Source organism: Streptomyces afghaniensis (assembly GCF_044327915.1).
GTDB classification, from domain to species: domain Bacteria; phylum Actinomycetota; class Actinomycetes; order Streptomycetales; family Streptomycetaceae; genus Streptomyces; species Streptomyces afghaniensis.
The window spans coordinates 307,934-422,148 of sequence record NZ_JBIRGJ010000005.1 but is presented as its reverse complement, the minus strand read 5'-3'; the positions used below and the strand labels follow the sequence as shown (position 1 = coordinate 422,148).

Annotated in this window: 95 protein-coding genes (2 of these 95 running past the window's edge); 46 read left to right on the top strand and 49 right to left on the bottom strand. The window is 71.6% G+C overall.

Annotated features, from left to right (window positions below; genetic code table 11):
• Positions 1–381, top strand: partial view of an endonuclease/exonuclease/phosphatase family protein gene (locus ACH4G3_RS20590; RefSeq protein ID WP_397625844.1) — the final stretch only. Its footprint begins 525 nt before the window's first position; 381 of the gene's 906 nt are visible here — the last part of the coding sequence; its start codon lies beyond the left edge, outside the window; its stop codon occupies positions 379–381.
• A gap of 56 nt (positions 382–437) precedes the next feature.
• Here ACH4G3_RS20590 and ACH4G3_RS20585 read toward each other — a convergent pair whose 3' ends face one another.
• From ACH4G3_RS20585 to ACH4G3_RS20570, 4 genes are all read right to left on the bottom strand, one after another.
• On the bottom strand, positions 438–1,400 hold the full coding sequence (locus tag ACH4G3_RS20585) for an electron transfer flavoprotein subunit alpha/FixB family protein (protein WP_397625843.1): 963 nt from the start codon (positions 1,398–1,400) through the stop codon (positions 438–440).
• A 55-nt stretch (positions 1,401–1,455) separates the two neighbouring features.
• A complete protein-coding gene (locus ACH4G3_RS20580; RefSeq protein ID WP_037668292.1) occupies positions 1,456–2,244 on the bottom strand; it encodes an electron transfer flavoprotein subunit beta/FixA family protein in 789 nt (262 codons plus the stop codon).
• 220 nt (positions 2,245–2,464) lie between these two features.
• Positions 2,465–2,956, bottom strand: coding sequence for a flavin reductase family protein (locus ACH4G3_RS20575; RefSeq protein ID WP_397625842.1), 492 nt, complete (start codon positions 2,954–2,956; stop codon positions 2,465–2,467).
• 83 nt (positions 2,957–3,039) lie between these two features.
• Positions 3,040–3,453, bottom strand: coding sequence for a thioredoxin family protein (locus ACH4G3_RS20570; protein ID WP_037668290.1), 414 nt, complete (start codon positions 3,451–3,453; stop codon positions 3,040–3,042).
• A gap of 78 nt (positions 3,454–3,531) precedes the next feature.
• Between ACH4G3_RS20570 and ACH4G3_RS20565 the strand changes: the two genes are divergently transcribed.
• Positions 3,532–3,948, top strand: coding sequence for a DUF4395 domain-containing protein (locus ACH4G3_RS20565; RefSeq protein WP_397625841.1), 417 nt, complete (start codon positions 3,532–3,534; stop codon positions 3,946–3,948).
• Between the two features lie 186 nt (positions 3,949–4,134).
• Positions 4,135–4,863, top strand: a complete 729-nt coding sequence (locus ACH4G3_RS20560) for a lysophospholipid acyltransferase family protein (protein ID WP_020271694.1) — start codon at positions 4,135–4,137, stop codon at positions 4,861–4,863.
• 36 nt (positions 4,864–4,899) lie between these two features.
• Here ACH4G3_RS20560 and ACH4G3_RS20555 read toward each other — a convergent pair whose 3' ends face one another.
• Positions 4,900–5,472, bottom strand: coding sequence for a transglutaminase domain-containing protein (locus ACH4G3_RS20555; protein WP_397625840.1), 573 nt, complete (start codon positions 5,470–5,472; stop codon positions 4,900–4,902).
• 101 nt (positions 5,473–5,573) lie between these two features.
• Between ACH4G3_RS20555 and ACH4G3_RS20550 the strand changes: the two genes are divergently transcribed.
• The gene (locus tag ACH4G3_RS20550; protein ID WP_397625839.1) at positions 5,574–5,789 is read left to right on the top strand and encodes a hypothetical protein; all 216 of its coding nucleotides are present in this window, start codon (positions 5,574–5,576) and stop codon (positions 5,787–5,789) included.
• A gap of 19 nt (positions 5,790–5,808) precedes the next feature.
• Here ACH4G3_RS20550 and ACH4G3_RS20545 read toward each other — a convergent pair whose 3' ends face one another.
• Genes ACH4G3_RS20545 through ACH4G3_RS20535 form a run of 3 tightly spaced genes read right to left on the bottom strand, consistent with a single transcriptional unit; the run spans position 5,809 to position 9,064 of the window.
• Positions 5,809–6,879, bottom strand: a complete 1,071-nt coding sequence (locus tag ACH4G3_RS20545; protein ID WP_397625838.1) for a threonine aldolase family protein — start codon at positions 6,877–6,879, stop codon at positions 5,809–5,811.
• Positions 6,876–7,625: an SDR family NAD(P)-dependent oxidoreductase gene (locus ACH4G3_RS20540; protein WP_397626173.1), complete on the bottom strand. Its 750-nt coding sequence runs from the start codon at positions 7,623–7,625 to the stop codon at positions 6,876–6,878. The genes ACH4G3_RS20545 and ACH4G3_RS20540 overlap by 4 nt, the downstream gene beginning before the upstream one ends.
• Before the next feature lie 41 nt (positions 7,626–7,666).
• Entirely contained in the window at positions 7,667–9,064 is a 1,398-nt protein-coding gene (locus ACH4G3_RS20535) for a DUF6421 family protein (protein ID WP_397625837.1), read from the bottom strand.
• A 249-nt stretch (positions 9,065–9,313) separates the two neighbouring features.
• Between ACH4G3_RS20535 and ACH4G3_RS20530 the strand changes: the two genes are divergently transcribed.
• Positions 9,314–9,997 (top strand): glycerophosphodiester phosphodiesterase, encoded by a 684-nt coding sequence (locus ACH4G3_RS20530; protein ID WP_020271688.1) that lies wholly within the window; start codon positions 9,314–9,316, stop codon positions 9,995–9,997.
• 25 nt (positions 9,998–10,022) lie between these two features.
• Here ACH4G3_RS20530 and ACH4G3_RS20525 read toward each other — a convergent pair whose 3' ends face one another.
• Complete coding sequence (locus ACH4G3_RS20525; RefSeq protein WP_397625836.1) at positions 10,023–10,562, bottom strand: GNAT family N-acetyltransferase; 540 nt, start codon at positions 10,560–10,562, stop codon at positions 10,023–10,025.
• Between the two features lie 70 nt (positions 10,563–10,632).
• On the opposite strand from ACH4G3_RS20525, the gene ACH4G3_RS20520 reads away from it, so the two are divergent.
• Positions 10,633–11,025 (top strand): VOC family protein, encoded by a 393-nt coding sequence (locus ACH4G3_RS20520; RefSeq protein WP_397625835.1) that lies wholly within the window; start codon positions 10,633–10,635, stop codon positions 11,023–11,025.
• Between the two features lie 2 nt (positions 11,026–11,027).
• Here the strand turns inward: ACH4G3_RS20520 and ACH4G3_RS20515 are convergent, their stop codons facing one another.
• Positions 11,028–11,942 carry a GNAT family N-acetyltransferase gene (locus tag ACH4G3_RS20515; protein ID WP_397625834.1) on the bottom strand — a complete coding sequence of 305 codons (915 nt, stop codon included), beginning with the start codon at positions 11,940–11,942 and terminating at the stop codon, positions 11,028–11,030.
• A gap of 178 nt (positions 11,943–12,120) precedes the next feature.
• Here ACH4G3_RS20515 and ACH4G3_RS20510 point away from each other — a divergent pair, with 178 nt between their 5' ends.
• Together ACH4G3_RS20510 and ACH4G3_RS20505 are read left to right on the top strand one after the other, a co-directional pair.
• Positions 12,121–12,879 carry a VOC family protein gene (locus tag ACH4G3_RS20510; RefSeq protein ID WP_397625833.1) on the top strand — a complete coding sequence of 253 codons (759 nt, stop codon included), beginning with the start codon at positions 12,121–12,123 and terminating at the stop codon, positions 12,877–12,879.
• 98 nt (positions 12,880–12,977) lie between these two features.
• Positions 12,978–14,030 carry an aldo/keto reductase gene (locus ACH4G3_RS20505; RefSeq protein ID WP_397625832.1) on the top strand — a complete coding sequence of 351 codons (1,053 nt, stop codon included), beginning with the start codon at positions 12,978–12,980 and terminating at the stop codon, positions 14,028–14,030.
• Positions 14,031–14,058: 28 nt separating this feature from the next.
• On the opposite strand, the gene ACH4G3_RS20500 is transcribed toward ACH4G3_RS20505, so the two are convergent.
• The gene (locus ACH4G3_RS20500; RefSeq protein WP_397625831.1) at positions 14,059–14,667 is read right to left on the bottom strand and encodes a MarR family winged helix-turn-helix transcriptional regulator; all 609 of its coding nucleotides are present in this window, start codon (positions 14,665–14,667) and stop codon (positions 14,059–14,061) included.
• Between the two features lie 53 nt (positions 14,668–14,720).
• Positions 14,721–16,385, bottom strand: a complete 1,665-nt coding sequence (locus ACH4G3_RS20495; protein WP_397625830.1) for an FUSC family protein — start codon at positions 16,383–16,385, stop codon at positions 14,721–14,723.
• Between the two features lie 167 nt (positions 16,386–16,552).
• Here ACH4G3_RS20495 and ACH4G3_RS20490 point away from each other — a divergent pair, with 167 nt between their 5' ends.
• The 5 genes from ACH4G3_RS20490 to ACH4G3_RS20470 all read left to right on the top strand — a co-directional run bounded on the left by ACH4G3_RS20490 (position 16,553) and on the right by ACH4G3_RS20470 (position 20,551).
• Positions 16,553–17,113: a DUF5134 domain-containing protein gene (locus ACH4G3_RS20490; RefSeq protein WP_397625829.1), complete on the top strand. Its 561-nt coding sequence runs from the start codon at positions 16,553–16,555 to the stop codon at positions 17,111–17,113.
• A gap of 99 nt (positions 17,114–17,212) precedes the next feature.
• Positions 17,213–18,148 carry a M56 family metallopeptidase gene (locus tag ACH4G3_RS20485; protein ID WP_397625828.1) on the top strand — a complete coding sequence of 312 codons (936 nt, stop codon included), beginning with the start codon at positions 17,213–17,215 and terminating at the stop codon, positions 18,146–18,148.
• Between the two features lie 149 nt (positions 18,149–18,297).
• Positions 18,298–18,993, top strand: a complete 696-nt coding sequence (locus tag ACH4G3_RS20480; protein WP_397625827.1) for a phosphatase PAP2 family protein — start codon at positions 18,298–18,300, stop codon at positions 18,991–18,993.
• Between the two features lie 9 nt (positions 18,994–19,002).
• Positions 19,003–19,692: an HAD family hydrolase gene (locus ACH4G3_RS20475; protein WP_397625826.1), complete on the top strand. Its 690-nt coding sequence runs from the start codon at positions 19,003–19,005 to the stop codon at positions 19,690–19,692.
• 172 nt (positions 19,693–19,864) lie between these two features.
• On the top strand, positions 19,865–20,551 hold the full coding sequence (locus ACH4G3_RS20470) for a TetR/AcrR family transcriptional regulator (RefSeq protein ID WP_397625825.1): 687 nt from the start codon (positions 19,865–19,867) through the stop codon (positions 20,549–20,551).
• On the opposite strand, the gene ACH4G3_RS20465 is transcribed toward ACH4G3_RS20470, so the two are convergent.
• Positions 20,539–22,041 carry an LVIVD repeat-containing protein gene (locus ACH4G3_RS20465; protein ID WP_397625824.1) on the bottom strand — a complete coding sequence of 501 codons (1,503 nt, stop codon included), beginning with the start codon at positions 22,039–22,041 and terminating at the stop codon, positions 20,539–20,541. The genes ACH4G3_RS20470 and ACH4G3_RS20465 overlap by 13 nt on opposite strands.
• A 191-nt stretch (positions 22,042–22,232) precedes the next feature.
• On the opposite strand from ACH4G3_RS20465, the gene ACH4G3_RS20460 reads away from it, so the two are divergent.
• On the top strand, positions 22,233–22,886 hold the full coding sequence (locus tag ACH4G3_RS20460) for a DUF305 domain-containing protein (RefSeq protein ID WP_397625823.1): 654 nt from the start codon (positions 22,233–22,235) through the stop codon (positions 22,884–22,886).
• A 32-nt stretch (positions 22,887–22,918) separates the two neighbouring features.
• On the opposite strand, the gene ACH4G3_RS20455 is transcribed toward ACH4G3_RS20460, so the two are convergent.
• Positions 22,919–23,377 carry a DUF6214 family protein gene (locus ACH4G3_RS20455; protein WP_397625822.1) on the bottom strand — a complete coding sequence of 153 codons (459 nt, stop codon included), beginning with the start codon at positions 23,375–23,377 and terminating at the stop codon, positions 22,919–22,921.
• Positions 23,378–23,585: 208 nt separating this feature from the next.
• Between ACH4G3_RS20455 and ACH4G3_RS20450 the strand changes: the two genes are divergently transcribed.
• Positions 23,586–24,929 carry an FAD-dependent oxidoreductase gene (locus ACH4G3_RS20450; RefSeq protein WP_397625821.1) on the top strand — a complete coding sequence of 448 codons (1,344 nt, stop codon included), beginning with the start codon at positions 23,586–23,588 and terminating at the stop codon, positions 24,927–24,929.
• A gap of 219 nt (positions 24,930–25,148) precedes the next feature.
• Here the strand turns inward: ACH4G3_RS20450 and ACH4G3_RS20445 are convergent, their stop codons facing one another.
• Positions 25,149–25,496: an ArsR/SmtB family transcription factor gene (locus ACH4G3_RS20445; RefSeq protein ID WP_397625820.1), complete on the bottom strand. Its 348-nt coding sequence runs from the start codon at positions 25,494–25,496 to the stop codon at positions 25,149–25,151.
• 119 nt (positions 25,497–25,615) lie between these two features.
• Here ACH4G3_RS20445 and ACH4G3_RS20440 point away from each other — a divergent pair, with 119 nt between their 5' ends.
• Positions 25,616–26,695 carry an NADH:flavin oxidoreductase/NADH oxidase gene (locus tag ACH4G3_RS20440; RefSeq protein ID WP_397625819.1) on the top strand — a complete coding sequence of 360 codons (1,080 nt, stop codon included), beginning with the start codon at positions 25,616–25,618 and terminating at the stop codon, positions 26,693–26,695.
• A 34-nt stretch (positions 26,696–26,729) separates the two neighbouring features.
• Here ACH4G3_RS20440 and ACH4G3_RS20435 read toward each other — a convergent pair whose 3' ends face one another.
• Together ACH4G3_RS20435 and ACH4G3_RS20430 are read right to left on the bottom strand one after the other, a co-directional pair.
• Positions 26,730–28,001 carry an extracellular catalytic domain type 1 short-chain-length polyhydroxyalkanoate depolymerase gene (locus ACH4G3_RS20435; protein ID WP_397626172.1) on the bottom strand — a complete coding sequence of 424 codons (1,272 nt, stop codon included), beginning with the start codon at positions 27,999–28,001 and terminating at the stop codon, positions 26,730–26,732.
• Positions 28,002–28,184: 183 nt separating this feature from the next.
• On the bottom strand, positions 28,185–28,490 hold the full coding sequence (locus ACH4G3_RS20430; RefSeq protein WP_397625818.1) for a glycoside hydrolase family protein: 306 nt from the start codon (positions 28,488–28,490) through the stop codon (positions 28,185–28,187).
• A gap of 460 nt (positions 28,491–28,950) precedes the next feature.
• Between ACH4G3_RS20430 and ACH4G3_RS20425 the strand changes: the two genes are divergently transcribed.
• On the top strand, positions 28,951–29,931 hold the full coding sequence (locus ACH4G3_RS20425; RefSeq protein WP_397625817.1) for a pectate lyase family protein: 981 nt from the start codon (positions 28,951–28,953) through the stop codon (positions 29,929–29,931).
• A gap of 55 nt (positions 29,932–29,986) precedes the next feature.
• On the top strand, positions 29,987–30,775 hold the full coding sequence (locus ACH4G3_RS20420) for a pectate lyase (RefSeq protein ID WP_397625816.1): 789 nt from the start codon (positions 29,987–29,989) through the stop codon (positions 30,773–30,775).
• 79 nt (positions 30,776–30,854) lie between these two features.
• Here the strand turns inward: ACH4G3_RS20420 and ACH4G3_RS20415 are convergent, their stop codons facing one another.
• On the bottom strand, positions 30,855–31,613 hold the full coding sequence (locus tag ACH4G3_RS20415; protein WP_397625815.1) for a PaaX family transcriptional regulator C-terminal domain-containing protein: 759 nt from the start codon (positions 31,611–31,613) through the stop codon (positions 30,855–30,857).
• Between the two features lie 75 nt (positions 31,614–31,688).
• Between ACH4G3_RS20415 and ACH4G3_RS20410 the strand changes: the two genes are divergently transcribed.
• Both ACH4G3_RS20410 and ACH4G3_RS20405 read left to right on the top strand, forming a co-directional pair.
• Positions 31,689–33,356, top strand: a complete 1,668-nt coding sequence (locus ACH4G3_RS20410; protein WP_397625814.1) for an isovaleryl-CoA dehydrogenase — start codon at positions 31,689–31,691, stop codon at positions 33,354–33,356.
• Between the two features lie 139 nt (positions 33,357–33,495).
• Positions 33,496–35,550, top strand: coding sequence for a HEAT repeat domain-containing protein (locus ACH4G3_RS20405; protein WP_397625813.1), 2,055 nt, complete (start codon positions 33,496–33,498; stop codon positions 35,548–35,550).
• Positions 35,551–35,626: 76 nt separating this feature from the next.
• Here ACH4G3_RS20405 and ACH4G3_RS20400 read toward each other — a convergent pair whose 3' ends face one another.
• The gene (locus tag ACH4G3_RS20400; protein WP_397625812.1) at positions 35,627–36,211 is read right to left on the bottom strand and encodes an Rv1733c family protein; all 585 of its coding nucleotides are present in this window, start codon (positions 36,209–36,211) and stop codon (positions 35,627–35,629) included.
• A gap of 261 nt (positions 36,212–36,472) precedes the next feature.
• Here ACH4G3_RS20400 and ACH4G3_RS20395 point away from each other — a divergent pair, with 261 nt between their 5' ends.
• The 4 genes from ACH4G3_RS20395 to ACH4G3_RS20380 all read left to right on the top strand — a co-directional run bounded on the left by ACH4G3_RS20395 (position 36,473) and on the right by ACH4G3_RS20380 (position 40,437).
• Entirely contained in the window at positions 36,473–37,570 is a 1,098-nt protein-coding gene (locus ACH4G3_RS20395; RefSeq protein ID WP_397625811.1) for a WD40/YVTN/BNR-like repeat-containing protein, read from the top strand.
• A 111-nt stretch (positions 37,571–37,681) separates the two neighbouring features.
• Entirely contained in the window at positions 37,682–38,359 is a 678-nt protein-coding gene (locus ACH4G3_RS20390) for a uracil-DNA glycosylase (protein WP_031120513.1), read from the top strand.
• A 110-nt stretch (positions 38,360–38,469) separates the two neighbouring features.
• A complete protein-coding gene (locus ACH4G3_RS20385) occupies positions 38,470–39,387 on the top strand; it encodes an N-acetylglucosamine kinase (protein WP_397625810.1) in 918 nt (305 codons plus the stop codon).
• A 126-nt stretch (positions 39,388–39,513) separates the two neighbouring features.
• Positions 39,514–40,437, top strand: a complete 924-nt coding sequence (locus ACH4G3_RS20380) for a sirohydrochlorin chelatase (protein WP_397625809.1) — start codon at positions 39,514–39,516, stop codon at positions 40,435–40,437.
• Positions 40,438–40,534: 97 nt separating this feature from the next.
• Here ACH4G3_RS20380 and ACH4G3_RS20375 read toward each other — a convergent pair whose 3' ends face one another.
• Positions 40,535–41,563, bottom strand: coding sequence for a lactonase family protein (locus ACH4G3_RS20375; protein WP_397625808.1), 1,029 nt, complete (start codon positions 41,561–41,563; stop codon positions 40,535–40,537).
• A gap of 121 nt (positions 41,564–41,684) precedes the next feature.
• Positions 41,685–43,175, bottom strand: a complete 1,491-nt coding sequence (locus ACH4G3_RS20370; RefSeq protein ID WP_397626171.1) for an FUSC family protein — start codon at positions 43,173–43,175, stop codon at positions 41,685–41,687.
• 209 nt (positions 43,176–43,384) lie between these two features.
• On the opposite strand from ACH4G3_RS20370, the gene ACH4G3_RS20365 reads away from it, so the two are divergent.
• The 4 genes from ACH4G3_RS20365 (at position 43,385) to ACH4G3_RS20350 (ending at position 48,556) form a co-directional block, all read left to right on the top strand.
• On the top strand, positions 43,385–43,861 hold the full coding sequence (locus ACH4G3_RS20365; protein ID WP_397625807.1) for an Lrp/AsnC family transcriptional regulator: 477 nt from the start codon (positions 43,385–43,387) through the stop codon (positions 43,859–43,861).
• 44 nt (positions 43,862–43,905) lie between these two features.
• Positions 43,906–44,592, top strand: a complete 687-nt coding sequence (locus ACH4G3_RS20360; RefSeq protein ID WP_397625806.1) for an HAD family hydrolase — start codon at positions 43,906–43,908, stop codon at positions 44,590–44,592.
• Positions 44,593–44,826: 234 nt separating this feature from the next.
• Entirely contained in the window at positions 44,827–47,649 is a 2,823-nt protein-coding gene (locus tag ACH4G3_RS20355; protein ID WP_397625805.1) for a beta-L-arabinofuranosidase domain-containing protein, read from the top strand.
• 142 nt (positions 47,650–47,791) lie between these two features.
• Positions 47,792–48,556: a DUF4142 domain-containing protein gene (locus ACH4G3_RS20350; RefSeq protein ID WP_397625804.1), complete on the top strand. Its 765-nt coding sequence runs from the start codon at positions 47,792–47,794 to the stop codon at positions 48,554–48,556.
• Positions 48,557–48,601: 45 nt separating this feature from the next.
• On the opposite strand, the gene ACH4G3_RS20345 is transcribed toward ACH4G3_RS20350, so the two are convergent.
• On the bottom strand, positions 48,602–49,396 hold the full coding sequence (locus ACH4G3_RS20345; protein ID WP_397625803.1) for a LysR family transcriptional regulator substrate-binding protein: 795 nt from the start codon (positions 49,394–49,396) through the stop codon (positions 48,602–48,604).
• A 58-nt stretch (positions 49,397–49,454) separates the two neighbouring features.
• Between ACH4G3_RS20345 and ACH4G3_RS20340 the strand changes: the two genes are divergently transcribed.
• The 6 genes from ACH4G3_RS20340 (at position 49,455) to ACH4G3_RS20315 (ending at position 55,430) form a co-directional block, all read left to right on the top strand.
• Positions 49,455–49,847, top strand: coding sequence for a DUF5997 family protein (locus ACH4G3_RS20340; RefSeq protein WP_397625802.1), 393 nt, complete (start codon positions 49,455–49,457; stop codon positions 49,845–49,847).
• A gap of 232 nt (positions 49,848–50,079) precedes the next feature.
• Entirely contained in the window at positions 50,080–51,399 is a 1,320-nt protein-coding gene (locus tag ACH4G3_RS20335) for a sugar ABC transporter substrate-binding protein (RefSeq protein ID WP_397625801.1), read from the top strand.
• On the top strand, positions 51,396–52,307 hold the full coding sequence (locus ACH4G3_RS20330; protein ID WP_020276150.1) for a carbohydrate ABC transporter permease: 912 nt from the start codon (positions 51,396–51,398) through the stop codon (positions 52,305–52,307). Before ACH4G3_RS20335 ends, ACH4G3_RS20330 begins: the two co-directional genes overlap by 4 nt.
• Positions 52,304–53,248, top strand: coding sequence for a carbohydrate ABC transporter permease (locus ACH4G3_RS20325; protein WP_397625800.1), 945 nt, complete (start codon positions 52,304–52,306; stop codon positions 53,246–53,248). The genes ACH4G3_RS20330 and ACH4G3_RS20325 overlap by 4 nt, the downstream gene beginning before the upstream one ends.
• 26 nt (positions 53,249–53,274) lie before the next feature.
• Positions 53,275–54,183: a 5-dehydro-4-deoxyglucarate dehydratase gene (locus tag ACH4G3_RS20320; protein WP_397625799.1), complete on the top strand. Its 909-nt coding sequence runs from the start codon at positions 53,275–53,277 to the stop codon at positions 54,181–54,183.
• The gene (locus ACH4G3_RS20315) at positions 54,180–55,430 is read left to right on the top strand and encodes a glucarate dehydratase family protein (protein WP_397625798.1); all 1,251 of its coding nucleotides are present in this window, start codon (positions 54,180–54,182) and stop codon (positions 55,428–55,430) included. Before ACH4G3_RS20320 ends, ACH4G3_RS20315 begins: the two co-directional genes overlap by 4 nt.
• A gap of 37 nt (positions 55,431–55,467) precedes the next feature.
• On the opposite strand, the gene ACH4G3_RS20310 is transcribed toward ACH4G3_RS20315, so the two are convergent.
• The 20 genes from ACH4G3_RS20310 to ACH4G3_RS20215 all read right to left on the bottom strand — a co-directional run bounded on the left by ACH4G3_RS20310 (position 55,468) and on the right by ACH4G3_RS20215 (position 85,558).
• Complete coding sequence (locus ACH4G3_RS20310; protein ID WP_397625797.1) at positions 55,468–56,361, bottom strand: peptidoglycan-binding protein; 894 nt, start codon at positions 56,359–56,361, stop codon at positions 55,468–55,470.
• On the bottom strand, positions 56,361–57,905 hold the full coding sequence (locus tag ACH4G3_RS20305; protein ID WP_397625796.1) for a DUF6519 domain-containing protein: 1,545 nt from the start codon (positions 57,903–57,905) through the stop codon (positions 56,361–56,363). The genes ACH4G3_RS20310 and ACH4G3_RS20305 overlap by 1 nt, the downstream gene beginning before the upstream one ends.
• A 59-nt stretch (positions 57,906–57,964) precedes the next feature.
• Entirely contained in the window at positions 57,965–60,130 is a 2,166-nt protein-coding gene (locus ACH4G3_RS20300; RefSeq protein ID WP_397625795.1) for a hypothetical protein, read from the bottom strand.
• On the bottom strand, positions 60,130–63,957 hold the full coding sequence (locus ACH4G3_RS20295) for a putative baseplate assembly protein (RefSeq protein WP_397625794.1): 3,828 nt from the start codon (positions 63,955–63,957) through the stop codon (positions 60,130–60,132). Before ACH4G3_RS20295 ends, ACH4G3_RS20300 begins: the two co-directional genes overlap by 1 nt.
• The gene (locus tag ACH4G3_RS20290) at positions 63,954–67,064 is read right to left on the bottom strand and encodes a putative baseplate assembly protein (protein ID WP_397625793.1); all 3,111 of its coding nucleotides are present in this window, start codon (positions 67,062–67,064) and stop codon (positions 63,954–63,956) included. Before ACH4G3_RS20290 ends, ACH4G3_RS20295 begins: the two co-directional genes overlap by 4 nt.
• Positions 67,061–67,453 (bottom strand): GPW/gp25 family protein, encoded by a 393-nt coding sequence (locus ACH4G3_RS20285; RefSeq protein WP_020276141.1) that lies wholly within the window; start codon positions 67,451–67,453, stop codon positions 67,061–67,063. Before ACH4G3_RS20285 ends, ACH4G3_RS20290 begins: the two co-directional genes overlap by 4 nt.
• A complete protein-coding gene (locus ACH4G3_RS20280; protein ID WP_397625792.1) occupies positions 67,450–67,794 on the bottom strand; it encodes a hypothetical protein in 345 nt (114 codons plus the stop codon). Before ACH4G3_RS20280 ends, ACH4G3_RS20285 begins: the two co-directional genes overlap by 4 nt.
• Positions 67,795–67,813: 19 nt before the next feature.
• A complete protein-coding gene (locus tag ACH4G3_RS20275) occupies positions 67,814–68,350 on the bottom strand; it encodes a phage baseplate assembly protein V (RefSeq protein ID WP_020276139.1) in 537 nt (178 codons plus the stop codon).
• An 80-nt stretch (positions 68,351–68,430) separates the two neighbouring features.
• Positions 68,431–69,570: a hypothetical protein gene (locus ACH4G3_RS20270; RefSeq protein WP_397625791.1), complete on the bottom strand. Its 1,140-nt coding sequence runs from the start codon at positions 69,568–69,570 to the stop codon at positions 68,431–68,433.
• Positions 69,563–69,931 (bottom strand): LysM peptidoglycan-binding domain-containing protein, encoded by a 369-nt coding sequence (locus tag ACH4G3_RS20265; RefSeq protein ID WP_397625790.1) that lies wholly within the window; start codon positions 69,929–69,931, stop codon positions 69,563–69,565. Before ACH4G3_RS20265 ends, ACH4G3_RS20270 begins: the two co-directional genes overlap by 8 nt.
• A gap of 9 nt (positions 69,932–69,940) precedes the next feature.
• Positions 69,941–70,624, bottom strand: a complete 684-nt coding sequence (locus ACH4G3_RS20260; protein ID WP_397625789.1) for a hypothetical protein — start codon at positions 70,622–70,624, stop codon at positions 69,941–69,943.
• Positions 70,621–71,292, bottom strand: a complete 672-nt coding sequence (locus ACH4G3_RS20255) for a hypothetical protein (RefSeq protein ID WP_397625788.1) — start codon at positions 71,290–71,292, stop codon at positions 70,621–70,623. The genes ACH4G3_RS20260 and ACH4G3_RS20255 overlap by 4 nt, the downstream gene beginning before the upstream one ends.
• A 60-nt stretch (positions 71,293–71,352) precedes the next feature.
• The gene (locus ACH4G3_RS20250; protein WP_397625787.1) at positions 71,353–78,093 is read right to left on the bottom strand and encodes an eCIS core domain-containing protein; all 6,741 of its coding nucleotides are present in this window, start codon (positions 78,091–78,093) and stop codon (positions 71,353–71,355) included.
• Entirely contained in the window at positions 78,090–78,425 is a 336-nt protein-coding gene (locus ACH4G3_RS20245) for a hypothetical protein (protein WP_397625786.1), read from the bottom strand. The genes ACH4G3_RS20250 and ACH4G3_RS20245 overlap by 4 nt, the downstream gene beginning before the upstream one ends.
• On the bottom strand, positions 78,416–80,641 hold the full coding sequence (locus tag ACH4G3_RS20240; protein ID WP_397625785.1) for an AAA family ATPase: 2,226 nt from the start codon (positions 80,639–80,641) through the stop codon (positions 78,416–78,418). The genes ACH4G3_RS20245 and ACH4G3_RS20240 overlap by 10 nt, the downstream gene beginning before the upstream one ends.
• A gap of 35 nt (positions 80,642–80,676) precedes the next feature.
• The gene (locus tag ACH4G3_RS20235) at positions 80,677–81,546 is read right to left on the bottom strand and encodes a Pvc16 family protein (protein ID WP_397625784.1); all 870 of its coding nucleotides are present in this window, start codon (positions 81,544–81,546) and stop codon (positions 80,677–80,679) included.
• 85 nt (positions 81,547–81,631) lie between these two features.
• On the bottom strand, positions 81,632–82,387 hold the full coding sequence (locus ACH4G3_RS20230) for a hypothetical protein (RefSeq protein ID WP_397625783.1): 756 nt from the start codon (positions 82,385–82,387) through the stop codon (positions 81,632–81,634).
• Positions 82,380–83,114 (bottom strand): T4 family baseplate hub assembly chaperone, encoded by a 735-nt coding sequence (locus ACH4G3_RS20225; protein WP_354750262.1) that lies wholly within the window; start codon positions 83,112–83,114, stop codon positions 82,380–82,382. The genes ACH4G3_RS20230 and ACH4G3_RS20225 overlap by 8 nt, the downstream gene beginning before the upstream one ends.
• A gap of 19 nt (positions 83,115–83,133) precedes the next feature.
• The gene (locus ACH4G3_RS20220; protein ID WP_004003113.1) at positions 83,134–83,658 is read right to left on the bottom strand and encodes a phage tail protein; all 525 of its coding nucleotides are present in this window, start codon (positions 83,656–83,658) and stop codon (positions 83,134–83,136) included.
• A gap of 34 nt (positions 83,659–83,692) precedes the next feature.
• Positions 83,693–85,558 carry a phage tail sheath family protein gene (locus ACH4G3_RS20215; RefSeq protein ID WP_397625782.1) on the bottom strand — a complete coding sequence of 622 codons (1,866 nt, stop codon included), beginning with the start codon at positions 85,556–85,558 and terminating at the stop codon, positions 83,693–83,695.
• 710 nt (positions 85,559–86,268) lie between these two features.
• Here ACH4G3_RS20215 and ACH4G3_RS20210 point away from each other — a divergent pair.
• Entirely contained in the window at positions 86,269–86,757 is a 489-nt protein-coding gene (locus ACH4G3_RS20210) for a hypothetical protein (RefSeq protein ID WP_397626170.1), read from the top strand.
• On the opposite strand, the gene ACH4G3_RS20205 is transcribed toward ACH4G3_RS20210, so the two are convergent.
• On the bottom strand, positions 86,723–87,025 hold the full coding sequence (locus ACH4G3_RS20205; protein WP_020276124.1) for a hypothetical protein: 303 nt from the start codon (positions 87,023–87,025) through the stop codon (positions 86,723–86,725). The genes ACH4G3_RS20210 and ACH4G3_RS20205 overlap by 35 nt on opposite strands.
• Positions 87,026–87,326: 301 nt before the next feature.
• Here ACH4G3_RS20205 and ACH4G3_RS20200 point away from each other — a divergent pair, with 301 nt between their 5' ends.
• The 4 genes from ACH4G3_RS20200 (at position 87,327) to ACH4G3_RS20185 (ending at position 94,638) form a co-directional block, all read left to right on the top strand.
• Positions 87,327–88,559 carry a transcriptional regulator gene (locus tag ACH4G3_RS20200; protein ID WP_397625781.1) on the top strand — a complete coding sequence of 411 codons (1,233 nt, stop codon included), beginning with the start codon at positions 87,327–87,329 and terminating at the stop codon, positions 88,557–88,559.
• 115 nt (positions 88,560–88,674) lie between these two features.
• Positions 88,675–90,192, top strand: coding sequence for an aldehyde dehydrogenase (gene adh / locus ACH4G3_RS20195; protein WP_397625780.1), 1,518 nt, complete (start codon positions 88,675–88,677; stop codon positions 90,190–90,192).
• 304 nt (positions 90,193–90,496) lie between these two features.
• The gene (locus tag ACH4G3_RS20190; RefSeq protein WP_397625779.1) at positions 90,497–92,881 is read left to right on the top strand and encodes a transglycosylase domain-containing protein; all 2,385 of its coding nucleotides are present in this window, start codon (positions 90,497–90,499) and stop codon (positions 92,879–92,881) included.
• A gap of 251 nt (positions 92,882–93,132) precedes the next feature.
• Complete coding sequence (locus ACH4G3_RS20185; protein WP_397625778.1) at positions 93,133–94,638, top strand: S53 family peptidase; 1,506 nt, start codon at positions 93,133–93,135, stop codon at positions 94,636–94,638.
• Positions 94,639–94,705: 67 nt separating this feature from the next.
• Here ACH4G3_RS20185 and ACH4G3_RS20180 read toward each other — a convergent pair whose 3' ends face one another.
• The 3 genes from ACH4G3_RS20180 to ACH4G3_RS20170 form a co-directional block, all read right to left on the bottom strand.
• Positions 94,706–96,127, bottom strand: a complete 1,422-nt coding sequence (locus tag ACH4G3_RS20180) for a DEAD/DEAH box helicase (RefSeq protein WP_397625777.1) — start codon at positions 96,125–96,127, stop codon at positions 94,706–94,708.
• Positions 96,128–96,305: 178 nt separating this feature from the next.
• The gene (locus tag ACH4G3_RS20175) at positions 96,306–97,676 is read right to left on the bottom strand and encodes an RICIN domain-containing protein (RefSeq protein ID WP_397625776.1); all 1,371 of its coding nucleotides are present in this window, start codon (positions 97,674–97,676) and stop codon (positions 96,306–96,308) included.
• A 31-nt stretch (positions 97,677–97,707) separates the two neighbouring features.
• Positions 97,708–99,144 (bottom strand): endo-1,4-beta-xylanase, encoded by a 1,437-nt coding sequence (locus ACH4G3_RS20170; protein ID WP_397625775.1) that lies wholly within the window; start codon positions 99,142–99,144, stop codon positions 97,708–97,710.
• A gap of 337 nt (positions 99,145–99,481) precedes the next feature.
• Between ACH4G3_RS20170 and ACH4G3_RS20165 the strand changes: the two genes are divergently transcribed.
• The 7 genes from ACH4G3_RS20165 (at position 99,482) to ACH4G3_RS20135 (ending at position 107,266) form a co-directional block, all read left to right on the top strand.
• Entirely contained in the window at positions 99,482–100,927 is a 1,446-nt protein-coding gene (locus ACH4G3_RS20165) for a non-reducing end alpha-L-arabinofuranosidase family hydrolase (RefSeq protein WP_397625774.1), read from the top strand.
• A gap of 125 nt (positions 100,928–101,052) precedes the next feature.
• On the top strand, positions 101,053–102,273 hold the full coding sequence (locus ACH4G3_RS20160) for a metallophosphoesterase (RefSeq protein ID WP_397625773.1): 1,221 nt from the start codon (positions 101,053–101,055) through the stop codon (positions 102,271–102,273).
• A gap of 440 nt (positions 102,274–102,713) precedes the next feature.
• Positions 102,714–102,824: a keywimysin-related RiPP gene (locus ACH4G3_RS20155; RefSeq protein ID WP_354740087.1), complete on the top strand. Its 111-nt coding sequence runs from the start codon at positions 102,714–102,716 to the stop codon at positions 102,822–102,824.
• Between the two features lie 23 nt (positions 102,825–102,847).
• Positions 102,848–104,698: a lasso peptide isopeptide bond-forming cyclase gene (locus tag ACH4G3_RS20150; RefSeq protein ID WP_397625772.1), complete on the top strand. Its 1,851-nt coding sequence runs from the start codon at positions 102,848–102,850 to the stop codon at positions 104,696–104,698.
• Between the two features lie 29 nt (positions 104,699–104,727).
• Complete coding sequence (locus tag ACH4G3_RS20145; RefSeq protein WP_397625771.1) at positions 104,728–104,982, top strand: lasso peptide biosynthesis PqqD family chaperone; 255 nt, start codon at positions 104,728–104,730, stop codon at positions 104,980–104,982.
• Entirely contained in the window at positions 104,979–105,416 is a 438-nt protein-coding gene (locus ACH4G3_RS20140; protein WP_397625770.1) for a lasso peptide biosynthesis B2 protein, read from the top strand. Before ACH4G3_RS20145 ends, ACH4G3_RS20140 begins: the two co-directional genes overlap by 4 nt.
• Positions 105,413–107,266 carry an ABC transporter ATP-binding protein gene (locus ACH4G3_RS20135; RefSeq protein WP_397625769.1) on the top strand — a complete coding sequence of 618 codons (1,854 nt, stop codon included), beginning with the start codon at positions 105,413–105,415 and terminating at the stop codon, positions 107,264–107,266. Before ACH4G3_RS20140 ends, ACH4G3_RS20135 begins: the two co-directional genes overlap by 4 nt.
• A gap of 46 nt (positions 107,267–107,312) precedes the next feature.
• Here ACH4G3_RS20135 and ACH4G3_RS20130 read toward each other — a convergent pair whose 3' ends face one another.
• The 3 genes from ACH4G3_RS20130 to ACH4G3_RS20120 form a co-directional block, all read right to left on the bottom strand.
• Positions 107,313–109,250, bottom strand: coding sequence for a S41 family peptidase (locus ACH4G3_RS20130; protein ID WP_397625768.1), 1,938 nt, complete (start codon positions 109,248–109,250; stop codon positions 107,313–107,315).
• 49 nt (positions 109,251–109,299) lie between these two features.
• Positions 109,300–111,261 (bottom strand): DNA/RNA non-specific endonuclease, encoded by a 1,962-nt coding sequence (locus ACH4G3_RS20125; RefSeq protein WP_397625767.1) that lies wholly within the window; start codon positions 111,259–111,261, stop codon positions 109,300–109,302.
• A 222-nt stretch (positions 111,262–111,483) separates the two neighbouring features.
• A protein-coding gene (locus ACH4G3_RS20120; RefSeq protein WP_397625766.1) for a family 43 glycosylhydrolase crosses the window boundary here: on the bottom strand, positions 111,484–114,215 show its 3' portion. Its footprint extends 2,494 nt past the window's final position; only the last 2,732 of its 5,226 coding nucleotides appear in the window; the start codon falls outside the window, past its right edge; the stop codon is at positions 111,484–111,486.

Sequence of the window (114,215 nt, the reverse complement as noted above, 5' to 3'; positions counted from 1 at the left end):
CTCAACACCCACCTGGACAGCGTCAGCCAGTACGCCCGGGAACGCTCGGCGGGCCTCATCGGCGAGACGATCGCCGGGTGGGACCGGTCGTTACCGGTCATCGTCACCGGCGACTTCAACGCGGACGCCCACGACAACCGGGTGCACGACCTGATGCTGGACATCGGACTGGTGGACGCCTGGGACGCGGCTGCCTCGCGGGGTCCGGCGTACGGGACACATCACGGCTACCGAGGGCCCAAGCCCGGCGGGCGGCGCATCGACTGGATCCTCACCACGCCCGGGGTGACCACGCACTGGGCCGGGATGAACACCTTCAGCGCGGACGGCATCTATCCGAGCGACCATCTGCCGGTCCAGGCCTCGATGACCCTGGGATGAGAAGAGGCCCCTGTGACCGTTCGTGCGGTCACAGGGGCCTTCCACAGCCGGGGGGATCAGCCCTTGCGGGTCTTGATCTCCTCGGTCAGCTGCGGGACGACGTCGAAGAGGTCGCCGACGACGCCGTAGTCGACGAGGTCGAAGATCGGGGCCTCGGCGTCCTTGTTGATCGCCACGATCGTCTTCGAGGTCTGCATACCGGCGCGGTGCTGGATCGCACCGGAGATGCCGGAGGCGATGTACAGCTGCGGCGAGACGCTCTTGCCGGTCTGGCCGACCTGGTTGGTGTGCGGGTACCAGCCGGCGTCGACAGCGGCGCGCGAGGCACCGACGGCCGCGCCGAGGGAGTCGGCGAGGGCCTCGATGATCGCGAAGTTCTCCGCGCCGTTGACACCACGGCCACCGGAGACCACGATCGCGGCCTCGGTCAGCTCCGGACGACCCGTCGACTCACGCGGCGTACGGCCGGTGACCTTCGTACCGGTCGCCTTGTCGGAGAAGGTCACGGACAGCGCCTCGACCGCACCGGCGGCCGGAGCCGGCTCGACGGCCGCGCTGTTGGGCTTGACCGTGATGACCGGGGTGCCCTTGGAGACACGGGACTTGGTGGTGAAGGACGCGGCGAACACCGACTGCGTGGCCACCGGGCCCTCGTCGCCGGCCTCCAGGTCGACGGCGTCGGTGATGATGCCCGAGCCCAGACGCAGCGCCAGACGGGCGGCGATCTCCTTGCCCTCGGCGGAGGAGGGGACCAGCACGGCGGCCGGGGACACTGCGGCAACCGCGGCCTGGAGGGCGTCGACCTTCGGTACGACCAGGTAGTCGGCGTACTCGGAGGCGTCGTGGGTGAGGACCTTGACCGCGCCGTGCTCGGCGAGCGCGGCGGCGGTGTCGGCGGCGCCGTTGCCCAGCGCGACGGCGACCGGCTCGCCGATGCGGCGGGCCAGGGTCAGCAGCTCCAGGGTGGGCTTGCGGACGGCACCGTCCACGTGGTCGACGTAGACGAGAACTTCAGCCATGGGACTTCTTCTCTCCTGCTTGCGAAAGATGAGGGGCGGTCAGCGAATGCGGGGCTCAGATGAACTTCTGGCCCGCGAGGAACTCAGCGAGCTGCTTGCCGCCCTCGCCCTCGTCCTTGACGATCGTGCCCGCGGTACGGGCCGGGCGCTCGGCCGCGTTGTCGACCGTGGTGTAGGCGCCCGCCAGGCCGACCTCCTCCGCCTCGATGTCGAGGTCGGACAGGTCCCAGGACTCCACCGGCTTCTTCTTGGCCGCCATGATGCCCTTGAAGGAGGGGTAGCGCGCCTCGCCCGACTGGTCGGTCACCGACACGACGGCGGGGAGGGAGGCCTCAAGGTTCTCGGAAGCGGCGTCGCCGTCGCGGCGGCCCTTGACCGTGCCGTCCTCGACGGAGACCTCGGAGAGCAGGGTCACCTGCGGCACGCCCAGACGCTCCGCGAGCAGGGCCGGGACGACGCCCATGGTGCCGTCGGTGGAGGCCATGCCGGAGATCACCAGGTCGTAGCCGGCCTTCTCGATGGCCTTGGCCAGGACCAGGGAGGTGCCGATGGCGTCGGTGCCGTGGATGTCGTCGTCCTCGACGTGGATCGCCTTGTCGGCGCCCATGGACAGCGCCTTGCGCAGGGCGTCCTTGGCGTCCTCGGGGCCCACCGTCAGGACGGTGATCTCCACGTCGTCGTCGGAGTTCTCGGAGATCTGCAGCGCCTGCTCGACCGCGTACTCGTCGAGCTCGGAGAGCAGACCGTCCACGTCGTCCCGGTCGACGGTCAGGTCATCGGCGAAGTGCCGGTCGCCAGTGGCGTCGGGCACGTACTTCACAGTGACAACGATCCTCAAGCTCACGCCGGCTCTCCTACTGCATCGTCATTTTTCGGCTGCCTCTTGCAGGCAGCATAGGTGCCTCAAGCGGCCGATCCCCGGTCGGGGCGACCCGCGCTCCGAGCGAAATATTACTCGTCAGTACACCCAGTTCATTCCCGCTAAGCAAGCGCTTTGAACTGTGACCTTCGCAACGCAGCGTAACCGGAACTCGACGGTCCCGCAGCACGGGGGGACTCGCGGGTCAGTCGCGCAGGCGGTTGAAACGTCCCTGGTGGTAGAGGAGCGGTCGGCCGGTGCCCGTGTGGTCGCCGTGCACGACCTCCGCTATCACGATCCGGTGGTCTCCGGCGGGCACGCGCGCGACGACCCGGCCCACCAGCCAGGCCGGCACGCCTTCGAGCACGGGAACCCCCTCGGGTCCGTCCCGCCAGGCGGTGGGCGGCGCGAAACGGTCGGCTCCGCTGCGGGCGAAGGTGGCCGCCAGCTCCTGCTGGTGTTCGCCGAGGATGTGGACGCCGACATGGCCGGCCGCCTCGATCGCGGGCCAGCTGGAGGAGCCGGTGCCGACCCCGAAGGACAGCAGGGGCGGCTCGGCGGAGACGGAGGCCAGGGAGGTGGCGGTGAAGCCCACCGGGCCGGCGTCGCCACGGGCCGTGATCACGGCGACCCCTGCCGCGTGCCGCCGGAAGACGGAGCGCAGGAGGTCGGGCGTGGCGAGGAGGTCCGCAGGCATGGGGTCAGGCTGACGATAAATGGTTGGCGCAGTCAAGTTCGTTCCCGGATGTGGGAGATGGCTCACTGACCGGGTCGCGTCCCTCACACCGCTTCCCCCAGTGCGGCGATCACATCGGCCTTGCGCGGCTGGCCGGTGGCCCGCCGCACCACCCGGCCGTCGGCGTCGAGGACCAGCACGGTCGGGGTCTTGAGGATGTCCAGCCGTCGTACGAGGTCCAGATGGGCCTCGGCGTCGATCTCGACGTGGGTGACGCCCGGGACCATGCCGGCGACCTCGCCGAGGACCCGCCGGGTCGCCCGGCAGGGCGCGCAGAACGCGCTGGAGAACTGCACGAGTGTGGCCCGCTCGCCCAGTTCCGCGCCCAGCTCGCCCGCGTCCAGCCGCTTGCCGTCGTCCCGCCCGCGCACTCGCACTCTCCCGCTCCGCCGCCGTTGCAGCACTCCGAAGGCGCTCGCCGCCGCGAGCACCAGTACGCACACCACCAGTCCGGTCATCACCTGCTGCAAGCGTTCACGAGACCGCAAAGATTCCCGCCCATCCAAACGGCCCGCGCTGCGGAATGCTTGGTTCCCATGGACATCGATGCACGAGGACCGCGTTTCGGCGCGGCCGTGACGACCGTCGTCCTGGCGGTCGTTCTGGTCACGGGGAGCGCGTGGCTGCTGGCCTGGCAGACGCTGGCGTTCCTGCTGGGCGCGGCCGGCGGGGTGACCCGGTCGCCCTACGGCCTGCTGTTCGCCAGGGCCGTACGGCCCCGGCTCGGACCGCCGACCGCGTTCGAGGCGCCCGAACCGCCGCGTTTCGCCCAGGCGGTGGGGCTGGTTTTCGCCGGACTCGGGCTCGTCGGCTACACCCTGGGACCCGACTGGCTGGGTCTCGCGGCGACCGGCGCCGCACTCGCGGCCGCCTTTCTGAACGCCGTGTTCGGGTACTGCCTGGGGTGCGAGATGTACCTGCTCATGCGGCGGGTGACGGTACGGGCGGAGTAATGGGGGCGTAAAAGCACGAGGTGGGATCCGGGGGTGACGTGACGAGAATCTCCTCACGGGCGGGCACGGGGACTGGCTACCCGGCCGTTCTTCGGGCACGATCTGCGACAAGCCGTAAACCTACGGCTGCGTAACTTTCCACTGGGAATCCCTTCCCAGGCAGAGCAGGAAGGGTCCGACCCGCCCATGGCAGAGCTCGTCTACCGTCCCGTCGTCGGTTTCGCCCGCACGCTGTTCAAGGCGTGGGACCTCAAGATCGACTGCCAGGGTTCGGAGAACATCCCGCGCTCGGGCGGCGCCGTGCTGGTGAGCAACCACATCAGCTATCTGGACTTCGTCTTCAACGGCCTGGCGGCACTGCCGCAGAAGCGTCTCGTGCGCTTCATGGCGAAGGAGTCCGTCTTCCGCCACAAGATCTCGGGCCCGCTGATGCGCGGCATGAAGCACATCCCCGTGGACCGCAAGCAGGGCGAGGCGGCCTACGCGCACGCCCTGGACTCACTGCGGTCGGGCGAGATCGTCGGGGTTTTCCCGGAGGCGACCATCTCGCAGTCGTTCACGCTCAAGAGCTTCAAGTCGGGCGCCGCGCGCATGGCCCAGGAGGCCGGCGTCCCGCTGATCCCGATGGCGGTGTGGGGCACGCAGCGGCTGTGGACCAAGGGTCACCCGCGCAACTTCAAGCGCAGCCACATCCCCATCACGATCCGGGTCGGCGAGGCGATCGAGGCCTCCCGCGACAAGTACGCGGGCGCGATCACCCGTCAGCTGCGCGAGCGCGTCCAGGAGCTCCTGGAGGCCGCCCAGCGCGCCTACCCCGTGCGCCCGAAGGGCCCGGACGACACCTGGTGGATGCCGGCCCACCTCGGCGGCACGGCTCCGACGCCGGAGCAGGTCCGGGAGGCCGAGGCGCACTGACACCCGGGAGCGGACGGCCCGGCCTCCGGTCCCGCCTCAGAGCGCGGTGGGGAGTGTCCGCCACAAGTGGGGCCGGTCGCCGGCCGACTTGAGGGTGTCGAGTACGGCCGGGTGAGGCGCGGCGTACAGGACCGGACAGTCCGTCTCACCGAGCGCCGGATCGGGCGTGAAGGCGAGTCGCTCGCCGTCGAGGGAGAACTGCGCGTCCACCCCCGGCTTGTTGCCCCGGGGGTCCTGCCGGTGCCATGCGCCGTTGAACCGCACGGCGACCAGACCGTGCACGACATCGAGCTTCTGGTAGCACAACGCGGTCGGGATGTCCTCGGCCCGGAGCAGCGCCGCGAGCGCGTGGGCCTTGGCGTAACAGATGCCGGTGCGCTGTTCCAGGACATCGGAGGCGCGCCAGGTGACCCGCGGGTCGCCCGCATCCTGTGAGTGCGGGATGGTGTCGCGCACGAACTCGAACGCATCGCGCGCATACTCATACGAGTTCGCCACACCCCTGGCCAGCTCGGCCGCTGTCTCGCGAACGAGCGGATGGTGATGGTCTATCGCCTCGTCAGCGGCCAAGTAGGCGGAGAGGTCCGGGGTTTCCTGGATCAGCTGCATGCACGCAGAGCATAGGGACGAGATCACTTCCGGGTCAATTCATTTTCGATCCTCCGTATAGTTATGCATCGAAGGCAGGAACGGCAGCTGGGCGCCGTGGCGTGGGCCGGAACGGGCTGTACGAGCGGTTCGACCACTCCGTCCAGCCGTACTCCGACGAGGCGCTGGAGGAGATGCGGGGTGACTGGACGTGGATCCCGGGCACGGGCGCCGAGTTGGGCCTGCGTCCCGCCGCCGCCCGGCCCGCGGCGGCGGACCCCGACATCGACCCGCAGGACGACTACCGGGCCGTCATCTCGACGACGACCCGGAGCTGAGCTCAGGGAGGGTATGGCCTCAGCGGGCCATCTCCTCCTTCAGTGCCGCCACGAACGCGTCCACGTCCTCCTCGGTCGTGTCGAAGGCGCACATCCAGCGGACGTCACCCGCGGCCTCGTCCCAGAAGTAGAAGCGGAACCGCTTCTGGAGGCGCTCGCTCACGTCGTGCGGCAGGCGTGCGAACACCGCGTTGGCCTGCACCGGGTAGAGGATCTCCACGCCGTGCACGGCCCGTACGCCCTCGGCGAGGCGCTGGGCCATCTCGTTGGAGTGGCGGGCGTTGCGCAGCCACAGGTCCCGGGCCAGCAGGGCCTCGAACTGCACCGACACGAAGCGCATCTTGGAGGCGAGCTGCATGGACAGCTTGCGCAGGTGCTTCATGTGGCTGACGGCGTCCTGGTTGAGGACCACGACGGCCTCGCCGAACAGGGCGCCGTTCTTCGTGCCGCCCAGGGAGAGGATGTCGACGCCGGCGGCGTTGGTGAGCGTCCGCATCGGGACGTCCAGGGTGGCGGCGGCGTTGGCCAGCCGGGAGCCGTCCAGGTGCACCTTCATGCCGTGCGCGTGGGCGTGCTCGCAGATGGCGCGTATCTCGTCCGGCGTGTAGACCGTGCCGAGCTCGGTGGCCTGGGCGATCGAGACGACCTGCGGCATCGCCCGGTGCTCGTCGTCCCAGCCGTACGCCTGCCGGTCGATCAGCTCGGGTGTGAGCTTGCCGTCGGGCGCGGGCACGGTGAGCAGTTTCAGGCCGCCGACCCGCTCGGGCGCCCCGCACTCGTCGACGTTGATGTGCGCGCTCTCGGCGCAGATCACCGCGCCCCAGCGGTCGGTGACCGCCTGCAGGGCGACGACGTTGGCGCCGGTGCCGTTGAAGACCGGAAACGCCTCGGCGGTGGCCCCGAAGTGGCTGCGGACGACGCTCTGGAGGTTCTCGGTGTAGGCGTCCTCGCCGTAGGCGACCTGGTGCCCGCCGTTGGCCAGAGCCAGGGCGGCGAGCACCTCCGGGTGGGCGCCGGCGTAGTTGTCGCTGGCGAAACCGCGGACGTCGGGGTCGTGATGGCGACGGGCGTCGGTCTTCGGCGGGTTCACGGCTTCTCGGTGAGCCACAGACGGTTTCCGTTCACTTCGGCGGCGGGCTTCTCCCAGATGCCGGTGATGGCCTCGGCCAGGTCCTTGACGTCGGTGAAGCCCGCGAACTTCGCGTTGGGGCGATCGGCGCGCATGGCGTCGTGCACCAGTGCCTTCACCACCAGGATCGTAGCCGCCGAGGTCGGGCCCTCGGGGCCTCCCGCCTTGCGGAAGTAGTCGGCCATGGCCAGCGTCCACGCCTCGGCCGCCGCCTTGCCGGCGGCGTACGCGGCGTTGCCCGCGGTGGGCTTGCTGGCGCCCGCCGCGCTGATCAGCACGTAGCGGCCGCGGTCGCTGCGCTGGAGCGCCTCGTGGAAGGCCAGGGAGGTGTGCTGCACGGTCCGCACGAGCAGCATCTCCAGGAAGTCCCAGTCGTCGAGGCTGGTCCTGGTGAAGGTCTCGCTGCCGCGCCAGCCGCCGACGAGATGGACCAGGCCGTCCACGCGGCCGAAGTCCTTCTCGATGCGGGTGGCCCAGTCGCGGGTGGCCTTCAGGTCGAGCAGGTCGACCGTGTCACCGGTGACGGTGGCGCCGCCGGTCGCGTAGCTCGCCGCGTCCACCGCCTCCGCCAGCCGCTCCGGGTCGTTGTCGGAGCCGATGACGGTGGCCCCCGCCTCGGCCAGCCTGAGCAGTGCGGCCCGGCCCGCGGGTCCTCCCGCTCCGGCCACCGCGATCACCGCGCCGCTGAGCGCCCCGTTCCCCGCCATGGTCTTCGCCTCCTGAGCCGTGTTCTCGCTTCGCGGATCGCTCACGCGGCGATCCGCTCGGCGCCGTCCGCCGTGATGCCCTTGGTGGAGGCGATCACGTTCTTCAGCTTCTTGGACAGTGCCTCATAGAACATGCTCAGCGGAAACTCGTCCGGAAGCACGTCATCCACGAGTTTCCGCGGCGGCTGCGTCACGTCCAGCGCGTCGGGGCCCTTGGCCCACTTCGAGCCCGGGTGCGGGGCGAGGTAGGTGGAGACGAGCTCGTACCCGGCGAACCAGTGGACGAGCTTGGGGCGGTCGATGCCCTCGCGGTACAGCTGCTCGATGTCGGCGCACAGCTGGTTGGTGACCTGCGGGGCCCGCTCCCAGTCGATGGAGAGCTTGTTGTCGGTCCAGCGGACCACGTCGTGCCTGTGCAGGTAGGCGAAGAGGAGCTGGCCGCCGAGGCCGTCGTAGTTCCGCACGCGCTCGCCGGTGACCGGGAAGCGGAACATACGGTCGAAGAGGACCGCGACCTGCACGTCACGGGCCTGCGGGACGCCGTCCTTCTCCAGCTTCACGGCCTCCTTGAAGGCGGTGAGGTCGCAGCGCAGCTCCTCCAGGCCGTACATCCAGAACGGCTGGCGCTGCTTGATCATGAACGGGTCGAACGGCAGGTCGCCGTGGCTGTGGGTGCGGTCGTGGACCATGTCCCACAGGACGAAGGCCTCCTCGCAGCGCTTCTGGTCGTGGACCATCGCGGCGACGTCCTCGGGCAGCTCCAGGCCGAGGATCTCCACGGCGGCGTCGGTGACACGGCGGAAGCGGGCGGCCTCGCGGTCGCAGAAGATGCCGCCCCAGCTGAACCGCTCGGGGGCCTCGCGCACGGCGATGGTCTCGGGGAAGAGCACGGCGGAGTTGGTGTCGTAGCCCGCGGTGAAGTCCTCGAACTTGATGCCGCAGAACAGCGGGTTGTCGTAGCGGGTGCGCTCCAGCTCGGCCAGCCAGTCCGGCCAGACCATGCGCAGCACGACCGCTTCGAGGTTGCGGTCGGGGTTGCCGTTCTGCGTGTACATCGGGAAGACGACCAGGTGCTGGAGGCCGTCCGCGCGGTTCGCGGCGGGCTGGAAGGCCAGCAGCGAGTCGAGGAAGTCGGGCATCTGGAAGCCGCCGTCGGCCCACCGGGTCAGGTCCTTGGCCAGTGCCTCGTGGTAGGCGCGGTCGTGCGGGAGCAGCGGGGAGAGCTCCAGGACCGCGTCCGTGACCTGGCGGACGGCGAGCTCGGCGTCGGCCGGGTCGGGCGCGCCCTCGGCGTCGAAGTCGATGGACCCGTCCTTGGACTGCCATGGCCGGATCCGCTCCACGGCATCCTTGAGCACGGGCCATGCCGGGTGCTCAACCACCCGGACCACGGGAGGAACCCTCTCCTCCGAACCCACCTGCACAAGAATTTCCGTCATCTCACACCTTCCACGGGAGAATCTCGCGTACACCGACCGTACACACACGAGGTTCCTTCCAGCAAGGGCCGTCTCAGGAAATTATCCTGCCTCACCCCGGTCTTCACCGCACTTTTTCCTGTCGACCATGCTTGTGCCCGCACGCACGCCGACCATGCCCTCACCCTCTGCACAGGGCGGGTGCAGGCGATACGGTCAGGGGGGCCGTCAGGCCCCCAGTGCCGCCTGTCGACGGAAGAGAGTCGCGTCTTGAACTTCCTCACCATCGGTCACCGCGGAGTCATGGGTGTGGAACCCGAGAACACCCTCCGGTCCTTCGTCGCCGCGCAGGAGGCCGGCCTCGACGCCATCGAACTCGATCTGCACCTGAGCAAGGACGGCGCGCTCGTCGTCATGCACGACACGGACGTGGACCGCACGACCGACGGCACCGGGCCGATCGCCGAGAAGACCCTCGCCGAGCTGCGGGCCCTGGACGCGGGCCGGGGCGAGCGGGTGCCGGTCTTCGAGGAGGTCCTGGAGGCCGTGCAGACGCCGCTCCAGGCGGAGATCAAGGACGCGCAGGCGGCTCGGGCGCTGGCCGAGGTGATGAACCGGCGCGGGCTGGCCGGCCGGGTGGAGGTGTCCTCGTTCCACGACGAGGCGATCGCCGAGATCAAGCCACTGGTGCCGGGCGTGCGCACCGCGCTGATCGCCAGCCGCTACGGCACCGACATCGTGGACCGCGCCGTCGCGGCGGGTGCCGAGACCGTCTGCCTCAACATCCGCCGGCTCACCCTGGAGATCGTGGAGCGGGCCCGCAAGGCCGACCTGAGGATCATCGGCTGGGTGGTGAACACGCAGGACCATCTGCGTCTCGTCCGCGCCTTCGGTCTGGACGGCGCGACCACCGACCACCCGGACATCAAGCGCACGGGCCGCTTCACGGCGTAGGACTGTCGCGAAAACGCCCTGGTGACTAGGCGAGCTCCTTGACCAGCAGCTCGAACTTCAGATCGTCGCGCTGCGGGATGCCGAAGCGCTCGTCGCCGTACGGGAACGGGGTCGTCCGTCCCGTACGGCGGTAGCCGCGCCGCTCGTACCAGGCGATGAGGTCCTCGCGTACGGAGATCACGGTCATGTGCATCTCCGTCACGCCCCACGTCTCACGGACCAGCCGCTCCGCCTCCGCGATGATCACCTTGCCCAGGCCCGCGCCCTGGAGCCGGGGGCTGACCGCGAACATCCCGAAGTAGGCGTGCTCGCCCCGGTGCTCCAGCTGGCAGCAGGCGACGATCCGCCCCTCCCGCTCCACCGTCAGCAGCCGGCCATCGGGTGACTTGATGACGGCCAGCACCCCCTCCGGGTCGGTCCGCTGCCCCTGGAGAATGTCCGCCTCGGTGGTCCACCCGACCCGGCTCGTGTCGCCCCGGTACGCCGACTCGATCAAAGCGACCAGCTCGTCCACGTCGGCGTCCGTGGCATCGCGGAAGGTCAGTCCGGTGGCGGCGGTGTCCATGGGCGTACATCTCCGTTTCGTGGCGCGCTCGGGCAGGGATGAGGGTAACTCCACCACTAGGCTCCGGTGCATGGTGCATGTACTGAGCAGCCGGATCCTGCTCCGGCCCACCGACCCCGAGCGGTCCCGTGCCTTCTACGGTGAACAGCTCGGGCTCGCCGTGTACCGGGAGTTCGGTACGGGGCCGGAGCGCGGGACGGTCTACTTCCTCGGCGGTGGCTACCTGGAGGTCTCGGGCCGGTCCGAGGCCCCGCCGGCGCCGGCCGCACGGCTGTGGCTCCAGGTCGCCGACGCGGCGGCGGCGCACGACGAGCTGCGGGCGAAGGGCGTGGAGATCGTCCGGCCGCCGGTGAAGGAGCCCTGGGGGCTGGTCGAGATGTGGATCGCGGACCCGGACGGGACGCCGATCGTGCTGGTGGAGGTCCCGGCGGACCATCCGATGCGCTACCGGCCGGGCATCTGAGGTCACCCGGGGCGGTGCTCCCAGCCCCGGTCCGTACGGGTCAGTTCGCGAAAGCCCGCGCCCGTCAGGTGGCCGAGCATGGTGCTGTCGGCGGCGGATTCGTAGGCGACGAGCCGGTCCACGCCGCACAGCCGGAGCCAGTCGGCCGCCCGGGCGAGCAGCCAGCGCTCCAGTCCGGTGCCGTACTGCGCGGGGTCGATGTGCAGGTTGCCGATGTCGGCCAGGCCGGCTGCGCGGGCGTGGCGTTCCGGGCGGGCCAGGGCCGTGTCGATCTCGACGAAGCCCAGGGCGCGGGTGCCGGCGCGGGCCGTGAAGCGGGTGCCGCACTCCCCCAGCGTGCGCTCGAGCGTGACGCCCGGCCGGGGCTCGGGCTCCGGCAGGTCGGCCACCCGGGCGATCAGGATGACCTCGGTGTCCCCGACATGCCGGAAGCCCGCGCGTTCGTAGACGGCCCGGACGTGCGGCCAGTTGCGGGGCAGGCCGTAGACGAGGGGGGCGGGCAGCGCGCCGTCGGCGTACCTGACGCGGACGTTCCAGCGGGCGCACTGTGCCAGGCACGCCCGCATCAGCAGGTCCGCGGCCTGGTCGGCGTCCGGCCAGAAGGACGCCGCCGGACGGCACACGAACCAGTCGATCCCGGCGGCGTCCCGGTAGGACTCGCCGACCTCGGCGTCGGCGCGGTAGCGCAGCAGGTGGGCCGCGGCGACGACGTACTCGCGCTGTTCGGCGACGAGCGTCGTCCGCTCGGCCACCCACGGGTCGGTGATGAACTCGCCGGGCTGCCGCTCCAGGTCGCTGAGGACGGTGTTCACGGAGACGGAGACGCCGGGGACGACGGCCGCCACGTGCATGTTGACCAGGTCGGTGAGCTGGTCGCGGTCGGCTCGGCGGAAGGGGCGCACCTGGAGCGCGGGCATGGGAAACCTCCGGGCAGGGTGAAGGAGCTGGAGGCCGCCACGCGGTGCGGTACGGGACGAGGGTATTCCGGGGCCGGTGCGGCACACCAGTGGGTTTCCCCGGATGGCAGGGAGGACGGGCTGCGGCTTAGCGTGCTGGAGAGGCTCTCGCCCGGGGACTTCCTGCGGAAGGAACGCCATGAAGCTCGACGCACCGGTGACCGGCGGGCCCTGCTGGACCGAGCTGGGGACCACCGACCTGGAGGCGGCCCAGCGGTTCTACACGAGGCTGTTCGGCTGGCGGCCCGAGACGGACCCGCGTCAGGAGGCGGGCGGCTACACCGTCGCGCACCTGGGGGACGCGGCCGTCGCCGCGCTCGCCCCGCTGTACCAGCCGTCGCAGCCGGTCGCGTGGAACGTGTCGTTCGCGGTGACCGACGCGGACGCCGCCGTCCGTGAAGTGACGGAGGCGGGCGGGACGGTGCTGTTCGGCCCGACGGACGTGTTCGACGCGGGCCGGTTCGCGGTGGCCGCCGACCCGGCCGGGGCCGCGTTCCAGCTGTGGCAGGCGGGGACCTTCCCGGGCGCCGGGCTGCTCAACGCGCCCGGTTCGCTGGGCTGGGCCGAGCTGTACACCCGGGATCCCGAAGAGGCCGTGGCCTTCTACAGCCGGGTGTTCGGCTGGACCGTCAACGCCTCGGAGCGGTACACCCAGTGGGGCGTCGACGGGGCGGACTTCGGCGGCATGGTGACGATGGACGACAAGTTCCCGCCCGAGGTGCCGGCGCACTGGCTGCCGTACTTCGCCGTGGCGGACGTGGACGCCACGACCGCCGTTGTTCAGAAGCTCGGCGACGTCCTGATGGTCCCCACCTCCCTGCCCGGCGGCCGGCGCATCGCGGTGCTGCGGGACCCGCAGGGGGCGATGTTCGGTGTGTACCGGGCGGACACGCCCTAGGACAGACGTGACGCTGTGTGAGGCCCGGGGCCGTTGCTTGCGTTGAAGTGCGCTCCAGCTCCTAGCGTCGTGCGGACGACCTGCCCGGAGGGAAGACCGTGCGTTACACACTGTTCGGCAAGACCGGTCTGCGCGTGAGCGAGCTGAGCCTCGGCGCGATGACCATCGGCGACGACTGGGGCTGGGGCGCCGGCGAGGAGGCCAGTGCCCGGATCGTCGACGCCTACGCGGAGGCGGGCGGCAATTTCATCGACACCGCCAACAACTACACCGACGGCAGCTCGGAACGGATCCTGGGTGAGCTGCTCCAGGGGCGGCGCGACACGTTCGTGCTGGCCAGCAAGTACACCTGCGGGATCCGCGACGGCGACGTCAACGCCGCGGGCAACCACCGCAAGAACCTGGTCCAGTCGGTGGAGGCGAGCCTTCAGCGGCTGCGCACCGATCGGCTGGACGTGCTGTGGGTGCACGCGCGGGACAACTTCACGCCCGTCGAGGAGGTCATGCGGGCGCTGGACGACCTGGTCCGCTCGGGCAAGGTGCTGTACGTCGGTGTCTCGGACTGGCCGGCCTGGGAGATCGCGCAGGCCAACACGATGGCGGAGCTGCGGGGCTGGACCGCGTTCGCCGGTTCGCAGCTGCGTTACAGCCTGCTGGAGCGGACCCCCGAGCGCGAACTGCTCCCCCAGGCCCGGGCGTTCGACCTGGCCGTGCTGGCCTGGGCGCCGCTCGCGGCCGGGAAGCTCACCGGCAAGTACCGCAGGGGCGAGACGGGGCGGCTGGACACCACGGGCGGTGGCGTCGAGCCGGGCGAGGAGGCGGTGATCAGTGCCGTGCTGGAGGTCGCCGAGCAGGGCGGCTGGAGTCCGGCGCAGGTGGCGCTGGCCTGGTTGCTGGCCCGGCCGGGCAACGTGGTCCCGATCATCGCTGCGACCAAGGAGAGCCAGCTCGCCGACAACCTCGCCAGCGTCGACGTCCGCCTCGACGCGGACGCCCTCGCCCGCCTCGACGAGGTGAGCGCGGTGCCGCTGGGCTTCCCGCACGACTTCGTCCGCGATCCGGCCATCACGCGGAACATCTACGGCGACCGCTGGCCGGCGATCGAGGACCGCCGTTCCACTCACCGCCGCACGGCGCACGACGTGCTCTGACGGTACGGCGGGGCCGTCGGTGGACGCCTCAGCCGCGCAGCGCGCCCAGCCGGCCTTCCAGCTGGGCGAGCAACTCTCCGAGCAGGGCGGCCAGTTCGCCCTGCTCGGGGGCGTCCAGGCCGGACAGGGCGGCGGTCTCGTAGGCGAGCTGGGCGGGCAGGATGCCGTCGACGAGTTCGCGACCGGCGTCGGTGAGGCGGAGGTGGGCGACCCGGCGGTCGCGGGTGTCGCCGCGGCGTTCCACCAGGCCCCGTTCGGTCAGCTGCTTGAGGCGCTTGGTGACGGCGGCGCCCGAGGAGAAGGTCTCCCGGGCCAGCTCCCCGGGCGTCAGCTCGTGCCCGGTGCGGCGCAGCGCGCCGAGCAGGTCGAACTCGGGCCGGCTGAGCCCGGCCCTGCGCAGCGGCGCGTCCTCGGCCTGCTGAAGGAGGGCGGCGCAACGGTTGATCCGCCCGATGATCTCCATCGGCCCGGTGTCGAGCGCGGGATGTACGGCCTGCCACTGCCGGACGACGCCGGCGACGGTGTCGCCCTGCCGGTGACCGACGCGGTCCCCGCCGACCGGGTCCTGTCCGGCAGCAGGGGCCCCACCGTCCGGGCCTGCTCCTGCCGCGGCGGGCCCGTCCGCCCCGGTCGTCATCTCGGGGCCGTCCCCTGGCCCGCCCCCGTTGGGCGATGGTCCGTCCGTCGCCGTCATGGCCGTGCGTCCTCCGTCTCCGTGTCCGTGCGCCGCTCCGGGAGCAGCCCCTGGCGTCGTGCCGTCGCGGCGAGCGTACGGTGTCCTGCCTGTTCGGCGAGTACGACCCGCTCCTGGGGCAGGGCGGGCAGCCACCATTCGCCGGCCGCCGCGTCGGCGGTGGCCCGCAGCTCGGCCAGGGCGGCGGCGAGTGCGCGGCGCGCGGTCTGAAGGGCGGCGGCGTCGGGGTGCGGCTCCGCCAGGAGACGGGCGGCGCGCTCGCGGGCCCGGTCGGCGGCTGTGAGGGCGCGTTCGACGCGGTCGCCCGCACGCCGGTTGGTGACGGCCACGGCGGCGACGAAGCCGACCAGGGCACCGACGACGGTGTCCACGAGCCGCTCCGTCATCAGGTCGCCCGGCTTCTGGTACCCGGCGAACTCGGTGATGAGCAGGGCCATGGGGGTCACGCAGACGCTGCCGAGCCAGTAGTTGCGGCTGATCAGCAGCTCCGCGCCGAAGCTGAACGCGAGGCAGCACACCACGAGGGCCGCCTCATTGAGATGCGCGAGCGGTACGACGGCCGCGAAGACGAGCACTCCTACGACGTTGCCCACCACGCGCTGGACGGCCCGGCTCCAGGTCAGGGCGACGTTCGCCTGGTAGAGCGAGGCGGCGGTGACCAGGGCCCAGTAGGGGCGGCCGACGCCGAGGGCCAGGGAGGCGTAGCCGGCGAGCGCGCAGCCGAGCGCGGTGCGTGCCGCGAGCGGGGTCAGCGGGCCGAGCCGCGCCCAGAGACCGCGGGCCGTGTCCACACCGAGCAGTTCGTCGGCGGCCGCCCGCGGCAGCCCGGCCTGCGGGACGGGCCCGGTGCCGCGCAGCGCGCCCGCCCAGGCCCGCATCCGGCCGGCGTCCGCCTCCGTCGGCGCGGCGAGGGCCACCTCGGCACGGACGACGAGCCGTTCGAGCGCGCGCCGGGTACGGGACCGGACGCTCGTCGACAGCAGGGACTGCCAGGCGGCCTGCACGGCGGCGTAGCCCGCGGCGCGGGCCCGGGCCTGCCCCTCGCCGGTGCCGCCCGTGTCGGCGTACGCGGCGGCGGCCTTCAGCGCGGCGGCGGTGGCACGGCGCTCCGGGCCGTGCGGGCGGACCAGCGCGGGCGCCATGCAGACAAGCCAGGCCCAGACACCCGTCGCCGCGGCCAGTGCCAGATGGCCGGGGACCTGGGCGAGGGTCTGCGGCGCGAACAGCGAGGCGGAGCTGACGAACGTGAGGACGACATTGCCGGGCGGCCCGACACGGGTCGCGTCGCACAGCACCTTCTGCGCGGCGGCCAGCAGAGCGCCGACGGTGACCAGCACCACGGCACTGCCGGTGAGCGAGGCCGCGACCAGGGCGACGGCGAGCCCGCCGAGCATGCCGAGCACCACCCACACCAGGGCCACGGCCCGGGCGGCGTACGGCCGGTTGTGGGCGTACAGCGCGCACAGGGATCCGGCCATCGTGTACATCGCCAGGTCGAGCCGGCCGAGCGCCAGGAGGGTGAGGTTGGGCGGGGCGATCGCCGCGACCACGCTCAGCGCGGGCTTGAACCAGATGTCCGAGGGACGGCCGACACGCAGCACGCCCGCCAGCGGCAGGCGCCGGGCGGGCGGGGAGACGGGGGCGGGGGTCGCACTGCTCATGGGACGCAAGGTTAGCAGGTGTTTTACTCATAAAACATATGCCCTCACCCGGTGCGCTCCGTCGAATGCTCCCCGTGTACACCCTTGCGCTCGCGTGCGCGCCGCATGGCCCGGGCATCGATGGACCGACTGCCGAGCTGACCGACCGTCGAGCGGGGAGGGTGCGCGTGCACGGACCGGCTTCGTCCGGCTGGCTGCTGGTGGCGCTCTGCGCGATGACCGGCGCCTACTGCCTGGTGCGGATGCGCAGCGGCGCCGGGGAGCAGCGCAGCACCGCGGGCGGTGAGGCGCTGATGGGTTTCGGGATGGCCGCGATGGCCGTGCCGACGGGGGTGTTCACTGAGCCGCCGTGGGCCTGGCCCGCCTACGCGGTGGTGTTCGGGGCGGCCGCGGTCCCCGCACTGTGGGCGGCGCGGGCGGGTGCGCACCACCTGCACCACCTGGTGGGGGCCGGGGCCATGGTCTACATGTCCGTCGTCATGGCCGGCGCTCCCGCGCACGCGCACGGGCAGGGAGGATCGGGGGTCCCGCTCCTGACGGGTGCTCTGCTGCTCTACTTCGGCGGGTACGTGCTGCTCACCGGCGTCCGGCTGGTGCCGGTGGCCGCCATGGCGGGCAGCGGGGCCGGGGGCGGCGGGTCCGCCGGGTGGGGCGACCGGCCGGAGCTGGCGCGGGCCTGCCGGCTGTCCATGGGGATCGCGATGGTGGCGATGCTGCTGACGCTGTGAGCAGGACCGTCCCGGCGGGCCGTATGGATCCGTTGCCTGCGTCACTTTGGCGCCACAAGCCGTACCCCTGAGCGGCGCATCGCTCATAGGCTGCGCCTCATGATGCTCCCCGCGGCACTGTTGCTGCTCGGCGCCCTGATCGCAGTGGCCGCTCCCCGGCTGCTCGCCCGGGCGGACTGGCCGGATCGTGAGCCGGTCGTGGCGCTGTGGGTGTGGCAGTGCGTGGTGGCGGCCCTGCTCGCGTGCTGTGCGCTGTCGATGACGATCAGCGCGGCCGCCGCCTGGCACGCGGTCGCCGGGCACGTCTTCGCGACGGCGCCGGGCCCGGTCGCCGAGGCCTATGCCCTCGGCACGGCGGGCGCCTGGGCGGCGACCACCGCCGTGGTCCTGGCAGGCGGCGGGCTGTGGAGCGCGGCGATGCTGGTCCGCGAGATCGGCGGGGCGCGCGCCCGGCGGCGCCGCCGGCGTGCCGATCTGCTGGTCAGGGCGCCGCTGATGCCGGGCGAGGTGGCCGTGTCCGGCCGGCTCGTCGTCCTGGAGAGCGAGCGGCCCGACGCCTGGTGGCAGCCCGGCGCTCCGCCGCAACTGGTCGTCACCACGGCCGCGTTGCGCCGGCTGAAGGGCCGGCAGCTGGACGCCGTACTCGCCCATGAGCAGGGGCACGCGCGGGCCCGGCACGACTGGCTGCTGAACTGCTCCTCCGCGCTGGCGGGCGGCTTTCCGCAGGTGCCGGTGTTCGCCGCGTTCCGCGACGAGATGCACCGCCTGGTCGAACTCGCCGCCGACGACACGGCGTCCCGCCGCTTCGGCCGCCTGACCACGGCCCTGGCCCTGGTCGAACTCAACGAGCACCGCGGCGTGTTCGGCCCCTGCCCGACTCCGCAGGCCCATGTTCCGGCTCGGGTGCACCGGTTGCTCACTCCCCCGGACCGGCTGCCCCCGGCACGCCGGCTGCGGCTGACGGCGGCGGCCGCACTGGTGCCCGTGGTGCCGGTGCTGGTGGCTTTCGTTCCGGGGTTGCGGGCACTGGGATAGCCCGGACGCGTGTTCCGGGGCATCCGGCCGCATCCGCGCCGAGGTCGAAGGCGTGAGGGCGGCGTCCGGGTGGCCGGAGTGTGCCGTTCAGACACCGAAGATCGGCTCCGTACTGGATCCGGAGCCCCCGGTTCGGCGAGGATCGCATCATGCACACCCGGTCCGTCGACTCCCCGCCCCGCCCGCAGCACGGCACCGCCGCCCGGTCGGCCGCCGTCCTGGCCCTGTGCTCCACTCTGCTGCTGACCCTCGTCGCGGCCAGATGGAACCCGCTGATGAGCGCGGACGGAGACATCTCCGCCACCACCCACCGCTGGGCCGTCGAGGAGTCCGGCATCACCCAGGCGTGCCGCATCCTCACCGACTGGGTGTGGGATCCGTGGACCATGCGAGTGCTGTGCGCGGTCGTGGTCGTGTGGCTGGTGGTGCGCCTGGCGGCGCGCTGGACGGCGGTGTGGCTGGCGCTGGCCGTCACGCTGGGCACGCTGTTCCAGCAGGCCCTCAAGGCCCTGGTGGACCGTCCCCGCCCGGTCTGGCCCGACCCCGTCGACTCGGCCCACTACTCGGCCTTCCCCTCGGGACACGCCATGACCGCCACCGTGGTGTGCGGCCTCCTCCTGTGGCTGCTGCACCGGCACGGCGTGGGCCGTGCCGTGTGGCGTACGGCCGTGACCGTGGCCGCCGTGTCCGTGATCGGTGTCGGGCTGACCCGTGTCTGGCTGGGCGTCCACTGGCCGACGGACGTCGTGGGCGGCTGGCTGCTGGGCGCGACGGTGGTGGCCCTGGCGGTGTGGACGCACGAGCACCGGCAGCCGCGCACCCATCCGGACAACGCCGCCTCGTAGGATCGCCCCATGACGGCTGTGCTCTTCGATTTCTCCGGAACGCTCTTCCGTGTCGAGTCCACCGAATCCTGGCTGCGCGGTGCCGTGGCCGGCGCCGAAGTCCCCATCACAGAGGCCGAACTGACCGCCACCGCGCAGGCGCTGCAGGCGGTCGGGGCACTGCCGGGCGGTGGCGGTCCCGCTCGGGTGCCGGAGGAACTGGCCGACGCCTGGCTGATCCGCGATCAGAGCGCCGCACTGCACCGGGCCGCCTACACCGGCCTCTCCCGCCAGGTCACGCTGCCCGACCCGGCGCTGCACGACGCGCTGTACGACCGCCATATGACACCGGCGGCATGGACCCCGTACCCGGACGCCGTCGAGGTGCTGCGCACGCTGCGGGAACGGGACATCCCCGTCGGGGTGGTCAGCAACATCGGCTGGGACCTGCGCCCGGTGTTCCGCGAGCACGGCCTGGACCGCTACGTCGACGTGTACGTCCTGTCGTACGAGCACGGCATCCAGAAGCCCGATCCGCGGCTGTTCGCCACCGCCTGCGAGGCGCTCGGCGCCGATCCGCGCCGGACGCTCATGGTCGGCGACGATCGCAGGGCGGACGGCGGGGCCAGCGCCCTGGGATGCGAGGTGCACTTCGTGGACCACCTGCCGGTCACCGACCGGCCGGACGGGCTGCGGCCGGTCCTGGACCTGGTGAGCTGAGCAGCCGAGAAACCAGTAGCCCGAGGCCACCACCAGGTCGTCTGCTCGCCCGCCTCGGACGATCCCCCGTGTCGCCCGAGGCAGACGGCATCGCCGGCCCGGACCGCACGGGTCCTGGCCGGACACCTCTGAGTATAGTTGGCTGGCAGCCAGTCAACGCAGGAGTTACAGCATGTCCCCGCGCAGCGCCTCGGTCAATGAAGAGTTGCGGAGGCGTTCGAAGGAGCGGCTTCTCCAGGCGGCGGTCGAGCTGGTCGGCGAGCGCGGCTTCGAGGCCACGACGCTCGGCGACATCGCCGACCGGGCGGGCTCGGCCCGCGGTCTGGTCTCGTACTACTTCCCGGGCAAGCGCCAGCTCGTGCAGTCCGCCGTGCACCGGCTGATGCACCGCACGCTGGAGGAGGCGCTGGAGCGCGAGCCGCGTACCGAGGACGGCCGGGAGCGGATGGCGCGGGCCATCGACGCGATCCTGGGGCTGGCCGGGGACCGGCCCGTGCTGATGCGCCAGCACATGGCCGGGCTGTTGCAGGCCGAGGGCTTCGTGCCCTGCCCGGAACAGCGGCGCCTGGCCGAACTGCTGCGGGACACCGTTGCCCGGCACGGCTCACGGGACGTCGACAGCGACTACCCGATGCTGCGGGCCCTGCTGATGGGTGCCGTGTACGCCGCCCTGGTGCCGGGGGTGCCGATGCCGGTCCCCGTACTGCGGGCCGAGTTGTTCAAGCGCTACCAGCTCGACTGGGAGCTGGGTGTCCCGCCGGAGGCCGGAGCCTCCGGCGGGAGGAGCGACAGGGACCTGTCGCGGTTCTTCGCGACCGGGGACGCACCGGAGTGCGGTCCGCAGGGTCAGTCGAAGTAGTCCGGCTGCGTCTGCACGTTGAGCTCACGCAGGTGGACCCACCGTGCCGGGTCCGTGCGCCGGTCCTTGATCTTCAGGACGTCGAAGCCCTTGGTGATCTCGTTCGAGTAGATGTAGCCGTTGTAGTAGTACGCCGACCACGAGCCGCCGAAGGTCAGCTGGTCGGTGCCGATCGGGCCGCGTTCGAAGTAGGCGATCTCCCTGGGCTTCGAGGAGTCGGTGAACTCCCAGACGGAGACGCCACCCTGGTACCAGGCCTGGACCATGAGGTCCTTGCCCTTCACCGGGATCAGCGAGCCGTTGTGGGCGACGCAGTTCTCGGTGTCCGCCTGATGGCGGGGGATCTTGAAGTAGCTGCGGAAGACGAGCTTGCGCTGGTCGCCCTTGCCGACGATGTCGTAGATGCCGTCGGCGCCGCGGTTCGGGCCGGTCGCCGCGTTGCAGGTGGCCCCGCTGCCGCCGCCGAGCTCGTCGGTGAACACGACCTTGTTCGCCTTCTGGTTGAAGGTCGCCGAGTGCCAGAACGCGAAGTTGACGTTGTCCTGCACGCGGTCAATGACCTTCGGGTGCTCCGGGTCCTTGACGGAGAACAGGATGCCGTCCCCCATGCAGGCGCCCGCGGCCAGGTCCTTCGACGGCAGCACCGTGATGTCGTGGCAGCCGGTGGTCTTGGACACGCCCGGGTTGGTGGGCCCGCCCGGGTTGCCGCCGCCGTCCGGCCCCTCACCGGGGAACAGCACCGGGAATCCCACGACCGCCGCCTTCTCGGGGGCGTTGCGCGGCACCTTGATGACGGAGATGCCGTCGTGCGGCGGCTGGCAGTCCGGGTACGTGGCGTTCGGCGAGTACGAGGAGACGTACACGTAGACGTTCCGCCGCTCCGGCACCAGCGTGTGGGTGTGCGAGCCGCAGGCGGTCTCGACGGCGGCGACGTACCGCGGGTTCCGCTTGTCGCTGATGTCGAAGACCTTCATGCCCTCCCACGAGGACTTCTCGGTCGCCGGCTGCGTGGTGCTGCTGCAACTGCTGTCGCTGCGCGAGGAGTCGGTGGACAGGAACAGCAGGTTGCCGGAGACGGAGATGTCGTTCTGCGAGCCCGGGCACAGCACCTGGGCGACCGTCTTCGGCGACTTCGGGTTGCTGATGTCGAAGATGCGGAAGCCGTCGTAGTTGCCGGCGAAGGCGTACCTGCCCTGGAAGGCCAGGTCCGAGTTGGTGCCGGGCAGCACGTCCTTGGGGATGTTGGCGACGTGCTCGATGTTGGCGGAGTGGACGATCTCGTCCTGGCCGGGTATCTCGCCGCTCTCGATGGCCTCGCGCGCCTCGGCCCGCGCGCTCTTGGAGACGTCCTTCGGCGTGGGCGGCACGTCCCCCGGGTCGGGGACGGCCCCTGCCGGCGCCGCCACGAGGAGCGCGGCCAGCAGTCCGCCGGCGATCGCACTGGCTCCCAGGCGTCTGCGGCGTGTTCTGCGGTCGTTCAACAGGATCACTGTTTTTCCTCCCTGGTTCCGTTCGCTGCGGAACCGTTCACTCACCACGCAGTATCGTCCTCGTCATGCACATACCAACAGGTGTCAACAGGATCGTAAAGAAGCCACTCGGTCAATGACCCGTGGAACATGCCCGAATGGCCGTCAGCCCCACGAGGTGTCCACCAACCCGCCCGCCACAGGAGGTCGTTGTGCTCTTCCGCCGTGCGTCCCGTACGTCCGTCGTCGCGACGGGGCTGGTCGCCCTGGCCGCGCTCATGACGGGGGGCTGCGACTCCGGTCCGGACCGCAAGCCCGCCGCGGAGGACGGGCCCGCCGTGATCGCACCGGGTGAGCCCGGCGAGCCGAACCGCACCCTGTCCGCCGAGGAGGCCGCCGGCCGGCGCTCGGAGAACGACTCCCCCAACTCGGCCGACGTCTCCTACGCGCGCATGATGATCGAACACCACGCCCAGGCCCTGGTGATGACCGAACTCGCCCCGCAGCGCGCGCAGTCCACCAAGGTGAAACGGATCGCCGCACGGATCGCCGCCGCCCAGAAGCCGGAGATCGAGGCCATGAAGGGCTGGCTGAAGTCGTACGGCAAACCGCTAAAGGCGGAGCGGCACGAGCACGCCGTGATGCCCGGAATGGCGACCCAGGCACAGCTGAAGAAGCTCCGCGCGGCCGACGGAAAAGCCTTCGACCAGCTCTTCCTGACGCTGATGACGACCCATCACCAGGGCGCGATCACGATGGCCGCGGACGTGAAGGGGCAGGGCAACAACATCCGGATCGAGGAGATGGCCGACGAGGTGATGGCCCAGCAGACGAGCGAGATCACACGGATGCGGGACATGCTCTAGCGGACTTCCGTGCCGCCCGGCGCCGGGGCCGTTCAGCGCCGGGCGCGGCGCGGTGACAGGAGTCCGGCGTCCCGGGCCTGGCCGATCAGTCTGAGGGCCTTGCGGCGACTGTGGCCGGTCGCGCACATCACGGCGAGGACCGGATCGGCACCGTCCTGCTGGGCCGCGCGGTACTCCTGCGCCACCAGCCACCGCCCCTCCGCACCGCGCGGCCATACCGGCCGGGCCCGCCGCCCCTGGCCTGCGCAGCCTTCGGGAGCCGTCCCGGCTCCGCACGCCTCGGCCAGTGAGTCCTCGATCCAGTCGGCGAGCACCGCCAGGTCGTCGAGGGACAGCGCGGGCTGCGCGCGTACGTCCTCCACGCCGACGCACCCCCCGGCCACTACGGCCAGTGCGTCGACGTGGGCGCCGTCGGTGAAGGCCAGCCGGACGTCGAACCACCGCGTGGCGTTCTCGTTCTCCCGGACCTCCCACGCGGGCCGCACGGACACCGCGCTGTCCGCCGGAGAGCGATCAGAGAGATTAAGAAAGGATGCTTCCAGCACACACAGAACGTAACCGAATGATCACATTCCATACAGATCGGACACGCGCCCGAGCGGAGCACAGCACCCTGTCAGCGGAGCCCGGCCGGTGCGATGCTGGAGGCGTCAGCGCTCTTGTGAGATCCCTCGGGATCACCGGGTAAGGAGATCCGCCGTGCTGCGAGTCGCCGTCGTAGGCTCCGGGCCGAGCGGGTGCTACACCGCCCAGAGCCTCGTCCAGCAGGACGCCGGGGTGCGCGTCGACGTCCTGGACCGGCTGCCGTGCCCGTACGGCCTGGTCCGCTACGGAGTGGCTCCGGACCACGAGAAGATCAAGTCGCTCCAGAACAACCTGCGCACGATCCTGGAGCACGACCGGGTCCGGTTCCTCGGCGGCGTCCAGGCCGGTCCCGGCGGGGTGCCGGTCGCCCGGCTGCGGGAGTTCTACCACGCGGTGGTGTACTGCGTGGGCGCCGCCACCGACCGGCATCTGGGCGTCCCCGGGGAGGACCTGCCGGGCAGCTGGTCGGCGACCCAGTTCGTGTCCTGGTACAGCGCCCACCCGGACGCCGTGGACGCCGGGTTCCTGCGGGACGCCCGGTCGGCCGTGGTGATCGGCGTGGGGAACGTCGCCGTGGACGTCACCCGGATGCTGGCGCGCGGCCTGGCCGAGCTCACCCCGACCGACATGCCGCAGGCGGCCCTGACGACACTGGCGGCGAGCCGGGTGACCGAGATCCACATGGTGGGCCGGCGGGGCCCGTCGCAGGCCCGCTTCACCACCAAGGAGCTGCGCGAGCTGGGCACCCTGCCGGAGACCGACGTCATCGTGGACCCTGCCGAGCTGGCCCTGGATCCCGGATACGCCGACCCGTCGGCCCTGCCCGCCCCGCAGCGCCGCAACGTGGAGGTACTGCGCGGCTGGTCCGGGACACCGCCGAGCGGCGCCCCGCGCCGGATCCGGCCGCGCTTCTTCCTCCGCCCGGTCGAACTGCTCGCCGAGCGGGGCCACGTGGGCGCGGTGCGGTTCGAGCGGACGGCCCCGGACGGACACGGCGGCGTGGCGGGCACGGGCCGCTACGAGGACATCGAGGCACAGCTGGTGCTGCGCTCGGTGGGCTATCGCGGAGTGCCGCTGGAGGGGCTGCCGTTCGACGCGGACAGCGGCACGGTGCCGAACCTGGCCGGGCGCGTCCTGCGCGAGGGCGTCGTCACACCGGGCGAGTACGTGGCCGGCTGGATCAAGCGGGGCCCGACGGGCGTCATCGGCTCGAACCGCCCCTGCGCGAAGGAGACGGCGACGTCCCTCCTGGAGGACGCGCCCGCCCTCCTGGCCAGGGCCGTCCCCGATGACCCGCTCACGGCCCTGCGCGCGGAGGGCGCCACCCCGGTCGAGTGGACGGGCTGGCAGTCGATCGAACAGGCAGAGGCGATGCTGGGAGCATCACTCGGCAGGAACGTGGTGAAGCTCCCCGACTGGCAGTCCCTCATGACCGCCGCGCACGGCGACGCGGTCTAGGGCCTGTCGTTTGGATCAGGTCGCAGGAAAGCGACCGTGCTGTTCAGCGCCGGTGAGCGAGGTCTGGTGCGTGCAGCTGCAAGGCGGAGGAGGGCGTCGACGCGATGGGGGCACCGCCCGCGCGAGCGAAGCCGAGCGTGGGGGAGTCGGCAACCGACGACAACGCGGCAGATGCGCGTGCCAGACCTCGCGTCTGCGGCGTGATCCAAACGACAGGCCCTAGCCACCACGGACGGCCTGGCGAGCCGCGGCATCGAGCAGGGCATCCAGCAACCCCGGGAACAGCTCGTCCAGATCCCCCCGCCGCAGCCCGTTCATCTTGGCCGTCCCGCGATACACCTGCCGAATCACCCCGCTCTCCCGCAAGACCCGGAAGTGATGCGTGGTCGTGGACTTCGTGACCGGCAGGTCGAAGTGCGAACAGGACAACTCCCCGCTGACTCCGGCGAGCTCCCGCACGATCCGCAACCGCATCGGGTCGGAGAGCGCATGCAGCACCCCCTCCAGCCGGATCTCGTCACGCACGGGATGCGGCAGGTCGCGGCTGCTGACGGCGGGAGAGGTCACGGCGGCTCCACTTTCCTTCGGGGATCCCATAGTACGAGAAACCTCGTAGTTTGACATCCACCGTACTACGATGCCTATCGTACGAGTCGACATCGGCCCCGTGACGAATGGAGTCCGCCGTGACCGCGCTCTTCGAGCCCTGCACCCTGCGCGATGTGACGATCCCGAACCGCGTGTGGATGCCTCCGATGTGCCAGTACTCGGCCGCACCGGAGGGCCCGGAGACCGGCGCCCCCACCGACTGGCACTTCGCGCACTACGCCGCCCGCGCCACCGGCGGCACGGGCCTGATCATCGTCGAGGCCACCGCGGTGTCACCGGAGGGCCGCATCTCGCCGTACGACCTCGGCATCTGGAACGACACGCAGGTGGAGGCGTTCCGCCGCATCACCCGCTTCCTCACCGCGCAGGGCACGGTGCCGGCGATCCAGATCGCGCACGCCGGCCGCAAGGCTTCGACCGACCGTCCCTGGAAGGGCGGCGCCCCGGTCGGCCCGGACGCCCACGGCTGGGCGTCCGTCGCGCCGAGCCCGGTCGCCTTCGACGACCGGCATCCCGTCCCCGCCGAGCTGACCGTCCACCAGATCAAGGACGTGGTCGGGCAGTTCGCGGCCGCGGCCCGCCGCGCGCTCGCCGCCGGCTTCGAGATCGCCGAGATCCACGGTGCCCACGGCTACCTGATCAACGAGTTCCTCTCCCCGCACTCCAACCACCGCACCGACGCCTACGGCGGCTCGTACGAGAACCGCACCCGTTTCGCGCTCGAGGTCGTCGACGCCGTACGGGAGGTGTGGCCGGACGACAAGCCGCTGTTCTTCCGCATCTCGGCGACCGAATGGCTCGACGAGGACGGCTGGACCGCGGACGACACCGTCCGCTTCGCCGCCGACCTGCGGGCCCACGGCGTCGACCTGCTGGACGTCTCCACCGGTGGCAACGCCTCCGGCGTCCGCATCCCCACCGGACCCGGCTACCAGGTGCCCTTCGCCGCCCGGGTGAAGCAGGAGACGACGCTGCCGGTCGCCGCGGTGGGGCTGATCACCGAGGTCGAGCAGGCCGAGAAGATCCTGGCCAACGGTGAGGCGGACGCGATCCTGCTCGGCCGCGAGCTGCTGCGCAACCCTTCGTGGGCCCGGCAGGCTGCGCGGGAACTCGGCGGCGAGGTGCGGGTGCCGGACCAGTACCACCGGTCGGTCTGATCCGGCACCCGACCCCCGAGGCACACCGCTTGCGTCAACCGGTCGTGCACGCAGTCCCGTTGAGGGTGTACGCGGCCGGTGCGGCACTGTTGCCGCCGTGACTGGCCTGATAGCCGATGCTCACGCTCGCGCCCGGCGCGATGGTGCCGTTGTAGGACACGTTGGTCGCGGTCACCGACCCGGACGAGGGCGTGTAGGTGGCGCCCCAGCCGCCCGTGACCGTCTGCCCGGCCGGGAGCGTGAAGCCGAGTTTCCAGCCGTTGACCGTCGTCGTACCGGTGTTGGTGATGGTCACGGAGGCGGTCAGACCGGTGTTCCAGGCGTTCACCGCGGCCGTCACCTTGCAGGCGCCGGGCTGGGGCTGGGGGGCCGGGCCCGACTTGTCCAGGCCGAAGAAGGTGAGCACGCGGGATGCCATGCCCTGGGCGTACAGATTGTGACCGACGCCCTGGAGGCTGACGGCCTCCACGGGGGCCTGGTCACCCGTGCCGCCGTAGCGCGTGCGGGTCCAGCCGGACTGGGGCGTGTCGGTGACGGCCGGTGTCTGGCTCACGCCCTGGACGTTCGTCCACTGTTTGATCTGCTCCCCGAAGTTGGGGTAGCGCAGGACGTCGTCCTCGGTGCCGTGCCAGATCTGCATCCGCGGGCGGGGGCCGCTGTAGCCGGGGTACGCGCCCCGGACCAGGTCACCCCACTCCTTCGGGGTGTGGGTGACCGTGCCGCCCGAGCAGTTGCTGTTCCACTCGGAGCCGTCGGTGGTGGCGAAGCAGGCGAACGGCACGCCGGAGAAGGCGGCACCGGCCGCGAACACGTCGGGGTAGTCGCCGAGCAGGACGTTCGTCATCATCGCGCCGGAGGAGATGCCCGTGGCGAACACCCGGCCGGTGTCGGCGTCGTAGGTGCGGGTCACCCAGTCGATCATCGACTTGATGCCGACCGGGTCGCTGCCGCCGCCGCGGCGCAGCGCCTGGGGCGAGGAGACGTCGAAGCACTTGCTGCTGCGCGTGACCGACGGGTAGAGCACGATGAACCCGTACCGGTCGGCCAGGGTGTCGTACTCGGTGCCGTTGTACATGTCCGGGCCCGAGCCGGTGCACCAGTGCACGGCGACCACGACCGCCGGGTTCGGTGTGACGCTCTCCGGCACGTACAGGTACATCCGCAGGTTGCTGGGGTTCGTACCGAAGTTCGTGACCTCGGTGAGGGTCGCGGCGGGTACGGCCTTCTCGCGGGCGGCGGCCGCGGGTGCCGTGAGCGCGGTGGCCGCGAGCAACGGCAGCAGCGCGGCGAGGAGCGCGAGGAGCATCGACCGCAGCGGTCTCCTCGTGATGGGCTGGGGGGTGACAGGCACGTCCGGGGTCCCTTCGGTTGTCAGGCGCGGCTCGCAGGACGTCGTGCGGCGGTTCAGCAGGTGGAGTTGGTCTGGGTCAGCAGGGCCGGCCGCCAGGGCAGCCGGTAGTACTGAGGGTCTGGTCGACGCCGGCGCGGATCATCTCGCCGTGGCTGAAGTGCGGTACTGGTGGCCGTTGCCGTCCGAGAAGAACAGGTGGCAGTCCGTCCGGTCGCAGCTCGTCCAGAAGTCCAGCCAGGCGCCGTCGCCCTTGTTCTCGGTCACGACGGTCGGCTCGCTGCCGAAGAAGTTCCGCGGCGCGCTCCAACTGAACGGGTCCGACGGGTCCTTGGTGGTGGAGGCGGCCTCGGACCACTGGGCGAAGCTCGTGTGCCCGAGGCTCCAGCGCCCGGCGCTGTCGGCGGTCGTGGAGTAGACGTGCCAGCGGTCCCGGTAGCGGAACACCGTCGGGTCCTTGACCGAGACAGGGCGAGCACGCCGACGGCCGGCAGCATGAACACGAGCCCGGTGACGAACGTACGCATGCGCGGAGTCCTCATCGACCCGCCCTCTCGTGAAGGGAAGCGCCCGATCGGCATGGTGACATGGACATGGTCTGTATGGAAGCGCTCCCACGCCGCTCCCGGCAGGACCACCGCCCTGACCAGGTCCGGCCGAATGTGTTCTGCGCGAGGCGTTGACTAGAAAGCGCTTGCCCCCTACGTTCCGTTCAGCAGTGTGACCCGGAAGCGCCTCCGCCAGGGCGCCCGCCGGGCCCGCCACGCCTGGGTAAGTGCACACCCGGCGCATGGCAGGACCTCCGGACCCGCGGCACACGGCGCGCGCGGTGAACAACATGGCGAACGTCATTCATGTACATGACCGACCTGGCACCATGAAGGCACCACGAAGGGACGCACCCCACATGCGTACTCATCCCCCACGTACACGTGTCCACAGATCCACCCTGGCGCTCGCCGCCGCATCCGCACTGGCGACCGTGACGGTCCTGGCCGTTCCCCAGCCGGCCGGGGCCGCAGAGACATCGCCGGTCGGTTTCGGCGCGGGGACGACCGGCGGCGGCAGCGCCTCGGCGGTCACCGTCTCCACCCTGAGCGCCTTCAAGTCGGCCGTGACCGGCAACTCGGCCAAGGTCGTCCGGGTCAACGGCCTGATCCCGCTGAGCGGTCAGGTCGACGTCGGCTCCAACACGACCGTCCTGGGCGTGGGTTCCGCGTCCGGCTTCACCGGCGGCGGACTCCGGCTGAAGAAGGTCTCCAACGTCGTCATCCGCAACCTCAACATCAGCAAGCCGGTGGCGCCCGCCGACGGCATCACCGTCGAGGCGTCCAGCAAGGTCTGGATCGACCACAACTCCTTCTCGGCCGACCGCGATCACGACAAGGACCACTACGACGGCCTGCTGGACGTCAACCACGGCGCGGACAACGTCACGGTGTCCTGGAACACCTTCAAGAACCACTTCAAGGGCTCGCTCGTAGGCCACAGCGACAACAACGCGAGCGAGGACACCGGCCGGCTGAAGGTGACGTACCACCACAACCACTTCGCCAACGTGTACTCGCGCATCCCCAGCCTGCGCTTCGGCACCGGGCACTTCTACAACAACTACGTCGAGGGCGCCGACACCGCCTGCCATTCACGCATGGGCGCCCAGATGCTGGTCGAGAACAACGTCTTCCGCTCGACGAAGGTCGCGGTCACCACGAACCGCAGCAGCGACGTCGACGGATACGCCAACCTGCGCGGCAACGACCTCGGTGGAGCCGCCACCGAGATCTCGCGGGTCGGCAGCTTCACCAGCCCGCCGTACGCCTACTCGGCGGAGCCGGCCTCGTCCGTCGTCGCCTCGGTGACGTCGGGTGCGGGCGCCGGAAGGCTCTGACACCCCGTCCGCTCGGACACCCCCCATACGCTCGAACGACAGAAGGAATCGGGACATGACTTCTGCGACACGCCCGCGCGCCCGTCGGCGCGCGCTGACCGGCGCGCTGGCCACCCTCGGCCTGTCGGTTGGCATGATCATGACCACCAACGCGCCGACGGCGAGCGCCGCCACCTGGCCGACCCCCAACGGCAGCCAGGGGACCTCCTCCACCATCTCCGTGTCCGGCACCAAGGACTACGGGATGAAGCGGTTCTACGGCACCGGAGCCCTGGCCGGTGACGGCCAGGAGGAGGGCCAGGACCCGATCTTCAAGCTCGCGAACGGCGCGGTGCTGAAGAACGTCATCCTCGGCGCCCCCGCGGCCGACGGCATCCACTGCGAGGGCAGCTGCACGCTCCAGAACGTCTGGTGGGAGGACGTCGGCGAGGACGCCGCCACCTTCCGCGGCGGCACCGGCGCCACGTACCACGTGATCGGCGGCGGCGCGAAGAAGGCGGCGGACAAGGTCTTCCAGCACAACGGCGGCGGCACCCTGAACATCTCCAACTTCGCGGTGCAGGAGTTCAAGACGCTCTACCGCTCCTGCGGCGACTGCTCCACGCAGTACACCCGCAAGGTCAACCTCAACACCATCGACGTGACCGGCACGGGCTCCACCGCCCGGCTCGTCGGCATCAACGTCAACCGCAACGACGTGGCGACGCTGCGGGGCATCACGATCCGCAACGACTCCGGCCGCAAGGTCGTCCCCTGCCAGAAGTACAACAACAACACCGCTGTCGGATCCGGACCCGACAGCACGAACTGCCTCTACTCCACCTCGGACATCACCTACAAGTAGCCCGCGAGGCAACCACAACCCCCCACGGTGAAGGCGGCCGTGCGCAGCGTCCCGGCGGCGCTGCGCACGGCCGCCCGCGTCATGCGCCCCGCACGCGCGCGCGTACCTCCCCGACCAGCTCCCGCTGGTAGTCGGTGTAGGCGGCGCGCAGCCCGGCTGCCGGCCAGTCGGCGGGCAGGAGTCCGGACGGCAGGACGGGGTCGGCGAGCAGGTGCCGCACGACGGCGGCGAAGGCGGTCAGGCGGTCGGCCGGGCGGGGCGCCCCGGCGATGTGGGCGAGCAGGGCGCGGGCCGTGGCGGACCAGGCGTCCAGCGGCCACAGGTCCCGGGCCAGCTCGCGGGCCGGCCGGCCGGGGCGGGCCGTGTAGTGCTGGGCGACCCGGTCCAGGTCGCCGGGCAGGGCGCGGGCCAGGTTGGCGGGGCGGAGCCAGACGCCCTCGCGGAGTTCGGCGAGCCGGAGGGCGGTCAGCCGGGCGCGCAGGTCGGCGCGTTCGGCGGGGCCGCGTCCGGTCGCGGTGATCACGACCATCTCCCAGTCGCCGTCCCACGCGCGCGTGCGCGGGTGCACGGCGTCGTCCTGGCGGCGCTGGCGTTCCAGCAGCCGGTCGCTGAGGCGGTAGCCGGTGTCGGTGCGCCGCAGATCGCCGGCGGCCACCATGCGGCTGAGCGCCGCCCGCAGCGTGGAGCCGCCGACGTCGAAGCCCTCCACGAGCCGCACGAGCTCCCTGACCGGCAGCTCGGGGGGATGCGTGCCGAGCAGCAGGCTCAGCACGACCGACCGCGCGGACAGCGGCCGCAGATCGAGCGCGCCGGGCCGCGCCGGGACGTTCATCGGCATGGTCACGTACTGTACGCGGCGGAAATCGGTGTTGCAGGATTGCTGCGACCGTAGGAGTAGTGCAACACTCGGCGTATGGTCTCGACTCTCGACGAACAGCGGGCGTACGGCGGACCCGCCACGCACGACGTCACGAACCAGGCCCCGCCGCTCGCCCCGTACGACGCCTCCGAGGACCCGGCCCTGCTGGAGGGGCTGCGGCGGGAGGGCGCCGGGTGGGCCGAGGAGAACCTGCGGCGGCTCGGCAGGCAGGCCGGCAGCGCCCAGGCGCAGGAGTGGGCCGACCTGGCCAACCGCCACGAGCCGGAGCTGCGGACGCACGACCGGTACGGCAACCGCGTCGACGAGGTCGAGTTCCACCCGAGCTGGCACCACCTGATGGGCGCCGCGATCGCCGCGGGACTGGCCGCGTCGCCCTGGGCGGACGACCGGCCCGGGGCCCACGTCGCCCGGACCGCCGGCGGACTGGTGTGGGGGCACACGGAGGCCGGCCACGGCTGCCCGACGTCGATGACCTACGCGGCCGTACCCGCGCTGCGCAGGCAGCCGGAGCTGGCGAAGGTCTACGAGCCGCTGCTGACGAGCCGGGAGTACGAGCCCGGGCTCCGGGTGCCGGCACAGAAGCGCGGGCTGCTGGCCGGCATGGGGATGACCGAGAAGCAGGGCGGCTCCGACGTCCGGACGAACACCACGACGGCCACGCCCACGTCCGAACCCGGGGTGTACACCCTGCGCGGACACAAGTGGTTCACCTCGGCGCCGATGTGCGACGTGTTCCTGGTACTGGCGCAGGCCCCGGGCGGCCTGTCCTGCTTCCTGGTGCCGCGCGTGCTGCCCGACGGCACCCGCAACACCTTCCGCATCCAGCGGCTGAAGGACAAGCTGGGCAACCGGTCCAACGCCTCCTCCGAGCCCGAGTTCGACGGGACCGTCGCCTGGCTGGTGGGGCCCGAGGGGCAGGGCGTCAAGACCATCATCGAGATGGTCAACTGCACGCGGCTGGACTGCGTCATGATGTCGGCCGCTCTGATGCGCAAGTCCCTCGTCGAGGCCGGGCACCACGCGCGGCACCGCAGCGCGTTCGGCGCACGGCTGGTGGACCAGCCGCTGATGCGCAACGTTCTGGCCGATCTCGCGCTGGAGTCCGAGGCCGCCACGACGCTCACCCTGCGGCTGGCCCGGGCGGCCGACCGGGCGATCCGCGGGGACGCCCAGGAGACGGCGTTCCGCCGCATCGCCACCGCCGTCGGCAAGTACTGGGTGACCAAGCGGGGTCCGGCCTTCACCGCGGAGGCCCTGGAGTGCCTCGGCGGCAACGGCTACGTCGAGGACTCGGGCATGCCCCGGCACTACCGCGAGGCTCCGCTGCTGTCGATCTGGGAGGGCTCGGGGAACGTCAACGCCCTCGACGTGCTGCGGGCGCTGAGCCGCGAACCCGGCACGGCCGAGGCCCTGTTCAGCGAGTTCGCCCTCGCCCGAGGGGCGGACGCCCGGCTGGACGCGGCCGTGACGCGGCTGAGGAACCGGCTGTCCGAGGCGTCGCAGACGACGGCCCGCCGGCTCGTGGAGGAGATGGCCCTGACGCTCCAGGCCTCCCTCCTCGTCCGCTATGCCCCGCCGGCGGTCGCCGACGCCTTCTGCGCGACCCGGCTCGGGGGCGACTGGGGACACGCGTTCGGGACGCTGCCGGAGGGTGCGGGGCTCGGCTCGATCGTGGAGCGTGCGCTGCCCGGCGGGAACTGAACCACCCTCGCCCGGGCGACCGAGCCGCTGTCGGCCAACCAGCACACAGTTCGCGCACAGTCATCGCCCGATTCCGCTTCGTTGTCAGTGCCGTGGTGCAGACTCCCCGTCAGTTGGCACTTCGCCTGGGGAGGACAACGTGTTCAGGGGGATCGACGAGGTCGACTGGGCCTCGCTGCGGCATGCCGACGGCAGCGCGGAGGACGTGCCCCGGCTGCTCCGGGGACTTGCCTCCGCCGACCCGGCCGAGCGGGAGACCGCGCTCGACCGGATGTACGGCGCCGTGCACCACCGGGGAGACGTGTACGACTCGACGCTCGCCTGCGTTCCGTTTCTCCTCGCGCTCGCCGTCCGTGAGGAGGTGTGCGACCGGGCGGGGGTGATCGAGCTCCTCGTCAGCATCGGTGGGGCCCGTGGGGAGGGGGGCGGCGGGGGCGGGGGCGGTGATCTCGCCGCGAGGGCCCGTGCCGCCCTGAGCGCGGGTGGCGATGTGTTCGCCCGGCTGGCGGGGGACGCGGACGCCGGGGTGCGCCGGGCGGCCCCGGCGGCCCTCGTGCGGTTCCTCGACCGGCCGGCGCGTGTGCTCGCCCTGTTGCGGGAGCGGATCGCCGTGGAGCGGGACGACCGGGTCCGGCTCGCCCTGGCCGAGGGCCTCGGCCTGTTCGCACGGCGGCACCCGCCGGGCGGCGATGCCCACGCCGCCGAGGCCGTGGACCTGCTGGCGGCGCTGAGCGGGCCGCCCTACGAGCCCGGGCTGCGACTGGCCGCGCTCGGGCAGCTGGCGCAGTGCGCACCGGAGTTGCTTCCCGCGGATCTCGTACCCACCGTGGTCGGGCTGCTCCGGGACAGGTCCGGGCAGCGCTCGCGCGGGAGACCGGCCCAGGACGGCCCCGGTGTGGACACGCTCGCCGGGCGGCTGCGACGGCTGCGCCCCTCGGACGAGGAGGGCTCCCGGCTGCTGCGGACCCTGCACACCGCGCTCGGCGGCCGGGTGGCCGACCGGGTCGCCCTGCTGTGCGGGCAGTTGACCAGCCCGGATCCCCTGGACCGGTGCAACGCCGTGTGGATGTCGGCCGGGCTGTTCCGCGAGTGGCGTACCGGCGTGGCGGAGCCGGTCGCCCTCATAGGTGCCCAACTGGGCGCCGAGGAGGTCCGGTTGCACGACGCTGCCGTCGCCGTCCTGGTGGAGCTCTTCGAACTGGCGCTGCCCGCCGCGGACCACCTCCACGCCCTGGTGATCCGCCGTCCCGAGCTTCGGATACGTCACGGGGAGCGGAGGGCCCCGACGCTGGGCGGCCCGCTCAAGGCGCTGGCCAGAGCCGGGGACCCGCGGGCCACACCGGTGCTGGCCGAGGTGCTGGCGGGGCCGGTCGTACCGCACGACCTGGGGCTGGTGACACCCCACCTGGGCCCCGCTGCCACGCCGCTCACGCCCGCCCTGCGGCGACGCCTCGCCCGCGTTCCGCCCGACTCCCCCGACACGCATGAGCGGGCCGTTCCCCTCCTGTCGGCGCTCACGGCACTGGGCGACGCCGAGTCCCTGCCGTCGGTGCTGCGCCTGCTGCGTGGCATGCCGGACGGGCTGCGGCTGCGCGACGCCGTCACGGGGGCGGCGGTCCGTGCCCTCGGGGCATTCGGCGGCGCCGCACGCGAGGCGATACCGGATCTTCGCGGGCTGCTGGAGACCGACTGCGCCGTCGCGGCAGCGGACGCGCTGTGGTCGGTCACGGGTGAGGCGGAAGCCGTCGTGCCCGTACTGCTACGGAACCTGACGGACCCCGGGAGCGGCCGGTATCGCCCCGCGGCGGCCGCGGACGTGCTCGGACGGCTGGGGCCGGCGGCCCGTACGGCCCTGCCCGGGCTGCGCCGGATGACCGGCTCCGGCGAGGCGTCGGAACGGGCCGCGGCGGCGTGCGCGGTGTGGCGGATCACCGGGGAACCGGAACGGGAGCAGGTCCTTCCCGTCCTCCGTGCCGCATGGGTCGAGCACCCGCGCACCCGCACGGCGATCGCCGGGTGCGTGGCAGCGCTGGGCTCCAGGGGAGCGCCCCTGCACGACCTGCTCCGAGCGGAACTCATGTCCCCGCGTCGGCATCGGGCCGGCTCCGGCTGCTACGACAGTCACGGCATCCACGAGGATGAGGTGTTGCTGCGGGTGTGCCGGGGGGCGCTGGGCCGGGAGGGCGGTGGGTAGGGCGGCCGGGCCGGGGTGGGCCCGGACTCGTCGGGGTGGGCCCCCGCCCGGTCACCTCGTCATGCGCCCCGACCGATCACCCCGTCGTGCGCCCCCACAGTGGGCCGAAGCGGGACCACTCGGCGTCCCACTGGTCCATGCGTCGGCGTTCCAGGCGGCGGCGTACCGCGCGGCCACCGGCGAGTGGCACGACCGCCGCGCAGACGCCCGCCACGCCGCCGATCAGCCACGCGCGTACGCGGGCCTGGGACTCGGTGACGGGTCGGGTCACCTGGCGGCCCTCGCGGTCCGTCCACACGGTGATCGGCGAACCGGCCTGACTGCCCGCCAGGACCCGCACCTGGCCGGAGTGCGAGGAACCGTCCGCGGCGGTCCACCGTGCCTCCGCCCACACCTGCTCGGCGTGCGAGACGTCGCCGTTCTCAGAGGCCGTCCCGGGAGCCCGCTCGGCGAGCCGGGCCACGAGGGGGCGCCACTCGACGCGCTCGCGGGCCAGCCCGTCCTCGACGGACCGGCTCACCGTCATGCCGGCGAGCACCCCGACGAACACGGTGAGCAGCCACACGCCCAGCACCACCCAGGCCTCCACCCTGTCGGCGCGCCGCTTGAGCGGATTGCGCCGCCAGCGCCACAGCCACACCTTCGGACCACGTAACGCCATCGAAGGCATCCTCCTCACGAGCGCATGACCATCCCGCCGCCCTCCCCATACGGAAGCGGGCCGCTGGATGCTCACTGCACGTACCCCGGGAGGGCGCCGCGGCCCGTGGCGGCGCCTTCGCGGGCGAGGGCGGCGGACGCCCGCACGCGGCGCCGACACGGTCCTGACCTGCGCCGGAGTCCGCTCCGGGGGTGACTGTCAGTGGTGGGGTGCAGACTGGCCCGTGTCTGAGACGAGGGCGTCGACGACGACGCCGCGGAGGTGATCGGCATGACCGAGGTACTGCTCGCCGTGGGCACGCGCAAAGGCCTGTTCATCGGGCGGAGGCGGGACGGCGGCGCCTGGCAGTTCGACGAGAGCCCCTACTTCAACGCGCAGGCCGTGTACTCGGTCGCCATCGACACCCGCACCGCGACCCCGCGGCTGCTGGCCGGCGGCGACAGCGCGCACTGGGGCCCGTCCGTGTTCCACTCCGACGACCTGGGGCGGAGCTGGACGGAACCGGCCCGGCCGGCCGTCAAGTTCCCCAAGGAGACGGGGGCCTCCCTGGAGCGGGTGTGGCAGCTGCACCCGGCCGCCGCCGAGCCGGACGTGGTGTACGCGGGCACGGAACCGGCCGCGCTGTACCGCTCGGAGGACCGCGGGGAGACCTTCGAGCTCGTCCGGCCCCTGTGGGAGCACCCCACGCGGTCGAAGTGGATGCCGGGCGGCGGCGGTGAGGGCCTGCACACCGTGCTCACCGACACGCGCGATCCCAAGGCGGTGACGGTCGCCGTCTCGACCGCCGGCGTGTTCCGCACGCTGGACGGCGGCGCGACCTGGTCGCCCTCCAACTCGGGCGTCTCCGCGGTGTTCCTGCCCGATCCGAACCCGGAGTTCGGCCAGTGCGTGCACAAGGTCGCCCGGGACTCGGCGAACCCGGACCGGCTCTACCTTCAGAACCACTGGGGTGTCTACCGCAGCGACGACGCGGGCGCGCAGTGGACGGACATCGGGGAGGGGCTGCCGTCCACGTTCGGCTTCGCGGCGGCCGCGCATCCGCACAGAGGCGACACCGCGTACGTGTTCCCGATCAACGCCGACGCCGACCGGGTCCCGGCCGACCGCCGGTGCCGGGTCTACCGGACGGCGGACGCCGGCAAGAGCTGGGAGCCGCTCTCGGCGGGGCTGCCCCAGGAGGACCACTACGGCACGGTGCTGCGCGACGCGATGTGCACGGACGACGCCGATCCGGCGGGTGTCTACTTCGGCAACCGCAACGGCGAGGTGTTCGCCTCGGCGGACGACGGCGACAGCTGGCAGCAGCTCGCCTCGCATCTGCCGGACGTGCTGTGCGTGCGGGCCGCGGTCGTCGGCTGAGGGGAGGACGAGACGGGGGACGAGGCGGGGGGCGAGGCGACGGATGGGCTTACGAGCGGGCCTTGGCCACCGGTTGATCGCCGCTGCCCGTACGGCAGTAGGGTGACGCCCGTGGCACCACGACCCTTGCATGAAATCGTCGAAGCGGGCTGGGCGAAGGCCCTGGAACCGGTGGCCGAACGCGTCGCCGCGATGGGGGACTTCCTCCGCGCGGAGATCGCCGCGGGACGCACCTACCTCCCGGCCGGGCCGAACGTGTTGCGGGCCTTCCAGCAGCCCTTCGACGACGTACGGGTCCTGATCGTCGGTCAGGACCCGTATCCGACCCCGGGACACGCGGTGGGACTGTCGTTCTCGGTCGCGCCCGAGGTGCGGCCGCTGCCCGGCAGCCTCATCAACATCTTCCGGGAGCTGAACGCCGATCTGGGCCTGCCGCAGCCGTCCAGCGGTGACCTCACGCCGTGGACGCAGCAGGGTGTGCTGCTGCTCAACAGGGCGCTCACCACCGCCCCGCGCAAGCCCGGCGCGCACCGGGGCAAGGGCTGGGAGGAGGTCACCGAGCAGGCGATCCGGGCCCTCGCGGCGCGCGGCAAGCCCCTGGTGTCCATCCTGTGGGGCCGTGACGCCCGCAACCTGCGCCCGCTGCTCGGCGACCTGCCCTCCGTGGAATCCGCCCACCCCTCCCCCATGTCGGCGGACCGGGGCTTCTTCGGCTCCCGTCCGTTCAGCCGGGCCAACGACCTGCTGATCCGCCAGGGCGGCCAACCGGTGGACTGGCGCCTGCCGTGACCGGGGCGTCGGAAGGCTCGGCTTCGGAGGGCTCGGCTTCGGAGGGCTCGGCTTCGGAAGGCTCCGGCTTTCTCGCCGTGGACTCCGGCGGGTCCGGACTCCGGGTGGTCGTGGGAACCGCCGAGCGCGGACCGCTCGCCCGGCGGGCGTCCGACGAGCCCGTACGCACGGGCGGCCGGGGCATCGACCCCGGGGACTTCATGGCGCGGCTCGTGCCCCTGGTGCGTGCCCTGATCGCCGAGGCCGGTCCTGTGCGGCTGACCGCCGCCGTCGTCGGCGCGGCCGGGCTCGCCTCCCTCGGTGCAGGGCTGCGCGCCGAACTGCCGAGTGCCCTGGCCCGGGAGTTCGGCGTACGGAGGGTGGCGCTGGCCGCCGACGCCGTGACCGCGTACGCGGGTGCCCTCGGGCACCGGCCGGGTGCCGTGATCGCCGGTGGTACGGGCCTGATCGCGATCGGCACCGACCTGGCGGGCTGGCGTCGGGCGGACGGCTGGGGTCATCTGCTCGGCGACTGCGGCGGCGGTGCCTGGATCGGGCGGGCCGGGCTGGAGGCCGCACTGCGGGCCCACGACGGGCGGGAGGACGGCTCGGCCCGGCTGCTGGCCTGTGCCGAGGAGGTGTTCGGGCCCGTGGCGGGGCTGCCCGGCGCACTGTATCCACGGCCGGACCGGCCCGCCGTGCTCGCCTCGTTCGCGCCCCAGGTGGCCGCGTGCGCGGACGGGGACCCCGTGGCGGCGGGCATCCTGCGCGCGGCCGCCCGGCACATGGCCGACTCGGCGGCTGCCGTGTGCCCGCCCGGCGACGCGTCGCGCGTCTCCGTCACCGGCGGCCTGTTCAAGATGGGCGACCCGCTCCTCGTACCGCTGGACGAGGAGCTGGCGAAGCGGCTCCCGCACGTGCGGCGGCTGCCGGCCGAGGGCGATCCGCTGCACGGCTCGGTGCGCATGGCGGCCGAACTGCGTGCCGGCCCGCTCACCCTGCCGGGTGACGAGGCCCTGCTGAGTGTGACAACCCTCTCGGGTGATTGATCCGGTCGGGCACCATCAGCACGTCATTCCATCCGTACGTAACTCATCAGACAAAACCGGACGGATACCGCTCACCTGCCCCCTCCCCGAACAGGGGAGCCCAAGAAGCCAGTAACATGCGGCGCCATGAGTTCCCCCACTGGACCCGAGTCCGGCCTCCCAGTACGAATGCCGCGACCCCGCCAGCCCGGACGGCACCGCCGTCCGGAGCCGCTGGTGGCTCCCGAGGGCGCGCCCGCGCTCGTCCTCGCCGTGCCGGGCACGCCCAGTAGCGCCACCCGCAGCCTCGCCGAAGAGGTCGTGAGCATCGCCCGCTCCGAGCTGCCCGGCATCGACGCCCGCATCGGGTACCTCGACGGGGACAACGCGGAGTTCCCCACGCTTCAGGCCGTGCTCACCTACACCGCCGAGGAGCGCACCGCCCGCTTCGAGCAGGCGCGTGCCGCCGGCATGGACGTCAGGGAGCCCGAAGGGCCCGTCGCGGTCGTCGTGCCGCTGCTCGCCGGCCCGGACAGCGCGCTGCTGCGCCGGGTCCGCCAGGCCGTCATGGAGAGCCGGATCGCCGCCGAGCTGACCGATGTCCTCGGCCCGCACCCGCTGCTCGCCGAAGCGCTGCACGTGCGGCTCTCCGAGGCCGGTCTGGCCCGCGCGGACCGTGCCCGGCTGTTCACCGTGGCGACCGCCGCCGACGGCATCATCCTGGCCTCCGTGGGCGGTGACGAGGCCGTGCAGGCGGCCGGGATCACCGGCATGCTGCTCGCCGCGCGCCTCGCGGTGCCGGTGATGGCCGCGGCCCTGGACCAGGAGGGCTCCATCGCGTCCGTCGCCGAGCAGCTGCGTTCCTCGGGTTCGCAGCAGCTGGCCCTCGCGCCGTATCTGATCGGCCCGGAGATCGAGCCGGGGCTGGTCGAGGAGGCCGCGAAGGAAGCGGGGTGCTCCGCCGCGGAGTCGCTCGGGCCGTACCCGGCGATCGGGAAGCTGGCGCTGGCCAAGTACACGACGGCGTTGGGGATCACGCCGCAGCAGGCTCAGGGCACGCCGGTTCGCTGACGTCGCCCGGTACGACCGAGAAGGCCCGCCCCGGTCGGGGGCGGGCCTTCGTCGTCGAGGTGAACCGACGCCGTCGGCGCGGATTCCCCGGCTCCTGTCAGCCGAGGATCACGCACGACGCCGCCGTCACTCTGATCGAGCCGGCGCGTCGCGGGATGCCCGTGCGCGGGTCGGTGACGAACCACGTCACGTCGCCGGAGCGTTCGTTGGCGACGTAGAGGAAGCCGTCGGAGACGGTGAGGGCGCGTGGCCAGCGGCCGCCGCAGGGCACGGTGGCGGTCAGCCGAAGCTCCTCGCCCTCGACGGCGAGCACGGACAGGACGTCCTCGCCACGGGTGGCGGTCCACACGAAGCGACCGTCGGGCGAGGTGACGATGCCCGAGGGGTAGGCGTCGCGCGCCGGCGCGCCGGACAGCACCGGGGTTTCGGTCAGCGGTGTCAGCACGCCCTCGGCTGCGTCCCAGCGGCAGACGGTGACGGACGGGGTGAGCTCGCTGACGACGTAGGCGTACGACCCGTCCGGGTGGAAGGCGAGGTGCCGCGGGCCCGAGCCGGGCCGCAGGGCGGTCTCCCGGTGCAGGGCGAGAGTGCCGTCCGTCAGCGTGCAGACCCGTACGGAGTCGGTGCCGAGGTCGACGCTGACGGCCCAGCGGCCGCTCGGGTCGGGCTGCACGTGGTGGGCGTGCGGTCCGTGCTGGCGCGGGGTGTGCGGGCCCGCGCCGGTGTGCTGGAGCACGTGGGCGGCGGACCGGGCGAGGGTGCCGTCGGGGCGGACGGGGACCGCGGTGACGCTGCCGGAGCCGTAGTTGGCGGTCAGGACGTGTCCGGCGAACAGGCTGAGGTGGGTCGGACCGTTCCCGTCGACCGGCACGGGCGGCCCGGCCGGCTCGGGTTTCTCCCCGTCGACGCGGTACGCGGCCACCGCGCCCTCGGCCGTCTCACTGACCGCGTACAGCATGTCGGCGTCCGGGGACAGGGCCAGGTAGGAGGGGTCGGGGACGGCGTCGACGCTGCTCAGGGCGGTCAGCGCGCCGCTGTCGGCATCGACGGCCGCCGTCACGATCCCGGGGCCGCCGGCCGCCGTGAACGAACCGATGTACGCCCGCCGCCTGCCGCTGTCAGCCACCGCTGTCCCTCTCGCCCCGCACTCGTCCCTCAAAGGCCCGGAATGACCGCGCAGCCGATCATGCGCGGTCTAGACCAAACGGTCAAGGACTGAGCGGGACCCGCTCAGGGGTATGCCGCGCTCACGCCCCGACCCATGGCGAACCCGAGGGGGTGCGCAGCGGTCGGGCGAGTTCCGACAGGGCGCGTTCCAGGCCGTGCAGGTGGGCCAGGGCGGGTTCCGTCGTGGCGGGCTGGTCCGCCTGGACCGAGACGTCTCCGCCGTCCGTGAGCGCCTCGACCGCGGCCTGCACGCGATAGCAGGCGGCGGCCAGACGGGCGTCGTGGGAGGCCTCGGGGTCGGCGGCGACGGCGACCAGCCCCCGGATCTCCCGGGCGCAGTCGTCGAGGAGGGCGAGCACGTGCCGGGCGCGTCGCTTGCGGCCGAGCATCGGGTTCAGCGGGTGCACCAGCGGGGCGACCGAGAGCCGTACCCGGGCGAGCAGCTGCTCGAGTTCCGCCACCCGCGGGGCCGGGTCGGCGTCGGCCGCGCCCGCCAGACGCCGGGCGGTCTCGGCGGTGCAGGCGTGGACACAGCGCAGGGCCCGCTGGATCCAGGCGTCGGTGATGCTGTGGGTGGTGACGGGCAGGACGAGGATCACGGCCAGCGCGGCGCCGAGCGCGCCGACGCCGGTCTCGGCGAGGCGCAGGGCGAGCAGGCCCGGGCCGAGCACTCCGAGAAGGCCGTAGAGCAGTCCGGCGAGGAGGGTCACCCAGAGCATCATCCAGGTGTAGGACACGGCGGCCGTGTAGAAGATGCCGAAGACGCAAGAGGCGGCGAGGACGGCCGTGACGGTCGGGTCGCCGTCGACGGGCATGGCGACGAGCAGGCCGAGGGCGATGCCGATGACCGTGCCGAGGAGCCGGCGGAAGCCGCGGACGAGGGTCTCGCCGCGCGAGGTGGTGTTGACGAAGATCCACCAGGTGGCGCCGACGGCCCAGTACCAGCGCTGCCCGGACACCAGCTGGCCCACGAGCAGGGCGAAACCCGCGCCGGCGGTCGCCTGGACCGCCTGGCGGGTGGTCACCCGGGCCAGGCCGGTGCCGCCCGGCGGGGCGGGCACGGCGGGCGGGGGCAGGCGGCGCTCGTAGCACCAGAACCCGAAGCGCACCACTGCGGCGGCGAGGACGGAGAGCAGGACCGCGGCGTACACCTCGGGCAGCTGGTCCGTGGTGGCGTGCAGGAACTGCGCCACGAAGAAGGTCATGAACGCGAACACGCCGAGGCTGTGCCCGCGCGGCCCCCAGCGGCGCGCGTACACACCCGCGCCGACCACGGCGAGGAAGGTGAGGTCGCGGGCCACCGGGTGGTCGTGCAGTCCGGCCGCAGCGGTGAGCACGGGCAGTCCGACGGCGGGCAGCAGCACGGTGGTGACCGCCTGCCCCCGGACCGTGGCGTCGGTGACGGTGAACAGGGCGAGCAGGGCGGCGAGGCCGCCGGTGACGGCTCCCGTGAGGGAGTGTCCGGCGAGGCCGCACACGGCGACCGCGAGCGCGATGCCGAGCACGGCACGCGTGGCGAACCGCAACCGCGTCCGCCCCGGATCCGGAGCCACGAACACCCTCTTCAGCACCACTTACCGCCCTCCTTCACCCCACCGGATCGAACGCCGGATGAGCAAGCATGAAAAAGGCGCCGCGGGGTCCGCAGCGCCATCGACGCGTCCATATCAGCATCCCGGACGCCACTGGCTCAACAGGCTCCTCCTAGACTGGGCCATTGGTACAGCCTGGGCGGCCAGGGAGCGGCCGTGGCAGGGCCAACGGACGAGGAGGGCGCGGCATGGCCGTGGACGAGCTCGACACCCGCATCCTGCGGCTGCTGCTGGAGCAGCCGCGCACGAGCGTGCGCGAGTACGCCCGTATCCTCGGCGTCGCCCGGGGCACGTTGCAGGCCCGGCTCGACCGTCTGGAGCGCGACGGCGTGATCACCGGAACGGGACCGGCCCTCTCCCCCGCCGCGCTCGGGCACCCGGTGCTCGCGTTCGTGCACATCGAGGTCACCCAGGGCCATCTCGACGAGGTGGGCGACGCGCTGGCGGCGGTGCCCGAGATCGTCGAGGCGTTCTCCATCACGGGCGGCGGGGATCTGCTCACCCGGGTCGTGGCGCGGGACAACGCGCATCTGGAGGACGTCGTCCAGAAGCTGATCAGCCTGCCCGGGGTCGTCCGCACCCGCACCGAGATCGCCCTGCGCGAGCGCGTCCCCCACCGGCTGCTGCCGCTGGTGGAGTCGATCGGCCGCGCGGCCCGGTCCTGACCCCCTGGCGGTCTGCGGATCATGGTCTTTGACATGCTGGAACCATGAGCAATCTCGGCGGCATATCGGTCATCTTCGATCTCGACGGAACGCTCGTGGACAGCGAGCCGAACTACTACGAGGCGGGCCGGCAGACGCTCGCCGAGCACGGCGTCACCGACTTCAGCTGGACGGACCACGAGCGTTACGTCGGCATCAGCACGCAGGAGACGGTCGCGGACTGGATCGAGCGGTACGGCCTGCGGGCCTCCGTCGAGGAGCTGTTCACCGTCAAGAACCGCCGCTACCTGGAACTGGCGCGCAGTTCCACGCGCGCGTACCCCGAGATGCGCAAGTTCGTCGAGCTGTTGGCGGCCGAGGACGTTCCCATGGCCGTGGCCTCGGGGTCCTCGCCCGAGGCCATCGCGGCGGTCCTGGCGGGCACGGGGCTGGACGCCCACCTGCGGGTCGTCGTCTCGGCGGACGAGGTCGCGCACGGCAAGCCGGCCCCCGACGTCTTCCTGGAGGCGGCCCGCCGGCTCGGCGCGGACCCGGTGGCCTGCGTGGTCCTGGAGGACGCCGCCCCGGGCGCCGCCGCCGCGCACGCGGCGGGGATGCGCTGCATCGCCCTCCCTTACGTCGCCGCCCAGGCCGACGCACCGGAGTTCGCCACCGCGGACCTGCTGCTGCGGGGCGGCCAGGAGGAGTTCACGGCGCAGACGGCGTATGACTGGCTGTGCCGCACGGTGTAGCCGTGTGGGCGGCCGTGCGACGTCACCGGTGCGACTCGCGGATCGCGGCCGCGTTCCTGGACCACGTCGCATGGCTGCTCGGGGAGCCGCCCTGGCCCGCGCTCCCCGTCCCGATCAGTTCTGAGCACCGATCCCGTCCGCAGCGTTGACGCCCTCCCACCCCGCGCATAACGTCTGGCCGACCCCCCGCACACTGTTCGTGATAACGAACAAGGCCCTCTCATGGAGGAGCACATGGCCCGGCCCCTCTCCAGACGATCCCTTCTCCAGGCCGCGGCACTGGCGGCGGCGACCCCTGCGGTCTCTCTCACCACGACCGGCCGAGCCGCGGCCACTGTTCAGGAGGCAACAGCCGTGACGGCGGCCCCGTCCGCATGGACCGTCCAGCCCTTCGCCCTCGAGGACGTGGCCCTCGGCCCCGGACTCTTCGCCGACAAGCGGCAGTTGATGCTCGACCACGCGCGCGGCTACGACGTGAACCGACTGCTCCAGGTGTTCCGCGCCAACGCCGGCCTCTCCACCGCGGGCGCGGTCGCCCCCGGCGGCTGGGAGGGGCTGGACGGTGAGGCCAACGGCAACCTGCGGGGCCACTACACCGGCCACTTCCTGACCATGCTGGCGCAGGCGTACCGCGGCACGAAGGAGCGGGTGTTCGCCGACCGGATCGGCACCATGGTCGGGGCGCTGACCGAGGTGCGCGCGGCGCTGCGGCGGGATCCGGCTGTGCTGAGCGTCCCGGGGAAGTTCGGGACCGGCGCGGATCAGGTACGTGGCTCCTACCAGTACGTGGATCTTCCGGCGGCCGTGCTCGGCGGGGCCTCGGCGATCACCCTCTCCGTCTGGGTGCGGCCCACGCACGACGCCAACTGGACCCGGGTCTTCGACTTCGGCGACGACACCACCCGTTACCTGTATCTGGCCGCCCGCAACCAGGCCGGAGTGCCGCGCTTCGCCATCACCACATCGGGCGCCGGCGGCGAGCAGGCCATCGACGGCACGGCCGCGCTGCCGCTGAACCAGTGGAGCCACCTGGCGGTCACGGTCGCGGGCGGCACCGGCACCCTCTACGTCAACGGCACCGCCGTGGCACGCAACACCGCGATGAGCCTCACCCCGGCGGCCCTCGGCACGCTGAAGAACAACTGGCTGGGCCGCTCGAACTACTCCGCCGACCCGGTCTTCGCGGGCGCCTACGAGGAGTTCAACGTGTTCTCGCGGGCGCTGACCGCCGCAGAGATCACCGAGTTGCAGAGCCGCCGGGCCGCCGACGCCTCGACGGGCCGCGGCGACCTGGCGTCGTACGCCTTCGACGAGACGTCCGGCGGGACGTTCGCCGATGCTTCCGGCCGGAACCCGACCGCCACGCTGCGCCGCACCTGGGGCGGGCCCAGCCACCCCGGGTTCCTCGCGGCGTACCCGGAGACGCAGTTCATCGACCTGGAGTCGAGGACCAGTCCCGACTACACCAAGGTGTGGGCGCCGTACTACACCGCGCACAAGATCCTCAGGGGGTTGCTCGACGCGTACACGGCCACGGACGACGACCGGGCCCTGGAGCTCGCGTCCGGCATGTGCGACTGGATGTACTCCCGGCTGTCCAGGCTGCCGGAGTCCACGCTCCAGCGCATGTGGGGGATCTTCTCCAGCGGCGAGTTCGGCGGCATCGTCGAGGCGGTCTGCGACCTGCACACGATCACCGGCAAGGCCGAACACCTCGCGCTGGCCAGGCTGTTCGACCTGGACCGGCTGATCGACGCGTGCGCGGCGAACACCGACATCCTCGACGGACTGCACGCCAACCAGCACATCCCGATCTTCACCGGCTATGTGCGGCTGTACGACGAGACGGGCGAGGAGCGCTATCTGACGGCGGCGAAGAACTTCTGGGACATGGTGGTACCGCACCGCATGTACGGCATCGGCGGCACCAGCACCGGGGAGTTCTGGAAGGCCCGGGACGTGATCGCGGGCACCATCGGCGGGGCCACCGCCGAGACCTGCTGCGCGTACAACATGCTCAAGCTGAGCCGGACCCTGTTCTTCCACGAGCAGGACCCGAAGTACATGGACTACTACGAGCGGGCGCTGTACAACCAGGTGCTCGGTTCGAAGCAGGACAAGCCGGACGCCGAGAAACCGCTCGTCACGTACTTCATCGGGCTGACACCCGGTCATGTCCGGGACTACACGCCCAAGCAGGGCACGACCTGCTGTGAGGGCACGGGCATGGAGAGCGCCACGAAGTACCAGGACTCGGTGTACTTCGCGAAGGCCGACGGCAGTGCCCTGTACGTCAACCTGTACAGCCCGTCCGCGCTGACCTGGGCCGAGAAGGGCGTCACGGTCACGCAGACCACCGCGTTCCCCGAGGAGCAGGGCAGCACGCTGGCCTTCGGGGGCGGCCGGGCCTCCTTCACGCTGCGGCTGCGCGTGCCGGTGTGGGCGACCGCCGGGTTCCGGGTGACCGTCAACGGGCGTGCGGTGTCCGGGACGCCGAAGCCCGGGAGCTACTTCGACGTGTCCCGGACCTGGCGGGCCGGCGACACCGTCCGTATCGCCATGCCGTTCCGGACGCGGGTGGAGAAGGCTCTCGACGACTCGTCCCTGCAGACCCTGTTCCACGGCCCGGTCAACCTCGTCGCCCGCGACGCCACCACGGAGTACCTGAAGGTCGGGCTGTACCGCGATGCCGGGCTGTCCGGCGATCTGTCGCACTCCCTCACGCCGGTTCCGGGCAAGCCGTTGCACTTCACGCTGGGCGGGACCGAGTGGGCGCCGTTCCTCGAGGGGACGGAGGATCCGACGCACGCCTACTTCCGGCGTTCGGAGCCGAAGGTCGTGTTCGGCGGACGGGACTCGGGCGTCGCCAACCCGGCGAAGGCCGACGGCACCACGCTGCTGGACGAGGTCTGGGCCGGGGCGCCGTTCCGGAACAAGGGGGCGCTGGTGGCGCGGGTGCGGTCCACGGTGAACGCGTGGGTGCCGGCCGGGCTGCTGAGCAGGGCGGACGGCGACAAGGTGGTGAACACGGCGGGCGCGGCCTCGTACCGGCCCTGAGCCCTCCCGCCCAGGTCCGGTGCCGTGTCGCCCTCGGCACCGGGCCGGCCGGTTCACCGAACTTTTTTGCGGCAGCGGTGATTGTTTCGCCCCTGGCATACGTATCTCCTGGCGTTGGGCCGTTCATATCCCAGGAGGCACGATGCGCATCTCGCGCAGCACGGCAGGAACCGCGTTCGTGGGCGGTGCGATGATCCTTACGCTCACCGCGCTCGCCTACCCGAGCATGCTGGGCGTGGAAAACGCGGCTTCCGGCCAGGACCGCATCATCGCCAACACCCAGTACGGTCCGCTGACCGAGGCGGACCGCGACTTCGTGGTCAAGGTACGCGCGGCCGGACTGTGGGAGTACCCGCTGGGCAACCTGGTGCTGAAGCGGGGCACGACGCCAGAGATGAAGGAGGCAGGCGAGCATCTGATCGTCGGACACGGTCGGCTCGACAGCACCGCCCGCAGGATCTCCCTCGAACTGGGCATCACCCTGCCCAACGAGCCGTCGCCGCAGCAACAGCAGTTCGTGGCGACGGCGGAGGGCGCCACCGGCAAGGAGTTCGACTCCACCGCGGTGAACATCATGCGTGTCGCGCACGGCGGGATCTTCCCGACGGTTGCCAAGATCCGGGCGACCACCCGGAACACCCTCGTGCGGGAGCTCGCCGACCAGACCAACGACACCGTGCTCGACCACATCTCGGTCCTGGAGAAGACCGGCATGGTCAACCAGGAGCAGGTCAGCTTCCAGATAACCGCCCCGCCCAAGATGCCCCAGGAACAGGTGACGCCGCCGGCCCCGCAGGCGGGTGCGCCGGTCCGGGTGCTGGAGATCCCCGAGAACCTGAAGGATCTGGAGACGGTCGCCCCCAACCCGTCCTACGGGCAGCCGCAGCCGTCCCCGACGGCCGGGTGAACCAGGGGCGGGCCGGGGGTCGCGCTCCGGCGGCGGGTCCCCGGGCTACGAACGGCGGCGCGGTTTGCCGCGCTTGCCGCCCTTCGGGGCGCCGCGCCCGCTCCGGCCGGCCGGCTGCCCGCCCTTGCCCGTGGACTTCGCAGCCGCCGGCCTCCCGGCCGCCGACTCCCCAGGCCCCGGCTTTCTCCGGGCGCCGCCCTTGGGGTTCCCCTCCGAAACAGCCGGCCTGCGGCCGCGCGTGCTGTTGGCCGTGCGGCCGCGGACGATGCCGATGAAGTCCTCCACCAGGTCCGTCGTCGCGTCCTCGGGCCAGGCGAGGGCCACGCTCGACTCGGGGGCTTCCTTGAGGGGACGGTGGGTGAGGTCCTTGCGGTGGTGGAGGCGGGCGAGCGACAGCGGGACGACGAGCACGCCGATCCCCGCCGCGACCAGTTCGATGGCGTCAGCCGTGGTGGCGGGGCGTTCCAGGGCGGGCCGTCCGGGAAGCTTCTCCCAGTCGAGGACATCGTCGAGAGGGTGCAGCACGATGTCGTCGGACAGGTCCTCCGGGGACACCTCGTCGACTGCCGTGACCAGGTGGTCCTGGGGTACGACGACGACCGTCTGCTCGGTGTAGAGGGGGATCGCGCTGAAGACCGTCCGGTCGACGGGGAGGCGTACGAGGCCCGCGTCGGCGTCCCCGTCCAGCAGCCGCCCGGCCGCCGCCTCTCCGGCGGGCACCTGCGTCAGGGCCAGCGGGACATCGGGCTGCCGCTCGTTCCAGATGCGCACCCACTTGTCGGGCATCACCCCGGGGACGTACACGAGCCGGAACGAGGGAGATTCATCCGAGCCTGTCACCTGGCCAGGTTACCGGCCGTGGTCGGGGGGCGTGCACACGCTCGATACGCTGGACGGCATGACGTCGCACCAGAGCACCCAGAGCATGAAGCCCGCGACCGCGGCGAAGAAGCTGGGTGTGTACCTCGAGGCCACACCCGCCGAGTTCCGGGAGGGTGTCGTCTCGCGCGCCGAGCTGAACGAGCTCCAGGCGAATCCCCCGCAGTGGCTTCAGGAGCTGCGGAGCAACGGCCCGCACCCTCGCCCGGTGGTCGCGGCGAAGCTCGGCGTCTCGATCGCGGGTCTCGCCCGCGGCGGCCTCACCGAGCCCCTCACCACCGAGCAGATCGAGACGCTGAAGCAGGAGAACCCGGAGTGGCTGCAGCGGGAGCGCGCCACCCAGGCTGAGGTCCGCAAGGAGGCGGCCCGCATCAAGAAGAGGAACGCCGAGCGCGCCGAGCACCGCGGCTGACCTCGAACCTTCTCCCACACGGCCCCAACCGGTCCATCCGGTTGGGGCCGCTGTCGTTCTCCGGGGCCGCGCACGGCCTCGTGCGGTCTCGTGCGGTCTCGTGCTGCCTCGTGTGACCTCGGTGAAATATTTCAGCCATGTATTGACATGGTGATGAAACGATCCTAGCTTGGCCGATCATTTAGATTCGTGAAGTTGGTTCACGGATATGAACAGAGCAACGGAGCCATCTATGCGGGATCGCCGACGCCTGGCTGCCGCACTCGCCGTCTCGGGTCTCCTGTTCGGAACGGCCGCCTGCGGCTCCGGTTCCGGCAGCGCCGGGGCCGACGATCCGAACACTCTGGAGGTGTGGACCCGGAGCGATCCGGACTCCGCCCAGACCTACAAGAGGGTGTTCGCCGCCTTCACCGAGAAGACCGGTATCAAGATCGACTACCAGCCGGTCATGAACTTCGACCAGCAGTTGCAGAGCCGCGCGTCCACCAAGGACCTGCCGGACGTCATGATCAACGACACGGCCCTGATGGGCAGTTACCAGGCCCAGGGCCTGCTCAAGCCCATCACCCCGGGCTCGATCGCCGGACACGACGAGATCACCGCCAAGTCCTGGTCGTCCACCGTGGGCCGCGACGGCAGGCACTACGGCATCCCGTACTCCCGACAGGCCATGACGCTGTTCGTGCGCAAGGACTGGCGCGAGAAGCTCGGCCTGCCGCAGCCGAAGACCTGGCAGGACACGCTCGCCCTCGCCAAGGCCTTCGCCACCCGCGACCCGGACGGGGACGGCAAGAAAGACACGTACGGCATGGTCGTGCCCGGCAGCGCGCAGAACGGCTATGTCGCCTGGTGGGGCGCCAGCTGGCTGTGGCAGGGCGGCGTGCGGATCATCGAGAAGGACGGCACGGGCTACCGGCCCGCCATGGACTCGGCTGCCGCCCTGCGCACCGTCACCTGGATGAAGAACAACCTCTTCTGCGGTGACAACGGTGTCATACAGCCCAGCGCCCTCACCTCCGTCACCGCGAACACGACCAACTTCCAGGACGGCAACGCCGGGATGTACCTCACCGGCCCGTACAACATCTCCACCTTCGACAAGGCGCTCGGCAAGGACAAGTACGAGGTCCTGCCCGCGCCGTCGGGCCCGGCCGGCAACAACGACGTGCTCGCCGACGGCGAGAACGTCTACTTCGGCGCCAAGACCGGGAAGGCCAGGCTGGAACAGACGCTCGCGGCCTTCCTGATCTCCCCCGAGGGCCAGACGCTCGCCATGACCGGCGACCACCAGCCCGTCGTACGCATCCCCGTCAACTCCACGCTGGACGCGGCGAAGGTGCGCGACGATCCGCGCTGGAGCGTGGTGCAGAAGGCCTACGAGACGGCCTCCGTGCAGTTCCCCAACGCGCCCGACTTCGCACCGGTCAAGCAGGACACCGCCGACGCGCTCAACGCGCTCTTCACGTACTGCGGCAGTGACGTCAAGGCCGGTCTCAAGGAACTCAACGACACCCTCGCCGGTGACCTCAAGGACCAGGACCTGTTGAAATGACCGCGACCGTGACGACACCCGGGCCGCGCAGAGCCCGGTTCCTCAGCAAGAAGGCCGTACTGCCCTGGCTGTTCCTCGCGCCGGGTCTGCTGCTCGCGCTGGTCTTCAAGTTCCTCCCCATGGGCAAGGGCGTCTGGCTCAGCTTCTTCGACGTGCGACCCTTCCTCGGTGACCAGTGGGTCGGCCTCGACAACTACACACGGGTCCTGACCGACCACCGCTTCCAGGACGCCATCGGCCACACGCTGGTCCTGGGCATCGGCATGTCCCTCGGCGGCATCGTCGCCGGCGTCCTCCTGGCCCTGCTGCTGGAAGGCCAGGCCCGCTCGCTGAGGATCATCCGGACCGCCGTCTTCCTGCCCGTCGTCACCGCCACCGCGGTGGTCGGCGAGATGTGGCGGCTGATGTACTACCCGACCTCCGACGGCCTGATCAACAGCGGTCTCGGGCTCCTCGGCCTGGGGCCCGTGCCGTACCTCGACAACCCCGACACGGCGCTGTGGGCGACGATGGCCATGGGCATCTGGATGCTCGCCCCGTACAACATGGTGATCATCCTCGCCGGACTGGCGGGCGTGGACCGCTCGCTGTACGAGGCCGCCGCGATGGACGGGGTGTCGCTGTGGCAGCGGCTGCGGCACATCACCCTGCCCGCGATCCGCCCGGCCCTCGGCATCGTCCTCACCCTCGCCGCCATCCGCGGACTGCGGGTCTTCACCGAGGTGTACGTCCTCACGGGCGGCGGCCCCGCCGGGTCGACCGACGTGTGGATGACCCGCGCCTACACCCTCGGCTTCTCCCGCAACGACATCGGCGGCGCCTCAGCCGCCTCCGTGCTCCTGCTCTGCGTGACGCTGCTGCTCACCGTCACGGTCAACTACTTCCGCAAGAGGGGAGACGTGAGATGAGCGCGCCCGCCATCGACCCCGTCCGGACCCCGGTGACCGCCTCTCCCGCGGGGAAGTCCGCCGGGAATCAGCGCACCACCCCCGCCCGTTTCGACACCGCCCTCGGCTGGAGCGACCGGCCGGGCCTCGCCTGGGCACTGCGCGTCCTGCTCTGCGTACTCGCGCTTGGCGTCTTCGCGGCGCCGTTCGTGACGGTCTTCTCCGGTTCGTTCAGCGAGAAGGCCAGCGGTTCGACACTGTCGTTCCTCCCCCACCACCCGACCCTGCTGAACTTCCAGGTGGCGGGCGAGCGCGGCATCTGGGACTACTTCGGCAACTCCCTGGTCATCGCGGGCGGCGGACTGCTGCTCCAGCTGGTCGTCTGCACGCTCGCCGCGTACGCGCTGGCCCGGCACAGGTTCCGCGGGCAGGCACTGGTCCTGACCCTGTTCATGCTGACGATGATGCTCCCCGAGGAGGTCATCGCCATCCCGCTGTCCCTGGTCCTCGGCCATGTGCCCGTGGTCGGCCTCGATCTGAAGGGCACCGTCTGGGGCGTCATCCTGCCGCTCGGCGCCTGGGGTTTCTCGGTGATGGTGCTCACCGAGTTCATGAAGGACATCCCCGCCGAGATCGAGGAGGCCGCCCGGATCGACGGCGTCGGTGAGCTGCGGATGCTGTGGCAGGTCATCCTGCCGCTGTGCAAGCCCGCGCTCGGCGTGGCCGGGGTGCTCGGCTTCATCATGATCTGGGACCAGTATCTGCTGCCCCTGATCGCCGCCAAGGACCCCACCGACTACACGGTCACCGTCGCCCTGTCCATCCTGCGCACCGACCCCGAGGTCGGCTCGGGGGTGGTGCTGGCCGGTGCGGTGATCGCCCTGATCCCCAGCCTGATCGTCTATCTGCTCCTCCAGCGCTCGCTGGTCACCGGCATCGCCGCCGGTGCCACCAAGGGCTGACCACCCCCCCCACGTATGAGGGAGACATGAAGTTCCACGGAGTGCTGTTCTTCCCGGTCACGCCGTTCGCGGCGGACGGTTCACTGGACGAGGAACGGCTGGCCCAGCACATCGAGTCGGGTGTCGCCGCGGGCGCCGGAGGTGTGTTCGTCGCCTGCGGTACCGGCGAGTTCCACGCCCTGTCGGCCGATGAGATCGAGCGGGCGACCCGGGTCGCGGTGCGGACGACCGCCGGGCGGGTACCGGTCCTCGCGGCCGCCGGCGGTCCCGCACCGGTCGCCCGGGACCAGGCCGCCCGGGTCGAGCGCGCCGGCGCCGACGGCATCCTGCTGCTGCCGCCCTACCTGGTCAGCGCCCCGCAACAGGGCCTGGTGCGCTACGTCCGGGAGGTCACCGCGGCCACCGGGCTGCCCGTCGTCTTCTACCAGCGCGGTTCCGCCCGGCTCACCGCGGACACGGCCGCCGAGATCGCCGCCCTGCCCGGGGTCGTCGGCCTCAAGGACGGCATCGGGGACATCGAGCGGATGCACCGCATCGTCCGCGCGGTGCGTGCCGTGCCGGGCACGGAGGACTTCCAGTTCTTCAACGGGCTGCCCACCGCCGAGATGACCGCGCCCGCCTACCAGGGCATCGGCGTCGAGCTGTACTCCTCCGCGGTGTTCGCCTTCGCCCCGGAGATCGCCCTGGCCTTCCACCGGGCCCTCGCCGAGGGCGACGAGGCGCTGGTCTCGCGGCTCCTCGACGAGTTCTACGGCCCGCTGGTCGCCCTGCGCGACGAGGTTCCCGGGTACGCCGTGTCGCTCGTCAAGGCCGGCGTGACGCTGCGCGGCCTGGACGTCGGCGGCGTACGCGCTCCGCTGCTGGATCCGGCACCGGAGCACATCGCCAGGCTCGCGAAACTCCTCGACCACGGACTGGAGGTGGCCGCCGCATGAGCCCCACGCGCATCCGGGAGCTGATCGTCACCCCGATCGCCTTCGGCGACCCGCCACTGCTCAACTCCAACGGCGTGCACGAGCCGCTGGCACTGCGGGTCATCCTCCAACTCGTCCTGGAGGACGGAACGGTGGGGCTCGGCGAGTCCCCGGGCGGCACCGCCCGGCTGGAGCGGCTTCAGGCCGCGGCGAAGGTGGTCGCCGGCATGGACGTCTTCGACACCACCGCCGTCGCCGCCGCGATCGACGCGGCCCTGCTGCCGACCGTGCCCAGCTCGCACGAGCGGGGCTGGACCACCTCGGCGGTGGAGGTGGCCTGCCTCGACGCGCAGGGCAAGCTGCTCGGCCGCCCGGTCAGCGATCTGCTGGGCGGCACGGTCCGCGACTCGGTGCCGTTCGCCGCGTACCTCTTCTACAAGTGGGCCGAGCACCCCGCGCTCGACGGCCGGCCGGCCGTCACCGACGACTGGGGCGAGGCCCTCGACCCGGCCGGCATCGTCGAGCAGGCCCGGCTGATGCAGGAGCGGTACGGTTTCAGGTCGTTCAAGCTCAAGGGCGGCGTGTTCCCGCCCGACGAGGAGATCGCCGCGATCCGGGCACTGGCCGAGGCCTTCCCCGGGCAGCCGCTGCGGCTGGATCCCAACGTGGCGTGGACGGTGGAGACGTCGAAGTACGTCGCCCGTGAACTCGACGGCGTCCTCGAATACCTGGAGGACCCGACCAAGGGCATCGACGGCATGGCGGAGGTGGCGAAGGAGTCGCCCATGCCGCTCGCGACCAACATGTGCGTGATCGCCTGGGAGCATCTGAGGCCGGCCGTCGAACGACACGCGGTCCAGGTCCTGCTCACCGACCACCACTACTGGGGCGGACTGCGCCGCACCCGGGAACTGGCAGCCGTGTGCGAGGCGTTCGGGATCGCCCTGTCGATGCACTCCAACTCGCACCTGGGCATCAGCCTCGCCGCGATGACCCATGTCGCCGCGGCCATCCCCAACCTCGACCACTCCTGCGACACGCACTACCCGTGGAACTCGGCGGACGACGTGATCGTCCCCGGTGTGCTGGAGCTGCGCGACGGGGAGGTGCGGGTGCCGGCCGGGCCGGGGCTGGGTGTCGAGCTCGACCACGACAAGCTGGAGCAGCTGCACCGGCGTTACGTCGACTCCGGGATGCGCGGCAGGGACGACACCGGCTACATGCGGCGGATCCAGCCGGAGTACGAGCTGCGGCTGCCCCGCTGGTGACGGGCGTGCGCCCCTCCCTGTGGAGGGGCGCACCCGGTCACTTGGACTTCGGCACCTTCAGCCGGTCCCAGGTGAGCTTGCCGGGGATGCCGTCGGCGTCCTTGCCGGAGAAGCCCTGCTTCTGCTGCCAGAGCGCGTAGGACCGGCGGTCGGCCTCGCTCCAGTCGGGGCTCGGACCCTCCTCGTAGCGGCTGCACCCCTCGGCGACCAGGCGGCGGCCCATCGCCGTGATGATCGGGGAGCGCTGCCCGACGTGGAAGAACGCGGCGCCCGGGAACGGCTCGTAGGACGGCTTGGGCGCCGGCTTCGGGTCGGGGACCGGCTTGCTGCCGCCCCCTGAGCCCCTGAGCCGCTGGGCTATGCGCTTGCGCATGCCGTCCATGGTGAAGCCGCGCGGGTCGACCTTGCCCGGCTGCCACTCCTTGTGGCCGATGACGGAGCGCTCGGACCAGCCGTGGTGGCGGCAGATCGCCGCTGACACCTTCTCGATGGCCTCCTTCTGCGCCTCGGGCCAGGGGTCCTTGCCGTTGCCGAGGTTGATGCACTCGAAGCCGTAGAAGTGCCGGTTGCCGTCGGTGTCGGCCTCGTTGTCGTGCGGCAGCTTCGACTCGTTGATCACGGCGCGCAGGACGTCGCTGTCGCCGAGGCCGGCGTGGTTGGCGCGGCCGTTGCCGACCAGATGGACGTGGCCCTTCTTGTCGATGACGCCGTGGCAGAGCGGGCCGGGCAGGCTGGAGTAGCCGTCGTAGCAGATGTCGACGGAGGCCGCGGTGCCGGAGGTGACGGTGTGGTGGATCATCACGCCGTTCACCGGGCCCCAGGGGCCCTTGCTGTTGCGGTTGTGGGTGCGCCAGCTGCGGACCTCGTGGACGGTCAGGCCTTCGGCTCTGAGGATCTCCACCAGCTTGGACGCGCTCAGCGGCTTGGCCATCAGTTGTCTCCTTCCGCGGCGGCTTCCGCCTCGGCTGTGGTCTGGGACCGCCCGTGGGAGGGGTCCTCGGCGGCCAGTTCCTCGCGGTGGGCCTGCTCCTCGGCGGCGAGCGTCGCCTCGTCCGCGGGCGGCATGCTGCTCGCCAGCGGGCCGAACGCCAGGCGCAGGTCGACGGCGCTGCCCTCGCCCTTGATCAGGGCCAGCGGGGCGAAGTGCCGGGCGATGCCGGCCGGGCCCTGCAGGAGGGGGCGGCGGGCGGCGTCCACCGGCCACTCGACGCTGCCGGTGGCGGTGCGGGCGGGGACGCTCCAGTGGTCGCCGGTGCGGTAGGTGCCGCCCTTGGCGAAGTACACCTCGACGCCGTCCTCCAGGGGCAGCCACTCCCCCTCCGTGACGGGGACCGCGCCGCCGCGCAGGGCGGTGCTGCGGCCCTTGCGCTTCGGGCCGCCGTGGTGGTCCCAGCGGCGCAGGTACGGGTTCAGGTGCGCGAGCCGTCCGACGCCCGGGGCGGGTTCGGCGGACAGGCGGACCCGGCGGCCCGGCAGGTCCAGTTCCTCGACGCGCAGCAGCGGCAGGGGCTCCAGGCGGGAGGCGTAGGCGGTGTCGACGAACTCGACGTGGTCGCCGACGTCCAGGTCCAGCTTGTCGTCGTGGCCGAGGGACGCCAACTGCACCCAGGTGCCGTCGAGTTCGTCGACGGGGAAGACGACGGAGCCGTTCTCGCGGGACCACTTGAAGGTGGCGTCCTTCGCCTCGCCGCCCTCGTGGACCTCCACGCGGTACAGCTGGTTCTCCGGGCCGCGGTAGCGGGCGTCCGGCTTGACCAGGCACGGGTCCTCGTCGGCGTGGTCGGGCCGCTCGCTGCGGGCGGCGAGCCGGGCCGAGGGGGCCGACCGGCGCTGCGCCCAGCGGGTGAACGCGGCGCGGACGACCTCCTTGGAGGGGTCGGTCTCCTCGATCTCCAGCGCGGCGAGGGACAGCGGCAGCACCTGCCAGACGACCTTCACGCGGGCGGCGGTGTCGGGCATGGCGGCGCCGAGGGCGACCTCGCGCAGCGCGGGGTCCTCCGCCGCGGTGACCGAGCGCTCCCACACGTTCAGGTAGACGACGAACGGCGACTGGGCGGGTGAGGGCAGCCGGTCACCGGGCTTCTCCGGGTCGCGGAAGCCGTCGGGCTGGTCCCAGTAGGTCCAGTGCGCGGGCGGCTCCGGCGCCGGCTCCTCGCTGTCCTCGTCGGTGACGGGCACTCCGGCGGCAGGGCGGTCGGCGTCGCACAGGATGCCGTCGACGTAGTACCGGCCGCCGTGGATGAGGAGCGTGTCGATCTCGTGCTTGCCGCCGACGTACTCGATGCGGAAGCCGGCGGCGTCGCGCGGCCCGCCGTGCGGTCCGATGAGGTCGGCTGCGAGGCTGCGGGCCTGGTGGAGCTGGATCGCGGTCTGCTCGTTGAGGTCGGCGTCGAGCTGGACGCGGCCCTGCTGGGCGACGACCGCGGAGTAGTGCCGCTCCGGGCGGAACGTGGAGCGGGAGAGGTCTGCGTGCATGAAGGGTGTCCCCCTGGTTCAGAAGTGCGGGTTCACAAGGTCGGTGGCGGGCGCGCGCCTCACGTCACGAAGAAGATCCCGGCGTCGGTGCCCGCGGGCGTGTACTCGGCGAGCCGGGCCCTGAGGCCGTCCTCGCGCTGCGGCCGGTACAGGTCGTGGAAGGCACCCATCTCGGCGCCGTCGTCCGCGCCGCGCCGGATCTCCTCGGAGCACCGGTCTGCGAGCAGGCCGTACCAGGGCGTGCCGTAGCGCTGGGAGGTGAACAGCGGCTTGGTGTCCGGGCAGCGGTGGCGGCGCGGGGTGCGCGATCCGGTGGGGACGTAGGAGTGGCGCAGGCAGCCGATGCCGCGCCGGGCCACGTGGAGCCGGCCCGTGAAGACGCTGTTCTCGGCGATCTTCACCGCGTGCGTGTGGATCTCGCCGATGACGGTCGTGCGGTGCAGGTGCAGCACGGCGTGGGCATGGCGGCAGTCCGGGGCGGACAGGGCCTCGCGGTCGTCGGCGGTGGCGTCGAGGACGCTGTCGCGGATGTGGATGTCGAGCGGGTCCTCGCCCACCTCGTCACCGATGACCTCGATGGTGCCGAGGATGCTGTGCTCGACCTGGAGGCAGGCAGTGGTGCGGTCCAAAACGATGCTCGGCTCCTCGGGCGAGTGCGGCTCGCACTCGGGCTCCAGGGACCAGCCGGGCACGAGCGTGCTGTGCCGTACGACGACGGCGCCCACCGCCCCCGCCACGTTGATGCCGCGGCCGGCGACGAGCAGCCCGTCGAGGACGACCCGCGGCCGCTCGTGCGGGGCGCAGTCGTCGGACACCGCGCGGATGTTGAGGGCGTCGGGGCGGTTGCTGTACCAGTCGAGCAGGCGGATGACCGGGCGGGTGCCCTCGGCCGCGCGCAGTTCGAGCCGGTCGCCCGGGTCCAAGTCGAAGTCGAGCTGCTCCTGGTAGGCGCCGCTGTGCGTGATCTCGATGATGCCTACGGGCCCGGTGCGGTCGGCCCTGCGGTCGTGCTGCCAGGCCCGGTAGGCGTCCATGATCTGCCGGTAGGGCTGTCCCGGCCCGACCCGGTAGAACTCCGCGTCCGGCCGCGGTTCGCGGTCGCGCTCGTACTCGCCGCCGCCCATGTCGGCGGCGAACGCGTAGTGGTAGTCCACCCACACGCCCTGCCGGGGCGCGGAGCGCGAGCCGAACGCGATCCGCCCCAGCTCGGGGTCGACGGCCACCTGGCCCCGCTTCGGCCGGTAGCGCCAGTCCGACAGGTCGGCCACCACGATGTCCGAGGGCGGTACGGGGTTGTCCTCGCCGTCGAGGCGGATCACGAAGCTCTTGCCGGGGCCGTAGTAGTCGAGCAGCCGGTCGTGCAGGAGGCGGCGGGTGACGAACGCCGGCACGTTGTCGACGGTGGCGATGTGCGCCGGCGAGGGCTCCGGGAACGGCTTGGTGACCAGCGGGGTGTCGTTGCCGAGGATCGAGAACGTGTAGAGGTTGCGGGCCCGGTCGATGCAGTAGGCCGGGGTCCGGGTCAGCGGGTACGCCTTCAGCCGCCACACGAAGAGCGCGACGCCGGCCGGGCTCCAGCCGCCCTGCCGGTGCCGTGAGTCGGCGCGGCGGACGTCGACCGTACGGGCCGAGTTGGCGAACGGACCGCCGCCGAGGGCGAGTTCGGCGCCGTCGCGCAGATCGGCCAGTCGGCCGCGCTCGCCACGGTGCGTACCGGAGCCGGTGCCGGTGCCGGTGCCGTACAGCTTCACCGGCTGGGTGTGGGCGACCTGCCGGGACAGTTCGACGGCCCGGGCGGGCCAGCCCGCGACCCCTTCGGACAGCTCCTCCAGGAGGTGCAGAGTGCCCTTGCGGCGGCGGTTGGCGACCGTGGCGGCCACGTCCCGGCGCGGGGCGACCGCTTCGGCCAGGGCCTCCCGGCCGCCGTCGTGCAGACCGGTGGTCAGGACGCGCTCGTAGCCGGGCAGGGTGCGGTAACCGACGAGGTCGCCGAGGTACGGCAGCACCCAGGGGGCCGCCGTCTCCACGAACAGGTCCTCGTAGCCCTGCTGGACGCCGTCGCGGACGCGGTCGAGCTGTTCGGCGATCACCGCGAGGAGGGCGCGCAGCGGCTCGCCCTCCTCGGCGTCGCGCAGCAGGTGCCAGCGGGGCAGCAGTTCGGCGAGCCCGTCGGGTTCCCTCGGCACCACCGGGGCCTGCGTCTCCAACTGGGTGTCCGGGGACATCACTTGACCTCCGTCAGAATCAGGGTGTCCGCGGCCCGGGGCGACAGCAGCGCGAGCTGGGCCGGGCGGATGCCGCGGAAGACGTACACCGACCGGCCCTTGGGCAGGCGCCGGGTGTCGGTGATGTCGGGGTTGAGGCGCAGGAGTTCGGCGAGGGGGACGCCGTAGCGGGCGCAGATCTCCGACAGCGTCTCGCCGTTCCGGGCGCGGACGGTGTGGGTCTTCTCGTCGTACGTCGCCGGGTGCGCCGGGACGGTCGCCCTGGGCGGGCCGGGCCGGGTGAGCAGCTCGGTGAGCTCCTCAGGGCCGGCGGAGGCGGGCACGCCGGTGAAGACGTCGACGTCCACGTAGTCGACGCCGGGCACGGAGTGAGCGGTGGCCAGGACCTCGGAGAGGCGGGCGGGGCGGCCCAGCTCCCGGCCTTCGAAACCGAGCCGGTTCAGCAGGGCCTGCCGCAGGCGCGGTTCGACGATCTGCCAGGCGTGGTCGGGGGCCACCTTCACCTTGGCGGCGATCAGCAGCAGGACCGGTTCCCGGCCGTCCACGCGGACCGGGAGGTTGGCGTCGCCGTACTCGGTGAGGGCGCCGCGCAGGGCGCGAAGCGTGTCCGAGTCGGGCGCGATCGGCACGTCATCCGTGCCCGCGACCGTCACGTGCAGCACCCGCCGCCGCCCGTCGAAGAGTTCGCGCGCCGAAGCCCGGCCGATGCCGGCCCGGGAGCGGGCGAAGTCCTCGTAGTCGGACTCGGAGACCAGCCGGTCCAGGGCCGAGACGGCCAGCGGGACCGTGCGGCGGGTCAGGGCCGGGCCGTCGGCGTCCGCGCCGCCGATGGCCGGGCGCGGGTTGGTGACCGCGGTGACGCCGAGGGGCCGGGTGAGCGGCTGGGTGACGCGGTCCGCCGGGACGTTGGCGGCCTTGCCCGTGCCGAAGCGGTAGCGGGCACGGATGTTCTCGTGGCCGGAGGGCAGCCGGGCCCCGTGCACGCCGTCGCCGAAGGTCACCGTGGTCCGGCCGTCGGCCGTGGAGCCGGTGATGTAGATCCGCTCGGTCGGGCCGCGTCCGGCGAGGCTGTCGACCTCGTGCCACAGCACACCGTCGACCCGGATCTCCAGGACCGGCGTGGCGCCGAGGGGGTTGTCGTCGGCCAGCCAGGTCAGCGGGGACTGCCAGAGCGCGAAGGTCTGGTTGACACGGTCCGAGTCGCCGCTGCCGATGGCCTCCTCGCGGCTCTCGCCGTGGGTGGCCTCGACGACATTGCCCAGGATGCGGACCGTCTCACGGCGGTAGCGGTGGGCGAGGCCGGCGGTGAGGATGAGCCGGGTGTGGATGTGGTCGCCGGGGATCCGGCGGTCCGCGGCGGGGTCGGCGGCGGCGATCGTCACGACCTCCGTGGCCCGTACCCCGGCCGTGCCGGGGATGTCGCTGCGCTCGCCCTCGACGATGAGCGTGCGGCCCGGCCTGAGGCCCTCGTACAGCTCGGCGAGTTCGATCTCGTTGCCGTGCACGTCCTCGCCGAGCGGTTCGTCGGCGAGGCGCAGGGGCTCGCCCGCGGCGTGCACGGTGGTGTCGCGGATGTGCGACAGGAGCACGTCGAACTCGTCCAGCCAGGGGTCGGCGAGGGTGAGTTCGGTGCCGCGGCCGGTGATGCCGTAGTTGGTGTAGGCGGCCGTGCGCACGGCCACCACCTGGGTGGTGACGAACGCCAGCTTCGGATCGCCGGGGACGCCCTTGTCGGAGCCCTTGGCGGGCCGCTGGACCGCCACCCAGCTGCCGACGGTGATGCCCTCGTGCACGGTGTCCAGCTGGAGCGTGCGGCGGTTGACGGGCTCGGGCTTGGTGGCGATGACGATCTCGACGTTGGGTTCGGCGCCGCCCACCGTGTACTTGAGGCTGACCTCGTGCTCGCCGTGCGTGAACTGCTCACTGGCGCCCGGCCGGAGGGCGATCTGCTCGGACGTGCCGTTGTGGACGCCGACGTGGATCAGGCCCTCGTCGTCGGGCCGGGACACGAACAGGGTGCGCTCGGGCAGGCCGGAGCGGAGGCTGGCGGTGACGCCGGGTTCCTGGGAGTCGGCGGGCCGCCGGTTGAGCCAGCTGAGGTCGCGGTCCTGGCCGGAACGCACGGACAGTTCGACCTGGCCGGGGCCGAGCGTGAAGGTGACCGGCTGGGTGACGGGCAGGTTTTCGGCGCGCTGGTCGGAGCTGCTGCCCTCGACGTACTGGAACTCGGCCCGGACCGGGGTCCTGCCCGCCGTGTCGTACACGACGCGCATGGTCGCCAGCACCGCTCCGGTCAGCGGCCAGTCAGCGGTGCGGATGACCCGGCCACGGTCGTCCTGGACCGGCTTGAGCGGGGCCGTGGCGCCGAAGGGGGCCGCGGTGACGCGCAGGGCGAGCAGTTCGCGCAGGAGCTGCGGGGCGCCGGGGGCGGCGGCCGTACGCCAGGCCGGATAGAGGCTGCCGAGGCCGGGGTTGAGGGCGGAGAGGAGGCGGGCGGTGTCGGTGCCGGGGAGTTGTCGGCCGGTGGTGGCGCCACGCGGGGCGGGGGCGGTGGCGCGCAGGGCGGGAAGTATGGCGCCCAGGGCTTGCAGAGCGGCGGCGCGTGAGTCGCCCCCCAGGGGCGCGGGGAACTGCGCGACCGGCCCAGACGGCGCCGCAGCCGGTCGACGGCCGGTCGAGGCACCCTCATCGACCGTCTGAGCGGGTGCCAACTCAAGGGCCCGTTGACCCAGTTCCGCCAACACCGCCTCCAACTGCTCGAACCACTCCGCCACGTCCTCATACGGCTCGGCCAGCACCTGAGCCTCACCGAGGCGGGCGAGGGGCTCAGCGAGACGGGCCGCGAGCCGCTCGGGCGTCTTCACGCCGTCCAAGTCGTCACGCAAGGGCTCCAGGACCTGGTCCTCGAAGTCCTCGATGAGCCGACTGACCGGCCGCGGGTTGGGCACCTCCGGGGTGGGCGGCTCCTCCCCCGGTTCCCCCGGCTGCACGGCCGGCGCCGTCCAGCGCCGCACCTCGTCGACCAGTTCCTTCAGACTCGGCGGCGCCGACTTCGGCAGGGAGATCGCCGTGACGTCGTCGTCCCGGTCGACGCGCGTGTCCGCCACCGGCACCAGCTTGCGCTCACCGCCGGCGCCTTCCCCGAAGACGAACAGCAACTGGTCGCCGGTCCGCAGGGAGTGCGCGGTGCCCTCGACGAACAGCTCGGAGCGCTTCTCGAGGTCCCGCGGGGTGACGAGCGAGGGACGGCGGCGGCGGACCTTCAGCTCGTTGAAGTCCCAGCGGGCCGTCAGGTCCCGGCTGGTCTCGAAGGTCAGCGACTCCTCACCGGCGGACGTCGGCACGCTGTGACTGCGCGCCCCGCGCGGAATCAGCACGTTCTGGGCCTCGGCGCGCGGATCGCGTTCGAGGGTGTACGCCAGGTGCGTGGCGGCGGCGACGCCGGGGCGCGGCCGGTGCCCGACGAGCCGGCCGAGCAGCACCAGGGAGCGGTGCTCGTCGGCGGTGCGGACGTAGGCCTCGTCGGCGATGCGCTCGGAGTGGAAGGTGAGCAGGTCGCCGAGGACGGCGGTGGCGTCGAGCAGGCCGATCGCCGGGTCGTCCGGGGTGCGGACGGTGAGGCGGTTCAGCGCCGGGTAGGCGGGTGAGGCGAGCCGGTCGAGCAGGGCCGCCAGGAAGGAGCCGTACTCGCCGACGCGGTAGTCCAGCGCGGTGCGGCCGGGCGGGTTGTGCAACGGGGCCGGCGCGAGTCGCTCGTCGTGGCCGCCGCGGCAGGCGCCGCCGCAGCCGCACTCGTCGGTCGCGGTGACCGGGTGCGGGTCCGTCATCGGGCACCTCCCAGGGATATCGCCAGCAGGCCGTTCTCCGGCCGGTCCGGGTCGTTGTCGCAGGTGGCGATCTCCAGCGGGCCGAGCCGCAGCACGCCGTCCTCCCTCTCTCCTCGGTCCTGTCCGTACAGCCGCCGCAGCCGGGTGACCTCGACGCTCTCCACTCCGGGCACGGCCGCGGCGACGGCGACCAGGCGGCTGAGCCGGACCGGTTCGCCGAAGGTGAGCGCGTCGGGGTGGAAGAAGCCGAGCCGTCCGCCCGGCAGCCGGGCGCTGCCGAGCACGCGGTAGAGCTCGGCCAGGATCTGCCCGTGCTGGTGGCCCGGCCGGGCGCACACGGTCAGCGCGATGTCGAGCGGCACCAGGCGGGCGGGGCCCACGACGAGGTCGTGGCCGATGCGCCGGTACGTCTCCAGCGCCTGGGCGACGGAGTCGAGCAGCTCGCGCGACGGGGCGGCGGTGCCGTACGCGTCGATCGCGATGTGCGCCTCCTGGACGCTGCCGGTCCAGCGGAGTTCGGCCGCCGCGCGCTGCACGCCCGGCAGTTCACCCGCCAAGGCCGCATAATCGTCGGCCGTGACGGCGCGCAGCCGGGTGCGGCGCAGGTCGAGCGGGGCCAGCTGGCGTACCTGCTCGACGGGTTCGGGCTGGGTGCCGCCCAGTGCGGGCAACGGGTTGCGTACGGAGACGGCCGGGGCATCGCAGCCGCCCTGCACGACGAGGTGGTTGATGGCCTCGGCGCCGACGTTGCCCGCGGTGCCGCCGCCGAGCCGGTAGCGCAGGGTCAGCCGGGAGCCGGGCGTGGGCTTGGCGCCGTGCCGGCCGTCCCCGAAGCGCAGGGCCAGCCGGCCGTCGTCCTCCAGTTCGCCCACGAAGTGCCGCTCGCGCGGACCGCTGTCGAGCAGGTCACGGCGCGGAACCCAGGTCTGGTCGTCTCCGTGCACGCTTACGGCGGGCAGTGCCCGGCGCGGGTCCTGGGCGAGGGCGGCGGTCGCCGGGCCGCGCAGGACCGTCTCCTCCGGGTGGAGTCCGGCCGCGTAGGCCGCGCCCCAGCTGTGTGCGATCTCCCAGGCGATGTGCCCGTCGAGGACCGTGCCCGCGCGCGCCCGGGCAGCGAGGACCTCGACGCGGCGCAGTTTGGTGTCGAGCAACTGGTCGCTGCGGTACAGCAGTTCGCGCAGGGCGCGGACCGGGTGGCGGCGCAGTTCGAGGCGTTCCAGCACGTTCAGGCCGTAGACCACGGCGAGTTCGGCGATCTCCTGCTCGCCGAGCCCGTCCCGGTCACGGGCGCTGCGCCACAGTTCGACGAGCCGCTGCCGGATGCGGCCCGGGATGGCGGCGATCCGCTCGGCCTGCCCGGCGGCGACGGTGCCGGGGTCGGGGAAGGGCACCGCCTGGGTGACGGGCGTACGGCCGAGGACCGGGCGGAAGCGGGGCGCGATGCCCGGGTAGACGGACTGGGCGAGCAGGGTGCGCAGCGCGGCGGTCTGGGCGTACGCCGTGCCGGGCACGACTTGCTCGTGCCGCTGCCCGGCGCTCTCCAGGCCGAGGCCGGCGCGTGCGGTGGCGCGCTCGCCGACGACCTCGAAGAGTTCGCGGACGTCGTCGGGGACGAGTGCCCGGCCCGACTGCGTCCGTTCCGTCAGGGCGTTGATCAGCCGCGCGGGCGCGTTGCCCTCCTCGGTGTCCCGGCAGCCGAACGCGGGAGGGTCGCAGGGGGCGGTCACGGCAGGCACGGGTGGCACGGTGACCGTCTCGGGCAGCCCGGTCAGGGTCCGGCCGTGGTCGACGAGGACGACGTTGCCGCGGGCGAGCGTGACGTCCTCGACGGGCAGGCAGTCGCGTCCGCCGCGGGTGGTGAGGCAGAGCGGGAAGCACAGCGCGTCCCCGGCGGCCCAGGTGACCTCCAGGACCGGCTGGTCCTCGATGCGGTCCAGGCCGGGCGTGACGGAGGTGAGACGGACGGCCTGGCGGTGGGCGGGGTCGGCGTCGCCGGGGGTGCCGGTGCGCGGGCCCTTCACCTCCTCCAGGACGATGACGTCGCCGGGCTTGAGGTCGAGCCGGCGCTCGCGGCAGGTCTCGGGGTCCACCCAGGCGTCCCGCAGGGTGGCGGCCGTGGCGCCCTTCGGCAGGGTGCACACCTCGCCGCCCCACGTCCACAGCCGCATCGCGTTGTGCGCGACCCTCAGCTCCAGCGGGTCGGTGGCGACGACGGGTTCGAAGACCTCCACCGAGCCGCGCTCGTCGAGGTCGCCGAGCTCGGTCTCGTCGATGACGGTGCCCGGCTCGGGGCGGTCGTGCGGGTCGAGGCTGCGCACGTCGACGGAGGCGAAGCGGAAGGTGCCCGGAGCGAGCGTCCGGTCGTCCGCGGTGCGGACGGTGACGTAGGCGCGGGCGTTGCAGCCGTCGTGCATCGCGTAGTCGATGAGCCGGACGTGGCGGCGTACGGAGACGCGGCGGCGTGCGGTGTCGAGGTAGGCCTCGGTGGCGACGGCGTCCTGCTGGTAGCTGATCTGGTCGCCGGTGTACGCGAGGAGTTCGACGAGGGTTGTGCCCAGGTCGGCGGGGTTGCGCTCGACCCAGTCGGGGGTGGTGAGCGCGAGCCGGTCCAGGAGCAGTTTGCGGATGGTGTCGTAGTCGCGGGCGGTGTAGTCGATGACGGGTGCGGCGGGGAAGTCCGGCTCCGGCTGGTCCTGGTCCTTGCAGTCGAAGGGGGTCGGGCAGTCGGGCCGGAAGGAGAACGTGGCGCTGTGGTAGCGCTGGTCGAAGCCGCGGTACGGCTCGGTGCCGGGCCGTCCGTACGGGTCGGTCTCGACGAGGGAGAGCCGGTAGCGGGAGGTGTCGCCGGCCTTGTCGAGGGTGACGTAGAGCCGGTCGTCGAGCTCGGGGTCCTCCTCGCGTTCGACGCTGACGTCGACGGCGGTGATGCCGGTGATGCGCCGGCCGCCGTCGATCCGGACGTTCTCGGGGCCGAGGCCGTGCGGGGCCTTGCCGAGGAAGGTGACGGTGAGCAGCAGGCCGTCGTCGCCGGCCTCGACCGTGTCGACTCCGTTGAGCTGGGCGGCCCGTACGCGGGCCCGGCGGGAGGTGGTGGTGCCGGAGGTCATGCCGCCCTCCCTTCGAAGACGTCCTCGTGCCGGGTGCCGGTGGCGCGCAGGGCGTACGACAGGTACACGCGCACGACGTGGTCGTCGCTGACGACGTCGAGGGCCTCCACGTCGATGAGGTCACCGAGCCAGCTCTGGAGCGAGGCCTGCACGGAGAGTTCGAGGGTGCTGATCAGTTCCGGGCTGTTGGGCGTGAACACCAGGTCCAGGAGCCCGCAGCCGAAGTCGGGGCGCATCACGCGCTCGCCGGGGCTGGTGAACAGCAACTGCTCGATCAGGTCGTGGACGTGTTCGCCGTGGCCGGCGTGCGCGGTGCGTCCGCGGCGGTCCGCGCGGAACGGGAAGGCGATGTCGCTGCGGGGGCGTGTGCCGCGGCTCGTGGGACTCATCGGACGGTGACCTTTCGCTGCGTGCCCTGGACGACGGGCGGTCCCTGCGGGACGAAGGCCGCGGTGAAGCACTGGGCCGCGGAGATGTCGAGCAGCACGGGCGCGCCGTCGACGGTGATGCCGCTGCTGCCCGCGGTCCAGCGGACCGTGACGCACGGCATGGGCACCCGGTCGACGGTGTGCGGGCAGCCGGTGACCACGTAGTGGTGCGCGGTGGTGGCGACGGCGGCGCCCGCGACGCGTACGCCGCCGGCCGGTGGGGTGGCCGCCGTGACGCGCCCGCCGTGCGGGCAGCCGATCACGGCGGCGGCGTCCAGCAGACTCCCGGATGTTCCGGACACGTTCTTCGTTCCCCCGTTTCTATCGCTTGGACGCGACGGTCAACTGGCCCTCGTTCACGTCCACCTGGTCGCCGCGCAGGGTGATCTCCGCGCCCAGTCCGTTGGAGATGACGATGGCTTCCTTGGTGATGCGGATGTACGCCCCGCCCTGGGCCTGGAGCAGGATCCCCTGGTCGGTGCCGGGCGGATCGCTCATCACGATCTTGTGCGCCTCGGGTGTCTGGACCACGACGGGCTTGGCCTGGGACGCCGGCTGGACGAGCCGGCGGGCGTCGGGCGGCAGCTCGGCCTGTTCCCCGTACCAGCACCCCGTCCACACCGGGAAGCTGGGGTCGCCCTGTTCGAACTCGACCCACACACCGGCCCCGGGCGACGGCACCACGAACTGCCCGGCCTGCGGCCCCGTGAACGGCAGACAGGGCAGCGCCCAGGTCGACGGCTCGTCACCCAGGACGTCCGGGACCTCGACGGTGATGCGGCCGATGTGCAGTGGATCGTTGTTGTCCACGACTCGGCCGCGGAACTTGCCGAGGTAGCGATTGCCGGGTGCCGCCATGTGAACTGCTCCTGGTCGTGATGATCGGTTCGGGTGGATCAAGGCCTGACGTGGGCGCTGATCAGGCCAGAGGTGGACACTCAGGGCCTGACGTAGGCGCTGCGGGCTTCGAGTCCCTCCCGGGAGAGCGTGAAGTTCTGCCGGAAGGAGCCCGGGCGCAGGGTGTGCGTGACGGACTTGACGTAGTAGTCGCCGTCGTAGGCACGGCCCGAGCCGCGCACGCCGACCAGTTGGCGGGGCTGGAGGATGTAGCCGTGCCGGTTCACGTCGAGCGAGCCGGAACCGGAGATGACGTCGGCGGACACGGCGGCCCGGGCGAGCAGTTCGGCCTCGGCCTGCTCCCGCTGCTGCTTGGCGGTGCCGGAGAGCGTCCTGCGTTTCAGGGCGGGGGTGGGCCGTTTGCCGAGGGGCGGCCGCAGCGGGCTGATCGGCGGTTGCGGCAGCAGGGTCGACTGCCGGGTCCCCGGGTCCTGCCAGCGGGCCTGCGGCTCCTCCCGCGCCGTCCCGTCGTAGGCGAAGGTCAGCTGGTCAACGGTGGAGTTGGCGTCCATGTTGACGTTGAGGGCGTGCTGGCGGATGCCCAGGCGGACCTCGGGCCCCCAGCGTGCGCTGGACTGTCCGGGGTTCGGGCCGGGCTCCAGGTAGAAGGTGTAGCCGTTCGCCCGGGCGAGCTCGTTGATGTACTGGAGGTCGGTGCCCGTCTGGTAGTGGACGCGCAGGTCCTGGTGCGGGGGCTGGGTGACCTTCTCGGTGTACACGTCGGGCCGGATGCCGTAGTCGGAGTAGCGGCGCAGGAGGGTCAGGACGCGCTGCGACGGCGGCATGTTGGGGTACCGGTCCGTGCGCTCCTCCAGGTCCATGACGAGGGCCAGGTCCTCGCCGGTGACGGTGAGGGTGGAGTGGCCCGGCTGGTTGCTGGCCCCGACCTCCTGGCGCACGATCAGCCCGTCGAACAGCACCTCGGGGGTGCCGCGGACGGTGACGGTCACGACGAGACGCGTCTTCGGATCGAAAAAGCCTTCGGGCAGCAGGGTGCGGTTGATGAGGCCGTTCTTGGTGAGGTCGAAGGCGAGCTGGAAACCGCTGCGTTCCCCCGCGGTGGCGGTGATCTGGGCGGACAGCAGGGCCTCGGTCACCTCGGCGGGGACGGGACGCACCAGCTGCGGTCCCATGTGCAGCGTGATGTGAACAGGGCCGCGGCCCACGGGCAGTTCAGCCACGCCTGTCTCCCCGCTGGAAGTGCCCGGCGAGCGGGATGCCGACCTCGGTGCCCGGCTCGGCGGTCAGCTCACGCGGGTCCAGTACGGGGTTGGCGTCGGCGATCTGCCACCACTGGCCGGGGTCGCCGAAGTAGCGCTGGGCGAGCAGGTCGGGGCGCTCGCCGGTACGGACGGTGTGGACCTGCGTGTCGTCGCTCTCCTCGAGGGGCGGGAGCAACCGCCGCTTGGTGTAACGCACTTCGGTCCCGTCGGGCTGCCGGTGCACCCCGATATCGGCGTCGTGATAACGGCTGGTACGCGGGTAAGGGTGTGCCCCTGGTATCGCGTCGAGCGCGTTCTCGTACGGTTCGATGCCGGCCATGTCCGGTGCTCAGCCCCTTCCCACCGTGATGTCACCGGGCCTGAGCCCCAGCGATCCGAGCCCCGCGGTGCGTGCCGCGCCGGCGAGGCGTTCCTTCTGCGCGAGGTGCGCGTAGTACAGCTCGGCGCCAGGGTGGCCGAGCGGCAGATCACTGACGGTCAGCACCTTGAAGCCGATGCTCAGGGAGGCCCTGATGGGGTTGAGGTTGACGTCGAAAGCGGACTCGTTGATGGACAACTCGGTCAGCCGCACGGGCATGACGCGCTTGCTGCCCCAGGTGAACAGGGTCAGCGGCATCTCGATCGGGCTGATCTCGATGGTCCCCTTCTTCGACAGCCGGCTCGCTTCCCTGAGCTGCGCGGAGGTCGGCTGCACGAGCATTTCGAGCACGGCGAGCTGGGGGTGGATACCGTCGGGCGCGGCGATCTCGAACTGGTCGGTGGCGTCGATCTCGGCGGTGAACTTCCAGGTCTCCTGAGCGGGGCCCTTGAGCCGCAGGGCCTCGTTCCGGTCCCCGCCACTGCCTCCTCCGCCGGAGTCACCGCTGCCGCCTGCGGACTGGGGCGAGAGGCTGCGTTCCAGGGTGTCGGGGTTGAACTGGAGGACGATGATGCGTTGGGGCGTGCCGCGTTCGGGGTCCACGAGGACTATGCCGGAGCGGATGGGTTTGGGGATGTCGGCGTAGCGGGTCATCGACGGGCCTCCAGGCGGTCCAGCAGCGGCGTGTAATCCGGGCCGGGGAAGAGGTCGGGAAACGCGTTCAGGCCGTCGCGCAGCCCGTCCGCCAGGTGCTCCAGGGCAGGGTCCCTGAAGGAGACGTCGGCGAAGAGGTACTGCCAGCCGTACAGGCCCTTGGTCAGGAGCAAGGTCTCCACGTACTCGGTGAACGTCAGGTCGAGCCTGACGTAGCCGGGGGGATAGGGGTCGGCACCTGTGCCCACGAGATCCGAGAACCAGACCTCCAGGGGCGAGGTGCCGGGGTCCATGCGCAGGAACGTCATGAAGCCTCGACTCGACTCGTAGGCGTTGTCGAAGTAACGCATCTGGGAAACAAAATCTCGCTGGAATCCGGTGCTCAACATGTCGACGGAAGGCATCGGCCCTTGGCTCACTATTTCCATGGGCGAAGGAATCCGGAACTCTCCCGAAAATTCAGGCAATGGCCGCACGGATTCCCAGTGGGCGGCAATCTCGAACCTGAGTGATTCGTTGAGCATCTCAGGATCGAGGCGGAGGTCGCTCCACCCGTCCTCGAACATGTCGAGCGGTTCGGTGTCGACGAAGCCCGGGCCCACGTCGCCGCACCGCTCATCGAGCAGCGTGATGGACTCGGCGCCCCGCAGGTCGGCGAGCGAGGCCATGTGCCGCTCTTCGAGTTGATTGAGTGATCGCACCGATCGAGGCCTTTCAGGATTCCGACGTCAGCTGAGTGTGAAGATGCGGTTGAAGTTTTTCTTCATGCGGTTCAGGTACTTACGGTCCAGCGGCTTCCCGGTCTGCCGGGTGATGTACTCCCCGATCCTCTCCTGCATGTCCTCCACGCTGGCGAACGGCCGCAACTTGAACACCACGAGAACGAGATCGTCATTGGTCCCGGCGAACGCCGCCCTCAGATTGGTGGTGTCCCTGTCGGTGTTGACATCGACCAGCGGCCGCTTCGTGGTGGGCGGCTCCGGGAACTGGTTGAGAACAGGGGAGACGACTTCGCTCTCCGCCTTCCACTCGGAGCGGTTCTGCCCCGTTCCATGCCCCTTGTGCTCGTAGGTGGCCCACCTCGCCTGCAGCGTCCGGGGGAAACCGGGAGGGTAAACGCCGTCCTCGTACTGTTCGGCAGCTCCCTGGAAGAGGGACAGGTCGATCTGGTAGTAGCCAGGCTTTTTACCGTCGGAAATCTGCCCGAAGGCCTTGGCGGCTTTCTCCTCGAAGGAGGAGTAGAAGTTCCTGTTGATGTGGTTGTAGGCCGGTACGAAGTTGGAGCCGGCGGCCGGTCCGCCGAGCTCCCTCGGCAGTAGGTGCATCGCGTCCCACTGGAAGAACCCTCGCGGCTCCCGGAGGTCCTCACCGTCATCGTCCTTGGCCAGCAGGTGCCGGAATCCGATGATGCCGAGACGCGCGTCCTTCCCGGGCGGATACTGGCCGCCACGCGACCACTTCTTGTTGATGAAATCGTGTTTGAAACCTGTCGGCATCGCACCGTCTTTGAAATTTCCACGGTCGTCGGGCTCTGGGAACTCAAGCGGCTTGTCCCTGTCGACGCCGTCTTCTGTCACGCCATCAGCGGCCTCCATTTCAGGGTTCAGTACAGCCCGGACGCTGAAGTTCTCTCCGCCCGCTTTGAAGAGGCGGGTCAGGCGATACCAGGCGCGGAACTGCTCGAGAAGCGCGGCGTGATCGTCGGAGGCGATTCCCTCCCTGAGCTTGCCTTCGATGCGCGGCCGGATACGGGCGACGATCTTGCGCAGCCGGTCCTCCTTGGACTCCTTCGAGTCCTCCTGGCGCTTCCGGTCGTCCTTCTTCTGCTGCCTCTCCTGCTTGAGCCTGTCCGGGTCCTTGCCCCTCGGCCTGCCGTCGTTGTCCTTGTCGCGCTCGGGCTTCCGGCCGTCGCCGTCCCCGGGCTTGTTCGGCCTGCGGCGAGGAGCGTCTTGGTCGGCGGGCTTGTCCGGCTTTGGCTTGGCCGGGTCCTGGTCCTTGCGTGGCCTGTCGGTGTCCTGGTCCTTGGGCCTCTTGGGGTCCTGGTCCTTGTCCCGCCGGGGGGCCTGGCCGTCGTCGTTCGGCTTGGTCGTGTCCCTGTCGTCCCTCGGCCTGCCCGGGGTGTCGTCCTTCGGCTTCGGCTTCGTGTCCGGCTCGGGCTTGGGCTTCGGCCTGGGTTCCGGCTTCGGCTTCGGCGCCGGCGTCGGGCGCGTGTCCGGCTTGGTGTCGGGGTCCTTGTCCGTCTTCCGACGGGCCGGCGCGTCGGGGGCCGTGGGCTTCCTCGTGTCGACGGGCTTGTCCGGCCCGGGCTTGCCCGGAGTCGGAGTCGTGGCCTGGTCCTTGGCCGGTGTCTTCGTCGTCGGCTTGTTCGGGTCCGCCTTAGGCTCCGGCTTCGCGTTCGGCCTCGTGCCGGGGCCCGTGGCCCTACCCGGCTTCGGCAGGGTGTCGGTGGAAGCGGGCCGGGCCGGCTTCGTGTCGGCCGGCTTGGGGTCGTCGCCCCGGGCGGGCTGCGGCCTGTCGCCGCCCTTGTCCGGCTTGCCGAGCTTCGCCGCCACGCCCTTCAGGCGGCGGCCGACCTTCGCGACGTACTTGCCGATGCCGCTCAGGAGCGCCTCGTAGGCCAGTTCGAGGAGCGCGACGATGCCCGCCGCGACGGCCTTGGCGAAGAGGACGCCCGCGCCGCCCTGGCGGACCGCCTTCAGCCAGTCGAGGACCGCGCCGATGGCCCGCAGGATCTCTCCGAGGGCCCCGATGGCCGTGCGGATCGCGTCGATGACCGCCATGACCCAGCCGGCGCCGGGGATCAGCTTGGCGATGACCTTGGTGATGACGATCTCGCCGATGATGAAGGGGAGCTGCGGGACGATGGCGTCCCACGTCTCCTTCACGATCTTCTCCAGGGTGTAGCCGCCCTTGATCAGCTTGTCGAGAATGGCCCTGGGGACGCCGATGATCTCTTCGATCTTGGACTGGAACCACGACTTGACCGCCGCCTGGACTTCGCGGAACAGGTGGTTCTTCGCACCGTCCACGGCGGAGTTCTTGGCGCCGCTCAGCCAGCCGCCCGGGTCGGAGAGGAAGTCGACGGCGATCATCATGAACTCGCCGAGCCCGGCCAGGAGTTTCGAGGCGTAGTCGAGCACCGTCTTGACCGCGTCCACGACCGCCTTGATGACGTCCATGAGCATCTTCTTGAGGATGTTCAGGATGTCGCTCAGCAGTTTCGCGATGGCGTCCAGCAGATCGGAGACGATCTGCTTCAGCTGCGCCGCGAGCTTCGTGACGAACGCGATCGCCGCCGCGATGAGGTCGGTGATGAACTTCCTGATGCGGTTGGCCAGTTCGATGACGGCCCGGACCATCGCCTTGGCGAACTCGATCAGATCGTTGATCAGGTTCTTGACCGTGTCGACGATGAACCTGCGGGCCTCGTTGATCCAGCGTTCGGCGTTCTCCTTGAAGTTCTTGATGAAGCCGACGACCGCGTCACGCGCCGCCCGGATGATCCGGACGATCGCGTTCTTGATCTCGATGACCTTCTCTTTGAGCCATTCGAAGGCCTTGGTGACCCAGTTGCCCGACTCCTTGGCGGCCGTGTCGGTCTTGTTCTTCGCGTCCGACTCCGCTGTGGTGGCCTTCTCCTGGATCTTTGTGTCGCTGTCCTTCTTCTCCTGCTCTACGTCGTCGTCGGTCTTCTTCTCCCGCTCCCTGACGTCCTTGCGTACCTTCTCGTGCTTCTCGGTCTTCTTCGTACCGAGCTTCTTGAGCTCCTCGTCCTGCTCGGTGCGCCAGCCGGCACGCTGCGACGTGACCTCGTCGAGGGCCTTCCCTCGCTCGCCCGCCTGGGCGTCGGTGTTCTTGCCGACCTCGCTGTCGACCTTCTGCTTGTGCTTGTGCTGCGAGTCGCGGAAGTCCCGGTCCTTGGCCTGGCGGCCCTCGGACATGCCCTTCTGGCCCTGAGTGAACGCCCGTTGGAACTCCGGCCCGCGGTCGTGCTCCGCCACCTCGGACGCCGCCTCGGCCGGCACGGCGCCGGTCCCCGCGCCCTCAGCCCCGGGCACACCGCCGTTGCCGCCGCCCTGCTGTCCCGGGACCTTCCCCTTCAACTGCTCCTTGGGAGCGTTGGGATAGACCTGGTTCTCCCCCATCGGGCGGGCGGCGTCGTCCTTGCCCGTCGCGACGGTCTCCTGGCCCTTGCTGTCGACCGCGGCGCCCTGCTCGCCGGCCGTCTGCTCGGCGGCACCCTGCATCTCCACGCCCGGCGCGTTGCCGGCCTGGGCCTGCTTCAGGGCTTCGTCCTTGGTCGGCAGCCCGGCGAACTTGGCGGCCAGCTCCTGCGGATCCACCACCGGTTCGTCGGCGCCGAAGAGGCTCGTGACCCCGTTGACGATCTTGGCGCCGACGAAGCCCAGCGCCATCTTGAAGGTGTCCCAGCCGCCGGGCTCCTCGGCCTTCTCCGCCTCGATCTGGCCCTCGGGCTTCTTCTCGCCCTTGACCTCGGCCTTCTCGTCCTTCGGTGCCTCGGACTTCTGCGCCGGATCCTGCGAGTACTGCGCCGGTGCGTCGGCCTTCGGCTTGCCCTCCAGGGTCTGCGGCGCGCCCGCCGGGCGCTGCATCGACGGCGGGGCGGCGGCGAGCTGCTGGTGCTCGTCGCCGACCGTGCGGTCCACCGCTCCGCCGACGCCGCCCATCGCCTGAAGTGCCTTGTGGGGCTTGAGCTTGGAGGCCGTGGACAGACCGGCCTCCGGGGAGACCTGGGAGAGGTTCGGCGCCGGTGCCGAGTCCTTCTTCTTGCCCTTGCCGGACGCGGACCCCTTGCCGCCACCGCCACCGCCTCCGGCACCGGCAGTACCACCGCCGCCTCCTCCGCGCGGTGCCCTGGGCGCGGGCGCGGCCTTGGGCTCCGGTGCCTCCTTCGAGGCCTTCGGGGCGTTCCTGGGGGCTTCCCTGGGGGCTTCCTTCGGCGCCGGCGCCGAAGCAGGTGCGGCGGGCGCGGGGGTCTCCGCTGTCTTCGTCGGCGACGCGGCCGCTGCCGCCGAGTCCTCGCTCCTCGCCGGCCCCGCGTCGGGCGCCCCGCTCTGCGTCCCGCCGGCCGCCTCGTTGCTCGCGCCGCCCGGGGTGTCCGCGTTGGACCCGCCTGTGACATGCGTGTCCCGTGCGGGGGACGGGGACTTGACGTCCGCCGACGGCTCCTCGCCACTCGCCGAGCCGGTGGCACCCTCCTGCGCCTGGCCGGGGGTGGCGCTGCCCTTGGACGCCGTGTCCGGCTGCTTCGGCTCGCCCTTGCCCGCGGTCTCGGGCGCCGCTGCCGTACCGCCCGCCGCCTTCTGGGACTGCTTCTCCTGCGCGCCCTGGTCCTTGTCGCCCGCGGCCCGGGTGTTCTGCTCCTCCTTGGCGGCGGTCTCCTTCTCGGCGCCGCCGCCCTCGGAGTTGCCGGGGGCCTCCTGCACCGTCTTCTGTGCGGCGACGGGCCCCGCCTTCGGGTCGTCTCCGCTCTTCGGGTCCTTCGACGGTGTGCCGGGCCCGGGCCGGGACGCGGCGTCCCGCCCGGCCTCCAGGCCGCCGAGGAGGCTGTCCCCCGGGCCGCCCTCGGTCTCCACCGACGGGTCGGGTGCCGTGGGTGCAGCGGCGTCGGTCTCCTCTGGCTGGAGCTCGGCCGTCTCGTCTTCGGCGTCCTCCGCGTCGCGTTCGGCCTGCACCTTGTCGGCCCTGGTCACGGGGGGAGCGGGGAACGACGGGACGGACTGCCCGCCGGAGGAGGACGGGTCGAGCTGGTCCGCGGTCGGTACGCCGGACACGTCCGGGTCCTGCTCCGGCAGGAAGTCCTCGGGCTGGAGCTTGACGTCCCAGGCGCTCTTGTCGGCGCCGCCGACGTCCACCTCCGACTCGCTGCCCGAGCCGAACGGGTCGTCCTCGGCGGTCTCCTCGGGCCCTTCGAGATCCTGGTTGCGTACGCCGTCGAGCCTGCTCGTCCTGCCGGGCAGCTCGGTGTCCTTGCCCGCCGCCGCGGCCGGACCCGCGGGCTTCTCCTTGCCGCCCTTGTCCTCCTGCTTCGGCTTCTGACCCGCGGTGAGCTGCTCGGCCGCTCCTGGGCGGTTCCTGGCCGCGGACTCCTCCTTGCTCGCGGCCGCCGCGCCCTGCTGACTGGTCTCCTCCTTGCCCTCCGCACCCTGCTGGCCCTGGCCGCCCTTTTTGTCCCCGCCCCCGTCCTGCTTGCCCTCCTGGGCGCCGGCACCGGAACCCTCGGACTTCTGCTCCCGGGCCTGTTCAGCAGCCCCGGCGGAGGCGCCGGCCGGCTCGCTCGTGGCAGCGCCCGGGCCCTCGGCCTGCCCCGGCTGCTCCTGCGACGCGGCCGGCGCGCCCTCCTGGCCCCCGGCCGCTTCCGGCTTCCGGCCCCCGGCCCCCGCAGTCTCCTGCCGCCCTCGCGGCGCTCCCCCGCCCTGCGGCGTGCTCCCGCTCTCCGCTGTCCCGCCGTTCTGCGGGGTGCTGCCAGGGGCGTTCTCCGCCTCGGCACGGTCCTTCTCGGGTCCCGGCGCCAGGGCCGGCCGCTCTTCCCGGGCCTGCTCCTCCTCGGCGGAGCGCTGCTCGCTCTCCCGCTCCTGCCGCAGTTCCGCCGCGGCGTCGGGCTCGACGGCCGGGGCGTCGAGCGGCGGACGCTCGGCGTCACCGCCGAGTGCCGCGTCGGCCTCGATCTCCTCGACGAGGTCCAGCACCTTGTCCTGCTCCGAGCCGAGCAGCCTGTCCTCCAGGCGCTCCAGGACCCGGTCGAGCAACTCCTCGGGAAGCCGGACCAGTTGCTGCCGCGTGCGCTTCGAGAGGTCTTCCGGGTCGGCGCGCAGCGACCGTACGACCGAGTTCGCCAGGCGGTCCAGCATGGTCGCCGGGTCGATCTGCTCCAGTCGGTTCCGGTCCGCGTCCACGGTGGCGTACCGCAGCCAGCCCGGCGTGGCGTGCCCCGCCTCCAGCTCCGGGGCGCCCGGGGCGGACCGGCCGTTCCCCGCGGCCTCGGGGCGCGCGAGGTCCTGCGCGACGGACTCGGCCTCCTGCTCGATGGCCTGTTGCGGCAGGCTGACCGCGCCGAGTTCGCGCCCGGCCCGTAGCGCGCCCAGGCCGTGCGGGTTCTGCACGGTGTGCAACAGCTCGTGGGCGAGCAGGCGTTGGCCGTCCGTCGTGCCGGGGCGGTAGGCGCCCTCGCGGAAGAAGACGTCCTGGCCGACCGCGACGGCGTCCGCGCCGAGCAGCTCCGTCAGCTGCCCGGCCTCCGGCCCGGTGTGCAGTCGTACGCGGCTCAGGTCGTGCCCGAGCTGCTCCTCCAGGTCCCGCCGTACGCCCGCGTCCAGTGGCTGTCCGGCGCCGCTGACGATGTTCTTGGGCTCCGGGCTGCGGGCCTTGGCCGCCTTCTCCCGGCGCTTGCGGCGGCGCTGCTCGGCGGACTGTTCGGAACGGGAGTCCTGGGTCGGGGACGCGCTCATCGCGTCACCTCCCCGCGGCCGGAGAGCCCGGAGTGCACGGCACGCGCCAGTTCCTGGCCGAGCCGGCGCGAGGAGAGCCCGGCGGGCAGCGGCGGCAGCCCGGACAGCGTGTCCACGGTCAGGGCGCCGTCGGCCGCCAGCGGCACGCCGTGTTCGCGGACCAGCCGGTCGAGTTCACGCTCGAAGGCGGCGGAGACCCGGTCCGGGTCCACCCGGAAGCCGTCGAGGACGAGTTCGCCGATGTCCACCCGGATCGCGCTCGGCGCGTGGTTCCCCTCGGGGGTACGGCCCCTGCCCGTGTTCCGGCCGCTGCCGTCCCAGGTCACACCCATCCGCGAACCTCCGTCGGCGTCAAGGAGCGCTCCAGCTTCAGGTATTCGGTCCGGGCCGCCGCGGCCATGTGCCGCATCTGCAGGGCCTCGCCCTCCTCGGCGGCCAGGAACGCCCCGGACAGGGCGATGTTGCGGATCGAGCCGCCCGCCACGGTGAGCTGGGCGAGCAGCCGCGGGTCGAGGTCCTTGACCGGAGCCTGCGGCGGCAGCACGCGGCGCCAGATCTCGGCGCGCTCGTGCTCGGCCGGGAAGGGGAAGTCGACGACGAAGCGGATGCGCCGCAGGAAGGCGTTGTCCAGGGCCTTCTTCATGTTGGTGGTGAGGACGGCGAGCCCGCGGTAGGCCTCCATCCGCATGAGCAGATAGCTGACCTCCAGGTTGGCGTACCGGTCGTGGCTGTCCTTGACCTCGCTGCGCTTGCCGAACAGGGCGTCGGCCTCGTCGAACAGCAGCAGCGCACCGCCCGCCTCGGCGGCGTCGAAGACCCGGCGGAGGTTCTTCTCGGTCTCGCCGATGTACTTGCTGACGACCTGGGAGAGGTCGATGACGAACAGGTCGAGGCCGAGTTCCTTCGCCATCACCTCGGCGGCGAGCGTCTTGCCCGTGCCGGATCCGCCCGCGAACAGCGCGGTGACGCCGAGGCCGCGGCGCAGAGTCTGCGCGAACCCCCACTCCTGGTGGACGGTGGGGCGCTGCCGCACATGCGCGACGATCTCCCGCAGGACGTGCGTCTGCCGCTCGTGCAGCACCAGGTCGTCCCAGCCGGCCCGCGGTTCGATACGGCGGCCCAGCTCGTCCATGCCCATCCGCGCCTCGTCCAGGCCGGCCCGCCAGGCGAGCTGTACGGCGTCCAGCTCGTCCTCGTACGGCAGTTCGCGCCGTACGGTGGCGGCGGCGGAACGCACGACGTGCGGGGGCAGCTGGAACTGCGCGACGAGCGACCGCAGTTCGCCGTCGTCGAGGTCGGCCACGTCCCGGAAGGCGTCCGCCCACAGGTCGAACTGCTCGTCGTCGTCCAGGGGCGGCACGGACACGCGGGTTCCGTGCGGCCGGTCGCTGCGGCGCGGGTCGGCGCTCGACACGACGACGGGTACGGCGGCCCCGGCCAGGAACGCCTCGGTCGCCGCCCGCTGGTCCCGGTCCAGCTCGCCGGCCTCGACCAGCAGCGCGGCGGGCAGCAGGATCGCCTCGCGCTGCCACAGCCGGGCGAACCGGTCGCGCTCGGCGGGGTCAGTGGGGATGTCCTCGGCGCTCATCGTGTACAGGCCGAGTCCGGCTCGTGCGGCGCCGGCGGCGGCGATGTCGGCGCGGCTGCGCGGGTCACCGCCGACCAGCTCGACGAACAGCGGCGCGTCCGGCCGGGCGCCGTCCGCCCAGCCCGCCGCGACCCGGCTCGCGGCCACGTCGTACGACGGCGGCAGCCGGTCCGGTACGGGGGTGCGGCGCGCCTGGCCGTGCAGCCGGGTGTCCAGGTAGGGCGAGCCGAGCAGGAAGTGCAGGATGCGCTCGTCGAGCCGGAGCCGGGAGGTCGTCAGCCGGGTCTCGTCCTCCAGTTCGACGATCCGCCAGCGGCGCAGCGGCGACACCGGGGTGAGGGCGCTCCAGTGGGGTTCGGCCAGGGCGGCCAGGGCGAGGGAGAAGGTCGGGTGGGCCCGCTCGGGGTCGGCACTCGCGGCGGCGCAGCGGGCGGCGGTCGTGGGTTCGAGTTCCTGAGCGGCGGTGAGCACGACGAGGTCGCGCTCGAAGGGGGTGAGACCGAAGCAGGTGACGAGCGCGTCGAGGGCGGCGGTCCCGGGACCGGCGGCGGTGACCGGGGCGGCCCTTCGGCCGACGGTGCCATCGGCGACTGCAGCCACCGCGGTGTCCCCGGACGGGCCACCGCCGTCATCGGCCTGGGCGCCGGGAGCGGCCCCGGAAGCCGAAGCCGCCCCAGACCCCTGAGCCGACCCCGCGGCCGCAGCGGCCCCGGAGGCCGGAGCCGACCCCGAGACGGAAGCCGCCCCCGAGACGGAAGCCGATCCCGAGACGGAAGCCGCCCCAGCCGCCGAAGCCGCCCGAGACGCCCGAGACGCCCCACCGTCACCACCGCCGGCCCGCTCGGCATGGGCGTCGACGCGGGCCAGGACACGCCGGATCTCGGCGGTCAGCGTCGGTCCGTCGCCGTGTGCGGCGGCCGCCCGCGGCTCCCGCACCTCGTGCGAACCGTGCGCTCCCATGTCGTCTCCTGCCCCCGTCGCTGCCATGCGCCGCCTCAGCTCTCCGCGTCCTCGCCGCCGGACTTCGTGTTCCTCGTCCCCTCAGCAGGGGACTTGGCGGTCTTCTTCGCGGTCCTGCGGGCCCGCGCCGGGGCCTTGGCGGCGGCCTTCACCGGGGCCTTCGCGGGCGCCTTGGCGGGAGCGGCCTGCGCGAGGGGCTTGTCCGCCTCCCGCTCCGGCTCGGGCCCTGCGCCCCCGGGCTGCGCGGGCGGCCGCACTCCCGCCTCGGGAAGCTGCGGCGGCACGGGCGCGCCGGGCGCCCCGAACGGCAGCACCCGCACCTCGGGCCGCTCCACGGGCTTGCCCGGCACAGGGACCTCTCGGCCGTCGATGAACACCAGGGCGGCCTGGTAGACGACCGACAGCGTGTACGGCGTCTGGTGGAGCATCCCCCACAGCTTCGACGTCTCGTCGATGTCCATCACGGTGGGCGTGAACCGCACCCGCTGAACCGCCTCGGCCAGGTCGCTCCCGGACAAGTGGGCACGTTCGCCCGCCAGTTCGATGATGTCCTTCGGCAGGACGGGGATCTCGTGCAGCGTGCGTACGACCGACCCGATGAGCCGCTGCCCGACCAGTTCCGCCTCCTCGCCGTAGGCGCTGATGAGGTAGTGCAGGTCGAGCGGCGCCGCGGCCCGACGGACCAGCGTGCCGTCGGACGCACGGGTGGGCAGGTCGGTGTTGCGCTGTGAGGTGTTGGGCGTGACCTGGTACAGGAACACGGTGATGGTGGGCTCGGTCGGCGGGTCGGCCGGGGGCTTGCGCGGCTCGACCTTGACCGCGATGTCGATGTCCGGGGGCAGGTTGGTCTCGATGAGCAGGGCGAGGGCCTGGGTGACATGGGCGATGGCAAGTGCGTTACTCATGGCGTCGGTTCCTCGGTCCCTCTAGTCCTGCTCGTCCCGCCGGTCCCTCTGGTCCTGCTCGTCCCGCCGGTCGGTCTCCTCGTCCTCACTCACGCCCCCTGGCCAGGTAGTCCGCCAGGCTGACCGCGGCACGCGGGCGCTCCGCGTCCCGTGGCCGGGGCCTGCCGCCACCGCCCTGGGGCGCGCCACCGGCGGTGACCTCCAGCCGCCCGATCTGCACCTGCACGACCTGCTCGGCCTGGCGTCCGGGCCGCCGCGCCGCCGCCTGCCGGACGGCGTCCCGTGCGGCCGCCGTGTCCGCCGCGCTGGGGAGCAGCGCGGCGGACACGGCGGCGGGGGGAGCGGCGTCCGCACCAGGGGGGGTTGGCACGGACGCCGCGTTCGTGGCGGCCGCCCGCTCGGTGCGGCCCCGGCCCGCCGCGCGGCGCGCGGTGTCGGGGACCGGCCGCAGCGCGGGGCCCGTCGGGGTGACGGGACGCAGCAGCGGCCCCTCGGGCTCGGCCGGCCGGTCCGGGCGCGTCCCGGTCTCGACCGGCGCCGTGGCCTGCTCGGTCCGTACGACCGTCCGCTCCCGTTCCGTACGGACGACCTCGCGGGCCGCCGGGCGGGCCAGGTCCGGCCGGGCGACGGCGGCCGGTGCGGCGACGGGCCACAGCGGCTCGGTGCCGTCCGGGTCCGGCGCCTCGCCCCGTACCGCCTCGATCCGCTCGAACGGTCCGGCCAGCCGGGGCCGTACGCGCACCACGCCGGGGCGCCACGCGGCGGGCGCCGCGTGCCGGGCGAGCAGCCGGTCGAGGAAGTCGGGCTCCGGGCGCTCTTCTCCCCCAGTGGACTCAGACATCCGCACACAGCTCCAGGTAGTAGCGGCGCCGCAGCGGGCTGAGCGCCAGGATCTCCGGCTCGCTCCAGCCGTACGCGGTGGCGAGCAGATGGACGTCGAGCAGGAGGTCGCGGGCCCAGGCGTCCAGTTCGGTCCACAGGTAGGAGGCGATGTCCAGCTCGGCCCGCGTGCCCTCCCCGCACTCGGGGCAGGCGACGTTGAGCGTGACGTCGCCGCCCGGGTCCGCGGCCCGGGCCGCCTCGGCGATCCGGCGCTGTACGGCGACGGGCAGGGCGTCCGCGGACACGGGCTGCCCGTCGCGTACGGCGGTGACCACGCACCGGGCGAGCAGGGCCCGGCGCGGGTCGGCGTCCCGGGCCGCCGCCGTCAGGTCGGCGACGGCGGGCACCCGGAACTCGACCTCCCAGCCGTCCTCGGCGACCCGCACGAGCGGATCGCCCCGGTCGGCCAGGGTGCGGGCGAACTCCCCGGCGTCCAGCTCGAACTCCATGTCCGCGCCGCACGCCGCGCACTCCAGGCGCACCTGCATCCGTTCGCCGAACAGGGCCCGGCGCAGGGCGAACAGGTCCGCCTCGCGCTCACCCACCGGCAGCGACAGCAGGGCCTCCCGGTCGCCGCCCAGGTCCGGCCGGGCGGCCCCGTGCAGTAGCAGGGCGCGTCCGGCCGGGGCCCGGTCCAGCCCGGTCTCCCAGGTGGCCAGGAACTCGGCCGCCTGTGTGATGGCCATGCCTCCCCCCTGTCCCGCGCTACGCCGGGTTGAGGAAGGAGGGCTCCTCCGGCTCGGGCACCTCGTAGTCCCGCTCCCAGCCCTCGCACTCGAGCTTCAGCGACTGGATGGCCACCGCGTTGGCGTTGGCGTCCAGTTCGCCGAGGACCTGGTACTCGCTCGGCCAGGTCCGGTACAGCTTGTGCGAGACGGCGACCTGGCCGGCCTCGTTGAGGACCTGGATCACGATGTCCTTGCGGAAGTCGGCGAGGGACACCTCCGAGCCGAGGCCCGCGCCGACCTGCCAGACCTTGTTGGCCCAGCGGTCGAACTCGGGGTCGTGCGTGACGCCGCGCTCCAGGGTGATGCCCTCGAACTCGGAGCGGCCCGGCGACTTGCGCGGGGACGAGGGGTCGCCGCCGTGGCGGTGCTTGACGACCTCCGTCGTCCGCTTCAGCGGACTGATCTTGCTGATGCCCGCGACCGTCCGACCGTCCCACAGGACCAGGAACTTGAAGTTCTTGTACGGGTCGAAACGATGGGCGTTGACCGTGAACTCTGCCATCGAAAATGTCCTCAGGGATTCCTTGGAGCGTTCGTTAGAGCGCGAACTGCCCGGACGTCTGCTGGATCTTGACGATCACGAACTCGGCCGGGCGGACCGGCGCGATGCCGACCAGGACGTTGACGATGCCGTTCTCGATGTCCTCGGCGGTCGTGGTGTCGCTGTCGCACTTGACGAAGTAGGCGTCGCGGGGCGTGCCGCCCTTGAAGGCGCCCTGGCGGAAGAGGGTGTGCAGGTACGAGGAGGCGGCGAGCCGGATCTGCTGCCACAGGTTCTCGTCGTTGGGCTCGAACACCACCCACTGAAGGCCTCGCTGGAGGCTCTCCTCGACGTGCAGCGCGAGCCGCCGCACCGGCACGTACTTCCACTCGCTGTCGAGCGCGTCGGAGCCCTCCAGCGTGCGGGCTCCCCAGACCACCGGGCCGGTCACCGGGAAGGTGCGCAGGCAGTTGACGCCGAGCGGGTTGAGCAGGCCGGTCTCGCGGTCGGTCAGGTTGACGGTGAGCGAGTGCACGCCGGCGAGGCGGGCCTCGGTGCCGGCCGGGGCCTTCCACACGCCGCGCTCGGAGTCCGTACGGGCGATGACGCCCGCGACGGCGCCGGACGGCGGGAAGGAGCGCAGCCGGCCCGTGAGGGGGTCGGTGAGCTGGAGGTGCGGGAAGTACAGGCCCGCGTGGTTGCCGCGCACGGCGTCGAAGGCGGCGAGCCCGGCCCGGGCGGTGTCCACGCTGACCCAGGTGCTCGGCGCGTCGACCAGGAGGAAGATCCGCCGTTCCTGGCACAGCCGCTGGGCGGCGGAGACGACGGTGACGGCGTCCTCCGTCTTCTCGTAGCCCGCGAGTTCGGGCAGCACGAGGAGGTTGACGTCGGCGACGCCGCGCAGCGCCTGGATGCCGGACTTGTCGGCCTCGGAGCCGATGAGGTCGCGCGGTCCGGGCGCTTCGCCGTCCTCGCCGCCCTCCAGCGGGAAGACGGGCGGGTTGACCGAGGCTTCCAGGCCCAGGTCGTTGGCGCACTCGCCGAGGAAGCGGACGACGTCCTCGGGGTCGGTGGAGCCCGCGACGACCTGGATGCGCCGGCCGAAGGCGGTGACCTCGGCGCCCGCGAAGGCGTGCTTGCCGGGCGCGTCGGGCAGGGCGCGCAGCTTGCGCTCCAGCAGCAGCGCCAGCTCGGCGACGGAGTGCGGGGCCTCGCCGTCGCAGTCGGGGTCGTGGAGCGTGAACTCCCGCTCGACGTCGCCGATCTTGACGGTGAGGTCCACGGCGAGGTCGGGCAGTTCGTGCCCGAAGGGCTTGGAGACGGTGCCGGACGGGTCGGGGCGGCCCTCGCCGACGACCTCGACGCGGATCAGCCGGGAGCCGGCGTTGACGACGGTCTGCACGTACCGGCCGTGGGACGGGTCGGTGGACAGGCCGGTGTAGCTCTCGCGGGCCTCGCCCTTGGCGTCGTGGACGCGCAGGTTGAAGGTCTCGTCGGGGCGTGGCGTGTCGTAGTCGACGGCGACGCGCAGGCCGTTGCCCCACACGCCGGGTTCCTTGGCGTGCACCTTGAGGACGTCGCACTCGCTGTGGCCCTCGGTGGACTCCAGCGTGACGCAGGCGGCCTTGCCGCTGCCGGCCTTGGCGACCCGGACGATCACGGCGACGGTGCCGCCGTTGCCGAAGAACTGGTGAACGGCGTAGCCGACGGCGCTCTGGGCGCTCAATCCCCCGAAGCGGCGCTCGAACTCGGTGAAGCTGGTGACGCGGACCGGCTCGTTCAGCGGACCGCGCCGGGTGTGGCCCACGAAGGCGGTCACCGAAGTGGTCAGGGTCGAGATGGTGCGGGTGCTGCTGGGAAGCTCTTCGACGTAGACGCCGGGATACGTCGGCTTGGCGGCGCTCACTGCACTCATCGGCATTCCCCCTCCTATCCCTGTCTCGGGCACCGGATGAAGGCACCAAGAGAGGTGAGGGAGGGACGTTCCGGCCATGCGCGAGGACTCGGGCCCCCCGCCCGTCGGCGGTGGACACGCGCGCACCTCATCAGTTCCCCCGTCAGTACCCGTGCGGTTCGGTCGCACGGGTCAAGCAGCGCGCTTGTGACTCCTGATGCTCAAGTGCTCAACCCACCTTGCTGCGTTCGGAGTTGACCGAACAAGGCAGGTTCTGGCCAGCACAGTGGAAGGTTTTGTGAAGGCAAAATTCCGCGATCCGCACATCACGCCCGCGCGCCCTCGTGGACTGGTCCACACCTCCTGCACAGCGGGGGTGATCACCCGGCGGAGGGCATGCCTGGAAGACCCCGCATTTCCGGCATCGGTCCCTCATCCACCCGGCGCGCTCCCCGGGTCCTCCCCCGGTCGTCCACCCCTCGATGGCCGGTTTCGGCGGGGCGGCATGGACACGCGCGAAGTTGATCGATGCCTTACGGGATCCACTCCCGAGTGCCCTCTTTCGACCGGGACATGCCCGACCCAAACGCCAGGCCGCGCCACCCCTTCCAGCGCGTAGAAATATCTACGAGCATGGCCAGTGCCGGACCGGCACGCGGAGCCCGAGGCTCCGCGGGTCACCGGCCCGTGTCCAGCGTGCGCCCGTCGGGGCGCTGTCGACTGTGCCTGGGGTGGCCATGCAGAGCGTGATGTGGAAGCAAGCCGTCGAGTGGCTCGCCGCGGCCGCCAGGGACCCCCAGGAGTGCAAGCGGGAGTGGGACTACGGCACGGGGACGGCACTCGTGGAGGCGGGCCGGTACTGGGACGTGCTCAGCGTCCCCGACCGGCTCGGCCTGCTCGCCCTGGACTATCTGTGGCGCGACCCCTTGAAGGTGCCCGGCCCCACCCTGGTGGACTGCGCGGCACACAGAGTGGGCTTCTTCCTGCCACCCGACCCCGTCAGCGAGTGGGTCGGTTCCGGTGTCCGGCACGTCGGCCGGGGGTCCTGGGTCGCCGTGCCGCCGCCGTACCGGCCCGCCGGCCGCCTGGAATGGCTCGTCCCGCCGGACGGCACGGGCAGTCTGCACGCCCCCGGCACGCTGGAGTCGGCCCTGCGGGAGGCCACCGAGACCCTCGCCGTGCTGGCACCGGTCAGCGCGGAGCACGCGGTGGCCGACTGCTGGTGAGGCGAGTGCCGTCGGGGGCGGCCGTCCCCGGGTGCCGGCCGGCGGTCCATGTGGTGAGCGCGGCCCAGGTCTCGCTCGCGGACGGCGCCGCGAAGGAGACCCACTGGCCGTCACGGTGCTCCGGGACCGCGTGGCCCCTGGCCTGCCATTCGGCGACGAGCGCCGCGTAGATGGGCGGATGACCCCCGTACCCGCTGGTGAGTTCGGCGAACGACCGGGGAGCGGCGTCGTTCCCGGCAAGGCGCCGCGCCGTCTCAGTGCTGTCCATGACCGGGCAACGCGACGCGGCGCGCCGGTGGTACGCGGGCCGGACCCCGTCCGTCGGGTCGAGTGAACCCGTCACCCGTACGGCGGCATGCCGGCACCGGACAAACATCCAGTGAGGCGGTCGCCCGTTCAGGACGGCATCGTTCCCGGCGAAGGCTTCCGGCGCCGTCTCCTCCCTTTCCGGCGGTCTCCTCGACCCCGGCCCTGCGCATCCGGTAACACTGACCTCAGACCGAGGACCGGGCCGGCACCGCGCCCGGAACCGGTCCTCCCGGTACGACGTACGACGGCAGGGAGAGGCCATGTCACAGCGCCCTGACCTCCGGCAGCGCAGGGCCGTGCTGGAGCACGAGTGGTCCCGCTGGGTGCCGCGGCTGAGCGTCGCGGGCGCAAGGCCGGGCGGCAGCGCGGCGTTGCGCCACGAGGTGACCGAGTCCTGGGCGCGTTCACTGAGCAGCGTGGATCCCGGGCGGGACAGCGCCCCGGTCACCGACGGCGGCCCGGTGCACCAGCGCTGGACGTCCTCACCGCTGTACCGGCCGGTCTCGGGCCTCGCCGGGGAACTGCACAGCATCGCCGAGGACGCCGGTTTCGTCACGGCGGTCACCGACGAGTCCGGCACCATCCTGTGGACCTGCGGCGGCCCGACCATGCGCCGCCGGGCCGAGCGCGTCAACTTCGCGCCGGGCGGCCGGTGGGACGAGCAGGCCATGGGGACCAACGCCCTGTCCCTCGCCCTGCGCACCGGCCGCCCCAGCTCCGTCTTCTCCGCCGAGCACCTGGTGTCGGCGCTGCACGGCTGGGTCTGCTACTGCGCCCCGGTCCACGGCCCGGACGGGCGCGTCCTGGGCGTGCTGGACCTGTCGACCACCTGGGACCGTTCGCACCCCCTGGCCATGTCGACCGTACGCACCCTGGTGTCCACCATCGAGGCCCGCCTCACCACGGAACAGCCTCGCGCGGGACAGCTACGGCTCACCTGCCTCGGCACGGAACACGCCGTACCCGCCGTACGGGAGGGCCGGCCCCTCCCGCTGCGCCCCCGGCAGGTGGAGATCCTCACCCTGCTCGCGCTCGAACCCGACGGCTTCTCCCCGGAGCGGCTGCGCGCCGCCCTGTACGGTGACCGGCCGGTCACCGCGTCCACCTTCAAGGCGGAGATCTCCCACCTGCGCCGCGCCCTCGGCGGCGGCGTCTCCCCCCGCCGCTACGCCCTGACGGTCCCGGTCTCCTGCGACGCCGTCGACGTCCTGCGCGCGCTGGAGCAGGGCGACACCGACACCGCCCTGCGCCTCTACGGCGGCCCGCTGCTCCCCCGCTCCGAGGCACCCGGCATCGAGGAGTGGCGCACCCGCCTCGAAGTGGCCGTACGCGAGGCCGTCCTGGCGAGCCCCCGCCCGGAACACGCCCTGCGCTACGGCGAACGGGCCCCGTACGACGTGGAGATCCACGAACACGCGCTGCACCTGCTCGGCCCGGACGACACCCGCCGCGCGATCGCGCGCGGCCGCCTGGTCACGGCCCGGCGCGACTGACCGCATGTCATGGCGGTCATGGCGCCAACCTTGCGCCAACCTCCCGGGAGCACAGTGAGGTCGTCACGACGGCGTGAGCCGTAACCCGCCCGTCATCTCACCGAGGAGAGCCGCCATGGTGTACGCGCAGCCCGGAACGGACGGCAGCATCGTCACCTTCGCCCGCCGCTACGACAACTTCATCGGCGGCGACTGGGTCGCCCCCGTCGAGGGCCGCTACTTCGAGAACCCGACCCCCGTGACGGGCAAGGTCTTCTGCGAGGTCGCCCGCTCCACCGCCGCCGACGTCGACCTGGCCCTGGACGCCGCGCACCGGGCGGCCGACCAGTGGGGCCGCACCTCCACCGCGGAACGCGCGCGCGTACTCAACAGGATCGCGGACCGCATCGAGGAGCACCTGGAGAAGATCGCGGTCGCGGAGACCTGGGAGAACGGCAAGCCGGTCCGCGAGACGCTGGCCGCCGACATCCCGCTGGCCGTGGACCACTTCCGGTACTTCGCCGGCGTCGTCCGCGCGCAGGAGGGCAGCATCGCGGAGATCGACGCCGACACCGTGGCGTACCACTTCCACGAACCGCTGGGTGTGGTCGGCCAGATCATCCCGTGGAACTTCCCGATCCTCATGGCCACGTGGAAGCTGGCCCCCGCGCTGGCCGCCGGCAACTGCGTGGTCATCAAGCCGGCCGAGCAGACCCCGGTCAGCCTCCTCTACGTCATCGAGCTGATCGCCGACCTGCTCCCGCCCGGCGTGGTCAACGTGGTCAACGGCTTCGGCGTGGAGGCGGGCAAGCCCCTGGCCTCCAGCCCGCGCGTGGCGAAGGTGGCGTTCACCGGCGAGACCACGACCGGCCGCCTGATCATGCAGTACGCGAGCGAGAACATCATCCCCGTCACGCTGGAACTGGGCGGCAAGAGCCCGAACATCTTCCTGCCCGACGTCATGGCCGCCGACGACGACTTCCTGGACAAGGCGGTCGAGGGCTTCGTGATGTTCGCCCTCAACCAGGGCGAGGTCTGCACGTGCCCGTCCCGCGCCCTGATCCCCTCGTCCGTCTACGACGAGTTCATGGCCCGCTGCGTCGAGCGCACCCGGGCCATTCGCGGCGGCGACCCGCTGGACCCGGACACCATGCTCGGCGCGCAGGCGAGCAACGACCAGTACGAGAAGATCCTCTCCTACCTCGACATCGGCAGGAAGGAGGGCGCCGAACTGGTCACGGGCGGCAACCCCCGTGCGGTTCCCGGCCTGGAAGGCGGCTACTACATCGAGCCGACGATCTTCCGCGGCACCAACGACATGCGGATCTTCCAGGAGGAGATCTTCGGCCCGGTGGTCTCCGTGACGACGTACGACTCCGTCGACGAGGCTCTGAAGATCGCCAACGACACGCTGTACGGGCTCGGCGCGGGCGTCTGGACCCGCGACGGCAACACGGCCTACCGCCTGGGCCGCGAGATCAAGGCGGGCCGGGTGTGGACCAACTGCTACCACGCGTACCCGGCGCATGCGGCGTTCGGCGGCTACAAGAAGTCCGGCATCGGACGCGAGACGCACAAGATGATGCTGGACCACTACCAGCAGACGAAGAACCTGCTGGTGTCGTACTCGGCGAAGAAGCTGGGGTTCTTCTAGGGCGCTGAAGTATCGAGTCGGTCAGCCGGAGGCCATTTCGTATCGACGGAGGGGTCAACAGGGCGCCAAGCAGTCGCCTCCGCCCGGCATGGTCTGCTTAGGCTCAGCTTGGCGCCGGTCCCTCGAACCGACACGGAAGCACAAGCGGTGGGCCGTTCACCTGCACGGAGCCTTCTCATCCGCACGCACGGTCACGCCTCTTACGACCGACTCAGGCATGCGAATCTCAGTGAAGGCAACAAGGATGAGCGATCACCGTAGCGGGCCTCCTTCGCACAAGGACCCTGCGGGCGGACAGCCCGGGATGACCCGAGCGGAGATGCGCAGGGCCGCCCGGACGGCGAACCGGCGCTCGTCGCGCAGGACGACGGGAAGACACGGACCGGGCGGGCGACCGGCCGCTTCTTCCCGGCGCGGGACGTCCGGGAAGAAGCGGCTGATCGACTATCCGCGGGCCGGCAGACGCGGTGCGCGGCGCTGGCTGCCGTCCTGGAAGCAGGTGCTGACCGTCCTCATGCTGCTGTTCGGCGGCACGGCCGGCGCGGTCGGCTTCGCCTACGCGACGGTGTCCGTTCCGAGCGTCAATCCGAACACCCAGCTCCAGAACAACGTGTTCTACTGGTCGGACGGTTCGCAGATGGCCAGCGTGGGCCAGTTGAACCGGCAGAACGTGAGCCTGTCGCAGGTTCCGTCCGATGTGCAGTGGGACTTCCTCGCGGCGGAGAACGCGTCCTTCTACACCGATCCGGGCGTCGACCCCCAGGGCATCCTCCGGGCGCTGTACCACATGGCGGAGGGCGGCCAGGTGCAGTCCGGGTCGACCATCACGCAGCAGTTCGTGAAGAACACCTACCTCAGCCAGGACCAGACCCTGTCGCGCAAGTTCAAGGAGATCATGATCTCTTTGAAGATCGGAGCGAAGCTCAGCAAGCAGCAGATTCTCCAGGGCTATCTGAACAGCAATTACTACGGCCGCGGGGCCTACGGCATCGAGGCCGCCGCCCAGGCGTACTACCACCTTCCGGTGGAGAGGCTGAACGTCAGCCAGGGAGCGTTCCTGGCGGCCACGGTGAACGAGCCGAGCGTGATGATGAACGCCGACGACCCGCAGGCCCGCCCCCAGGCCACCGCGCGCTGGAAGTACGTGCTGAACCGGATGGCTGCCATCGGGAAGTTGAGCCCCGCACAGGAACAGCGGTATCTGCGGGCCGGCTTCCCGGTGCCGAAACCGATGACCCACTCCGGCTCGCTGAGCGGGCAGGTCGGCTATCTCGTCCAGATCGCGCAGCAGTACGTCGAGCAGCACTCGTCCCTCACCGACCAGCAACTGAACCAGGGCGGCTACCAGATCCACACCACGTTCGACAGGCACCAGGTCGCCGAACTGAGCGCCTCGGTGGCCAGGATGCGCCAGCAGCACCTGGACCCGCGGCACCGGCCGGCGGACCGGAACGTGCAGGTCGGTGCCGCCTCCGTCGACCCGGCCACCGGAGCGATCGTGGCCGTGTACGGCGGCGACGGCTGGAACAAGGGCCACTACACGGACAACGCCAACAGTTCCGGCGTGCCGGTCGGTTCCACCTTCAAGCCCTTCGATCTCGCCGCCGCCCTGGACCACGGCGCGGTCCTCTCCCCCGGGCAGCCGCCGTCGCCGATCACGCCGGAGAGCAGGTTCGACGGCGACAACGGCATCAAGATCAAGAACCAGCAGGGACAGTACCTCCCGGACGGCAGCGACCCCACGGGACTGCTCCATCAGCAGAACGACGTCTCCACCAAGTGGGGTTACATCACCCTGCGCAAGGCAATGGAGCAGTCGGTCAACACCCCGTACGTCCAGCTGGGCGAGTACGTCGGGTACAACACCGTGGAGAACGAGGCGCTGGCGGCCGGCCTGCTGCGCAGCAGCCTCCAGTACGACACCGCCGGCTTCTACATCGGCACCTCCACCCCGTCGGCGATCCGCATGGCCGACGCCTACGGCACCTTCGCCGCTGACGGGGTCCACCACGAGCCCTACTCGGTCACCAAGGTCCTCGACGGCGGGCGGCAACTCCCGGGTTTCACCCCGCCCGCCGGTACCCGGGCCATGCCGGCCTCGACCGCCGACACCGTCACCAGCGTGCTGCGGGACGTGGTCGAGCACGGCACCGGCACCAACGCCCTGGCCCTCGGACGGCCCGCCGCAGGCAAGACCGGCACCACGGACGACTACAAGTCCGCCTGGTTCATCGGCTACACCCCGCAGCTGTCCACGGCGGTCACCATGTTCAAGGAGGGGTCCGGCAACTCGGGCCTGCGGTCCATGTCCGGAGTCGGCGGATACAGCAAGGTCTTCGGCGCGGACATGCCCACCCAGGTGTGGCTCGGCTACATGTCCGCCGCCCTCCAGGGCCGGCCCGTGAAGTCCTTCCCCCCGGCACCGCCCCTCGGCCAGGGAGCCGACGAGAACGGCGCACCGTCCGCCACCCCCTCGGCATCCCCGACCGAGCCGCCTTCGAGCACCCCCTCACCGACCACACCGGCACCGTCCCCGACCGTCACGCCGTGCAGCGACATCCCCGGCGGGTGCACCTCCCCCACAGCCCCCACACCCTCTCCCTCGCCGACCAGTCCCGGTCTGACCGGAGGTCTCCTCGGCCCGGGAGGCGGCAAGCAGGGGAACGGTGGCGGGCCACCCCACCGATGACCTGGGGCTCCGGCGCCGGCCCCTCCACAACGTCTCAGGACGGCACCGCATTCGCCGCCGCGCAAGCATTGGTGTGGGCCGTCCGCTCGGCCTGTTCGACCAGGGCCATTCTTTGATCGTTGTTGACAGGACAAATGTGTTGGCCCGGCAGCCGCGAGGGCTAGCCTCGCCACGTCCGCACCCCCTGTACCCACCCCCCACCTGAGGTGGCGGACGCCCAAGTCCCCTTTCGCACTCAAGGAAGGACTCTGATGGCACGCACCATCAGACGGTGGCTGCTCGCGGGGGTGGGAACCCTCGGCCTCGCGGCGGCGGGCGCCGTCCCCGCGACGAGCGCGGCCCACCAGGCCGCCTATCCGCACGTACGGCCTACCGTGGCCGACTACACACAGGTGACCACCAGCCAGACCCCACCCACCCAGTCGCAGTGCGCCTCAGCAGGACGCCGCTGCTTCACCCCACAGGCCATCCAGGCCGCCTACGACGTGGGCCCGCTGCACTCGGCCGGGGACGACGGACGCGGTCAGACGATCGCCATCGTGGACTCCTACGGCAGCGACACCATGGCCCACGACCTGCATGTCTTCGACCGTGCATTCGGCATCACGCCCATGTGCGGGGAAGAGGGCGTCAGCTGCGCGTCCGGCATGCCGACCTTCAGCGAGCTTCATCTGCAGGGCTCGCCCGCCACCAAAGCGCCACCGTCCACGAGCAGCAGCCCCGGGCAGGAGGACAAGAGCGCGTGGGCACTGGAGGTGGCTCTTGACGTCGAGACCGCCCATGCCATGGCGCCCGGCGCCAACATCCTGCTGGTGACCACCCCCACCGCCGAGACCCTCGGGGTACAGGGCTTCCCTCAGATGATGGCCGCCGAGCAGTACGTCGTCGAGCATCACCTCGCCACCGTCATCTCCCAGTCGTTCGCCTCCGCGGAAGGCGCCTTCGGCAGCGCCCAGTCGCTGGAGAAACTGCGCTACGCCTTCAAGTCGGCGGCACAGAACGGCGTCACCGTTCTCGGCTCGTCGGGTGACGACGGAAGCGCCGGCTCGGCCAAGACACCGGTGGGCCAGGGCGGGTCGACGCTCGCCGGTCCCGCTGTCGAGTGGCCGGCATCCGACCCGCTGGTCACCGGAGTGGGCGGCACGAACCTGTGCACCGACCCGGGCGCCACCAGCGGCAGGGTCGTCGACAGCGCCTCCCCGCCGGGGGCCTGCCAGAACGCCCCCGGCCAAGCGGAGACCGGCTGGACCGGTTCCGGCGGCGGCTACAGCAGCGTCTTCACCAAGCCGGACTACCAGTCGGGCGTGCTGCCGGCCGGCAGCACAGCCATCGGGACCATGCGCGGTGTTCCGGACATCTCCCTGCAGGCGAGTCCGTCGACGGGAGCACTGGTGTACCTGTCCCTCCCGCCCGACGGCCAGAGCGGGCTGAAGTGCGGCAGCACACCGTGCAGCACGGGCTGGTACGACATCGGCGGCACGTCACTGGCGTGTCCTCAGTGGGCGGGCCTCGTCTCCATCGCCGCCCAGATCAACCACGGTGGACTGGGACGGATCAACCCGGCTCTGTACAAGCTGGCGTCCGACCCGGCCACCTACGCGGCCGACTTCAACGACGTCACCGTGGGCAACAACACCGCCGAAGCGTCTGTCCCGGGCTATTCGGCCGGCACAGGATGGGACCCGGTCACCGGACTGGGCACGCCGAACGCGGCGAAGCTCCTGCCCGACCTCGTCAGCGCCGTGCACGGCGGCTGACCTTCCGGGCCCCAGCCGGGCATCGCGCCGCCGGCCGGCGGCGCGATGCCCGTTGCCACTGCCGGTCTCAACCGCCGCGCCGCACACGGGCCGCTTTGCGGGCCTCCGCGAGCTTGCGGGCCTCGCTGCTCCTGCGGGATGACCTGCCGCCGGAACCGCCCGCGGCGTCCTTGGTGGTGCCCAGGCCGCGGAACGGGGCGTTGTGGTTCTTGGGGCGCGGTACGGCCGGCCCGCCGTCGAGCGGCTTTCCGGAGGGGGCCCTGGCGCCGGTGATCCGGCTCAGCTCCGCCTCCCCGGACCGCACTTTGGTGACCGTGGGGGCGACGTCGGCGTCCGCCATGACCTGGCTCGTCTCGCGGCGCTGTGCCGACAGGACGAGTGTCACGACCGTGCCGGAGCGGCCGGCCCGGGCGGTGCGACCCGCGCGGTGCAGGTAGTCCTTCGAGTCGGTGGCCGGGTCGACGTTGACCACGAGGTCGAGGTCGTCGACGTGCAGGCCGCGTGCGGCGACGTTCGTCGCCACCAGCGCGGTGACCTGTCCGTTCCTGAACTGGGCCAGGGTCCGGGTGCGCTGCGGCTGGGACTTCCCGCTGTGCAGGGCGGCGGCGGCCACGCCGCTGGCCCGCAGATGCCGCGTGAGCTGGTCGACGCCGTGCTTGGTGTCCAGGAACAGCAGGACGCGGCCGTCCCGGGCGGCGATCTCCGTGGTCACGGCGTACCGGTCCGGGCCGTGCACGACGAAGACGTGGTGTTCGATCGCGGAGACCGCGCTGGACGAGGGGTCCACGGAGTGAACGGCGGGGTCGCGCAGGTAGCGCCGCACCAGCTGGTCGACGTCGTGGTCGAGGGTGGCGGAGAACAGCATCCGCTGTCCGTCGGGACGCACCTGGTCCAGGATCTCGGTGACCTGCGGAAGGAACCCCATGTCACACATCTGGTCGGCCTCGTCCAGGACCGTGATGCGCACTCGTCCCAGTCGGCAGTCCTTGCGCTCGATGAGGTCGTGCAGCCGGCCGGGTGTGGCGACGACGATCTCGGCGCCGTCCCGCAGCACGGCGGCCTGCCGTCCGATGGACACTCCGCCCACCACGGTCGCGAGCCGCAGCCGTAGCGCCTCGACGTACGGGGTGAGCGCCTCACCGACCTGCTGCGCCAGCTCCCTGGTGGGCACCAGAACGAGCGCCAGCGGCTCTTTCGGCTGCGCGCGCTGCCCGGCCGTCCGGGCGAGCATCCCCAGGCCGAAGGCGAGCGTCTTGCCGGATCCGGTGCGGCCCCGGCCCAGGACGTCCCGTCCCGCGAGCGCGTTCGGCAGCGCCGCCGCCTGGATGGGGGAGGGCACAGTCAGACCGTGCTCGTCGAGCGCACGCAGAACCTCGGCCGGCAGCCCCAGCTGCGCGAAGGACGGCGCCGTGGGCACCGCCGAAGTGGCGCCCGACGCCTCGGAGGCCTCGTCCTGCTGCCGGACATCGGCACGTGCTGATTCGCTCACAGAGAGCCTTCCTCCGAAGGGACCGTACCGGGGAAGGCGCGGCAGGGACGCGGCCACCGGCCAGAGACCACGAACGGAGACCGACACAGCGACACTGCAAACGCATAACGCTAGCACGGGACACGCCGGACGGAGTGGAGCCAGGATCATCCTGGCTCCACCCATGGTGTCGGGCATGTCACTGGAACTGTGCGAAGAACCTCCAGATCTCTGCTTTGGTCCAGGTGGTGACGCCGCTTTCGCCGGAGGAGCCGTCGACCGGACCGGGTATGTGGCCTCCGTCGAACGCGGCCCATTGGACCGGGTATCCGGCACGGCAGCCCGAGTACGTGGTCGTGATGTGCGTTCGGCTGCCCGGCCCGGGCTCGCGCGGGCTCTGGGCGGTGCAGCCGTTGTTGCTGACGAATCTGTCGCGCAGGGACCGTCCTTGCCCGATGTTGAGGACGTTGTCGCTGATGCCGTGGATTCCGAAGTAGGCGATGGGCTGAGTGCCGCCGCTGCACCCGCTGATCTGGGCACCGGAGATGACCGCGACGGCCCTGAAGACGTTCGCCCGGCTGCATGCCAGTGCGTAGCTCATACCGCCGCCCCAGCTGAATCCGGTGGCGAAGCGCTGTGCCGGGTTGACGCAGAGGCCGCTCTCGATGCGCCGGATCATGTCGTCGACGAAGGTGATGTCCTCACCGCCCGAATTGGCCCAGCCGTTGCCGAGGCCCTGGGGGGCGACGAGGATGGCGCTGTTGTTCGACTGTTCCTGTTGGCCGTAGTAGGACCAGGCGTTCCCGCTCGTGCCGCCCGAGGCGACGTCGCCGGCGGTTCCGCCCCGCCAGTGGAACGCGAAGATCAGCCGGTAGCGGTGGCTGTTGTCGTAGTTGGCGGGAACCCTGAGGATGAAGCTGCGGCTCTTGCCGCCGCTCTGAATCGTGTGCGTACCGCTCGTCAGGGTCGGGGCGCTGCCGCATCCGCCGCCGCCACCGGACGACAGCTTGATCATCTGCCATTGCTGGTTGGCGCCGCCCCAGTCGGAGTACTGCACGACGTTGCCGCCGTCGGCGGTGGAGGCGCCCTGCACCTCGACCGCCTTGCTGCTGGTGCGGTTGATCAGCCGGACGTGGCCCGCGTCGGAGTCGGCCAGGCGGAACTGCTGGTTGGCCCCGTTGTGATCGGCCCACTGCTGGATCGCGGCACCGTCCGCGGTAGAGGCGCCGGCCACGTCGAGGACCTTGCCCGAATGCCGGGCCTTGAGGCGGTAGAAGCCGCCGCCGGAGTCCACGAACTGCCACTGCTGGTTGGCTCCGTCGGTGCGCGTCCACTGGCTGACCCGCGCGCCGTCGGCGGTGGACGTGCCGGAGACGTCCAGCGCCTTGCCGCTGTTGCGATTGACCAGGACGTACCAGGCATTGGTGTCCACGGTCGCCGCCTCGGCGGGCGGCGGGTTCACCACGGCGAGCATGCCGATCGCGAGGGCGGCCGCCACCACGGCGGCGACCCGGGACCACCAGCGATGTCTGCGTGGAGGGGCGGGGGAAGCCGCACCGTAGGCCTTCATCGACTCACCCTTTCGTCTGTGGCGGGTCCCATCAGCTGCGGGTCCAGCGTTGGTTGCTGCCGTTCGAGCAGGAGTAGAGCTGGATCAGGGTGCCGTTGGCGGTGCCGCCCGCGACGGCGTCGAGACAGCGGCCGGACTGGACGCCGACGATGGATCCGTCGGAGTTGAGGCGCCATTTCTGGTTGTCGCCGCCCCAGCAGCTGTAGATCTGGACTTTGGCGCCGTCGCCGGTACCGGCGGCGTCCAGGCACTTGTTGCCGTAGACCCTGAGCTCGCCGGCGGCGGTGTACGTCCACTGCTGGTTGGTGCCGTTGTGGCAGTCCCACAGGTTGAGCTGGGTGCCGTCGGTGGTACTGGTGCCGGGCACGTCCAGGCAGCGGCCTGAACCGACGCCCTTGATCGGTCCGGATTCCGCCGGGGGGTTGGGGTTGGTGGAGCCGCCGTTGAGTGCGTTGAGGACGGCGGTGTAGGCGGGCTTCTTGCTGCCGTCGCCGTTGAACAGCAGTGGCGTGTGCTCCGGTCGCCAGGAGTCGGAGTCGCGAACACCCCAGACGGTGATGCCGAGGCAGCGCGGGACGGCCAGGCAGTCGTTGGTCACGCTCGCGTAGGTCGAGGCCGGGGCACCCTGGATGTCGAGTTCGGTGATGGCCACGTCGACGCCGAGGGCGGCGAAGTTCTGCAGGGTGGTACGGAAGTTGCTGTTGTAGGGGCTGCCGCTGTTGAAGTGCGACTGGAAGCCGACGCAGTCGATCGGCACGCCGCGCTGCTTGAAGTCCCGGACCATGGCGTACATGGCCTGGGTCTTGGCCCAGGTCCAGTTCTCGACGTTGTAGTCGTTGTAGCAGAGCTTCGCGGCAGGGTCGGCGGCGCGCGCGGTGCGGAACGCGACCTCGATCCAGTCATTGCCCGTGCGTTGCAGGTTGGAGTCGCGCCGGGCTCCCGAACTGCCGTCGGCGAAGGCCTCGTTCACGACGTCCCACTGGGCGATCTTGCCCTTGTAATGGGCCATCACGCCGTTGATGTGGTTGATCATCGCCTGGCGCAGCGCGCTGCCACTGAGGCTCTGCATCCAGGCGGGCTGCTGGGAGTGCCAGGCCAGGGTGTGGCCGCGCACCTGCTTGCCGTTCTGCACCGCCCAGTTGTAGACGCGGTCACCGGCGGTGAAGTTGAACTGGCCCCGCTGCGGTTCGGTAGCGTCGATCTTCATCTCGTTCTCGGCCGTCACCGAGTTGAACTCACGGTTCGCGATCGTCGTGTACGCCGAGTCGCCCAGTCGGCCCGAGGCGATCGCGGTGCCGAAGTAGCGGCCGCTCTGCGCCGCCGCGGCGCCGAGCGTGCTCTCGGCTGCGTGTGCGGCCGGCGGCGCGACCAGTGCGCTGACCACACCGAGGACACCGACGACCAGCGCCAGCAGCAGGCCGCGGATCTTCCGGCGGACAACGGGTCTGGGAAGGGCAAACGAGCCCATGGCTGTGCCTCCAAGGTAGAAATCAAGGAAGGACTGAAGCGCAGAGGAATGCGTCGTCCGCTCGTGGTTCGGTGCGCGGATTGCCCAGGGCCGACGCGGTTCGACATATCGAACTGAGGCCGGGTGCTCAGACCGGATGATTGAGGTTTTGACGGTGGATCGTCAATACTCCTCGCAGAACAAGTTTCGATTCTTTGCTCGAAACATTCGGGGAAGGGCGAGGCGCTGTTTGTGGACAGATCGGCGACAGGCCTTGACCAGAGGGCCCCGCATTCCTAGCTTGTGGCGTCAAAGCTTCCGGGAATCCTTCGAAACATTTCGAGATGGAGTGCCGCTGATGCGTCTGAGACGCTTACTCGCCGTCCTTGCGCCACTGCTGCTCGTGGCCACCTTCCTCGGTGCCCAGCCCGCCGGCGCGGCGACCATAGACCCCAACGCCTCGTACGTGCTGGTCAACCGCAACAGCGGCAAGGCCCTGGACGTCTACAACATGGCGACCGACGACGGCGCCCGCATCACCCAGTGGACCAGAAACGATCAGAGCCAGCAGCAGTGGCAGTTCGTCGATTCCGGGGGCGGCTACTACCGCATCAAGTCCCGCCACTCGGGCAAGGTGCTGGACGTCCACAACTGGTCCACCGCGAACGGCGGCTCGATCGTCCAGTGGGCCGACCTGAACGGCACCAACCAGCAGTGGCGGCTGGCCGACAGCTCGGACGGCTACGTGAGGTTCATCTCGCGCCACAGCAACAAGGCCCTCGAAGTACAAGGCGCCTCCACCGCCGACAACGGGAACATCGTCCAGTACGACGACTGGGGCGGCGCCAACCAGCAGTGGCAGCTCGTCAAGGTCGGCGGCGACACCCCCGGCCCGTGCGATCTTCCGTCGACATACCGCTGGACATCAACGGGCGCGCTGGCGCAGCCCAAGCCCGGGTGGGTCTCGCTCAAGGACTTCACCGTCGCCCCCTACAACGGCAGGCAACTCGTCTACGCGACGACGCACGACACGGGGACGAAGTGGGGTTCGATGAACTTCGGCCTGTTCACCAACTGGCCGGAGATGGCCTCGGCGAGCCAGAACACGATGTCGACGTCCACCGTCGCGCCCACGCTCTTCTACTTCGCACCGAAGAACATCTGGGTGCTCGCCTACCAGTGGGGCAGGACCGCCTTCTCCTACCGGACGTCGAGCGACCCCACGAACCCGAACGGCTGGTCATCGGAGCAGGTGCTCTTCTCCGGAAGCATCGGCGACTCCGGAACCGGACCCATCGACCAGACGCTCATCGGTGACGGGACGAACATGTACCTGTTCTTCGCCGGTGACAACGGCAAGATCTACCGGGCCAGCATGCCGATCGGGAACTTCCCGGGCAGTTTCGGCTCGACCTCGACCGTGGTCATGAGCGATACGAGGAACAACCTGTTCGAAGCCCCGCAGGTCTACAAGCTGCAGGGCCAGAACCGCTACCTCATGATCGTCGAGGCGATCGGCTCGCAGGGCCGCTACTTCCGCTCGTTCACGGCCACCAGTCTGAACGGCTCATGGACACCCCAGGCCGCGACCGAGAGCAATCCCTTCGCCGGCAAGGCCAACAGTGGCGCCACCTGGACCAACGACATCAGCCATGGCGAACTGCTCCGCACCAGCGCGGATCAGACCATGACCGTCGATCCCTGCAACCTGCGGTTCCTCTACCAGGGACGCAGCCCCAGCTCCGACGGCGTCGACTACGGCCTCCTGCCCTACCGGCCGGGTCTGCTGACACTGCGGCGCTGACGGCGTGACCCGGGTCCGGCTCCGGTACGGGGCCGGCGGGGCGGGCTCGGCGGAAGGCCGAGCCCGCCCGGACAGGGCGACCGGATACAGTGCGCGAGACGGCAGCCCGGTCAGGGAGGGTAAGCGTGACCGACACCAGCAGCACCCGACCCGCCGACAGCGAAGCGCGAGCTCCGCGGCAGAGCCGGCTGCACCGCCTGATGCGCTACCTCCCCCTGATCGCCCCCGTCCTGCTGTGGGCCGTGCCCTGCTGGGTGCTCCTGCACACCGGCCAGCACTGGCCGCTACCCGTCACGCTGACCGGCACCGCCCTGTTCGCCCTCGGCCTCGTCGGTATGCCGCTCGCGATGGCGCGCGGACACGGCCGGCGCCAGCAGGACCGGGCGGCGATCGTCGGTGACACCCTGCTGGGCGCCAGCTGGGTCCTGTTCAGCTGGTCCCTTCTGCTCGGCGTCCCCTTGCGGCTCGCCCTGGCCGTGACCGGCGTCGGCGAGAGTCAGGACCGGGCCCGCATCGTCACCTGGGCCGTCCTCGGCACCACCGCCGCACTCCTCGCCTGGGGGTACGCCGAAGCCCGCCGCGTGCCGCGCGTGCGCCGACTCGACGTGCGACTCCCGCGGCTGGGTGCCGGGTTGGACGGCCTCCGCGTCGTCCTCATCACCGACACCCACTACGGCCCGCTCGACCGCACCCGCTGGTCGGCCCGGGTGTGCGAGACGGTGAACACCCTGGACGCCGACCTGGTCTGCCACACCGGCGACATCGCGGACGGCACGGCCGAGCGCCGCCGCGCCCAGGCCGTCCCACTCGGTACCGTGCGGGCCACCAGGGCCCGTGTCTACGTCACCGGCAACCACGAGTACTACAGCGAGGCCCAGGGCTGGGTCGACCTGATGGACGAGCTGGGCTGGGAGCCGCTGCGCAACCGCCATCTGCTGCTCGAACGCGGCGGCGACACCCTCGTGGTCGCCGGCGTGGATGACGTCACCGCCGAGTCGTCCGGCCTGGCCGGCCACCGCGCCCACCTCGCCGGAGCCTTGGACGGCGCCGACCCCGACCTGCCCGTCCTGCTCTTGGCGCACCAGCCCAAGTTCGTCGACCGGGCCGCGGCCGACGGCATCGACCTCCAGCTCTCCGGCCACACCCACGGCGGCCAGATCTGGCCCTTCCACCACCTGGTCCGCATCGACCAGCCCGCCCTCGCCGGCCTCAGCCACCACGGCACCCGCACCCTGCTCTACACCAGCCGCGGCACCGGCTTCTGGGGCCCGCCGTTCCGCGTCTTCGCCCCCAGCGAGATCACCCTGCTCGTGCTCCGCTCCCCGCACGCGCCCACCTCGCCGTAGCACCGGGCCGACCGCTCCAACGCGTCATATCCGCTTCGCGGTGGAGAGCCGGAAAGCGGCGCGCGTCCACTCGCGCCGAGTGCGCCCGGCGGCGCTGGTCCGCGGCCGTCGTCAGGCGCGTGCGAGCCGAGCGGCACATGGTTGCCAGCGCGCAGCTCTTAACGTTTCTTCCGGTAGGCACACCCCCGAGCGGCACGACGATGCGGTGCCGACAACAACCTCGGGGCGGGCTGCCCGCACTCCGGCGAATTCGGAATTCTCATATCATGTGAGCTTCACGAACGCCCTTGCCATCGCCTCACGGTCTGCAGCTAGCTAGGTGCTGCGCCCCCCTCCTGTTCCGGGTTCCACATGAGCCCGGAGCCGACCGGCAGCAAACCGGGCGGTCGCCTGGTTGTCGGTCAGGGAGGCGGGCGGGATTCCGCACGTGAGGAGTAGTCATGAAGAAGTCCTACGAGGCGCCGACGCTCGTCCGGCTGGGTACGTTCCGCAAGGAGACGGGGCTCCTGCAGCGCTCCGGCCGGGACCGTCTCATCCTCAGCAAGAACTGACGGCCGGTCCTTGACCCGACGTCATGGCTGAACTGCACGAAAGTGCGGGGACGGGCCCCGGCGACGCGCACTTTGCGGTCTTCACCGACCGTACGGACGCGGCCGCCGTGGCCCGCTCCTTCGCCCGCCCCGGCAGCCGGACCCTCACGCATGCCTCGGGCCGGCCCTGGCTGGTCGGCCACTGGCACGACGACGAGATCGTCACGGCCTGCGCCGGCCGCACCGCCGTCGCCGTCGTCGGCTGCTGCCCGGTCGACGCCCACGAACTGCGCCGCCGCGCCGCACGGCTGCGTGATCTCGCCGAACTCGACGCACTGGCCCGGTCCCTGCCCGGCAGTTTCCACCTCATCGGTGCCCTCGACGGACAGGTCAGGGTGCAGGGCACCGCCTCCGGACTGCGCCTGGTCTTCCACGCGGAGATCGACGGCGTCCGGGTGGCCGCCACCCGTGCCGACACGCTCGCCGCCGTCCTGGGCGCCGAACCCGACGTGCGGGAGCTGGCCGTGCGGCTGTTGTGGCCCGCCCCCTACCCGCTGTCCGAGACGTCCCTGTGGCGTGCGGTCACCGCCGTGCCCCCGCAAAGCGCCGTGGTGGTCGCCGCGGACGGGCGCACCGTACGGCACACCCGGTGGTGGACGCCGCCGGAGCCGGTGCGGACCCTCGCCGAATCGGCGCCCCTGATCCGGACGGCTCTTCAGGAGGCCGTCGGCGCGCGTACCCGGCAGGGCGGCGTGGTGAGCTGCGATCTGTCCGGCGGCCTGGACTCGACCTCCGTCTGCTTTCTGGCCGACCGCTCCCCCGCCCGCGTGGTGGCCAGCACATGGCCGGGGCGCGATCCGGCGGACACCGACCTGCACTGGGCCGAGCAGGCGGCCGGCCACCTCCCCGACGTCGAGCACGTGGTCTGGGACGCCGAAGCCTCGCCGCTGGTCTACGAGGACCTGCTGGACATCGACGACCTCCTCGACGAGCCCACCATCGGTGTCATGGACCGCTCCCGGGTCCTGCACCACCTGCCCGGCCTCGCCGCGCGCGGCAGCCGGCTGCATCTGACCGGCATCGGCGGCGACCACGTGGCCTGGTGCTCCGAGGCGTACTACCACCGGCTGGTGCGCACCCGTCCGCTGTTCGCCCTGCGCCAGTTGCGTGGCTTCCGCGCGCTGTGGCAGTGGCCGCTCGGCGGCACGGTCCGCGCACTCGCCGACTCCCGGGCGTACGGGAAGTGGCTCGCCGGCGCCGCCGGCCGGCTGCGTGGCCCGTTGCCCCCGTCCGTGGCCACGGGTCTCGGCTGGGGCATGGCGCCGCGCGTGTTCGACTGGGTGACTCCCGAGGCCGAGCGGATGGCCCGCCGGGCACTGCTCGAGGCCGCGGCGACGGCCACACCGCTGCATCCGGACCGTGGCCTGCACGCCGACCTGGAGCAGATCCGCTCGTGCGGCCGCGTCATCCGGCAGTGGGACAGGATGGCGGCCCGCGCCGGCCTGCCGATGGCCTCTCCCTTCCTCGACGACCGCGTCATCGAGGCGTGTCTCGCCGTCCGCCCGAGCGAGCGGGTCACGCCCTGGCGGTACAAGCCCGTACTGAGCGCCGCGATGCGGGGGATCGTGCCCGAGGCCTGCCTGCGGCGGTCCGACAAGGCCACAGCCACCATGGACGCCTCCAACGGGCTGCGCGAACACCGCGGCGACCTGATGGTGCTGTGGGAGGGCTCGCGGCTGGAGGAACTGGGCCTGGTGGACGGTGCCGAGCTCCGCCGTCTCGCCCGGCGGCCCGCCTCGCCGGGGCTGTCCGACGCCATCCTCTACTCCACGATCGCCGCCGAGGTGTGGCTGCGGGGCCTCGACCGCGACCGCACCCGCCTCCCCCATACGTGACCGGATCCCCACGTCAGAAAGGCCCCCACATGCCCCTGCGGTTCGGCGACAACGTCGCGACGGCCGAGACCGACTACGGCGCGGTACTGCTGGACGAACAAGCCGGCGTCTACTGGGAGTTGAACCCGACCGCCACCCTGGTGGTGCGGACGCTGCTCGACGGCGGCGAGGAGACGGACGCGGCCGCCGTCCTGGTCCGGGAGTTCGACATCGACCAGGCGCAGGCCCTGCGGGACGTCGAGGCGCTCGTAGGGCGGCTGCGGAACTCGGGGCTGGCCTCATGACGACGCCCAGCGCGCTGGAACGGCCCACCGGTGTGCCCCTGGCCCGGCGCCTGGCCGCCCGCCTCGTCCTGCTCCCCGCCGTCGCCCTCGCCCTCCTGCCGCCCCGGCGCATCCGCACCGTACTCGGCGTCCTGCGGCGCGGGGCCGCACCCGCCACCACCGCGCAGGCCCAGAACGCCCGCGATGCCATGTGCGCCGCCAGCCTGCGCTGTGCCGGACCGAAAGGGTGCCTGCCCCGCTCACTGGGGGCGGCACTGCTGTGCCGGCTGGGAGGAACGTGGCCGACCTGGTGCACCGGGGTGCGTGTCGTGCCGCCCTTCACCGCGCATGCCTGGATCGAGGCCGAAGGCCGTCCCGTCGGCGAAGGTGTGCCGGAGGGCTACTTCGCCCGGCTGGTGGCCGTGGCCCCGTGGTCACGGCCGACGGACCGATGACCGGTACGACGGAGGTGAACGGCGAGGCGGCAGCGGTCTCCGGCATCGACAAGTCGACCCGGGCGGCAGTGGTGACGATGTACCGGCTCACCACCGGGCGCCGGGGTGTCATCACCGTGGCCACCGTGCTGACGCTCGCCGGCTCCGCGCTGGGCCTCGCCCAGCCGCTCGTCGCCAAGCACGTCGTGGACGCGAGCGGCCGCGGACAGGTCATCTGGCCGCTGCTGGCACTCCTCGGCGCGCTGTTCGTCACCGAGGCGGCGACGGGAGCCGCGGGGCGCTTCATCCTGGAACGGATGGGCGAGGGTGTCGTACGGCAGCTCAGGCACGGGCTGGTGGGACGGCTGCTCCGGCTGGAGATGAGGGAGTACGGCCGCCACCGCAACGGCGACCTCATCTCCCGCGTGACGACCGACACCACCCTGCTGCGGGAGGTCGTGTCGCAGGCCTTGGTGGACCTGGTCACGGGAAGCCTCGTCGCCGCCGGGGCGATCGTCCTCATGGCGTGGCTCGATCCCCTGCTGCTGCTCCTGGTCGCCGTCACCGTGGCCGCGGCGGCCGTGATCGTCGCTTCTCTGCTCACGGGGATCCGACGCGCGTCCGAACACATGCAGGACTCGATCGGTGCCATCGCCGCCGACCTGGAACGCGCCCTCGGCGCCCTGCCGATGGTGCGCGTGCACCGGGCCGAGGAGCGCGAGGCGGCCGACATCGGCGCACGCGTCGAGGCGGCCTACGGGGCGGGCGTACGCACCGCGAAGCTGGCCTCGGTCATGAGCCCCGCCGTCGAACTCGCCGTCCAGGGGTCCTTCCTCATCGTCCTGGTCGTCGGCGGCCTGCGCGTCAACGGCAACGCCGGCTCCCTCGGCGACCTCGTCGCCTTCCTGCTCTACGCCTCGTACCTCGTCCTGCCGCTGTCCTCCGTCTTCCGTGCCGTGGGCCTCATCCAGCGCGGGATGGGCGCCTACCAGCGCATCGACCAGGCGCTCCGTCTGCCGGTCGAGCCCACCGCACCGCTGATCCCACGAGTCCGCGCGCACCCGCCCCGGCCGGTCAGGCCGTCCGCCTCCCCCGAACAGCCGGCCCTCGCCCTGCAGGACGTCCGCTTCGGCTACGACCCCGCACGGCCGGTGCTACGCGGTGTCTCGTTCGCCGTCGCGCACCGGCAGCACGTCGCCCTGGTGGGCCGGTCGGGAGCCGGCAAGAGCACGGTGTTCGCCCTGGTGGCCAGGTTCTACGAGCCGGACGCGGGTGCCTTGCTCTTCGACGGGCGGCCCGCCGCCGAACTCACCCGTGAGGCATGCCGCCGGCGCATCGCCGTCGTCGACCAGAACACGCACGTCGTCCACGGCACCCTGCGGGACAACATCGCCTACGCCGTGCCTGACGCCACGGAAGCGGAGATCCGGCGCGTTGTCGAACTGGCCCGACTGGAAGAGGTCGTCGACCGGCTGCCCGGCGGCCTGACCGCCGTCGTCGGCGAACGCGGCAGCACCCTCTCCGGCGGCGAACGCCAACGCATCGCCCTTGCCCGCGCGTTGCTGGCCCGCCCCGCGTTGCTCCTGCTGGACGAGCCCACCTCCCACCTCGACGCGATCAATGAATCGGCGCTCACCACCGTCATGAAGGACGTCGCCCAGGAGTGCGCCCTGCTGGTCATCGCCCACCGGTTGTCCACCGTGCAGCACGCCGACCACATCGTCGTGCTGGACGACGGCCGCACCGCCGCCGGCGGACGCCACGAGGAGTTGCTGGCCGGCAACGCCCTCTACCGCGAACTGGCCGCGAGCCAGATGCTCCGGCCGGGCGGGGAACCCGACAGCGGCGGCGGACCGGTGACCGCCGGTTGAAGCCGTGCCGTCCCAGGGGCCCGGGGCGGCACGGGAGGTGGTGGGCCTACGACAGGTCCCTGGTCATGCTCGCGACCAGGCGGCCGACCTCGAAGCCCTCCAGGTGGGCGGTGTGTGCGGAGGCGGCGCCCTGGACCATCAGGTCGGCCTGGCCGCCGGTGAGGTCGACGGAGGCGCGGGGGCGCTGGTCGAGGTAGACGTCGACGCGGTCGACGTTCTCCGCCGCGAGCCTCAGATGGAGCGCGCCGTCGGCGGGGGCGGCCTCCGTGATCGTCACGGCGTGCGGAGGCAGACCCTGCAGGAGCCGGCCCGCGTGGTCCAGGAGGTCGGTGTTGCCCTCCAGCAGGTCGCGGCGCGTCATACGGTGCAGCTCGTCGGGGACGACTCCCAGGTCCTCCACCGGCGTGCCCGAGTTCGGGCCGACCCGCAGCGTGCGGCGTATCGACACCCGCATCCCGGCGCCCTTCGGCAGAGGCGTGTAGGGCGTGCCCGGGTCGTCCGCCAGGAACTGGGACAGCAGGTCATGCGTCCAGACGTTGGCGCCGCCGGCGCCGGTGTTCTCGTCGGTGCCGAGCACGGGGCCGATGCCGTGGTCCTGGAAGCCGGCCGCGAAGATGTCCGTGGCCGAGTAGCACCGGGCGTTGGTGACGAGCACGACAGGCCCGAAGTACTGCTGCCCGATGGCGTTGGCGCCGTTCTCGGGACTGATCGGGAAGGCGCCGGAGTAGACCGAGCCGGTCTCGACGGCCTGTTCCATGGACGGCACCCAGGGGCCCAGATCCAGTCCCGGACCGCCCTGGAACCGCCGGCAGATCCGCAGATTGAGCGGGGTGTTGACGAACTGCACCGGTTCGGGGGCGATCCGGCGCGGCGTCAGCGTCTGCAGGGTGAACTCGGCCGCGTGGATGTGCCCTCCGCCGTTGTCCCGGACGTCCACGATGAGCCCGCCCTGCGGCAGTTGCCGGATGAGCCGGACGAACTCGGCGACGAACGTGCCGGGGCTGCTGACGTTGAACGTGAAGATGCGGATGTGGCCGAAGGTTCCGGACGGCGTGGTGACGGCCCGGGCCCGGAACACCTTGGGCATGCTGGTGGCGATCTCGCCCGCCCCCAGGTCCGGCAGGGCTTCGTCCGCCTCGGCGGCCCGCTCCTGGGCGACCACCCGGGGAGCGAACAGCAGCACCTTGGCCCGCTGGGTCTCGTCCCCGTCGAGGTCCAGGCCCTGGGAGACGGCCGTGTCCCGGTCGGCGGACACGAACGAGGGCAGGTTCTCGACGACCTGCCAGCTCTGCCGGAGTTCCCGGGCCGTTCCGGCGAGGTCGATGTAGCTGACGGTCACCCACTCCTCCAGCGGCGGAAGATGGATGACGAGCGGCCGCACGGTCAGCGACTGCACACCCCGGCTGCGCCGCGCCGCCGTGTTGCTGCCGGCGAACCGGGCCGCGTTGAGGTCGACGGCGTCCAGAATGGGGATGCCGCTCCAGTGGGTGATCTCGACTCCGGGCTCGAACCCCGGGGCCGAGAAGCCGCTCGCCACATGGGTGACCAGGAACCGGGTGCGGTCCCCTTCCGTGCAGGACTCGACCAGGAACGGAAGGAAGGCGATCTTGTCGTTGAAGGGGTCGGGCAGCAGGTAGTTGGTGTGCAGGTCCCGCACCGAGTGGAAGATCTCCGACATCTCCGCGTGGAACAGCCACTCCCTCGGCATGGTCTGCGGTGTCTGCCGCTCCATGCGCCGGCGCAGCAGCCGCAGCCGCTGGACCGGGTTGACGGCGTGCATCGCGGTCTTCAGGGGCAGATGGACGTAGTTCTGCTCCAGCAGGACCAGGGCCTGGTCGACGAGGAGCCGACGGTCCTCCAGGGACAACTGGGAGGCGCCCTGCAGGAAGGCGGGCAGGGGGGCCGCGCCGAGCAGGTGGTCACGTACTGGTTCCGCCGCGTTCCGGAGGAACTCGGGTGCGTTCTCATGAACCGGTTCGGGCATGGTGATGCGCCGGCCTTTCATGATGTGCGAGCGGGGCCTTGACGGGGAGTCAGCCCCACTCGATGTCGGACGTGGTCTCCAGCGGCGGGCGGTCCGCCGCAGCCTCGGGCACGCGCAGGGTGTCGCCCTTGTGGAGGGCGGCGGGGAAGCGCACCCGGGTGCGGTCCTCGACCTCGCCGAGGGTGACCTGGAAGACCCTGAACTCGTCCAGTTCCAGCGCTTCCAGCTGGTCCAGGTTCTGGGTGAGCAGAAACGCCCTGGCCTTCAGTTCGCCGTTCTGGGTGAAGACGATGACCTTGTAGAACTCCCGGGCTACGGGCACGTCACGGTAGACACGGTCGTCGTCCTGGAACACCGGTCCGCCGAAGACGCTGATCTTCAGGTCGTCGACGTCGACGTCGGCGAAGACGGCGTCCTCCAGCGCGCCCCACACCCCGTTCTTGGAGCTCTGGTTGAAGTCGTCCATCTGCGGGGTGATGTTGGTGTAGAAGAACGAGTCGGTGTTGGCCTTGCGCGCCTCCGGCAGGCTGCCCCAGAGCAGGTCGGCGCGGCGGGCGATGTGCCCCCGGTCGAGCCGGTTGGCCTGGTACAGCTCGTTGCCGACCTGCGCCGTGCCGGGCAGCCGCGGATCCTTGACGAAGGGGATCCCGCTGCGGCTGAGCTTCTTCAACGAGCCGCCGTCGACGTTCCAGGCCACCCAGAACGGGAAGCGCCGCTTCTTGCTCAGGGTGAGGGAGAAATGCGTGTACGGGATGACCGGCGAGCCGTCGAGGAGTACGGCATCGCGCGTGAGGCCGGTGTCCAGTTCCGGGGCCTCGACCCGTTCGCCGAGGAAGTCGGCGTCGTAGCCGGAGATGATCTCCAACTGCTCCGGCGCCGGCTGGCTGAGGGTGATGTCGAGCTTCTCGAACACCGAGGTCGACAGGCAGGCGAGGGCGTGCTCGTCCGGTTCGCCGGTGCCCTCGCCGGCGAAGTGCAGACCGGCCAGCACCGTGCTCACGCGGTTGCCCTCCGTGAACATCCACACCGCGCCGGAGTCACCGCCACTGCTGACCTCACCGTCCGCCGACGGATGAGCGGGGTCCGGGCCGATCTCGAAGCACCCGATGGTCTGCACGCCCGTCACCCCGCCGTAGTCGATCTTCGCTACGGTGTCGACGCGGCGGACGATGCCATGGGTGACCCCGGTGGACCGGCCGCTCTTGACCACCTTGTCGCCGAGCTCCGGCTCCCCCAGGGTCCGGGGGGCGACGTCCAGTTCGAGGATTTCCGGGAGGGAGTTGCGGTCCTCGACGGTCGCCACCGCGCAGTCCCCGGCCACGCCCAGGTGGGAGCGCTTGAGCACGCCCATCCGGTTGCGGTCGATGCGGTTGTCGTCCCGTGTGCCGGGCTGCACGACCTCGATCCCCAGCTCGCCGAACGGCCCGTGCAGCACATGCCAGTTGCTGAGCACGTACGGTGTGCCGTCGGCCCGGTCGAACACGACGCAGCCGATGGTGCCGGCCGACACCGTCACCGCGCCGACGCTGGCCCCGGGCCGGATGGGATCCAGCCGGCTCTTGCGCAGCGGGCTCTCGACCTCGGCCACCATGTGGAAGCTCGGCTTGTAGGTGCGCTCGATGACATCGGTGGGCACCTCGAAGCCGTCGACGGTGATGCTGGCCGGGATCAGCGAGGTGCCCAGGGACTCCAGCGCCTCCGGCTCGGCCTTGGTCGCCACGGTGAACTGCAACGCCACTTCGCCGCCCGGCTGGTCGCCGGTGACCTTGCGGCCGACGCCCACCGACGTGATGTTGGGATCCTCCAGCAGGTGCGGGCCCCGGACGCGGACGTACTGCCGCAGCGACGAGATGAGTTCATCGTCAGAGGGCGAGCCCTTCTTCGCAGAGGCCGACTTCGCAGCGGACTTCGACGCGGACTTCGTAGGGGACTTCGAAGCGGACTTCGACGCGGCTCGCGGTTGCGAGGTCTTCGATGTGGTCTTCTTCGGATTCGTGGTTCTGGTGGCCATGCTGGCACGCATCCCTTCGGAGCCGAGCACCGGAGAGGCGCCGGGGCACAACGCCTTTTCCCTGGTGAGTCATTCCGTGGCGGCGCCTTTTTGGCTCTCATGTCCATCATGGTCCAGCGGTATGAAGAGGCAAGTTGACGTTGGAGCTTGCCTCTTCCGCACCTTGGTGAGTCGTCACCCAGTCAATGACTTCCGATGAAGCGTCAAATGTTGAAGGCGGACCTAACGCCGTTGGTTTCCGATGGTGACGATGCCCTTCGTCCTGGCTCCGGTCTCGTTGTCGTAGAGGACATCGCCGGTGGACTTCTTCCAGATCTTGATGCGGAAGGTGTCCGGGCCGTCGGTGGCGGTGACTCTGAAGGCGTAGCCACCCTTGCCGCCCACCGTGCCGGTGCCCTGGTAGACGGCCCGGGAGCCGTTCACCACGAGCCAGTCGGAGCCGGTCGAGCGGAAGGTGAGCCGGGCGGAGCCGAAGACGAACGTGGCCTTGCCGGTGGGGACGGCGGCGCCCTTGCGGTACTGGGCGCCCAGGGTGAACGCGGCCTTTCCGGTCAGCCCCGGCCTGCCCGGGTAGGCACCGGCCGGCGAGGTGATCGTGCCGGCGCCGGCAACGGGCCCGGCGGCCCGGTCGTAGACGATCAGCTCGGAGAGCGTGGTGCTGTCCGTGCCCTTGTCGTCGTCGGTGACCGTGACGACCGGGCGGTGGATGCCCGCCTCGTCGTAGACGTGTGCGGCCCGGCAGCCGGAGTCGGTGACCGTGCCGGACGTCGGCCGGCTGCCGTCCTTCCAGTCGACCTCGCAGGTGTGGCGGTCGCCCCTGCCCGCGTCGTCGAAGGACGCGGTGACGACGGCGGCCTTGCCCGCCGGCAGGGGCGAGCCGGGGCCCTCGGCGGACGTGATCGTCGGGGCGGCGTTGGAGACCTTGACGGTCACGGTGTCGGTGCCGCGCCCGCCGGTCAGGGTGACCTGGAACGTGCCGTCGTCGGTGCAGACGAGGGTCGTCCGGGCCGCCGCGGGGTCCTTGACGGAGCACGGGGCGCCGTCCTGCACGGTCCACTGGGGCGTGCCTGCCCCGGAGAGGGTTCCGGCGAGTGTGATCGCCTCGCCCTCGGTGCCGGTGGCGTCCGGACCGGCGTGGACGACGGTGACCGGGTCGATGCCGCCGAGGGTCGGGACGACCTTCTCGATCAGGCCGTCGGAGTCGAACTCCAGCTTGTCGATGGTGGTTTCGCGGTGGGTGCCGTCTCCTCCTGGGATGGCGAAGCGGTGGTAGGCGATGTACCAGTCGTCGGTGTTCGGGACGTGGACGACGGAGTGGTGGCCCGGGCCCTTGATGCCCAGGGACAGGTCCTTCTCCAGGATCACGCCCCGCTTGGTCCACGGGCCGGTGGGCGAGGGACCGGTCGCGTAGGCGACGCGGTAGTTCTCGTCCCGGGTGTCGTTCTCCGACCACATGAAGTAGTAGGTGTCCTTGCGCTTGAGGACGAAGGTGCCCTCGTTGTAGCCGCTCGGGGTGATGTCCTGGACCTTCGAGGTGTCGATGGAGGTCATGTCGTCGCCCAGCGGGACGACGTAGGCGCGGCCGTTGCCCCAGTAGAGGTACTGCTTGCCGTCGTCGTCGGTGAAGACCGCCGGGTCGATCATCTGGCCGCGGAAGTCACCGGCCTTCAGCAGCGGCTTGCCCAGGGCGTCCTTGAACGGTCCGGTGGGCGAGTCGGACACCGCGACGCCGATGTTCGCGTCGGCGCAGAAGTAGAAGTAGTACTTCCCGTCCTTCTCCGTCATCGCCGGCGCCCAGGCCCGGCTGTCCGCCCAGCCGACGTCCGGCCCCAGGTCGAGGATGACGCCGTGGTCCTTCCAGTGGACCAGGTCCGTGGAGGAGTAGGCCTTGAACTGCGTGCCGCTCCAGCCCTCGAAGCCGTCGGTCGTCGGGTAGATGTAGAAGGTGTCGCCGAAGCGCACGATGTTCGGGTCGGCGTTCAGGCCCGGCAGGACCGGTGTCCTCATGATCAGCGCCGAGACCTTCCAGGCGCGCTTCTTGCCGTCCGACCCGGTGACCTCGTACGTCACCGGCTTGGTGAAGTCCCGCACGCTGCCGGAGGCGGGGCTGATCGTCGCGCCCGCGGCGAGGGTGAACTCCGGTGCCAGCGCGGTGAGATCGGTGCCCTCCTTCAACGGCAGGGTGACCGTGCCGGCCGCGTTGTCGACGATCGCGCCGACCTTGAGCGCCGGGTGTGTCGCCTTGGCGATGCCCGCCGTGTTGCCGCTGAGTTCCATGACCTCGGCGCCTGTGAGGGCACGGTCGTAGATGCGGAAGTCGTCGACCTCGCCGCCGAAGTACGGGTCGGCCGCGTACAGGGACCGGCCGATGTAGCCGCTGTGGTCCTTGGCCGCGTCGTACAGCTCGGACGGCTTGATGGTGGTCGTCGTGCGGGCCGCTTCGACGCCGTCCGCGTAGAGGACCATCGTGCCGGTGGCGCCGTCGAGGGTCACCGTGACGTGCCGCCACTGGCCGGGCGTGAGCTGCGAGCCGGCCGTCAGCTTCGACTCCGCCGACCAACTCGCCTTCGTGATGGCCGAGTAGAGGCTGGAGCCGCCGTTGGACGGCGTGGCGAACAGGTACTTGTCGCTGTCGGGACCGAGCCCGAACAGCCACTGGAAGCTGCTGCCGCCCTTCCACTTGGCGTACGTCGACACCGTCACGCTGTCGGCGTTCTTCAGCACACCGTTCGGGATCTTCACGTACGGCGAGTCGGAGCCGCCGGACATCCTGAACGAGCCGCCCTCGACGCCGGTGCCGAACTCGGGCGTGCGCACATAGGTGCCGTGGCGGCCGTGCCCGCTGGAGTCACGGGCGATGCTGCCGCCGGTCTCGTCGAAGTCGTAGTGCAGAAGCAGGTCGGCCGGGACGTCCGGCCCTTCGGCGGACACGGTGACCTCGGCCCGGACGGGGA

What these genes read in the sequence shown, in the direction of transcription:
- ACH4G3_RS20315 (WP_397625798.1), top strand. Translation starts at nt 54,180, where the DNA reads ATGAGCCCCACGCGCATCCGGGAGCTGATCGTCACCCCGATCGCCTTC.
- ACH4G3_RS20230 (WP_397625783.1), bottom strand. Translation starts at nt 82,387, where the DNA reads ATGTCTGAGTCCACTGGGGGAGAAGAGCGCCCGGAGCCCGACTTCCTC.
- ACH4G3_RS20245 (WP_397625786.1), bottom strand. Translation starts at nt 78,425, where the DNA reads ATGGGTGTGACCTGGGACGGCAGCGGCCGGAACACGGGCAGGGGCCGT.
- ACH4G3_RS20225 (WP_354750262.1), bottom strand. Translation starts at nt 83,114, where the DNA reads ATGGCCATCACACAGGCGGCCGAGTTCCTGGCCACCTGGGAGACCGGG.
- ACH4G3_RS20435 (WP_397626172.1), bottom strand. Translation starts at nt 28,001, where the DNA reads ATGCTCCTCGCGCTCCTCGCCGCGCTGCTGCCGTTGCTCGCGGCCACC.
- ACH4G3_RS20275 (WP_020276139.1), bottom strand. Translation starts at nt 68,350, where the DNA reads ATGGCGGCACCCGGCAATCGCTACCTCGGCAAGTTCCGCGGCCGAGTC.
- adh (WP_397625780.1), top strand. Translation starts at nt 88,675, where the DNA reads ATGGTGTACGCGCAGCCCGGAACGGACGGCAGCATCGTCACCTTCGCC.
- ACH4G3_RS20355 (WP_397625805.1), top strand. Translation starts at nt 44,827, where the DNA reads ATGGCCCGGCCCCTCTCCAGACGATCCCTTCTCCAGGCCGCGGCACTG.
- ACH4G3_RS20540 (WP_397626173.1), bottom strand. Translation starts at nt 7,625, where the DNA reads ATGGCGGGGAACGGGGCGCTCAGCGGCGCGGTGATCGCGGTGGCCGGA.
- ACH4G3_RS20470 (WP_397625825.1), top strand. Translation starts at nt 19,865, where the DNA reads ATGTCCCCGCGCAGCGCCTCGGTCAATGAAGAGTTGCGGAGGCGTTCG.
- ACH4G3_RS20300 (WP_397625795.1), bottom strand. Translation starts at nt 60,130, where the DNA reads ATGTCCCCGGACACCCAGTTGGAGACGCAGGCCCCGGTGGTGCCGAGG.
- ACH4G3_RS20310 (WP_397625797.1), bottom strand. Translation starts at nt 56,361, where the DNA reads ATGGCCAAGCCGCTGAGCGCGTCCAAGCTGGTGGAGATCCTCAGAGCC.
- ACH4G3_RS20520 (WP_397625835.1), top strand. Translation starts at nt 10,633, where the DNA reads ATGGTGCATGTACTGAGCAGCCGGATCCTGCTCCGGCCCACCGACCCC.
- ACH4G3_RS20175 (WP_397625776.1), bottom strand. Translation starts at nt 97,676, where the DNA reads ATGAAGGCCTACGGTGCGGCTTCCCCCGCCCCTCCACGCAGACATCGC.
- ACH4G3_RS20130 (WP_397625768.1), bottom strand. Translation starts at nt 109,250, where the DNA reads ATGCCCGAACCGGTTCATGAGAACGCACCCGAGTTCCTCCGGAACGCG.
- ACH4G3_RS20585 (WP_397625843.1), bottom strand. Translation starts at nt 1,400, where the DNA reads ATGGCTGAAGTTCTCGTCTACGTCGACCACGTGGACGGTGCCGTCCGC.
- ACH4G3_RS20380 (WP_397625809.1), top strand. Translation starts at nt 39,514, where the DNA reads ATGAGTTCCCCCACTGGACCCGAGTCCGGCCTCCCAGTACGAATGCCG.
- ACH4G3_RS20320 (WP_397625799.1), top strand. Translation starts at nt 53,275, where the DNA reads ATGAAGTTCCACGGAGTGCTGTTCTTCCCGGTCACGCCGTTCGCGGCG.
- ACH4G3_RS20290 (WP_397625793.1), bottom strand. Translation starts at nt 67,064, where the DNA reads ATGACCTCCGGCACCACCACCTCCCGCCGGGCCCGCGTACGGGCCGCC.
- ACH4G3_RS20475 (WP_397625826.1), top strand. Translation starts at nt 19,003, where the DNA reads ATGACGGCTGTGCTCTTCGATTTCTCCGGAACGCTCTTCCGTGTCGAG.
- ACH4G3_RS20295 (WP_397625794.1), bottom strand. Translation starts at nt 63,957, where the DNA reads ATGACGGACCCGCACCCGGTCACCGCGACCGACGAGTGCGGCTGCGGC.
- ACH4G3_RS20415 (WP_397625815.1), bottom strand. Translation starts at nt 31,613, where the DNA reads ATGCCGATGAACGTCCCGGCGCGGCCCGGCGCGCTCGATCTGCGGCCG.
- ACH4G3_RS20215 (WP_397625782.1), bottom strand. Translation starts at nt 85,558, where the DNA reads ATGCCGATGAGTGCAGTGAGCGCCGCCAAGCCGACGTATCCCGGCGTC.
- ACH4G3_RS20240 (WP_397625785.1), bottom strand. Translation starts at nt 80,641, where the DNA reads ATGGGAGCGCACGGTTCGCACGAGGTGCGGGAGCCGCGGGCGGCCGCC.
- ACH4G3_RS20255 (WP_397625788.1), bottom strand. Translation starts at nt 71,292, where the DNA reads ATGGCCTCGCTCGCCGACCTGCGGGGCGCCGAGTCCATCACGCTGCTC.
- ACH4G3_RS20410 (WP_397625814.1), top strand. Translation starts at nt 31,689, where the DNA reads ATGGTCTCGACTCTCGACGAACAGCGGGCGTACGGCGGACCCGCCACG.
- ACH4G3_RS20325 (WP_397625800.1), top strand. Translation starts at nt 52,304, where the DNA reads ATGAGCGCGCCCGCCATCGACCCCGTCCGGACCCCGGTGACCGCCTCT.
- ACH4G3_RS20260 (WP_397625789.1), bottom strand. Translation starts at nt 70,624, where the DNA reads ATGACCCGCTACGCCGACATCCCCAAACCCATCCGCTCCGGCATAGTC.
- ACH4G3_RS20335 (WP_397625801.1), top strand. Translation starts at nt 50,080, where the DNA reads ATGCGGGATCGCCGACGCCTGGCTGCCGCACTCGCCGTCTCGGGTCTC.
- ACH4G3_RS20575 (WP_397625842.1), bottom strand. Translation starts at nt 2,956, where the DNA reads ATGCCTGCGGACCTCCTCGCCACGCCCGACCTCCTGCGCTCCGTCTTC.
- ACH4G3_RS20170 (WP_397625775.1), bottom strand. Translation starts at nt 99,144, where the DNA reads ATGGGCTCGTTTGCCCTTCCCAGACCCGTTGTCCGCCGGAAGATCCGC.
- ACH4G3_RS20190 (WP_397625779.1), top strand. Translation starts at nt 90,497, where the DNA reads ATGACCCGAGCGGAGATGCGCAGGGCCGCCCGGACGGCGAACCGGCGC.
- ACH4G3_RS20250 (WP_397625787.1), bottom strand. Translation starts at nt 78,093, where the DNA reads ATGAGCGCGTCCCCGACCCAGGACTCCCGTTCCGAACAGTCCGCCGAG.
- ACH4G3_RS20495 (WP_397625830.1), bottom strand. Translation starts at nt 16,385, where the DNA reads ATGAGCAGTGCGACCCCCGCCCCCGTCTCCCCGCCCGCCCGGCGCCTG.
- ACH4G3_RS20155 (WP_354740087.1), top strand. Translation starts at nt 102,714, where the DNA reads ATGAAGAAGTCCTACGAGGCGCCGACGCTCGTCCGGCTGGGTACGTTC.
- ACH4G3_RS20145 (WP_397625771.1), top strand. Translation starts at nt 104,728, where the DNA reads ATGCCCCTGCGGTTCGGCGACAACGTCGCGACGGCCGAGACCGACTAC.
- ACH4G3_RS20425 (WP_397625817.1), top strand. Translation starts at nt 28,951, where the DNA reads ATGCGTACTCATCCCCCACGTACACGTGTCCACAGATCCACCCTGGCG.
- ACH4G3_RS20135 (WP_397625769.1), top strand. Translation starts at nt 105,413, where the DNA reads ATGACCGGTACGACGGAGGTGAACGGCGAGGCGGCAGCGGTCTCCGGC.
- ACH4G3_RS20150 (WP_397625772.1), top strand. Translation starts at nt 102,848, where the DNA reads ATGGCTGAACTGCACGAAAGTGCGGGGACGGGCCCCGGCGACGCGCAC.
- ACH4G3_RS20565 (WP_397625841.1), top strand. Translation starts at nt 3,532, where the DNA reads ATGGACATCGATGCACGAGGACCGCGTTTCGGCGCGGCCGTGACGACC.
- ACH4G3_RS20400 (WP_397625812.1), bottom strand. Translation starts at nt 36,211, where the DNA reads ATGGCGTTACGTGGTCCGAAGGTGTGGCTGTGGCGCTGGCGGCGCAAT.
- ACH4G3_RS20265 (WP_397625790.1), bottom strand. Translation starts at nt 69,931, where the DNA reads ATGGCCGGCATCGAACCGTACGAGAACGCGCTCGACGCGATACCAGGG.
- ACH4G3_RS20125 (WP_397625767.1), bottom strand. Translation starts at nt 111,261, where the DNA reads ATGGCCACCAGAACCACGAATCCGAAGAAGACCACATCGAAGACCTCG.
- ACH4G3_RS20480 (WP_397625827.1), top strand. Translation starts at nt 18,298, where the DNA reads ATGCACACCCGGTCCGTCGACTCCCCGCCCCGCCCGCAGCACGGCACC.
- ACH4G3_RS20285 (WP_020276141.1), bottom strand. Translation starts at nt 67,453, where the DNA reads ATGAGTCCCACGAGCCGCGGCACACGCCCCCGCAGCGACATCGCCTTC.
- ACH4G3_RS20535 (WP_397625837.1), bottom strand. Translation starts at nt 9,064, where the DNA reads ATGACGGAAATTCTTGTGCAGGTGGGTTCGGAGGAGAGGGTTCCTCCC.
- ACH4G3_RS20510 (WP_397625833.1), top strand. Translation starts at nt 12,121, where the DNA reads ATGAAGCTCGACGCACCGGTGACCGGCGGGCCCTGCTGGACCGAGCTG.
- ACH4G3_RS20515 (WP_397625834.1), bottom strand. Translation starts at nt 11,942, where the DNA reads ATGCCCGCGCTCCAGGTGCGCCCCTTCCGCCGAGCCGACCGCGACCAG.
- ACH4G3_RS20420 (WP_397625816.1), top strand. Translation starts at nt 29,987, where the DNA reads ATGACTTCTGCGACACGCCCGCGCGCCCGTCGGCGCGCGCTGACCGGC.
- ACH4G3_RS20485 (WP_397625828.1), top strand. Translation starts at nt 17,213, where the DNA reads ATGATGCTCCCCGCGGCACTGTTGCTGCTCGGCGCCCTGATCGCAGTG.
- ACH4G3_RS20330 (WP_020276150.1), top strand. Translation starts at nt 51,396, where the DNA reads ATGACCGCGACCGTGACGACACCCGGGCCGCGCAGAGCCCGGTTCCTC.
- ACH4G3_RS20185 (WP_397625778.1), top strand. Translation starts at nt 93,133, where the DNA reads ATGGCACGCACCATCAGACGGTGGCTGCTCGCGGGGGTGGGAACCCTC.
- ACH4G3_RS20525 (WP_397625836.1), bottom strand. Translation starts at nt 10,562, where the DNA reads ATGGACACCGCCGCCACCGGACTGACCTTCCGCGATGCCACGGACGCC.
- ACH4G3_RS20365 (WP_397625807.1), top strand. Translation starts at nt 43,385, where the DNA reads ATGGCCGTGGACGAGCTCGACACCCGCATCCTGCGGCTGCTGCTGGAG.
- ACH4G3_RS20205 (WP_020276124.1), bottom strand. Translation starts at nt 87,025, where the DNA reads ATGGACAGCACTGAGACGGCGCGGCGCCTTGCCGGGAACGACGCCGCT.
- ACH4G3_RS20140 (WP_397625770.1), top strand. Translation starts at nt 104,979, where the DNA reads ATGACGACGCCCAGCGCGCTGGAACGGCCCACCGGTGTGCCCCTGGCC.
- ACH4G3_RS20555 (WP_397625840.1), bottom strand. Translation starts at nt 5,472, where the DNA reads ATGCAGCTGATCCAGGAAACCCCGGACCTCTCCGCCTACTTGGCCGCT.
- ACH4G3_RS20220 (WP_004003113.1), bottom strand. Translation starts at nt 83,658, where the DNA reads ATGGCAGAGTTCACGGTCAACGCCCATCGTTTCGACCCGTACAAGAAC.
- ACH4G3_RS20350 (WP_397625804.1), top strand. Translation starts at nt 47,792, where the DNA reads ATGCGCATCTCGCGCAGCACGGCAGGAACCGCGTTCGTGGGCGGTGCG.
- ACH4G3_RS20235 (WP_397625784.1), bottom strand. Translation starts at nt 81,546, where the DNA reads ATGAGTAACGCACTTGCCATCGCCCATGTCACCCAGGCCCTCGCCCTG.
- ACH4G3_RS20500 (WP_397625831.1), bottom strand. Translation starts at nt 14,667, where the DNA reads ATGACGACCGGGGCGGACGGGCCCGCCGCGGCAGGAGCAGGCCCGGAC.
- ACH4G3_RS20210 (WP_397626170.1), top strand. Translation starts at nt 86,269, where the DNA reads ATGCAGAGCGTGATGTGGAAGCAAGCCGTCGAGTGGCTCGCCGCGGCC.
- ACH4G3_RS20340 (WP_397625802.1), top strand. Translation starts at nt 49,455, where the DNA reads ATGACGTCGCACCAGAGCACCCAGAGCATGAAGCCCGCGACCGCGGCG.
- ACH4G3_RS20570 (WP_037668290.1), bottom strand. Translation starts at nt 3,453, where the DNA reads ATGACCGGACTGGTGGTGTGCGTACTGGTGCTCGCGGCGGCGAGCGCC.
- ACH4G3_RS20560 (WP_020271694.1), top strand. Translation starts at nt 4,135, where the DNA reads ATGGCAGAGCTCGTCTACCGTCCCGTCGTCGGTTTCGCCCGCACGCTG.
- ACH4G3_RS20360 (WP_397625806.1), top strand. Translation starts at nt 43,906, where the DNA reads ATGAGCAATCTCGGCGGCATATCGGTCATCTTCGATCTCGACGGAACG.
- ACH4G3_RS20200 (WP_397625781.1), top strand. Translation starts at nt 87,327, where the DNA reads ATGTCACAGCGCCCTGACCTCCGGCAGCGCAGGGCCGTGCTGGAGCAC.
- ACH4G3_RS20165 (WP_397625774.1), top strand. Translation starts at nt 99,482, where the DNA reads ATGCGTCTGAGACGCTTACTCGCCGTCCTTGCGCCACTGCTGCTCGTG.
- ACH4G3_RS20305 (WP_397625796.1), bottom strand. Translation starts at nt 57,905, where the DNA reads ATGCACGCAGACCTCTCCCGCTCCACGTTCCGCCCGGAGCGGCACTAC.